The organism is Enterobacter genomosp. O (assembly GCF_001022965.1).
Lineage (GTDB): Bacteria > Pseudomonadota > Gammaproteobacteria > Enterobacterales > Enterobacteriaceae > Enterobacter > Enterobacter cloacae_L.
On the sequence record NZ_LECZ01000026.1, the window covers coordinates 113,141 to 226,367 of the forward strand.

Consider the following 113,227-nt stretch of genomic DNA (forward strand, 5'->3'; position numbering starts at 1 on the left):
CCCAGCGAAACGCGCTTATTGATGACGCCATCCACATGCTTAAACTTGAGGAAACCGGCAGATAACGAGTAGATATAGATCCTCGCGTCAGGCTGTATTTCTTTTATGCGCAGGATGTCTTCATTTGGCGTAATCACAAAACTTCCGGTATTCAGCGGATCGTAAATCACGATATCCCACTTCCGTTCGCTGAGAAGAAAGTCTTCAATATTGCTAAACCCATGGAAAATAACATCCCGATGCTCGTCAGGTTCGCGGTTACCAAGATATTGCAGGCCAATCATTGTGAACTCGCAACTATCAACAACGGCCACATATATTTTTTCTTTCATGGTCATTCTCCTTTAGCTAAGCACCAGATCCCTGTAAGCAAAACGGTCATTCGAATGGAGTGGTCACCCATTAATTGGTGGTGGGATGATACGTAAAAGGTATGCCAGAGGAACATATCGAGTAAAGAGGATGTTTTTTATTAGAAGGAAATAAAATTCAAAAAATATTTTAATGTCAGAACTAATGTCTTTAATCTTCTTATAATATTGCAAACAGATTTTTATGCTAAAAAATAACGAAAGTTAAGATTTGGTCTGGTTCAGAATGGCTGTGCAGGCTGGTTTTTGCGTGGGTTATGCCTCTTTTGGTCCCGGAAACCCTTAACTCTGCCTGGTGCTTTACCCCACTGCGGATTTTTATCGGCCCAGGCGTTAAAATCCTGGCGGGAATTAGTTGTGAGCGTGGTTTTATTAAACTACTATCTCTCTCCTTTATTCGCGTTAACAATGAAATAATATGATTTATTCTGAATTAACCGTCAGGGTTATTGTGTTTTATCGGGTCAATATTCTGCAGGAGATGATAAGCGATGCGCTGCGGAAATTACTGCCTGAATATTCCCTGCGCATATCGATAGTTGAATCAACAGAGCAGCTCTTTGATGCGATTATCGATCGCCAGGTCGATATGGTGATAACTGAGTTCAGCTATCTGTTTAATCATAACGCCTGGGGAGTGCAAACCAGTAACAGGCTTAATATGTTGTGTCATACGCATAACGTAAAGCGCGTGCTTTTTGTTCCGGAATTACAGTACGGATTATTAAAAAAAGTGCTGGAGATGAAGTACGAGCTGACGCTTTCTCTGCAGGACGAGCCCGGGGAGCTGAAAACGGAATTACGGGCGCTGCTGACGGCAGAGGACGTTAAGCCGCGGATCTCATCTTTTCTGAAGGGGATGATGCGCGCCGGCGCGCGTTCGCGCTCGGTGCTTTCCGCCCGGGAATGGGAGGTTCTTCATCTTATTGTGGAAGGTTACACGGTGACGGAAATTGCCCACCTGCGAAGCCGCTCTGCCAGCACCATCGCCACCCAAAAGCACAATGCGATGAAGAAACTTAACCTCGCCAACCACAGTGAACTGATCAGGTATCTGCAGATGGCGGGGAAAATCGGGAATTAAGCGATGATGTCCCGGACTGCGTATTACGGGTAGATAATATTCAGCGTGGCCGAGGTATTCAGCTTGCCCTGGGTGACCTTCCCCGGCGCCCAGACATAATACGACGCCGCCATCGGCAGGGTGAAGGTCTTGTTCAGTGCCCCTCCTGCCGCCACGCTAAACAGCAGCGTGGCGTTTCCGCGGCTGGTGGTGGAGGTTGAGAAAACAACCGGCAGCTGCGGGTTGTTCCGCTGAATCAGCCGCAGGCCAACGCCCTGCGCGGCGCTGCTGCTGGTATCGACCAGCACCGAACTGTCGGTGGAGAGCAGCTGATTGCTGGAGAGGAACATCTCGATGGCCCGGTCAGAACTGCCGTTCGCGCTCAGGTTCTGGCAGCTCATGTTAAGCGTGAAGGGGGTCAACCCTGGCTGAGAAGAGGCGCTAAGCTGGGGAATGCCGAGCGTAGGCAGAGTCACCGTCAGCCCCGCGTTGTCAAACGAGCAGGTCGTCAGCTTCGGCGCATATTTGATGGTCATCGGCTGACCAAACATGTCGCGGTTATCGTATGGCCACTTAAAGCCGTTAAACAGCCACTGCACAATTTTCACCAGCTGGTTTATCGGCCAGGTAATGATCTCCCACAGCGACATGCCGCTCATATCGCTGACGAACAGCACGTCGCTCATGGTCGCCGTGTCGCCCGTAAGCGTGGTGCCGCTCTGGTTTACCAGCGTAAAGCGCACGGTGAAAGGGGTATTCAGCTCAGAAGCCGTATGGTTACCGCTGGCGGCCAGCGTCTTGTTGGGATGCGTGCTGGTGATCTCCGCCCGCACCATATATTTATTGTTGCTGAAGCCCAGAATGGTGGCGTAGTTACTGTCGGTCGAGAGGATCGGCGTGTAGGAAAACTCGCTGTTGCCGGTTGAGCAGTTGAACGATCCGCTGTACTGGGTGGTGAAACTTCCGGTCCATGTTGGCGTGGCCGGCGTGAGCTTATCCGACAGGTCGACGCTGATTGGCGGGCCATAGGAAATGCTGCCCCCGGAGCAGGTGGCATAGCTTGCCCCGCTGACGCAGGCGAGAAACAGAAAGGTCAGTAACCGTATCATGTTGATGTTCCGTTAGTTATGGCAAACAGAAGGGGGGCTTTCCAGCCCCCACGCCGGTGCGGCGATATTGCAGTTTCCGCCACGCAGGTGGACGTTAAGCGCGCGTGGCGGCTCTTCCGCGCGGATGTAGAGCACGCTGGCCTGGCCGACATATCCCACCGACTCGCCGCGCTCGTTCAGCACTTCGGTACCAAACGGCAGCGGTGCCCCGTCTGGACGGGTGGCGCGAAGCATCCAGGACTGGCGCTGGTCGGTATCGAAGCGGATGTAGTTCACCGCGCCATCGTACGGGGCGACGTTAGCGATGTTGCCGCGCACTTCTGCCCCACGACTGTTTGCCGTTTCGGACAGGGTAATGGCGTTTTTACGGTACGGCGTGGCGTAAGGGACCAGCGCCACGCCGTCACGGTTAGTCACGATACTTTCATCCCCGTTGACCATCAGTCCTTCCGCCTTAGGGGCATCGACAATCGTCATGGTGGTGCCGGTTTCGTTCGAGGCAAGCAGATGCCACGGCACGGCAACCAGGCTGCCGCGCCCGTTCAGCCCGGTCTGGCGGTAGTCGGAGGATTCGCTGTATGAACCCCCCAGCGTGGCGAAGTTCGAACGGTATGCGGTATTCATGCTGGCCGTGTTGTTCCCGCCCCGGGCATTGCTGCCGGAGAGCGTATAGCTCAGGCGGTTTGACTCCAGCGCGTTGCCGCTCATGCTGATATTGCTCTGCTCATAATGCGAGTCGCTGGCCGTCAGGCTGGAGGTGATCCACGCGTTGTTATCAAACGCTGAGAACGGCAGGCTGAGGGAGAGGTAAAAACGCGTCTCCTCTTCACGCTCGCTGTTACGCACCCGGCTGGCGGAGACGGTATAGCTGGCCCGGCCGATGGCGTTGGAATAACCTGCCTGGTATTCGCGCGAGGTTTGCGTGGCGTTCCAGTAGTCGCGCTGCGTGCCGGAGATAAACACCGTGCCCCAGTTATTGAGCAGACGCTGGTTCAGGTTAAGGGTGAAGGTATTTTTAGGCTGCGCGGCGCGCAGGGCATCCCAGGTGCTCATCGTCATCTCCGGGGCGACCCCGAAGCGATCCTTATAGTCGTCATACTGCGCTTTCAGGCGCTGATACCCTTCACGGGAGTAGAGCGCGTCGCTAAAGCTGTAATAGCCTTTTGTGGAATAGCGGTAGGCGGCCAGCGTGAAGTTGGTGGCCGTCGTATCGATAAACTTACTGTACGACACGCGAAAGCTTTGGCCGCTGTCGGTTCTGTCCTGCAGCGTCGTCTTTGCATGGGTGACGTCCACGGAGACCGCGCCGAACGGCAAATTCCAGCCGGTGCCGATAAGCCCGGCCTGATAATTGTCGCTCACGATCGTACCGGTATACCCGGTTATCAGGTTATTAAAGCCATAGCGCAGCGTCGCCTGCAGGAAGGCCGGTTCCGCCTCGACGGTGTTCTGATGCACTTTACCCGCGATCATGCTGTACTCGCTCACGCCCTCTTTGAGCATGCCGGGCACGGCAGAGAAGGGCACCGTGAAGGATTGCTGTGAACCGTCGGCTTCGCGCACGACCACCAGCAGGTCGCCGGCCGACCCGGTCGGCTGAATGCTGTCGAGGGTAAACTGGCCCGGCGGAACGTTTTCCTGATAGATGACGTTGCCGTTCTGGATCACTTTTACCAGGGCGTTGGTGCGCGCCACCCCGTGCACCACCGGCGAAAAGCCTTGCTGCGAGTTGGGACGCATTTTGATATCTGACGCCAGCGAGACGCCGCGCACGCGCAGGGAATCAAACAGATCGCCCGGGATATAAAAGTCACCCAGCGTCAGGTTAGATTTCAGCGCCGCCAGCGGGCGGCGCAGGTAGCGGGTGTTGTTCTGCCAGCTGCTGTCGCCGCTTGCGGATTTGCGCCAGGTGCTGCTGTCGCGAAACTGCCAGCCCAGCAGGTTGGCGCCGGAATCCAGCCCGGCGTAAAAATCGTCATTGGTCTCTTTCGCTGAGCCTTTCGTCCGCGTGTTGTACCAGGTGGTGTTCCAGGAGAGCATGAGCGCCGGGATCCCTTCATCCCAGAACTGAGGGGCAACGTAGCCCTCTTCCGTGTGCAGCACGGCCGCCTGCGGCACGGTGAGCGCCAGGCTTAGGGTGCCGGTATCCGTTTTCACCTCGCCACCCTGAACGAGATCGTGCAGTTGCACTTGTCCCTGAGCAATGGCGGGCGCCGGAATCGCTTTGGTGTTGATCCCCAGCATCAGGGCATCTTTCCACGCAAGGCGAACGTCATCACGCTGTTCGCCATAGGTCACCGTGTAGCGTCCCTTCCAGTCCCCGTTGACGTAAATATCCATCTCCTGCGGGCCGGCAGGCATGGCGTTGTTTTCGTAAAAACGTGACAGATCGGACTCGCCGGATGCGCCAGCAAGCAGGGAGGTATCAAACGATACCGCACCCGATTTATGCGAAAGCAGAAGCGAGCAGACAGCCAGCATGCAGAGCCTGTTTTGTTTCAATTTCATGGCGAGTCTTTCCGGTCACTGGCTGATAAGCGTGCGGGTTTTGTAAGCACCCAAATCGTCCACATACATCAGCTGGTAGGTTTGGCCGCGCGTCACCGCGTTTTTGGTCGCCACGGTGAGCTGACCAAATGGCGATACCATCGGTGATTCCTGCAATAATTTGGTTTTACCCTGAGAAATATTGGCAACGGTAATATGGAAAGGGCTCTCATTTACGATGCGGAACTGTTTGCCGCTGGCAATTAGCGTCAGTTTTCCCGTCGCGTCGTCCAGCGTGCCGGTTAACGCGGCCGGGCGGTAAAACATTTTGATGCGAGATTTAATCGCCAACTGAACGGTATTCTGGTTTTGCACATTTTCCGGCTTCGGTGGAATATCGAGCACGTTCAGGAAAAAGACCGACTCGCGATCGGCAGGCAAATTGGCAGGCAGCTTTTTAATGCGCAGTTGCTGACCATTATGTTCGTTGACCTTCACCACCGGCGGGGATAAAAGAAAAGGTACTTTTGCCGTTTCCGGCGTCGAATTAATATCGCCGTCGTCGATCCATGATTGCACCAGAGCAGGGGCATCTCCCGTGTTGATTAACTGAACAATAACCTCTTTGTTATTCTCAGGATAAAGAACACGCGTGCCATTAATAACAATATTGGCCCATGAGTAGCCCGTGCCGAGCAGCAGGAATGCCAGCAAAATAACCTTACGCATAATGGTAACCTTAAAAACAGGCTCCGCAGAAACGAAGCCTGATTAACTGAAATTACAGGTAGGAAATGGTGTACGTCACGTTAGAGCTCAATGCACCGACCGTTGCGGCAGCGGCATTGGTTTTATAGTAATAAACGTCCAGCGTCAGCGTTTCAGAATCAGGCGCCGCTGCAGTACCCATAATGCTGGTGGTGTAAGCCTGATTAAGCGTAACTGGCGTTGATGTACCTGGCTCCACTAATGCGAAACCTACGTTACGCGCCACGCTTGCATCATTTTCATTGACGCTGTTATTCAGCAGGTATTTACCGTCGGTAGAAATATTATCGGCGCTGGAGAAGTACACTTTCAGCGGCGTGCCGGTCGTGCCCGCTGCTGGCGTACAGCCCGAGAAGGTTAACGCAATGGATTTTTTATTCTTCGTAATCAGGCCGACCGTGGTCCCGGCATCCTTAACCGAAATTGGGGAGAGGGCGACGGTCATATCCGCGCTTTTACCGCCATTAATCGTACAGGTGGTATCGGTAATGGCACCGGTGAAGTTAATTACGCCACCTGCTGAGTTATCAGCGGCAATCGCCTGAGTAGAAGCAATGGCTGCGCCAAGAACAGATACGGTCATGATCGTTTTGAACATGATAAACTCCATAATATTTTGTTTTATATAAAAAAGAATGTTTCCCGGCTGCGCAACACACTGATATCGGCTAACCCGCATAGCGACCTGAGTACGAGCCTTGACGATATTATGTTGCATCAAAAAGATACATAACAAAACATTATTCCAATGATGTTGGTATTATAAGATTATAATCTTGTTATAATGTTTTTTTTAAGATCATAACCTAAACACCTTCATTCGGAGTTCCTGATTAATGAATTAATAATTGTTAATTTATGAAGTTTTCTATGCCGCTTGCTCAAATAATATTTGATGACTTGACCACACTTTCATTAGACCTATTATTGCGGGACAAATACGGTCGTTTATAACAGTGGTGTAATAATCATATGAAGTATCTTATTGATCTCGCAATGCTTTATGAAGTGGACTCCGGCGTCATCATGATTAATGGAGAAGAGGAATCTTCGATTAAGTTATCCAACCAGGCGGCACGGTTGTTATATGAACTTATCATTAATAATGGCAAAACCCTCGACAGGGACGACCTGATTAAGAAAGTATGGGAAGACCGCGGCTTTTCCGGCTCCTCGGTCAGCCTTAATGTCGCCATAAGTGAAATCAGGAAAGCCTTTCGCAGTTTAGGGCGCGATCCTCTGCTGATTAAAACAATTCGTGGTAAAGGGTTTAGCCTGGCCGCACATATAGAACATCACACGGTAAGGCCACCCGTTTCTGCTCCGGAGAAAATCGTGGCGGAGGCGCCCGACGTGGTGACTCAACAGCGAGACCCGCCTGCGCGCCTGCGTCGTCGGGACAGCGGCTTTACCACGCTGTGCGTGATGGCGCTGGTCGTTATTACCGGCATTGCTGCGCTTTTTTTCTATCAAAACATGCGCGTGGTCGAGCGCCCGAAAGAGTCAGATATTCATCTGCTGGGCAAAATCGATCGCTGTACGGTTTATCTTATCGATAAGAACATGTATCAGCCGCAACAGGCTTACTTTAGCCGGGCCAAAGAGACCATTACCCGTCAACAAATAGACTGCGAACATCAGGACGCTGACGCGTATTACTCAAAATTTAAAAAGTCACAGCTGGAAAATGATTTCCTGGCTGTCTGTTATCTGCAGGACAGCGGTGATGGCTATAAAAATTGCACCTCTTACAGAAGCCTGACAGGGAGTTAAGATCATGTCGAAGAGATACCTGAGCGTATTATTGGGCGTAGTGCTGCTGCTTTCTGTTATCGCCATTGTCCTGTTTTACCCTGAAAAAAACCAGGAGGAGGGATTTGGCTGCCAGTCAGATACGATTTCCAGGAAAACCTATTCGTCGGGAGAGTCAATGGGCCTGTCGTTAACGACGCTGTTTCTGTTTAATAGCAGCGATAGTATCACGGTGATCCATAAAGGCGTATTTATCCGCGGAGACAAGCGCTATTTGATTGATCGTAACTATGTGCTGAATGTTGAGAAAGTTGCTGGCAGTGATATTTACTATATTAAAGGAAAAAAACTGCACAAATCTGAAGATGATGCTGCACCGGAAGGAATTGTCAATGAGCTGCTGTTGGACAATATAGACTTCTTTTATGTTACCCAGGTTAAGAGTCGTACCTGGCTAATTAAAGGGCTGGTATTACCTATAATGATGTGCATGGCCGTGCCGACATCCTGATATTACGGCAAAGTAATAAGAATAGATGTTTGTCTATTAATCAAAAAGTCTCAAGTTTATTCATTATGTAACAACAAGATGCAAGTGCATTCTGTTTTTTTTCATCCTTTCCCGTGGGCAGGATGAAATTTTCTGTATTGCCTCGTTATTTTTGGGGTGACTATACTCCGCCTCGAAAAAGGGGCTCCCCTTTTTTAAACATCTGGATTCTTTTTTGAAGGACTAAATAAATGAACAAACTGAACGCTATCGTTCTGGGCTCACTGCTGTCTCTTTCTGCCCTGAGCGCTGTTAATGCAGCGGAAACTACCGCTTCTGCAACCTGGCAGGCTTCTGCAACGAAAGACAGCGATTCCGATCTGGTTGTCACGCCGACGCGTGCCCTTAACTTCGTTTATAGCGCAAGCACGAAAGCCTTTAACACCGACACCGGTCTGTTTGATGTGGCTATTCGCGGTGACCACTCTTCAGCTACCAGCTTCAAACTGGAAGCGATTGTTGACGACTCTGACAACACCCTGTTCAGCGTTGGCGGCGAATCAACCAAGCTGAAAGTGGGCGCGCGCTTTGGCGGGAACGATCTGGGCTCAATCGGTGGCACAGTGGGTACGAAATCAACGGCATGGACGACCCTGGTTGACTCATCAAACAACACCGGCGTCTCTACTGGCCTGTGGAACCTGACCACCAGCGCAGGTGCTGCAGCGAATACCGAAGTGACCGGCCAGGACAAATTTGTGTTCTACGTCGATTCTGCACAGGACAGCACCGGTGCGGCGAAAGAGTTCAAAGACCTGACCAACAGCCTGTGGGAAGGTACTGTGTCCGTTGCGTTCCGCGCAACCTGGGGCTAAGAGCTGACAGTTACAGGGGCGTAAGCCCCTGTTTAGGGAAATATCATGTTTAGCCTCAAACCCATCTTCTTCTTTTTACTCTTTATCTCTTCCTCCGCGCTGGCAATTAATGTGGGCAAAGTCACCACCATTATTCCTGCCGATGCCGACTCCACCGCCAAGGAATTAAAAAACGAAGCGGACAGCGTGCGCATTATTTCCATCAGCGCCCAGCGTATCAGCAGCCCGATGGATGAAGGCATTGTCATTAACCCGGAGAAAATCGACGAACTGCTGCTGACGCCCACGCGCATGGTCATGCCCGCCGGCACCAGCAATATCGTCAAATTTTACTACCACGGCAAGGCCGATGACCGGGAGCGCTACTACCGCGTGACCTTCATTGATGAAGGGGTCAGCGAAGATCTTGATAACGGCTCGCAAAAGAATGGCAAAGGGATGACCCGCGCCGTGGTGAGCACCATTCTGGTGGTACAGCCCCGGAAGAAGAACGTTGATTACGTCTACGTGGCCGGAAAGATTACCAATAAAGGCAATACCGCGTTTCGCGTGAATGCGAGCGGGACATGCCTGAAACCTAACCCGGAATCACCGACCACGCCGTGCGTTAAAAACTTTTACCTGATGCCGGGTACCTCACGCGCGATCGACGATATCAACGTTACGGACAGCCATTTTCATCTCGGAATTTGGGACCTGAAACAGTTCATTCCTGTTAAGTAAGGATGCATGGTGAAAAATAAATTAGTGTTGCCGGTGATGATGGCGTGCACATCCGGCCTCCTGCCCGCGTATGCGCATGCTGCCTCCAGCTCCGTGGTTATCGCTAATTACCGTTTTCCCGACTCGCTCTATGCCCTGCTGGAGCAGGGGGTCAAAATCCCCGTTTATTTGGTCAATACCCGCCCGAATGCCGCGCAAAAGGTGAGCGGCGCGCGTGACGTGAGCGAATATGTCCGTATTGGCGACGTGACGATTTACGCGAAAGACCGGCAGCTTGGGCTGCGCGACGTGCAGGTCCAGGAGTCTGATAACGGTATTCGTCTATCGAAAGAGATGCGGACGTTGCTGCAAAGCATCAGCGGCAAACAGTTTGACGAGCAAATGCGTATTCCGGTGAGCGCCGGGTCGGCGTTTGAGCTGGACCAGAAAAAGATGCGTCTGCTGCTCAACCTCTCCCAGCGCGATTACGGGGTCAACATTCGTCCCCGTGAAGTGGATATCGATGCCCCTGAATCAGACGATCTGAGCGGCACGCTCTCCTATAACCTTGGCGCGTATCATACCGAAAGCGGCTACGGCGATAGCTGGTCGTCCGGGTATCTCAACGCCAAAAGCTGGATCTCGATGGGGGTCGATCACCTGCTGGTCGATGGCTCTGGCTACGTTAACGAAAGCAGCAGCGACACCCAGATGAACGCGGTGATGTGGGAACGTGACTATCAGGGCATGCGCTACGCCGCCGGGATGCTGAACGGCTGGGCGATGCAGTCGCTGGCCAGCGTCAGCGGTATTTCCGGTGGCGAAGTGTACGGTGTATCGGTGGGCAACCAGGCTAACTCGCGCAAGCGGGACAATACCCTCTCCCTGACGCCGGTGGTGGTCTATTTCCCGACGGCCGGGGAAGCCCGTATTCGCCGCGACGGCCAGCTTATTGGCATTCAGCGCTTTGACGTGGGTAACCACGAAATCGACACCAGCGCGCTGCCCTACGGTATCTACAGCGTAGAAGTGGAAGTGGTTAGCGGCAGCCGCACCGTGTCGCGCAGCATGTACACGGTGAACAAACCTTTCAGCAATAACGTGTCGGAGTCGCTGCGCTGGCAGACGTGGGGCGGTATTTATAGCCGCGACAAATCCGTCGTCAACTACAAGAAGTATGCCAAACGGAAAAACGAGCAGGACAACAGCTACTACTACGATTACGACACTAAGCACAAAGACACCATGTCGCTGGTCGGCACCTCCTTCAGCAAGCGCAGCGGGATGGTCGACTGGAACGCGTCCGGATACATGATGCGCGAGCACGTGGTCAGCGAACTGTGGGCCTCCCTGAACCTGACCGGATATTTCTCGGTGAACACCCAGACGATGGCCGCCTCGGACGGCACGTACCGCGCCAACTACGGGGCAAACGTCAGCCTGCCGTGGAATATCGGTTCGGTCTGGTACTCCCACGAGCAGCTCTCCAGCGGCAAGTTCCTTGATATCTATGAAAACAAAGGCAACACGTGGGGCGCATCGTTCAGCCTGCCGTCGTTTGGCCTGCCTTCCGCCGGGAACCTGAGCCTGATGCGGCAGGAAGACGACGTATACCGCTATAAACGCTATCAAATTGACTACTCCCAGGGGCTGTACGCCGGTCGTTACGGCACGGCGCGCCTGCGGGTGGGCATGTCGCGCAATAAGTACGAAGGGTACTACGAAGAGAAAGACCGCTATGTGATGCTCGATTTTGCCATCCCGCTGGGTAACACCGTCTCCGTGGGCGTGTCGCATAACCGCGATACCGGCACGGCGCTCAACGTCAGCGCCAGCCGCCAGTTCGAAGGGGATTACCTGAAGTCGGTCACCGCCAACGTTTCAAGAGCCTTCAGCAGCAACCAGGATCGCACGGTGAGCGGCGGCGGCAGCGTGAGCTTCGACACGCCGTGGAACAGCAACATCCTCAGCGTGCAGAGCGGCACCAGCAAAGGCTGGAACTCCACGCTAACCAGCGACGGCAGCGTCGGCTGGTCAAAAGAGGCGATTGCGGCGGGTAAAGGGACCGACAGCGCAGGGGTGATTGTCAGCACCGGACTGAAGTCCGACGAGTCGCTCACGCTGAAGCTGAACGGCCGCACGGAGCGCATCAAGGGCGATAAAACCTGGCTGTCGTTGCCGGCCTATCAGGCCTATGACCTGGAGGTGATGAACAGCGAAACCGGCACCGAAAGCTATGACATCGGCGCGAATGCCCGTCGGCATATCACGGTCTACCCGGGTAACACGGTGGTGATGAAGCCGCAGGTGAAAAAAATCGTCACCCTGTTTGGTCGCCTTGTCGATGCCAGCGGCAACCCGGTGAGCGCCACGCAAATCAAAAACCACGTCGGGCTGACCCGCACGGAAAACGACGGTCGCTTCGTGATTGACGTGGACAAGAATAATCCGGTGCTCAGCATTGCCACGCCGGACGACAGCGTCTGCGAAGTGCGTCTGGATATCGAGTCCAACCGCGGCGCGCTGTGGCTTGGGGACATCTCCTGCGATAAGGGCGATTTCGTCTGGCAGGAAGCAAAAGGAACGCGGGAACGTGAAGATGAAAAAGATATTCGCTCTTAATCTGCTGCTGATAAGCGCGGCTGCGCAGGCGCAGCAGATGCCCTATTTTGCGATCAACAACCCGGACAACAACGGGACGGGAAACACGGCGGCGCTGTTTAGCCTGAACAGCACCTCAACCGCGTTTTTACACGGATCGCGCGAGTGGCCGACCCTGAGCGCCAAAACCAACAACGGGATTGCCAGCTACATTCCGGACAACAGCTTTAACGGCCCTGCGGGCAGCGCGCTGACCATTAACTTCAGCGTCACCGGCTCCAGCGCCTCGCCGTTCTTTAAGGGCACCGCGTGCTCTTCAAGCTGCGGCACCACGGGCTATACCGCGGCGACAAGCTATACCGACACCGCTATGGTGGTGAAACCGCCGATCGTCGAACCCGGCACCTCCTATGGCCGCTGGGTGCTGGGGGATCCGTTCTTTAACTATCTGCTCAATGCGGCTCCCGGCAACGAGGTGACGATTACCTCCACGCCGCAGATCACCTCTATCAATAAGGTGACTACCACCAACACGCTGCACAAGGTGGGGACGTTGACCATGACCAACTCGCGGGCGCTGGATCTGGGGATAGACCCGATCAGCGGCGAGGTCACGATTGTGGATGGTTCGACCGGGGCGACCTGCACCAAATACACCCGCAATACGGTGTCGGGCGTGCTCTGTTCGCTGCTGGAATATACCTTCGTCGGCGAAGATATCACCGGCTATAACCCGGGCCTGGCGCTGACGTCATCCCGCGTTAACGGCGTGCTGCAGTCGCACATGAGCGGCGGAACGGGTCTGGCGGCGGAAATCACCTTCGACGAGAGCAACTGGTACAGCATCTCCGGCGGTATTTTGAGTGATACCCGCGTGCTGGCGAATACCTTCCTCGCCGCGCCGCAAAAAAACGGCGGTAAGGCCAACCTTAAAATCTTTTTACCGAAGGCGCTGATTTTGAGCGTGGCGCAGGCGGGGGATGGCAGCAACATTGGCAATATCGTCAGCCTGTGCCTGACGCCGGGCAACAGTTCGCTGGCGGCGGATTTCTGCTTCCAGCCGGGCGGGGGGCTGGTCATTAACCCTATCCAGCCAGGACTGGCGATTGTGCCGGATAGCCCGGACTATACCCTCGACCCTAACGGCCTTGGCGGCTCCGGAAAAGGGACAATTGGCGAGGCGCCGATTGAGATCCCCTACACCATTACCTACAGCGGCGCGCAGAAAGACGCGGCGATTGCGGTAACGGTGAAGGTCACCGGGCCGACGCAGAGCCTGAACGGCGTGGACTACTGCGCCTTTAGCGGCAACGGCTTCACCGTGCCGATCCCCGGCAACGTGCTGGTGGGCAAAAGCCAAACGCTGAAGGCGCATAACTGCAAGGGAGAAGCGCTTTCCATTCCCGCGCCCGCCACCCATGCGGAAGAGTGGGACAAAATAAGCTCCGGCGTGACGGACATGTGGCTGTGGAAAACGCCGCTGGTGCTGCAGTTTGTGATGAATAACCCGGTATCGAAAACGACCTATGACGGTAATAACTGGTTTGGCGAAGTGACGGCCCAGGGTCGAATTGATGTCAGCGCTTCCTGGAATTAAACGATGATGACTGGAAAATTCCTGGCTATTTTCGCAATAAATTGCTTCATTTCCGCAAGCGCAAATGCTTTAATTATTGAAAGTCTAAATATTGATTTTCTACCCGAAAAAGAAGTTGTTTTTCAGCCAATAAAAAACGATACCAGCGTTCGACAGAATTATACTGTTTCGCTTATTCAGGTCGATGTTCCTAAAGAGCACGGGAAAGAGACTGAAATAAAAGACGGCGAGGTGATGTTCTCACCTAAACAGTTAACGCTGGAGAGCGGCGAGCAGGCCGGTTTTAAGTTTTATTACACCGGCCCGCACGACAGCAAAGAGCGCTATTATCGCGTTAAATTCACAGAGACGCCGCTCCAGGCGCGGGTTGTGATGAGCAAAGGCCAACGCATCCAGTCGGATGTGGTGGTTTCGCTTGAGGCTATTTTAATTGTCCGCCCATGGACAAGACATTTTGATTATGCGTTTAGCAACGGGGTGGTGAGTAATACCGGTAATACCTGGTTTAAATATGTCTCTTCACAGGGATGTAGCTCACAATATAACGATTCAAAATATCTTCCGCCGGGTCAACGGCTGGAAATAGATAATTACGCGCAGCCAGCAAGGCGGATGATTATTTATGGAAATAAAATCATTCCGCTTTCGAGCTGCCCGTAACAACCGCTTTCCTTCATAAAAGGAAATTAACCTTTGGCGCAAGCTGAAGATTTACAACTACAGGAGAATAAAATGAAAGCGATTTCATTCGTAGAAGCGAAAGACATTATCGGTGGTGCATTAAACCCGTTTGCTGGCCTCGTTAAGGGCGCACAGCTGGGTTACGACACCGGTGCAAGCATCATGGGCATGGTAGGTGGTGTGGTTGGCGGAATTCTGGGGGGCGCGATGGGCTTCCTGGGTGCGCTGGTTGGCAGCTACAACTAATTCAGATTAACAGGAAGACAATCATGCAAGTTATCGATTTCAAAAAAGCACAGGCCATCATCGGTGGTTGGGATCCGTTTGCTGCTGCCATTCAGGGTGCGAGCGCGGGCTATAACGCGGGCAGCCAGATGTTAGGCGCGCTGGGCGGCACCATCGGCGGCGTGTTTGGCCTGGTGGGCGGCTTCATCGGCGGCTTCTTCAGCGCATAAGTTCTTGACCTATGCACCTATGGCCCGCATTGCCGGGCCATTTTTTTATTTCAGCCACGGATAATTATGTTTTCGCTTTTTCAGTATAAAAAAAAGGGTAAGACACCCGTTATTCGCCAGCATGAATTTACCGAATGTGGGCTGGCCTGCCTGGCGATGGTGCTGGGGCACTATGAACACCATGTCTCCGTCAGCCAGCTGCGCAGGGAGCTTTCGGTCTCTGCCGACGCGGGAACCTCGATGGCGGAATTAATGACCCTCGCCAGCGATAAAAATATGACGGGCCGGGTGCTAAAGGGCGAAATCACTGAAATTGAAAGTGCCGAACTGCCGCTCATCGCCTTCTGGCGCGGCAATCACTTCGTGGTTATCGTGAAGGTCGACGGCCGCAGCGTGACGGTCCACGACCCGGCCAGCGGCGTGCGTCGCTACAGCCTCAAGGAGGCGCAAAAACTCTTTTCCGGCTACGTGCTGGAACTCAAGCCAACGCCGCGCTTCGACAAAAAATCGCCTGACGATACGCTCACGCTGGGCCGGCTGGCCAATAAATCCCCAAGCCTGTTCCAGCGGCAGGTGCTGCTGTTTGTACTCTCGATTTTTACCCTCATCACCATGCTGGCCAGCCCCACCTACGTGCAGCTGATCATGGACGAGGCCATCTCGCGAAACGACAACGATCTGGTGATTTTACTCACCGCGATTTTCGCCATCGTCTTTATTTTTGAAGTCATTGGTAAGTTCCTCAAGCAGATACTTGAGATCCTGATGCGCAACATTGCCTATGACGACCTCAGCCAGTCGGTACGCCGCTATATGCTGCGCACCCAGACCGGCTGGTTCCGCAGCCGCCCGCCGGGCATCGTGCTGGCGATAGAAAAATCACTCCACGCCTGCGCGGAGTTCATCAGCAACGGCTATGTGCAGATCCTCTTTTCCAGCCTGATCGCTTTCACCAGCCTGCTGTTTATGCTGCTGTATAACGTGAAAATCGCCGTGCTGACGATGCTGCTGATGGGGGTGTTTTTCCTGATCCGCTTTTCGCTGATTGGCCCTTACCAGCGCGCGGTGGATGACTCCATCGAGCGCACCGCGAAGTATGAATCGCTGCTGGTGGAGACGCAGAAGGGGATCATCACCCTGAAGGCCAACAACATGGAGCAGGCCCGGGACGCGGTGATGGACAAATCCCAGCGCGAACACATTGCCGGGCTGATGCGCAAAGAGCGCCTGCTGGCCCGCTTTGACGTCGCCTCACTGCTGGTGATCAACGCCGAGCAGCTGCTGGTGGTCTGCTTCGGCGCGTGGCTTATTCTGGAAGGGCAGATGAGCATCGGGATGCTCTACGCCTACATAAGCTACAAACGCTATTTTTCCGATGCGATGGTGCAGGTGGCGCAAAAGCTGCTGGATAAAAATGCGCTGAAAGGGCCGCTGGATCGCGTTGGCGACCTGCTGTTTGCCCCCTCCGAAGCCAGCCAGTTCGGCCGGAAGATTGTGACCTCACCCGTCAGTCTGGAATTTGAGGATGTCTCTTTTGCCTATCCGGGACGCGAGGCGACGCTTCAGCACATCAACATGACGCTGAAGCAGGGAGAAGAGGCGGTGATTGTCGGCCAGAGCGGTTCCGGGAAAACCACGCTGCTGCGCCTGATCTCCGGGATGTTGCTCTCCACCTCGGGCAGCTTGCGGATCAATGCGATCCCCATTACCGAGTGCGATCTCTCCTCGCTGCGCCAGCATATTCGTATCGTGCACGCGGACGATATTCTCTTTACCGGCTCAATCCTGGATAACCTCTCCTGTTTTGATAGCGCTCCGGACAAAGAGCGGGTGATTGCCGCCTGCCGTCTGGCGGAGATCGACCACGTTGTGGCGCGTCTGCCGCACGGCTATGAAACGGAGCTGCTGCCGGGGAACACCTTTTTCTCCGCCGGTGAGATGCAGCGTCTGGTACTGGCGCGCGCCCTGTACAGCCAGCCGAAGCTGCTGCTGTGCGATGAAGTCACGGCAAACCTCGATAAAACCACCGCGCAGAAGGTGCTGGCGAACCTGCGTGGTCTGGGAATTGGCCTGGTGTTTGTCACCCACTCGCCGGAGGTGGTCGGCTGCCACGGACGGCTCTACACCATGGAAAACGGCACGCTGCGGGAGAGTGAGCAATGATGTTTCTCCCCCGTCTCTACGCCCGACTTTGCGCCCGGCAGGCCGGACGCACCCTGCTGGCAGGCCGGATAACGCAAAACTACAGCCAGTTTATGCGCTGCCCGGAGGCCGACGTCCCGGCCGATTTTCTGCGGCAGAACGCCCGTGAGATGAGCGGCTTTAACTTCGTGGAGCAGATCTTCCCGCCCGCGCTGTGGCGGCGCAACGTGCGCTTCGATCTCCATGCCCGCGTGGCGGAATTCACCCGCGAGCAGGATTTCTATTCCCGGCCTCGCACCCTGCTGCTGGGCATGCGCTGGGCCGGGTTTGGCCTGATCGCGGATGCGCTGCTCGCCACCGCGCCAGAAGACGTGCGCTTTCAGTTTGTCACCCGCCAGCCTGCGCTGCACAAGCTGATGGCCGCTCACGAAGGGCGGCGTGCAGGGGGATTTTTCGCGCCGCATCGGCTGGTGACCGTGCTGCTGATGGATGAACGCCTCCCGGATGCGCCGCTGTTCATGACCCAGGCGGGCGACCAGAAGGCGTGGTTAACGGATGTCTCGACGCGTTTTTTAACGCGCTACGGATACGCGGTTCGCACGCTGGTGCCCACCTGTTCGCTGCACGCGGCGGAGTTTGGGTTAGAGAGCCAGACGTATGCGCCAGCGGACTACCGCCAGGCCGCCACCGCCACGCTGAATGCGCTGCGTAAAACCCCCACGCTCTGGAGTGCATGGGACGATCTTTCAGTGATTTATCATGGATGACATGTCGTGAAATTAAAAAACCGAAACCGACAACGTCGGGCGCTAATCCCGCACCATTTTTCAAAGAGCTACGAGATCAACGCCCCGCGCCTGAAAGGCGTGCTGACGCTGTTTATCTCCTTTTTCCTCTGCCTGCTGGTCTTTTCCATCGTCTTTAATTTTTCGGAGACCACGCTGGCGCGCGGCGTGCTGATCCCGGCCCAGGGCGATGTGGAAGTCCGCGCCAGAGAGTCCGGCACCATCGTTGACTTCGCGGTGCGTCCGGGCCAGTACGTGAAAGAGAATGACCCGCTTTTTACCGTTTCGCAGGACTACGGCGGCAAGCAAGGGTCGGTGGTACAGTTCGACCGCCAGCAGATGGAGGCGGAGAAAAAGCGTAGCGAGCAGCGCATTCAGGCCATTGATGATTCTATTGCGTCCTACCGCAAAAACCTGGCGCAGCAGCTGGATCTTACCGACCGACAGATAGCGGTTTCCCGCGATAAGGTGAAAAAGCTGCGCGCGCTGCTTAAAAACAACACCGACACGTACGAGGCGTGGAAATCGGTATCGGGCAAAGGCTATGTCTCAAAGGTGGATCTCGATAAAAGCCACAACGACGTGCTTAACGCCCAGCTTAATCTGACCCTGGAGGAGAGCACCATCCTTGACCTCGAGGCGCGCAAAACCAGCCTCACCGACAGCACCCAGTCGCAAATCGACTCCCTGAGCGAGGAGCAGCTGTACGTGAAGAACCGGATCAGTGAAATTGACCGTAACCTCTCCAGCCGGGGCAGCTCAACCATGGCGATGCTGGCTCCTGCCGACGGCTACGTGGTGGCGATCAACTTTCCGCCGGGCCGGGCCATTACGCAAAACAGCGAAGTGGTGGTGGTGATCCGTAAAAATACCGCCGCCTCGATGGAGGGGTATCTCTATGTGCCCGCCACGGGCGTGGGCCGGGTGGCAAAAGGGGATAAGGTGAAGCTGCGCTTTGACTCCTGGCCGGTGGATAAATATGGCTCGGTAGAAGCAACCCTGTCTGATTTCTATGAGGTGAACATCGATGCCCATTCGGCGCTCATCCCGCTGCAGGAGGGGCAGAACTACTACCTTGCTAAAGTGCGGGTGCCTTCCTGGTTTACCGACCCGGACAAGAAAAAGCGTCTGCTGATGGGTGGGATGACGGTTAACGCCGATATCGTTATCGATCGTAAGCCGCTCATCAACCTGCTTATCGCGCCGCTGGAGCGGGTGCGCAAGCGGTTTATCGATTGACCCGATTTCATCGGTTATTGCCCTTTCACCCACATTGCTAAGCGGGGCAGCGGGCTATCCTCCTTATCACACCAACCGGAGGATAGCCCATGAACATCACCCATATTCGCAACGCCACCCAGCTGATTACCTACGCCGGCAAACGTCTTTTAATCGACCCGATGCTCGCCCCGAAGGGCGCTTATCCGGGCTTTCCCGGTACGGCGCATGCTGAGCTTCGCAACCCGTTGGTCGAGCTTCCCGTTGACGTCAACTTGCTGCTGGACGCCGACGCGGCGATCGTCACCCATACCCATGACGATCATTGGGATCGCGCAGCAGCAGAACTGATCGCCAAAGACAAGCCGATCTATGTGCAAAACGACCGTGACGCCGCGCTGCTGCGCAGCCAGGGGTTTAGCAACCTGACAGTCATGACCGACGCGACCACCTTCGGCGACATTCAGATTGTGAAAACCCACGGTGGCCAGCACGGCACCAACCGCGCTTACGCCGTACCGGAGCTGGCGGAGCGGCTGGGCGAGGCCTGCGGCGTGGTGCTGCGCCATCCTGCTGAGAAGACGCTCTATCTGGCAGGGGATACCGTCTGGCGCGAAGAGGTGGCAGCGGATCTGCAAAAGCATCAGCCGGATGTGGTGGTACTTAACGCCGGCTATGCCCACGTCATTGGTTTTGGGCCAATCATTATGGGTCAGGAAGACGTGCTCAACGTCCATTTCCTGCTGCCGCAGGCTAAAATCGTGGCGAGCCATATGGAGGCCATCAACCACTGCCTGTTGACCCGCAGCGCGCTGCGTGAGTACGTTGAAGCCAACCAGGTGAGTGACGCGGTGAGCATTCCCCAGGACGGGGAAACCGTTATATTCTGAGTGCGTTAAAGGGAAGGGAGGGGGCAGATGTCGCTAATCAACGTCGCAATTGTCGCGGTGGACGGATTCAGCCCGTTTCACTACTCCGTTCCCTGCATTCTGTTTGGCGATTCGGTTTCCGGCGAAAGGCGTTTTAACGTCACGATCTGCGCCGAAACGCCCGGTTTCCTCACGTCAAAAGACGGATTTGCCCTCAACGCTACAGAGGGCTACTCCGCCATTGGGCAGGCCGATATTGTCGTCGTTCCCTACTGGCAGCACGTCCTTGAACGCCCGCCTCAGACGCTGCTCGACAGCCTGGTACGGGCAAGAGATAACGGCGCGGAAATCGTCGGGCTGTGTCTCGGGTCGTTTGTGCTGGCCTATGCGGGGGTCCTCGACGGCAAGCGTGCGGCCACCCACTGGGAGTTCGAACGCCAGTTTCAGTCGCTCTTCCCGAACGTCAGGCTAGATATCAATGCCCTCTACGTGGATGACGGCAATATCATCACTTCCGCAGGCACTGCCGCCGCGCTGGACTGCTGCTTGTATATCATTCGCCAGCGTTTTGGCAGCGTGGTCGCTAACCAGATTGCCCGCCGGATGATTGTTCCGCCCCACCGCGAAGGCGGGCAGGCGCAATTTATCGCCCAACCGGTGCCGAAAGATACTCGTGACGGGCGGATTAACTGCCTGATCGACTATCTTCAGCAGCACATCACCGAACCGCATAGCCTGGACTCGCTGGCGGAGGTGGTCTCAATGAGCCGCCGCACGCTGACCCGTCACTTTGTTAAAGCCACGGGGATGAGCGTCGTCGACTGGCTTACCGCCGAACGCCTGCGGCGCAGCCAGATCTTGCTTGAAGCCGGAAATATGCCCGTTGAAAGCGTGGCCGAGCTGGTGGGGTTTAATTCCGCTGTCACCTGGCGACAGCAGTTTAAGGCGCGTTTTGGGGTCAGCCCGGCGGAGTGGCGAAAGACGTTCCGTTTGCAGAACTAGCGTGAAAGTTCTGTAATAACGACAGGTTAAGAAATGTGAGCATTCATGAACCTACAGAAGCTAGTGGTTACAGTCCTTCACCAGTTTGCCGCATTCATACAGAGGAAAAATAATGATTACTACAAGGGTAAAATTATTCTTGTTACTGGCCACTGTTTGGATAGCAGGAATATTTGCCACGCTTTTATTTGGACGTTTGTTGATTGCCCTGGTCAGCTTCTTTTTCATCGGACAATTTGATTTTCCAGTCAGCGATCTTGTTGAAGCTACTACCCTTGCCATGAGTGGTGTGATCCTAATTGGAGGAATACAGTGCATTATGGCGAAGGAAAAGAACCGATCCGAAGACCCACCCCGGTAAGTTGTGTATGAAGAGATTGAGCTACCCCAGCCTCTCCACCCTCGTCTCCCCCTCCACCATCGACAGCTGATACAGCGAAAACGATCGCTGTTTCTCAATCAGCGTCGCCAGCTCCGGCGAGTGGCTGGTGAGCCAGATCTGCGAGTAGCGGCTGGCCTCGGCGATTAAGCTCGCAAGGGCGGGCAGCATCTGCGGGTGCAGGCTGTTTTCCGGTTCGTTCAATGCGATAAACGCCGGTGGGCGCGGGCTTAACAGTGCCACCGCCAGGCACAGGAAGCGGAGCGTGCCGTCAGAGAACTCCGCCGGTTCAAGCGGCCTGCTCAGCCCTTCGCGCTGCATCATCATCCGGAAGCGCCCGCCGGTGTTGTCGCTGTAGAACACGCAGCCGGGGAACGCCTGGTCGAGAATGCGCATCAGCAGCAGTTCGTCGCCAATCTCGACGATGGTCTGGAACGCCGCCGCCAGGTTGGCGCCGTCGCTGGCCAGCACCGGGGAGCGGAAGCCGACCTGCGGGGCGCGCATTGCCGAGCCGGATGAGACGGAAAACTCATGATAAAAGCGCCAGTTCCGCAGGGACTCGCGCATTTGCGACACTTCCGGGTAAAGGTGCGGCTCGCCGAGCTGGCCGAACACCGATTCGTTTTCGTAAAGCGTACCGCTGTGGGTCACTTTCTCGTGGTGCACGTTATTCAGAAACACCGCCTGATTCCTGCGCTTCATCAGCTGGGACGACGGGCGTCTGTGCTGGCCGCTCAGCCAGATGGACTCTTCTTTGATCACCGGGTCGAGCTGGAACTGCGAAGGGTAAGGCAGCTTCTCGACAAACCCTACCTGCAGCTCGTATTCGTAGGTCTCTGTTTCAACCGCCAGGTTCATCCGTCGCAGCTGGTCGCTGCGGGTCTTGCCTGCCCAGAACACCTTCAGAATACCGCCCTCGTTTGCCAGCGCCTGGGAAAACTGCCCCTGGGCGGCGCTGTGCATCAGGTGTATCGCCTTGTAGATATTGGATTTTCCGGTGCCGTTCGGCCCGAAGACGATGTTGAGCTGCTCCAGCTCCAGCGACATATCGCGGATGGAGCGGTAGTTTTGGATGTGCAGGGTGTTGATCACAGGCAGGCCCCTTTTTGCAGAATGAGCCTGTATATAATCACAGGCTTTTGGATGAAATGCAAAAAAGAGACGACAGTGAGGATGTCGTCTAAACGGGGTACTGCTTTGGGCCTCTACGGGTCAATGGGGCCTTCGCATTTTTGTGATCATTTGACTGCCAGACGCAGACCCAAATCATCAGGATAGGGATCAAAGTAGTTTTGCGTCATCAGATACCGGTCGGGGTGTTCGGCCAGGTAGTGCTTCAGCAGCGTGATCGGAGCGAGGATAGGCAGATGTCCGTTGCGATAGTGCAGGATCACGTCGCGCAGCTCGCCGCGCTGGCGGGTGTTCAGCTGGTTACGGAAATAGCCCTGAATATGCATCAGCACGTTGGTGTGATTCTTCCGCGAGGCGGGTTTTTTCAGGATGGTCATCAGCTTTTCCCGGTACGCCACGAAGAAGGCGTCCAGGTCTTCCCACTCGTGCAGCGAGGCGACGAACGGGCCGATTTCACGGTAACCCGCCTGATGGTGCGCCAGCAGCTGAAGCTTGTAGCGGCTGTGGAAGTCCAGCAGCGCGCGGCGCGTCAGGCCATTTTTACGCAGTATGTTCAGCTCGTGCAGCGCAAAAACGCGCTCGACGAAGTTTTCCCGCAGCACCGGGTCGTGCAGGCGTCCATCCTCCTCCACGGGCAGCCACGGCCAGGTTTCAAGGAGGGCAGCGGTGAACAGCCCGACCCCCTCCTTGCGGCCCCGGTTGCCGTTTTCATCATACAGCCGCACGCGTTCCATGCCGCAGCTTGGAGATTTCGCGCAGACGATAAAGCCGGAGAGATCGCCGATTTTCGGCAAAAAGTCTGCCGTAAAGTCCGCCATTTTCTGCGTAACATCTTCATGAGGCGCATGGCTGAAGCGCATCTGCGTTTCACCGTCCGTCGTTACGATCAGTCGCAGCGCCGGGCGGGGCGTCGGCAGGCCAATGGCCATTTCCGGGCAGACGGGGCGGAAATTCACCCACTGGGCCAGCTCATCCATGACGAAGCCCATACGCTTGTGTCCGCCGTCAAAGCGTACGGCGGAACCGGTCAAACATCCGCTAATACCGAGCACAGGTTTCGTTGTCATGGTGTGGTCCTCCCGTTCATATATTTAAAACTTACACAACATGACTAATTTGTCCAAGTATTAGCGGAACTATTTTTTATATTCCTTTAAAATCAACAGGTCTTAACTGCCCTTGTAGGTCGAGTAACCGTACTGGCTCAGCAGAAGCGGGATGTGCAACTTCTCGTTGGTGCGGGTCACGGTAAACAGCACCGGGACTTCCGGGAAGAAGGAGTCCAGCTTTTTGCCGTGGAAGTAATCTGCGGTTTTGAAGGTCACTTTATAAACGCCGGGCTGCATGTCCTGGTCCTGCGGATAAAGCGATTTGATGCGTCCGTCATGGTCGGTTTTACCGCTGGCAAGCTGGGTCCATTTATCCTGCTCCTGCTTTTCCAGGATAACAGTTACGTCCGACGGCGGCATACCGGTTTGCTGGTCGAGAACGTGTACGCTCAGCGTGCCAGCCGGGGCGGCGCTGAAGGCGACAGGGGTAAAAGCCATCGCGGCCAGGATCAGCAGAGGGGTGGTTTTTTTCATGATGTTTTCCTGTGGAGTGAGTGGTCACAGGAAAACGTTAGCATTCGCAGCGCGGGAAAATATTCAACTTTTCGTGACAATTCCCACAGGAGAAAATCGTCAGAGGATAATCACCTCAAGGGAAACCTGCTGCTGCCACTGCGCCACCTGCTTTTTCCGCGCCGCGGTGAGCTTGCCGCTGGTGACCAGAAGCCATTTGCGCTCCGGGAAAATTTCCGGTGCCAGCGCGTCAGGGGGCGTGGGCAGAATGTCGATCCGGTGGCCCTGTCCGGTGCGCGTTAAGGCTTCGAGCCAGATCTCGCACGGGTCGTTCAGGTGCCAGCCGCTGAGCAGAATATTATCGCCCGGCGCTTTTTTATCGCCTTCGAGGCAGAACGAGACGTAGGCGATGATGATGCCGTCGAGAATTGCGCGCAGGGTCATGGCGGCGGCGACGTTAGCCGAAACCTGGCTGCGCAGCGGGCGGAGCACGTTCGCGACCAGTTCCGGCCTCGGGTATTCGCGTCCGGCGTCGTAAATCATCTGGCGCAGGGACTCGACTTTGCCGTCCTGCAGGCGCTGCAGCATGTTCTGTTGCAGGGTTTGCCAGTTGTTGGTCCGGCCCGGCGTCGGGCGTTCCAGCAGCGGTTTGACCTGGCCGATCGGGACGCCTTTTTTAACCCAGTCGAGGATTTTTAGCGCCTGCTGGACGTCTTCATCGCTGTACTGGCGGTGGCCGCCTTCCGTGCGCTGTGGCTTGAGTAAACCGTAGCGACGCTGCCACGCCCGTAGGGTGGTGGCGGTGATGCCGCTGAGTCTGGCGAATTCGCCGATGGAGTAAGCCATGTCCGTGTCCAGAGTGGAGGAATACTCTCAATATACTACGAATTTTCCCGAACGGGATGAAGCGCCGAAACGGTGCACTACACTTAACATCCAACCGTGCAAATGAAAGGAATTCTCATGAAGCTATGGCCTGTTGTGACCGGTGTTGCCATTGCCCTGACGCTGGTCGCCTGTAAATCCCCTACGCCGCCGAAAGGCGTGCAGCCGATTTCCGGTTTTGATGCCAGCCGCTATCTCGGCAAATGGTACGAGGTCGCCCGCCTGGAAAACCGCTTTGAACGCGGTCTGGAGCAGGTGACTGCCACCTACGGCAAGCGCAGCGACGGCGGCATTAGCGTGCTTAACCGGGGTTACGACCCGGTGAAGAACAAGTGGAATGAGAGCGAAGGCAAAGCGTATTTTACCGGTGAACCGACCACGGCCGCGCTGAAGGTATCGTTCTTCGGCCCGTTCTACGGCGGCTATAACGTGATCAAGCTCGACGATAAGTACCAGTACGCGCTGGTGAGCGGCCCGAACCGCGATTACCTGTGGATCCTGTCGCGCACGCCAACCCTTCCTGAGGCGGTGAAGCAGGATTACCTGAACACCGCGCGCAGTCTGGGCTTCCGGGTTGACCAGCTGGTGTGGGTGAAGCACTAGCCCCTACTGGTAGGAAAACGTAATGCTTGCCAGGGCGTTCGCCGAGCCGGGGACCAGCTCGCCGGTGCGGATGTACTGCGCCTGGAACGGCAGCGACAGGGTTTGCGCCGCGGTGGTGCTCTGGATAAAGAACTGGTTCGTCGTGTTCGCCGCCGAGCTGTCTGGCCCCATCATCAGCGGGCCGGTGCCGTTGTAGAAAAACTGCACCCCCACGCCGGACGCCGTGGAGTCGCCGGTCAGCGTCACCACCGACGAGGTATTCGACGGCGTGGTCTGATCGGTCATCACCGCGTTAACCGCCACGTTGGCGTCGCAGATCAGGCTGACGTTAAACGACCCGGAAGGTGACGTGCTGCCCACGGTGGTCAAGGTGCGGATATCAATCGTGCCCAGATCAACATTCGCGCTTTTGGTGCCCACCGTACAGCCGCTCGCCGTGACGGTGATGGTGGTAGGGTTAATAATAACCTTTGCCGTTTTGACCTCGTTGTTATACGCGGTCAGAACCGCGGCGTTGATGGTCGGGATCTGATAAACCCCTGATTTCAGCGCCGTGCCGGTCTTAATAAAAGTCACCTTGGCGGACCAGCCTAAATCGGTGGCATAGCCATTGGTACCGTCCGCCGGGTAGCTTTGCGTGATACCGCTCTGCAGCGGAATCCAGGCGGAGCCGTTAAAATCCTTCAGCCCGATGATATACCCCACCCCCGGCACGCCGGTTTCGAAAATGGTGTAGTTCACCCCGTCGACGGTGACCGTCATGCCGCTTGAAATTGCGCTGCTGCTCGGCTCCAGCGTGCCTTTGGAGCAGGTAAACACCCAGCCGCACCAGAATACCTGCTGCACGCTGGCGGTTGCGCTCCAGGTCGAACCGATGATGTTGCCCGGCACTACCGAATCCGCTGGCCCGCTGTAGGTCATCGGCTGGGGGGAGAGGGTAATATCCGATTTCCACTCCATCGCCTGTACGCTGGCACAGAGGAGTAATCCGGTGATTAAAAAAGCTAAACGCATCATTGATACTCCGTGGTCCAGGTGGCGAAAGCAGAGACATCTCCGGGATTGACGGGCGCGCCCGTGGCGGCCAGTCGGGCATAGAAGGTTACCTCTACGCTGTCATCGCCCGGCGTGCCCCAGGCGGGGGTTTGCGTGTTCAGTGGAATCAGCGCGCTTTCTTTGTCGAGGATCTGCACCGCCACGCCGGTTGCGCCGCCGTCGGCAATTTTTACCAGCTGCGGGTCGTCATCGTCCGGCGTACCGCTGAAGCGGATTTTTACCCCGGCAAAGGTCGGCCCGCAGGCTTCAAGCCTGATCGTGAAGGGCGTTTTGATGTTGCTTACCGCCCCTGCGCGGGGGAACTGTTTGATCCCAATGGTCCCCAGCGGTACTTCCTGCTCTTTAGAACCCGCGGCGACCACGCAGGTATTGCCGATCAAATTGCCGGTGACGGAAACCAGCACGTCATAGCCGCGAACGGGGAGAGTAAAAAACAGCAGCAGGACGATGCTGGTCATCCGGAGCGTTACTGACATACCACCTCCTGTGAATAAAGGCCGGTGCGGGCATTATAATTTTGCTTATTTAACGCATAGTTAATGGTGCAGCGCTGGTCGCTGCTGCGGCCCCACACCGCGCTCAACGCACCCTTAACGGGAAGGCCGGACAGATACAGGCTGCCGCCGTCGCCAACGATGCCGCTGCTTTTGTCATCACTGAGTGAGACCAGCGTGCCGAAGGGGAGCACGTCGTTGCCGCGACGAACGCTAAACATCGCTTTTGCCCCCTGGCGCGTGACGAGGGTGGCGCGGACCAGGGCACCGTCGGTGGGCGTTTTGTTGACGATGGCGTTTTCCAGCTCTACGTCGTTACCTGCCGTGGTGACGTCCAGCGCGACCTGATTGACGCGATACGGCGTGGCGTACGGGATCACCGCATAGCCACGGCTGTCGGTTTTGATGCCCTTGTGATTAAGCACGGAAACGTTGCTGGCCCCGGGGGCTTTAACCAGAATATTGGTATTGCCGAGCGGCTGGCTTAGCGTCAGGCCATCTTCATGCAGCACCGCGCCGCCGCTCATCCCGTAGCTGAGGTTTTGGGAATCGCGGGTGTAGCTGTAGCCGAGGTTATAGTCCCCGCGCGCGCCTTCGTACTGCAGGGCGACATCACCGCCGTACTGTTGCTGCCTGCTGTAGCGCTGGTTAACGCTATAAAACAGGTTCTCCTGGCCCGGCAGATAACCGCTCACGCCGGTGCTGGCGGTGGTGCCGGTTGAATCCGCATGGGTGGTCGTAAAGCGGGCGCGCGTGGCGAGCTGCGGGTTGCCAAACGGCACCGACAGGGAGAGCGCCAGAAGGTTCTCTTTCTTGTTGTCATACAGGCTGGCGCTGCGCTGAACGCTGACGCCAAGCGACACGTTACGAAACGTGGCGTTCCACGCGAACTGCAGGCTTTGCGTGGTATTTGACGTGTTCCAGTAGGTTTGCTGATCCCACGACAGCGACAGCGAGCCGTATTCCCCCATTGGCTGCGACAGCAGCAGCTGGTTTTTGGCTTTACGCGACATCCGCAGGTTATATACCGTGTCGTAGTGGGTGGTGACGGTGCCATCGTCTTCCACGATCTGCTTTGGCCTCCCGCCCGCCATCCCTTTGTACGTGGTATCGCTGAGGGTATAAAACCCCTCAGTGGAGTAGCGCAGCGAGAAGAAGTTTATCCGCGTGCCGGTGTCGTTCAGCAGCTTGCTGTAGCGCAGGCGCACGGAATCGCCGGTGTAGTGCCGATCGTCCGCCAGCTGGCTTCGGGCGTGGGTCAGGTCAATGGAGTAGGCACCAAAGTGGCCGAGGTTTTGCCCAACCCCGAAAGCCAGACCGTTATAGCGATCGGCAAACTGCGCCCCGCCGTAAAACGTCAGGCCGTAGCGCCAGCCGTAGAACAGCTCGCCCTGCGCGAAAGAGGGCGACGCCTGATCGCCCATCGGGCGGTAGGTCCCGGCACCGAAGGCATATTTCACCTGTCCGTTACGCACCAGGTTCGGCACGCTGGCAAAGGGAATCGTGTATTGCGTCTGGCTGCCGTCGTTCTCCTGAATGGTGACCGCGAGATCGCCACCTGACGACGTCGGGTAGAGATCTTTCAGCACAAACGCCCCCGGCGGAACGGAGGTTTGATAGATGATGTTGCCGTTCTGGCGAACCGTCACGGTGGCGTTGCTGCGCGCGATGCCGCGGACTTCCGGCGCGTAGCCGCTCAGGCTGGCAGGCAGCATGTTGTCATCGGTTTTCAGGGCAACACCGCGCAGGCCCACGGAGTCGAAGACCTGTGACGAGGTATAGGTTTCACCGGCATATGCCTGGGCATTCAGGCCGGGGATATCCCTCTGCAGCCAGGTTTGCACGTGGGTAAGCTCGTTGCTCTCTTTGGTCCACGTGGTGAAATCACGCAGCCGCCACGCGCCGAGGTTGATGGCGCTGTTCAGGCTTGCAAACAGCTGCCGATCGCGCGTGCGCGTCTCGCCCTGATATTCGTTGTTCGAACCGTTCACCACATAATTCAGCCACGCGGCAGGGATCCCTGCCTCCCAGCTTTCCGGGCTGACGTACCCGCGCGGTAAATTGCGCATCGCACTTTGCGGTACGGTGAAGTTCAGGGTGAGTGTCTGCTGGTCAAAATCAAACCGGCTATCGGCAAATGCCTGTGTCAGGAAGATGCAGCGCTGCGCCAGCGGCAGCGCGCCGCCTTTTGCCTGCTGGCTGTCGATGCCCAGCGCGGCGATTTGTTCAGGCGTAAGGCACGGCAGGGCTTCTCCCGCCGTATTTTCAGCAATGCGGAACGTGACGTTGCCTGTGAACGCGTAATTGTTATTGATATACACGTTGAGGTTGTAGTCTCCAGGCGGCAGCGCGCTCCCGGCGTTAACCCAGGCGAGATCGGCGCTGTTTGCGCTCTCGCCGTTGAGGAACGCGGGGTTAAATTGCAGTTCGCTTTCGGCAGCCACGGCTTGCCGAACTACCAGGGAGATCACCGTGGCGCACAGGATTTTTCTTTTCACGTGGTCACGCCTTACTGTTTTTATTATTGGGATAACGACGCGCGCGTGGCGGGGGTCCATGCCCCGTAATCGTTAATGGTCTGATAGCTCATGCTGCTTGCATGGCTAAAGGCTTCGGCCAGCGTCACGCTGGATTTCGGCGGTAACATCACCGGCTGCACCGGCATACCATCAATCTTCACGTTGATAGTGGTGAGGTAGTACGGCGTTGGGTTCGTGAGCGTCACTTTCCCGGCGCGATACGCGCCCGAAAGGCTTTTCCATGCCTCGCCAGCGCCTTGTCCGAGGCTCTCCGGGCGATAAAAGACCTTGATGCGGTTTGCTGACGCAAACTGCAGCGAATTGCCGGAACCGCTTTTGGTCTGCTGCGGAATGGCTTTGACCGTCATCCAGTAGAGCGTTTCGCGATCTTCTGGCAGGGCTTTGCCGTTAAACATGATTTTTACCGCGCTTTCGCTGGCGGGCTTCATGACGTACAGCGGTGGCGTGATAACGAAATCGTTGGTTTTTTGCCCTTTCTCGTTTTCCATCCATGACTGGATCAGGAACGTGGCGTCGGGATGCGTGTTCCTGACCTGCAGCATGGACTGGTTGGCGGCGCTGGAGTAGACCATTCGCGTTGCGCCCAACCCCACGCCGCCGGCGTACGCGGCGGTTGAACAAACTGTGGCAGCCAGGCAAATCCATGTGTTTACGCGCATAGGGATGCTCCTCAAAGCTGAGTCAGGCCCGGCCAGCAGACCGGGCCTGAAAATTACGAATAGGTAACGGTGTAGGTCGCGACAGCGCTGGCATCACCCGCGGTGGCACCGCCCTGCGGCGAGTAATATTTCGCGCTGAAGTTCAGGGTGTTGGCACCCTTACGCAGCGGGATGGCCGCTGCGGGTTCGTTCAGATTCACCACGTTGCCCTGTTCGTCATAAAGACGAATCGCCACATGCTGCGCGGAGGTGGTGCTGCCGTTTGCTCCGGCGGCCAGGCTATTGGCATCGGTGGAGTCCGGCGTACCGGTGAAGGTGACGGATACGGTTGTTGCGGCAATCGGATTCGCCTCCGTTGACGCTGAGGTATCGGCGATTTCGCAATCTTCCAGGGTGATGGCAAACGCTTTTGCGGTGCTCGCTTCGCTGCCTGCGGCCGCCAGCGTGGCGGTACGCACTTCGCCCAGATCGACGTCAATGTTGGCGCTGCCTGCGCTGATGGCGCAGGCGGAGGTCACGACTTTGCCGCTGAAGTTCACCGTGCCGCCGCTCGCGGTTGCCGCCATGGCGGAACCGGCAGGCAGCAGAGCGGCAATGCTTAATGCCAGAAATGTGCTGTGTTTTACGCGTGCTTTCATTTTCTTAATTCCTTTGTTTTTATTGATGAGATTTGCTCTGAAAGCGGCAGGTCTAACTGGTTAAAAAGACCAGCAAATCTGTCTTATTCCTGAGCCCGAGTTTTCGTATCGCGGAGTTTTTTAAAGCGCTTACCCGGCGATATGAAAGCTTCTCTGTTTCTGCGATGTAACTCATATCCAGTCCGTTCCTGAGTTCCTTTAAGACCCTCCACTCTCCTGGCGTCAGCGATAACGCCGTTGGTTTCTTTTGTGGGCGATAGCGGCTATCGACCATTTTTAATAATTTCGTCCGCCAGCAATAAACCGACTCATGCAGTGAGATATAGGCATCGATATCGCCTCTAATCCATTGCGATGAATGCGCAGGGGCGGAATACATACAAACAATCACGCCGGGATATTTTGCTTTGATTCTTTTCAGCCCATTAAGATAATCATATCCGGTGTGATACTTGTCAGAACCTGATAACAGGAGAATATCAATTGGCGTAGTCGATAATACGTTATCAAGCTGCTGAAAATTCCCGGCTGTCATTTCAATCTGAGATTCTGGCGTAATGCTCCTTAATAATGTGATGATGCCCTTTCGTGCATAATGGTCGCCACCCATTAATGCGATACGTAAATGTTGTTGTGTTTCGTTCTTATTCGCCATGTTAGTCCCTCGATTTATAATAGTAATAAGACAAACCGATGCGGTTAAGGTTGGCCTGTATTCTCGAAGTCATCACGCTATGCATGGAGTAGGCCTACTATACGCCGGCCATAAAAGAGGTAATCTGAATTAATCTTAATTTGTATTAATTAACGATTTTGATACCGCGGTCGATCGGCCCTTCTGTTGATGTTTCTCCTCTTTATTGCCTGTAAATAAGCATAACCGCTTTTTTTTATTAATCTTTGTCTTTGTTAAATGTTGTGTAAGGGAAGTGTCTGCTAGCGTCAGCGCGGGGCTGAAGTGCTGACGGAGGATAACAATTTCCGAGTGTTATCATCGATTTATACTGATGATACCGCAGGGTGAATATCGGCAAAAATAGCGTTATTTATTGATATTAAAGGAAGTTAAGAAAACTTAAGCGTTAACCGCTCTGTATATTTCAGACGTCCATGTCCACGCTGTTCAATTATGGTTTTTGTAGGGTTTTGTCAATGTCAAGCGTGGCGCATTACGCCTTCAGTGCTGCCGTGTTCATTCATTACTTCAGAAAAGTTAAGAGAGAGGATGCCGGGCTCTGCCAGAGCGCGCCGGAGCGGTGTTAAACACGTCTCACGCTTCAGTGAAGCGACAGAGAGAAGAGAGGAAAATAAGATTTTTCGCCAATTGCTGATATATACAGCATAAATTTTATCAGCCACATTAATCCTTATGTTACGTAGCGAACGTCGTCAACATTCGCCGATGCACTGATATGCCGTCGTGAAAAGCGGCGCAATTGAACGGAGAACGCTCACCAACGCTATGCATAAGCATTACATCATCAATAATATGGTTGAGTTTCATCCCGCGACCAGCACGCTGAGGGATATCGCCAGCCCCGATCGGGTTGTCGTTTTAAATTCTCCGGCAGGCCGATGCCTGTTGTTATTAATAGAAAGAGCCGGGGCCATTGTCACGCAACAGGAATTTCTTGATATTGTCTGGCAGCGCCGCGGGATGCTGGTCTCGCCCAATACTTTTTATCAAAACATCTCTATTCTGCGAAAAGGGCTGAAAAAGATTGGTTTTGAGGTCGACCCCATCGTCACTATTCCGCGCATCGGGTTAACGCTGGCGAGCGATACGCAAATCGTGGTTAAAGACCCCCATCCTCGTCCCGCGGAACTACCCGAGAAAGATGCGCCTGAGCTATGCGACACGATCTCGCCTGCGGTGCTGCCACCGCTGTCGGCGGAGCCGGTAGCCGTCGTAACCGGCGCGTCCGGGCATCGCTTCCGGTGGCTTCCTGGCATGCTGATCGCGCTGCTGGTGCTGGTTGGGGCAGGCATCGTGACTCACAGCAGCGCGCGTGAAAAACGCTTTATCGACGATTATCGCTTTACTGCTTTGGTCGGGGCGTGTCACGTCTACCTGGCTCAGGATATTCAGACCCAGGACGAGCGGTCGAAAGCCCTGGCGTATTTGACGCCGTTTAAGGACGCCTGCGCCAGCTATCCGTGGGTGTATATCAGCTGGTACCCCCTGCTGCCGCGCGCGTCCGTGATTCGGTGCGACAGATCGATGAAGGAGCCGAATCGCTGCATCTCTGACTATTTTATTGAGGAGCGCTAGCATGACCCGTTTTCGTCAGCTGCTGTATCTGTTCACCGCATGTCTGCTGGTGGGGGTAATGCTGTCGGGTTATTACCTGTGGCACCGGTATTACGTGCAGCCTTTTTCGTGTCAGGCGAACCTGGTACAGCATCATCCCGAAGAGAAACTCTCCCTGTGGCTGAATTACATCTTTGACGGCAACAGCGGGACGCTCAGTATGAATGGCAGCGTTGATAGCGATCCGACAAAAATTATTGACCGGAAAATATTTTTTCAGGTTGAGCGCAAGGATAATGTCTTTTTATTGACTTCCGAGCGGCATATGAAATTCCCGGACGATAATGTTACCGATAATTGGCTCGAAAAATATGAGCCGCAGTTCTTCGTATACTCCGGAAAAAGTATTTATATTCGGATCAATGAACAACAAAATGATAACTATATTTTCACGTTAGGAACATTACCGACATATGTATGTCGAAGTTCAAGAAATGGATAAGCGTATTAAGTAAAAAGTTATCAAAGCCGCCGTTTTCATTTATGCTTGATTTAGAGCCTAAGGATTATCTTAGGTATATAAATAGCAGCCACGCGTTGCAATAATGTTGTTCTTACATTTGGCAAGAAAATGAAAACTCTCTTTGACTCTTCCGGTGGAGGTATATCTGCGTCGGAAACGCAGCTGCATATTGGGTTACTGCTGTGGCCCCGGTATTCACTGTTAGCCTTGTCCGGCCTGCTGGAAGCGTTGCGATACGCAACCAAAGCCCAGAAGAAAAAAGCATTCAAAATCAGTTTACTCAGTGAACAGCCTGATACCCCTGTTACCAGCAGCTCCGGGGTGAGCATCAGGCCCGATGCCCCGCACGCGCCGCCGGAGACGTTTAACTATATTGCGATCATCGGCGGCGAGCTGGAGTACCTGTCGCAGGGTTATCCGGGGGACAGAGACTACCTCACCCATGCCCACCATATGAATGTCCCGCTGATTGGGATTGGCACCGGCAGCTTTGTGCTGGCGCAGGAGGGGGTGTTGAACGAGCGACGCGCATCGATTCACCCTTTCCACCTTGAGCGATTCCGCAAAGCCTTCCCGCAGGTATACGCCGAACAAGGCTATGATTTTATTGACGAGGGGGATGTCCTGACCTGCCCCGGCGGGATCTCAACCATCACCCTGGCGACAGAGCTTATTCGCGCCCACGCCGGCAGTGAGATCGCCCATAGCGCCTGCCAGCGCCTGTCCCTGACGCCGCACGAGACGGCCACGCCCCGGCCTGCCAACATCGCCCTGATTCCTGACTCGCGCCTGCGCCGTGCGGTCATGATGATTGAGCAGTATCTGACGCGCCCGCTCAGCACCGCCGGGCTGGCCAGCGAAGTGGCGCTCAGCGAACGTCAGCTCAACCGCCTGTTTCACGCCGAGTTTGGCAAAACGGCGCGGGAATTTATCCGCAGCGCCAGGCTGCGCTACGCCTGCTGGCTGCTGAAGAACTCGCAGCAAAGCGTCACGGACATTGCGCGGCGGATGGGCTTTAGCGACTGCGCGCACTTTATCCGCCACTTCCAGACCGAGTACGGCTGCACGCCCGGGGTATGGCGCACGTCGCAGAGCTAATGCCCCGATTTCGTGCTTTCTTCGTAGGGTATTACTGGCCCGCCTGGATAGACTTCCGTTAAAAGCCCAACGGAGGGAAGACGACATGAACTGGCAGCCTTTTCGCGGCGATGCACCGGCAAATATGACGATTTTCAGTGCGTCATTTCCCGACGTCAGCGACCAGTGGCCGATGAAAGACGATGCTGCCCGTGAGATCGCCGCCCTCGACCGGGCGCTGAAAGCCGAGCCTGCGCTCCGGCCTCCGCGCGTTGAATACGACGAAGGGGGGCAGGCCGTGCTTGTCCCGCAGAACCGCTATTCCGAGCAGGCCTTTCGCAACCGTCCGGCGCTTACCGCGTGGCGAACCCGGCTGGTGCCCTCCGCGCTGGCGCTGTTTGTGGTGCAAAACCCGCTGGAAGACCGCCTGCCCGACGGCACCAAAATGGACAGCGACAGCCGTCAGTGGTTTATCCACGCTAACGATGCGGTAGGCGTGCGCTCCCGCGCCCGGGTGCTGGCCGCGCTGGTGGATAAGTACATTCATAATGAGAGCGAGAACAACTGGGTTAGCCTGGCGAGCGGTGCCGCCATCCCGGTGCTGGAGGCGCTGCGCGAGGCAAAGCTCGACGGCCAGCAGGTGTATCTCACGCTGGTGGACAAAGACCCCGTGGCGCTCAGCTGGGCCGAAACCATGGCGGCGCAGGAGGGCATTGTGGTGGGCGAACAGCTGACCCTACTCCGGCGCAACCTGTTTCATACTCTGGTGCGTAACGAGGACTTACTGCTGGAGCTGGGCGAGCATCAGGCCGAACTGGTCGACGCGCTCGGGATTTTCGAATACTTCAACGACACCGATGCGGTGATTTTCCTCCAGCGCGCGCTGCGGCTGGTAAAGCCCGGCGGGGCGGTGATTGTGTCGAACATGCTGACCAGCAGCCCGCAGATTGATTTTGTGCTGCGCGGTATCGGCTGGGAGGATATTCACCCGCGGTCGTTACAGCAGCTGCAGGATATCCACATCGCGGCGGGCGTGCCGGTGGAAAACGTCACCGTGGTGGTGCCGAAGGATGGGGTGTATGCGGTGATGGAGGTGAGGGTTTAGCGCTATAGATCCCCTCTCCCTTGAGGGAGAGGGTTAGGGTGAGGGGGAACAGCACGCACAGAGTGACTTGCATTAGTTGGGTTTTCCAAACATGATCCCCCCATGAAAATAGAAACCGCATACCCCTCACACTTCGAACGCCTGGTTACCATCTGGGAATCCTCCGTTCGCGCCACCCATCACTTTCTACAGGAAAGCGATATCGCGGCGCTGCGTCCGCTATTGCTCAACGCGTATCTGCCAAACCTCACCGTCGTGATGGCCCGTGATGATGCAGGCGTTATTCACGGCTTTTTAGGCGTGGATGAAAACCGTATTGAAATGCTGTTTGTTGATGATGCAAGCCGCGGGAAGGGCGTTGGGAAATTGCTGCTGCAACACGCCATCGCAGAGTTTGGCGTAAACGAAGTGGATGTGAATGAGCAGAACCCGCAGGGCGTCGCGTTTTATCGCCATATGGGGTTTGAGCAGGTCGGCCGCTCGGAAGTGGACGGGCAGGGGAATCCGTTTCCGCTGTTGCATATGCGGTTGGCTGAATAGCCTTGACTCCCTCTTCCTGCGAAGAGGGAGCCTGCAAATTAGTTACTGGTAATTTGTCCGATGATTACGCCACGCACTTTTTCGCCATCGAAGTAATAAGAGACGGTATTACTCTGGGTGAATCCATTCTGTACTGGCGTCTCCTGATAAAAGAGCAACTCGTTGTTTTTGGGGATCTCTTTCTTGTCGAACAATTCGACTAAGTTCCCATACGTCGCATTTAACAATGGAAGATGAGCGACTGAGACTTTGATATGCTCCGTTGTTTTCGCACACTCGCTATGGATGCCATCCTGGGCTATAGCTAGCGCAGTTAGCAATCCTGCACCCATTTCGTTATCAGAAATGAACCAGTAATTCGTTCCATCGTCGTCATGAAGGCAGACCCAGCGTGCGGAACTGCCTTTCTGAACTGCTGTGCTGGATATATCTGCCAGAGGAGTAACCTCCATCTGAACGGTTTTCTTTCCGATTACGATGGTGGGGGAGAGGGGCATTGTTGTTGAAATTTCTGCCAGCGTTCCGCCTTCGTCGTAGTACTGGGTAGCAAAGCCGGTCATTTCAGTTGCTAAAACATGCGTACTGACTGCAACGAGTAATGGCAATAAACAAAATAGACGCTTCATTTGACAATCAGTACCGTATCGTTGCTTTTCCAGATACTCCTCCTGGCACTTAGAGGAGCAATGATGCAGCCTTCTGAAGAATCATCAGGGTGCAAACTGCTTTTACCATGAATTTTAAATGCATCCCTATCGCACATATCATTTGTCGAGTAAGGCGTAAGGCTGAGAGTATATTTTCCAGTATGCGCTGAATTATGGGGTGAACCGATTGTGTAGGTTCCTCTGGGAAGAGGTCCGCTGTTTTTTACACATTCTTGCGTAGGATCGTTTTTGTAACCACTTGCTCCTGCATAATCCGCATCAAACTGATATACACCATCCAGGTAAAATTTGTGCTCTTTTACATCATATTCCCAGGACATACTTTCTCCTTAAGCGCGTTCATTCCATGTGTCAGTATGAATGATGTTTCCATCAATATAGTGCCATGTTATTTTTTCGTATGTCAGATCAACATATTCATGGTGTGTATAGCGTTCATTTTGTGGGTGTTTAATATCAAACATGATAGGTTCAATTTGAACTACTCTTACATTTTCTAAAATAGTCTTAAAGTAAGCCTCCTCTAGCCCGTTATAGTTGATTCTGTAAAATATAAACTCTGCCTTTTTTAGCGTTTGTCCAGTGCTCAAGGCTTTGTATAGATAAGAGGATGATGAATCAATCTCTTTCATGAATGCATAGGTACTACAAATGCGTTTTGCTGTTATTTTCCCGGAAAACTTATCGATAGGTTGTTCAACAGAGTGCATAAATTCAATCACTTCTATTGAACCTTCGCGCTCTTTTACGTCGACAGATCCTTCAATTCTCCGACCTGAATCATCCTCAAGCCATAAGTAAACAGGTATTGCCATCTCAATCTCCTTTTATAGACTGAGGGAAACTACTCTTCATTATGGATTCAAATTGTGACTTTCATTTCAAAATAGAAAAGCAAATAAAATATTGTAGTCGGACTTAAAATTGCTCTTTGCGATGTATTAGCTACTCGGATAGACTTTTAAAAATTATAACGCCGAATTATGATTACGTTACCATCCTAAGATAAATGCTAAGTTAAAATAGCATCAGGTATTGTAATGATGAATGTCATCAAATGTTGAACTTGTAAGTAAGCATTACATGTTGGGTTCGATTGCTTTTTGGATGTTATGGAAGAAATCTGGCATTCCATAATGTGTTTTATGTTGGCTGCATGCTCAGCCGCCAATTTAATAACAGCTGAAATTGCAGGCTCGCCAGCGTGCTCTCTATCTGGCATAACTTTGCTTTAGTACGTTTGTAATCGTCCAGAACCCTTTGTTCCTGCTTGTTATACGCCACCAAAACGATGCCTCCCTTCATCACCTTTACCGTGACCTGCTGTCCGGTATCAAACCCCACAGCGCGCAGCCATTTGCCGGAAAGGATTATTTTTCTGCGTGGATTTGTCGAAAAATTTGGGCGGTGTCCCATAATTAACAAATGATCGGTTCCGGATTCATCGGTATCTGGAGTAGAATGCGAATTAGCCATAATCAACTCCTTGATAGTTGGTGAGGTTAATTCTTGACGTTTTGCACCCCTATTACTAGGGTGTTTCGAATTCAGTGGTCAGAACGATAATATCGGGATATACAAATAATAACATTCGATGCTAGTAAATCGAAAAATTGAGTCATAAAATAATGTTTTTATAAAGATGCAGTATCAAAAGGATGAAAGCGTATCTTTAGGCAACATACATGAGGTTTGGGGATGAGACTTAAGAGTAAATAAATACATTTGACAGCAATTTAATAAATTTCAGGATGGAAGAAACAATATGATTGTAGGGCTTTTTTTAAGAAATTTCAAAATTTATAAAAATATGAATTTTATTCCATTTGTCACATCTGAAAAAGATAGGATGTCTATTTTTGCTGGTGATAATGGAGCTGGTAAATCAACTATCCTAGAAAGTATTCATTGTTTGATGAATAACGTAGATAGTAAAGAGTGGGCTTATACAGTCGGCCAAAAGAAAGATAGCGCACATATATTCCCTTTGTTTTTAATAAAAAAGTCAAATTGGGATGATGATGATCCTCAAATGGCAAGGATTTCACACTATTTTTGGGAGCATCATTTTAATGAGATGCCAGCCAATGAAGTTACAAAAAATTTTATAAAATATAGAAACAAGCTCAAAGAATGGTATCGTCCAAACGATTATTATCTTATAGCGATAGGTAAAGATTATGAAGGGAATATATTACTTACTACAACCTTTCATAATAAAATTAGTAATGCAACAAAAAAAGATGGTGTTTCTAAAGATAAAATAATAAGTATTTTTAAGAGGATTTTAGAAAGATATCGATATATTTATCTTCCTGTTGAAAATAAGATAAGTGATGTACTCTCTTTGCAGGCTCAAGAGATGCAAGGAATGATGGATAAAACCGTGTCAGATGAGATTAGGCAGTTGCTTTCATCCAAAGATCATTCATTGCCTTCAAAAGAAAACACAGTTCTTAAGCCCGGTCGGCCCCGCAAAAAACCATTAAAATATAGCGTTATAGACTTAATTAATCAGAAATTAGAGTCCTACATTGAAAGTTTAAACAAAAAGATTCCTGAAGGTTATAAATTTGAGTATAAAGGAGCAATTAAAAGGCCTATAAAACCTACAGATATACTTGATTCGATTTTTGTTAAATATTTCTCACTTAGGCCTTTATCAAAGAATTCTAAAAGTATCAATAATTTAAGCTCCGGTGAGCAACGCTTGGCTTTAATTGATATCGCAACAACTCTTTTATCGACCAAGGAAGAAAAAGAAAAAGAAGTAATATTGGCAATTGATGAACCTGAGGTTTCTCTAGAATCTGCTCATCGTTTTGAGCAGTTTTGTAGTTTGATTGAATTATCTGAAAAATATGGTCGACAAATTTTTGTTACAACACATTGGTATGGTTTAGTTTTGAGACCTATTGAGGGTTCATTACATTTTGTTTGTAAGAGCGAAAACTTGAAAATAGAAAGTTTTCCATTAAATAATCTTCAAGAAAGTAGACGCGCTTTCCCAAATTCTATAGAAATTAGGAGTTACTTTGATTTGATGGCATCTATGCTGACTCTTCTTAAAAAGAAAAGTTATAACTGGATATTTTGTGAAGGAACAGAAGATTATTTATATCTCAAGCGCTATTTAGAAAATAGAGTTGATAATTTATATATATTGCCATTTAATGGGTGTGGGAATATTAAAAAAATATTTGATTTTCTTCAGGTTCCATTTTCTGATACACAAGAGAATAAAGAAATCAAAGGCAAGGTTATGTGTCTCATAGATACGGATGATAAAAATGTCATTCGTATCGATGGTTATAAAAAAAGTAATTACAAAAATAAACTTGGATTTTTTAGGCTAAGTTTAAATAATGACGAAAGTGGTTTAATTTCAATCGCATCTACTATGGGTATTAATACTGAAATTGAAGATTTGCTTGATCCTAAAATTGTTTGGGATGTACTCCATAAAATTAAAGAACAGGATCAAACTCTACGTGACCTTTTGGTTTTTTACAAATTAAATGAAGAGGTTGATTTTGTTAATCTGAGCGGTGGTATTGCTTTTTTAAAACCAACGTCAATCGAAGGGTATGAAAAGAAAGAAGAATTTTATCAATATTTAACTTCTCAAAGAATGAAATCATTAATATCGAGCATGTATGTTAAAGATCTAAATAATTTAAGGGTAAGAAAATGCGATAAATGGCTTACTGATATTATTGATTTCTTCGAGAATGGAGATGAACAAAACATAATGGAATAAATAGAAATTTTGGCGGAAGATCACAGGAGTCGAACCTGCCCGGGAACGCTGGCGTCCCCAACTGGATTTGAAGTCCAGCCACCTCACCGGAGATGACGATCTTCCGCGCCTGCATTGCTACATGGAGGCGGGGCGCATTATAGCTACTTTCAGGCATTTACCACATACCCCGACACACTTTTTTCACCTCTCTTTTGACCTGAATGGCCTCCTTTCAGTTAATTCTTAATAAAATCCTCATGTTAGCCCCTCGTGCTCCCCAACATTTACCGCGATCACAAAAAACAAGAAACGTAATCTGCTAACCAGAAAACGCAATACCCGTTCCTGAAACAACGGGTTAAAACTCTGTAACCGGTCTCAGCGCCCCTTACAGCGTGAAGGATAGAAAAGATGAGCGAAGTATTGTCAGTAAAAGAGAAGATTGGCTACGGCATGGGAGACGCCGCCAGCCACATCATTTTCGATAACGTCATGCTTTATATGATGTTTTTTTACACCGATATTTTCGGCATTCCCGCCGGGTTTGTCGGCACCATGTTCCTGCTGGCACGCGCGCTGGATGCGATCTCCGACCCGTGCATGGGGCTGATTGCCGACCGCACCCGCAGCCGCTGGGGCAAGTTCCGTCCGTGGATTTTGTTCGGCGCGATCCCCTTCGGCATCGTCTGCGTACTGGCCTATACCACGCCGGACCTCAGCCTCAACGGCAAAATGGTTTACGCCGCCATTACCTACACCCTGCTGACCCTGCTCTATACCGTGGTCAATATCCCCTACTGCGCGCTCGGCGGTGTGATCACCAACGACCCGACGCAGCGTATCTCCCTTCAGTCCTGGCGCTTTGTGCTGGCGACGGCGGGCGGCATGCTCTCCACGGTGCTGATGATGCCGCTCGTTAAGCTGATTGGCGGCGACGATAAGGCGTTCGGCTTCCAGGGTGGGATCGCCGTGCTGTCGGTAGTCGCGTTCCTGATGCTGGCGTTCTGCTTCTTCACCACCAAAGAGCGCATCCAGGTGCCGCCGAGCACCACCTCCATGCGGGAAGACCTGCGCGACATCTGGCACAACGACCAGTGGCGCATCGTTGGCGTGCTCACCATCCTGAACATCCTCGCCGTCTGCGTGCGCGGCGGCGCGATGATGTATTACTGCACCTGGATCATGGGTTCGCCGGAGGTGTTCGTCGCGTTCCTCACCACCTACTGCGTCGGCAACCTGATTGGCTCCGCGCTGGCGAAACCGCTCACCGACTGGAAGTGCAAGGTCAGCATCTTCTGGTGGACCAACGCCGCGCTGGCGGTGGTCAGCGTGGCGATGTTCTTCGTGCCGATGCACGCCACCGTGCTGATGTTCGCCTTTATCTTCGTCATCGGCGTGCTGCACCAGCTGGTGACGCCGATCCAGTGGGTGATGATGTCCGATACCGTCGACTACGGCGAATGGACCAACGGCAAGCGCCTGACCGGCATCAGCTTTGCGGGGACGCTGTTCGTGCTGAAGCTCGGCCTGGCGCTGGGCGGAGCGATGATCGGCTGGATGCTGGCAGGCGGCGGCTACGACGCGGCAGCCAAAACCCAGAACAGCGCGACCATCAGCATCATTATCGGCCTGTTTACCCTGGCCCCGGCGGTCTGCTACGTGCTGAGCGCCATTATCGCCAAACGCTACTACACCCTGAAAACTCCCTTCCTGACCAAAATCCTGGGCGAGCTGGCGCAGGGCGCACGCCGCAACCAGCAGGAATTTGAAAACCTGCCGGTCAGCAAAGAATTACAGAACTAAGAGGACGAAAGTATGAAAATCAGTGATGGAAACTGGCTTATTCAACCGGGTCTGAACGTGACGTATCCGGTACAGGTGTTCGACGTGGAGCAGCAGGGCAATGACCTGGTGGTCTACGTGGCGCCGCGCGACGTGCGGGAACGCGCCTGGCAGCTCGATACGTTGATGTTCACCGTCCGGCTTTTCGCACCGCAGGAAGGGATTGTCGGGGTGCGCATCGAGCACTTCCAGGGCGCGCAGGATAAAGGCCCGCACTACCCGCTCAACGTGCTGAAAGAAGCGAATGTTGAGATTGAAAACAACGCGGAGTTTGCCGAGCTGAAAAGCGGCAACGTCAGCGTGCGCGTCACCAAAGGCGAGTTCTGGGCGCTGGATTTCCTGCGCGACGGGCAGCGCATCACCGGCAGCCAGCTGAAAAACAACGGCTACGTGCAGGACGCCACTACCGACCGCAATTACGTGTTTGAACGCCTGGATCTGGGCGTGGGGGAGACGGTCTACGGTCTGGGCGAGCGCTTTACCGCCCTGGTACGCAACGGCCAGCGGGTCGACACCTGGAACTGCGACGGCGGCACCAGCACCGAACAGTCCTACAAAAATATCCCGTTTTACCTGACCAACCGCGGCTACGGCGTGCTGGTCAATCATCCGGAAAACGTCTCCTTCGAAATTGGCTCGGAGAAAGTCTCAAAAGTGCAGTTCAGCGTCGAAGGGGAATACCTGGAGTACTTCGTGATCGACGGCCCGACGCCGAAAGAGGTGCTGAACCGCTATACCCGCTTCACCGGGCGTCCGGCGCTGCCGCCGGCGTGGTCGTTCGGCCTGTGGCTGACTACCTCGTTCACCACCAACTACGACGAAGCGACGGTAAACAGCTTTATCGACGGCATGGCCGAGCGCGACCTGCCGCTGCACGTCTTCCACTTCGACTGCTTCTGGATGAAGGCCTTCCAGTGGTGTGATTTTGAGTGGGACCCGGTGACCTTCCCGGACCCGGAAGGGATGATCCGCCGCCTGAAGGAGAAAGGGCTGAAGGTCTGCGTGTGGATCAACCCGTACATCGGCCAGAAGTCACCGGTATTCCAGGAGCTGAAAGAGAAGGGCTACCTGCTCAAGCGCCCGGACGGCAGCGTGTGGCAGTGGGACAAATGGCAGCCGGGGCTGGCAATATATGACTTCACTAACCCAGATGCGTGCCGGTGGTATGCCGACAAGCTGAAAGGCCTGGTGGACATCGGCGTCGACTGCTTCAAGACCGACTTCGGCGAGCGTATCCCGACGGACGTGCAGTGGTTTGACGGGGCCGATCCGCAGAAGATGCACAACCACTACGCCTTCATCTATAACGAGCTGGTGTGGAACGTACTGAAAGAGACGGTGGGCGAGGAAGAGGCGGTGCTGTTTGCCCGCTCCGCGTCCGTCGGGGCGCAACAGTTCCCGGTTCACTGGGGCGGCGACTGCTATGCCAACTATGAATCGATGGCCGAAAGCCTGCGCGGGGGGCTGTCGATTGGCCTGTCCGGCTTCGGGTTCTGGAGCCACGATATTGGCGGGTTTGAAAATACCGCTCCGGCGCACGTTTACAAGCGCTGGTGCGCGTTTGGTCTCTTCTCCAGCCACAGCCGCCTGCACGGCAGCAAATCCTACCGGGTGCCGTGGGCGTACGATGACGAGTCCTGCGACGTGGTGCGCCACTTCACTCAGCTGAAATGCCAGCTGATGCCGTATCTGTATCGTCAGGCGGCGCTGGCCCGCGAGTTTGGCACGCCGATGCTGCGGGCGATGATGCTGGAGTTCCCGGACGATCCGGCGTGCGATTACCTCGACCGCCAGTACATGCTGGGGGATTCGGTGATGGTCGCGCCGGTGTTCTCCGAGGCGGGCGACGTGCAGTTCTACCTGCCGGAAGGACGCTGGACGCACCTGTGGCACAACGATGAAATCCAGGGCAGCCGCTGGCATAAGCAGCAGCATGATTTCATGAGCCTGCCGGTTTACGTGCGCGACAACACGCTGCTGGCGCTGGGCAACAATAACCAGAAGCCGGACTACGCGTGGAACGAGGGGACGGCTTTCCAGCTGTTTAACCTGAGTGATGGCGCAACGGCGATGAGTGAAGTGCCTGTGGCGGACGGTTCTGTGGTATTTACGCTGAAGGCATCTCGTCAGGGCGACACCGTGACCTTTACCGGCGCGGGCGACGCGCGGAACTGGTCGGTCTGCTTGCGCAACGTGCAGAAGGTGAGCGGCGTGAAAGGCGGTTCACACGCGGGAAGCGAGTGGGGCGTGGTGGTGAAAGCGGAGGGGGATGAGGTGGTGGTTCACCTTTAATTCCCCTCACCCTAACCCTCTCCCCAAAGGGGCGAGGGAATGGTTTGCTCCCTCTCCCTTTCAGGGAGAGGGCTGGGGTGAGGGTGGTGTTGAAACCACACCACCCGTCATCGTCTGCTGCACCTGCTGTTTGTCCATATTCACCGCGTTCAGCTTGCCGTTCACCGTTGGCTTCAGCGGGGCATTCGCCTGCACGCTGCCGCTGGCGGTGAGCTGGATATTGCCATCGCCCGCAATCGGCAGCGCAGGCCAGCCCCACTGCTGCAGCACGTTGAGCGGTACGCCGCGTCCGTTCAGGCTTACGGTCGCCTGACGCTGCGGAAGCTGTGAAACCGTCGCCGTTGCTTCAAGTATTCCTTTCTCGGTAAACGCGCTCAGGTCGGTAATGTTCACCGTGGCGGCGTTGGCGTTCAGCGCGAGCGACGGACGGCGCACGTCCACGCGGTTAAAGGTTGCCGCCGCGCCGTTCAGGGTTGCGCTGCCGCCCCACACGCCCCACTGGCGATCTTTCACCAGCTGTAAATTTGCGCCATAGCCGTCCAGGGACGTGATCTGCCACGGGAAGGCAGGATCGATGTCGATCACCAGGTTGCGGCTCAGGCCGAATTTTTGCAGCGTGACGCTGTTCAGCCATTCCGGCAGAGGCTCCATCCACAGCGTTTTCCAGTTTTCGGGCAGGGTGTACTCCAGCCCGGCGATGGCGACATCGTCCAGCACCAGCGCTTTGCCGTCGCGCAGCCAGTTACCGGAGGTACGCACCATGCCGCCTTCCCAGCGGGAGGTGAACTGGCGCAGCGCCATGCCCTGCGGAGAGAATTCCGCGTTCAGGATCGGGTCGAAGAGATGCAGTGAGCCGTAGATGAACTCGCTGGCGTTCATGGACAGGCGACCTTCCTGGCTCTGCCAGTCGCCTTTGCTTAGCGTCAGGTTGCGCAGGCTCAAATCCAGGTCGGTTACCGCCCAGTCCGGGCCCTGTAGCCGGGCATCGGTCACGTCCAGACGACCAATCTGCAGAGAAGGGATCGTCGTCAGCGGCGCGAAGAACGCCATCAGCGTTTTATCGCTCTGCAGGCGGATCTCGTTCAGACGCAGGGTATCGATAATCCAGCTCCCGTCGGCGTTGCGCAGGGCGGAGCCGGTGAGCGAGCCGCGGGCCATATCGGCACCAATGGTGTTCAGCACCACTTCCTTACCGTTAAGCTGGCCCTCGATCAGCACGTTGGTGGCCGGAACGCCGTTCAGGGTCAGCGAGCCGGCGCTCATCTGGATCTGCGCGTTTTTACCCAGCACGTTGCCCGCTTCTGGCTGCCACGGGCTTACGCCGCCCGTCACCTTTTGCGCGCTCAGCTCCCACTCGGTATTGGGGCTGTTGAACGCCATATTGTTCAGCTGCAGGCGATCCGCCTGTAGGGGCAGCGGCGCGGTTTGCGGGGAGAGATTCAGCGTGCCGTCGAACAGCGTAATGGTGTCCATATGCAACGGTTCGGTGAGCTGGCGGCTGCTCAGGCCAATATCAACGTTTTTGGCAACCAGCGTGGCGGGTTTACCGTCCCGACCGAAGGTGACGTTTTCCAGAATGATGTGGGAAGGCGACGAAAAGCGGTGGTTCATTTTGTCGAAACTGAGCTCGTAGTCGGTATTCACCGTCACCCAGCTGCTGACCTGAGCCGCACCCCAGCGGGTCTGGAGCAGAATATAGAGCGCCAGCACCACAATGAGCAGGGCGACAAGAAGGTAAACGAGTAGCTTTCCAATAAATTTCATGGTCTTCCATCCCGCAAAACGCACATAGAGGAGTTATGCACGATTTATGCGCAATCCTCAAGGCGGGAATGGTGTAATTAGATGTCACGGCAGGCATTGACTGCCTGCCGTGAGAGAAATCAGTTTTTCTCAGGCGGGAAAACGAGGTTCAGAACGATAGCGGTGATACCGCCCGCGGCAATGCCGGAAGAGAGCAGGTTTTTCACCCAGTCCGGGGCAAACTGCAGGATCAGCGGCTGCTGGGAAACCCCCAGACCGACGGCCAGCGACAGCGCGATAATCATGATTGCGCGGCGGTTCAGCGGCTCGCGGGAGACGATACGCACGCCGGAGGCCGCGATAGTCCCGAACATGACCAGCGTTGCGCCGCCCAGCACCGGCTCAGGAATGTGCTGCACAAAGCCGCTCACCGCCGGGAACAGGCCGAGAACGATCAGCATCAGCGCCACCACGAAACCCACGTAGCGGCTGGCCACGCCGGTCAGCTGGATCACGCCGTTGTTCTGGCCGAAGCAGGAGTTCGGGAAGGTATTGAATACCGCAGAGACAAACGAGTTCAGCCCGTTCGCCAGCACGCCGCCTTTCAGACGCTTCATATACAGCGGGCCGGACACCGGCTGCTCGGAGACGTCCGAGGTAGCGGTGATATCGCCGATGGTCTCCAGAGAGGTGATCATAAAGACCAGCATCAGCGGTAGGAGCAGGCCCCAGTCAATGCCCAGGCCGTAGTAGAGCGGCGTTGGGACGGTGATCAGCGCGCTGTTGGTCGGCGCGGTGTTCTCCGGCAGCATGCCCAGCGCCCACGCCAGCAGATAACCTGCCGCCATAGCAATCACCAGCGAGGCGACGCGCAGGTAGGGGTTACGCTGACGGTTAAGCAGAATAATGATGGCCAGCACGACGCCCGCCAGCAGCAGATTTTTCGGTGCGCCAAAGGTGTGGTCGCTCATCGCGGCATAGCCGCCGCCGATGGAGGTAAGGCCCACCTGAATCAGAGACAGGCCGATAATCATCACGACCACACCGGAAACCAGCGGAGTGATGACGCGACGCGCCAGATGCAGAACGCGGGAAATCACCATCTCCGTGCAGCTTGCCAGCATCAGGGTGCCAAACAGCGCCGCCATCATGGTCGGGACATCCGCACCGCCGGTTTTCAGGGCCGTACCGCCCATGATCAGCGGCGCCACGAAGTTAAAGCTGGTGCCCTGAATCGACAGTAATCCCGATCCCACCGGACCCCACGCTTTAATTTGAATAATCGAGGCCACGCCAGAGGCGAAAAGAGACATGCTGATGATGTGCTGCGTGTCCTGTGCCGGTAAGCCTAGCGCCTGACAGATCAGCAGTGCCGGGGTGATCACCGCAACAAACATCGCCAGAAGATGCTGGCAGGCGGCGAAAAGCGTCTGCGGCAGCGGCGGGCGGTCTTCAAGGCGGTAAATTAGTTCGCTGTTTTGCTTCTGCGCAACCGGTTGCGCATCGGGCGACTCTATGGTGTTAACGGACATCGGCGGCAATCCCACGGTGGAAAAGCGGGCATTTTATCTGACCACCTGGTAAAAGCAAACGATTGCCAGCAAAAAAAGACAAGAAAATCTGCCGCTGTGAGCAGGTTTTCTACAACCCATGGGGAAATAAAATTACACTTTTTGCGCCGGGAGCTCATGAAGAGCGCAAACCGGCCCAGGATAACGCCGCGTGTGTATGGAACACACGCAAAACAGGAGCCTTCTATGATTCATCTCGATACGTTGTCGACCCTTGTTGCCGCAACGCTGGTCTTACTGCTTGGCCGTAAGCTGGTACATAGCGTTTCCGTTCTGAAGAAATATACGATTCCCGAACCCGTCGCCGGTGGCCTGCTGGTGGCGCTGGCCCTGCTGGTGCTGAAAAAAAGCATGGGCTGGGAAATCGATTTTGATATGTCTCTGAAAGACCCGCTGATGCTGGCCTTCTTTGCCACCATCGGCCTGAATGCCAATCTGGCGAGCCTGCGGGCGGGCGGCAAAGTGCTCGGCGTATTTTTGATTGTGGTGGTTGGGCTGCTGCTGATGCAAAACGCCATCGGTATCGGGATGGCGACGCTGCTGGGGCTGGATCCGCTGATGGGGCTGCTGGCAGGGTCGATTACGCTGTCAGGCGGTCACGGTACCGGGGCGGCGTGGAGTAAATTGTTCGTCGAGCGCTACGGTTTTGAAAACGCGACGGAAGTGGCGATGGCCTGTGCCACCTTTGGCCTGGTGCTGGGTGGCTTGATTGGCGGCCCGGTGGCGCGTTATCTGGTGAAGCACTCCACCACGCCGGACGGCAGACCGGACGATGAGCTGGTCCCGACCGCCTTTGAAAAGCCGGACGTCGGGCGCAGTATTACCTCGCTGGTGCTGATTGAAACCATCGCGATGATTGCCATCTGCCTGACCGTGGGCAAACTGGTTGCGCAATGGCTGGCGGGCTCAGCGTTTGAACTGCCGACGTTTGTCTGCGTGCTGTTTATCGGGGTGATCCTGAGCAACGGTCTGGCGCTGATGGGCTTCTACCGCGTGTTTGAACGGGCGGTATCGGTGCTCGGCAACGTCTGCCTGTCGCTTTTCCTGGCGATGGCGCTGATGAGCCTCAAGCTGTGGGAGCTGGCCTCGCTGGCGCTGCCGATGGTCGCAATTCTGGCGGTGCAGGCCCTGTTTATGGCGCTCTATGCCATGTTCGTCACCTGGCGCATGATGGGTAAAAACTACGATGCGGCGGTGCTGGCGGCGGGTCACTGCGGGTTTGGTCTGGGGGCAACCCCAACGGCTATCGCCAACATGCAGGCGATCACCGAACGATTCGGGCCATCGCACATGGCGTTTCTGGTGGTCCCGATGGTCGGGGCGTTCTTTATTGATATCGTTAACGCGCTGGTGATCAAACTGTATCTGATGCTGCCGATGTTCGCCTGAAATCAGGCGTTGGAGTAGCGTTCGGTTTCCGGCATCCAGCGTTCAATTAACGCTGCCGCCTGTTCGGGGTAGCGTTCGTGAATATGGCGGGCGAGGCGCTGAACCTCGGGGATCATGGCCTGATCGCGCAATAGGTCCGCGACTTTGAATTCCGCGTTCCCCGTCTGACGCGTGCCCAGCAGTTCGCCCGGGCCGCGGATCTCCAGGTCTTTTTGCGCAATGACAAAACCGTCGTTGCTGTCGCGCAGCACCTGCAACCGCATCTGGGCGGTTTTTGAAAGTGGGGCTTTATAGAGCAGTACGCAGTGGGATGCCACCGCGCCGCGGCCAACGCGTCCGCGCAGCTGGTGGAGCTGGGCAAGGCCGAGACGTTCCGGGTTTTCGATGATCATCAGGCTGGAGTTTGGCACGTCCACGCCGACCTCAATCACCGTGGTGGCGATCAGCAGATGTAAATTACCCTGTTTAAACGACTGCATTACCGCCTGTTTTTCGGCAGGTTTCATGCGTCCGTGAACCAGACCCACGTTCAGCTCCGGCAGCGCCAGCTTGAGCTCTTCCCACGTGGCTTCTGCAGCCTGCGCTTCCAGCAGCTCAGACTCTTCAATCAGCGTACATACCCAGTAGGCCTGACGCCCTTCATGCGTACAGGCGTTGCGCACGCGGTCGATGATATCGCTGCGGCGCGTGTCCGGAATGGCGACCGTCGTGACCGGCGTTCGACCCGGCGGCAGTTCGTCGATGGTGGAGGTGTCCAGATCGGCATAGGCCGTCATCGCCAGGGTGCGCGGAATGGGCGTGGCGGTCATGATCAGCTGATGCGGGTGGAAACCCTGCTGCAATCCCTTTTCCCACAGAGCCAGACGCTGGTGCACGCCAAAGCGGTGCTGTTCATCGATAATCACCAGCGCGAGGCCGTTAAACTGAACCTGTTCCTGGAATATAGCGTGGGTACCGACAATCATCTGCACCTGTCCGCTGGCAATGGCGTCCTGCTGCGCCAGGCGCGCTTTGCCTTTTTGCTTCCCGGCCAGCCAGCCCACTTCAATGCCGAGCGGTGCGAACCAGGCGCGGAAGTTGTTGGCGTGCTGTTCGGCCAGCAGTTCGGTCGGCGCCATCAGCGCCACCTGTTTGCCGTGGGCAATCGCGCGCAGGGCGGCCAGGGCGGCCACCAGCGTTTTACCGGATCCCACATCGCCCTGCACCAGGCGCATCATCGGCACGTCGAGCGCCATATCGCGTTCAATCTCGGCGGTGACGCGCGCCTGTGCGCCGGTGGGTTTAAACGGCAGGGAGGCCAGCAGCTTATCTTTGAGCTCATCGCGCGGGCTTAAGGGCTGGGCATGGAAACGCTGCGCGCCCGCGCGAAGCGCCAGCATACTCAGGTTATGTGCTAGCAATTCCTCAAGGATAAGACGCTGTTGGGCGGGGTGTTTGCCGCTTTCTAAATCGCTGAGCTGCAGGGTTGGCGGCGGGCGGTGCAGGGTACGCAGCGCCTCGGGCAGGCTCATCATCCCCTGCGCCAGCTCTGGCGGCAGCAGCTCGGTAATCGCGCAGGTATCCAGCAGCTCCAGCGCCTGATCGGTGAGCTTACGCAGCGTCGCCTGCTTGATGCCTTCGGTCGTCGGGTAGACCGGGGTGAGCGTCTCCTGCATCTCCGGCGTGCTGAGATCGCCCTGAACGCGGTACTCCGGGTGGATCATCTCTGCGCCGTACTTCCCGCGTTTGGCCTCGCCATAAGCCAGCACCCTGCGGCCCGTCGCCAGGCTGTTTTTCATCGCCGCGCTGAAGTTGAAAAAACGCATGGTGAGAATGCCGGTGCCGTCACTGATCTGACAGGTCATCATCCGGCGTCCGCCAAACGTGATGTTGCAGTTCAGGACTTCGCCTTCAACGGTGGCATAAATGGCGGGCAGCAGATCGCCAATTTTGTAGAGCTGAGTGCGGTCTTCATAGCGCAGAGGGAGGTGGAGCAGGAGATCCTGCACCGTGTGCAGGCCGATTTTAGCCAGCTTACCGCTTTGCGCCGCGCCCACGCCTGTCAGGCTATTGAGCGGGATGGCATCCAGCAGGCGGCCTTTCATCGGTTACCCAGCGTACTGCATGGTGGCCCACCACTCGGCATCGGCTTCGATCTCGCCCTGCGCGTTGACGTGGGGGTAAGGCAATTTTTTCTGCTTCGCAACGCGAGCCAGCACCGGATAACCACCTTCAAACAGCAGGCGCTGCTGTTCATCTTCCGGCAGCATGCTGTTGCTGCGCTCGTACATCCCGGCGTTCTGACGCTGGCGCTGCGCTTCATACAGAATGAGCGCGGAGGCCACGGAGACGTTGAGGGACTGGACCATGCCGGTCATCGGAATGATGATGTCCCGATCCGCCAGATCCAGTGCTTCCTCGGTGATCCCGGTTTTCTCCTGGCCCATCAGAATACAGGTCGGGCGGGTGTAGTCGATCTCGCGGAAATCTACGGCTTTAGCGGACAGGTTAGTCGCAAGGATCTGCATCCCGCGCCCTTTCAGGTGCGAGACGGCTTCACCGATAGTGTGATGATTTTTGACAGACACCCAGCTGTTGCTGCCTGCCGCCGCCGAGACCGTATTTCGCATACGGCCGTCCGGCCAGACGGCGTGCACTTCATGCACGCCGACGGCATCTGCGGTACGGACGATAGCAGAGACGTTATGAGGTTTATGGACCTGCTCCATGCAGACCGTCAGGTCAGGCTGACGCCTGGCGAGCATGTCGCATATACGCGCGTAACGTTGTGAATTCATGCCACTAGTTTCGGTTACGGGTGACTTTAATCACGTCCGGCATGACGCGGATCTTGCGCATAATATTCGCCAGATGCACGCGGTCGCGGGCGGTCAGACGAATAAAGGCACTATACACGCGGCCATCTTTTTCTTCCGTGTTCAGGCTTTGAATATTGGAAGACGCCGTGTTGATTGCTGCCGTCAGGTTCGCCAGGGCACCCTGGTGGTTGAACATATCCACCTTAATTTCGGTGATAAATTCCTGCGCGGTCTCTTTATCCCACTCGACCGCCATAAACTTCTCGGCTTCTTTCTGATAGCCGCGGATGTTACGACAGGATTCATGGTGGATAACCAGCCCTTTGCCCGGGCTGACGTGCGCAATAATCGGGTCGCCAGGGATGGGGCGGCAACATTTTGCGAAGGTGATCAGCACGCCGTCCGCGCCTTTAATCGGCAGGTGTCCGTGGCTTTGTGTAGTGGCAGGCACGGCTGTCGTGTCGCCCTGCTGCAAGTTCTTCGCCACCACCACGCTCATGGCGTTGCCGAGGCCAATCTCTGCCAGCAGATCGTCAAGCGAGGCGAGCTTCATGCGCTCCAGCTCACGCTGGACGTTCTCCTGCGGGATTTCGGCCAGCTTGCGGCTGCCGCCCAACGCGTGGTTGAGAAGACGACGCCCGAGGCTGACGGAATCATCACGCTTGAGGTTTTTCAACAGCTGGCGAATTTTGGCGCGCGCTTTAGAACTGACGACAAAGTTCAGCCAGGCCGCGTTCGGACGTGCGCCCGGCGCGGTAATGATTTCCACCGTCTGGCCGCTGGAGAGCGGTTGAGACAGCGGATAAGGCTGTCTGTCGACGCGAGCGCCCACGCAGGCATGCCCGATATCGGTATGCACGGCATAAGCGAAGTCGACCGGCGTCGCGCCCGCAGGCAGTTCGACAATGCGACCTTCTGGGGTGAAAACGTAAATCTCATCCGGGAAGAGATCGGATTTCACGCTCTCGATAAATTCAAACGAGCTGCCCGCACTCTGCTGAAGCTCCAGCAGGCTCTGCATCCAGCGCTGGGCGCGGATTTGTGCGGTCGTGCTGCTTTCGCCACCGTGCTCTTTATAGGCCCAGTGCGCGGCAACACCCATCTCCGCCATCTGGTCCATGTCTTCGGTGCGAATTTGCACTTCAACCGGCACGCCGTGTGGCCCGATCATCGAGGTGTGCAAAGATTGATAGCCGTTCGCTTTTGGAATGGCGATGTAATCTTTCATGCGACCCGGACGCGGTTTATACAGGCTGTGCATCTGCCCCAGCACGCGATAGCACGTGTCGGAGTCGTGGACGATCACGCGGAACGCGTAGATATCCATGATCGAGTGAAAACGCTGCTCTTTGAGCACCATTTTGCAGTAGATGGAGTACAAATGTTTCTCGCGGCCGCTGACGCGGCACGGAATTCCCGCTTCCTGTAACCGCCCTTCAATCTCAGAGAGGATCTTCTGAATCATCTCTTTACGGTTACCGCGTGCGGCTTTCACCACCTCTTTAATCACGCGATAGCGGTTCGGGTACAGCGCTTCAAAACCCAGCTCTTCCAGCTCGGTTTTAATGTGATGAATACCTAAACGGTGCGCCAGCGGACTGTAGATTTCGAGGGTTTCACGGGCAATGCGGCGACGTTTATCCGGGCGAAGTGAGCCCAGCGTGCGCATGTTGTGGGTACGGTCAGCGAGTTTGATGAGAATGACGCGGATATCCTGCACCATCGCCATAATCATCTTGCGGAAGTTTTCGGCTTGCGCCTCTTTCTTGTCGCGGAAATTCAGTTTATCAAGCTTAGAGACCCCTTCCACCAGTTCGGCAACGCTTTTGCCAAACAGCTGTTCCATGTCCTGGTAAGTGGCTGGGGTATCTTCAATCACGTCGTGCAGCAGAGCGGCCATCAGCGTTTCGTGGTCGAGTTTCATCTCGGCCAGAATACAGGCCACCGCTACCGGGTGCGTGATATAGGGTTCACCGCTTGAACGTGTCTGGCCCTCGTGAGCGTCACGTGCAACGAGATACGCCTGCTGAAGACGCTTAATCTGGTCTTCAGGCAGGTAGGTTTGAATCAGTTGATTCAGGCTTTCAAACAGATACAAGGGCGACCCGCAGGTTTAATTAACGACGACCTTCAGCAATAGCGGTTACGGCCTGCAGTTCTGCGGCTTCCTGCTCTTGCTGCTCCTGGCGCTCACGCACGTCGAGGATCTGGTTGTTAATCAGACCTTCTTCGATTTCGCGAAGTGCAATAACGGTGGTTTTATCGTTTTCTTCCGGTACCAGCGGATCTTTACCGCCTACCTGCATCTGACGAGCGCGACGCGCGGCGACCAGCACCAGGTCAAAACGGTTACCAATTTTCTCTACAGCGTCCTGAACAGTTACGCGTGCCATACTTAAAATGCTCCACAGGTGAAGAAATGACTGGGCATGATACTGAAAGTGGGTTCAGTCTGCCAACAGTTTGGTGATTAATGCGTCATGTCGCTGCTTCTGGCGGCTCATACGCAGACGTTCTGCGCGAAGAATGGTTTTGAGATCGCTCAGCGCGGCATCAAAATCATCATTCACAATAAGGTAATCATATTCCGCGTAATGGCTCATTTCTGCAACAGCCTGTTCCATACGCTTTGCGATCACTTCTTCGCTGTCCTGACCGCGGCCACGCAGGCGGCGATCCAGCTCATCTTTCGATGGCGGTAAAATAAAGATACTGCGCGAGTCAGGCATTTTCTTGCGAATTTGCTGTGCGCCCTGCCAGTCGATATCCAGGAACACATTCACGCCCGTGGCCAGAACCTGCTCAATGGTTTCACGCGAGGTGCCGTAGTAATTACCGAAAACTTCAGCGTGTTCAAGGAACGCGTCTCTGCCGATCATCGCTCTGAACTCGTCGTGATCTACAAAGAAATAGTGTTCACCGTGCACTTCACCCGGACGCGGCGCTCGCGTGGTGTGAGAAACAGAAACCTGTGTGTCGTACAATGGTTGGGTTTTTAACAGTGCCTGAATAAGGCTGGATTTACCCGCGCCACTAGGGGCAGAAACAATATAAAGCGTGCCTTGAGCCATGAGAGTCTTTTGTATGTGTTAGCGAAGAAGTCCTACATACGGGCTTATTATACACGTCACCGCCGTGTGACGTAGCCTTTGTCACACTTTTTCCCCTGGATTATTGAATTTTGCGTACCGTTTTCAGGTTTTATCTGTGGTTTACAGCAACAAAAAGAAATACCGGATAGCACCTCGCACGGTGAAACGTTGTCGTTAGCGTTGTTTTAGACATCGCGGTATATCTCCTGCAACACAAAGGAGGGGTAGCGATGTGGCGATGGATTAGCGGGTTAATGCTGTTGTGGTGTGGCTATGGCGCGGCGGTGTGTCCGGTGTGGTCGCAGGCCAAAGCAGAGAAAGAAATCGCGTCGTTAAGCGCGCAAATCAAACGCTGGGATGAGGCTTACTGGAAGCAGGGCGTGAGCGAGGTCAATGACGAGGTTTATGACCAGCTTAACGGGCGGCTAACGCAGTGGCAGCGCTGCTTTGGTACCGATCTTCCTGAGAACCGCCTTCCTGCGCTGGCGGGAAGCGTAAAACATCCTGTCGCCCATACGGGAGTTCATAAAGCCGCCAGCAAAGACGCACTTAATCAGTGGATGCACGGCCGGAGCAATCTCTGGATGCAGCCTAAAGTCGACGGCGTAGCGGTAACTCTGGTGTATCGCGATGGAAAGCTAACTCAGGCCATTAGCCGTGGAAATGGGCTTAAAGGCGAGGACTGGACGGCGCAAGCGCGCTTAATTCCGTCGGTACCTCATGAGGTGTCCGGCGAGCTGGCAAACAGCGTCCTGCAGGGGGAGCTTTTTTGGTTGCGTGACAACCACATTCAACAGCAGATGGGTGGCATGAATGCGCGCGCAAAAGTGGCGGGAGCGATGATGCGACAAAAGGACAACACGCTTCTGAACCAGACAGGGATATTTATCTGGGCCTGGCCGGACGGGCCGAAAGGCATGCAGAACCGGTTGTCTGAGCTTTCCAGGGCAGGATTTTCTCTGACGGCACGCTATACCCTGCCGGTTGAGACCGTTGATGCCGTCGAAAAACAGCGTTCGGCATGGCAAAACACCGCATTACCCTTTGCCACGGATGGCATTGTGGTCCGGTCAGCAGATGTTCCCGCAGGTGAAAATTGGCTGCCCGGAGAAGGCAACTGGGTCGTCGCGTGGAAATATCCTCCTGCAGCACGGGTCGCTGAGGTCAGCGATATTCATTTTACCGTGGGGCGAACGGGCAAAATTTCCGTTGTTGCGGCGCTGGAGCCTGTACAACTGGATGATAAACAGGTGCAGCGGGTGAGTCTGGGCTCGGTGGGGCGCTGGCAGAGGCTGGATATTGCCCCGGGCGATCAGATACAGGTCAGCCTGGCCGGGCAGGGTATTCCCCGGTTTGATAGGGTGGTCTGGCGGGGGATGGACAGGCAAAAACCCGAGCCTCCGGCCTCGCGTTATCATGCTCTTAGCTGTTTTTATGCTTCGCCGGAGTGCATGGAGCAGTTCTTTGCCAGGCTGACGTGGCTCAGCTCAAAGCAGGTATTCAATATTGAAGGATTAGGCGAGTCAGGATGGCGAACCCTCTGGCAGGCGCATCGTTTTGAACATCTCTTCTCATGGCTGTTATTAACCCAGTCTCAGCTGCAGGCTACACCAGGGTTTTCTTCAGCGCGCGGGCTGGCGCTCTGGCATCGATTTAATCTGGTGCGTGAGCAGCCATTTATCCGCTGGCTCATGGCACTCGGCGTTCCGCTGACGCAGGCTTCGCTGAAGGCGATGGGTGACATATCGTGGCAGGAGATGAGCGGGCGTAACGCAAAGGACTGGCAGACCTTGCCGGGAACGGGAGAAGAGAAGGCCAGGCAAATTGTTAACTGGATACACGCGCCAGAAATTGATGTGCTGGTCAGGTGGCTTGCTCAGCAGCACATCAACGGGTTCTGAAATCAGTGTGCGCTGTGTTTGTAATGAAAAACGGGAAGCCCGAGCTTCAGACGCAGCGCAAGCATGCGGGCAGTAAAGCCAAACAGCAGCGTGGAGATGACAACCACATCCTGGTTAGAAACGTAATGCTGCAGGGCAATATAGAGCACCGCTGCAGCAAAAGAGATACCCGCATACAGCTCTTTCTGGAAAACCAGGGGAATACGTTTGCAGAACATATCACGCAGCACACCACCGAACACCCCCGTGACCACGGCAGCAATGGTGGCGATGACCGGCCCTTCCCCCATATCGAGCGCGATTTGCGCGCCGATTATCGAAAAGACGATCAGCCCCAGCGCATCAAGCACCAGGAACAGGCGGCGCAGGTGGGGCATAACGGGTGCCACTATGGTGGTTAATACGGCAGCAGTGGCCACGATAATCACATACTCAGGGTGTTTAACCCAGCCGAGCGGGTAATGGCCCAGCAGGATATCGCGCACGGAACCGCCGCCCAGCGCGGTTGCTGTGGCAATAATGATCACGCCGAAGGTGTCCATCCGGCGACGTCCGGCGGCCAGTGCGCCGGTCATGGCTTCTGCGGTAATACCAATGAGATAAAGAATGTGAAGCAGCATATACCCTCCGGTGTGAACGCGAGGAGGTTAGCGATTTGTGCGCACGATCACGATTGAAATTTTCTAAGGCGAGCCATTTTGAATAAATTTAACTAATGAATGAATTTGGCAACTGTGTGCGCTAATGCCTTGTTTGCTAATGTAGATTGCCTTTCTTTTAAGGTGCGGTCACGACGTCTTTGGCGCGACTCTGGCTTATAAAAAGTAATCTTTAACGCGCAAAAGAATTCTTCTAACAATATACTCGATAATAAATTTATTAAATAAACAATTAATAAGAGTTGGCTACAATAAAAACGATTCTTTAATAATTTATCTGGTGAATTATTTATAACCTTTTATTGCAATGAAAATATCTTTTAGACAAAATATGCGCCCTTTTTGATTAAAAAACATCCTACATGATTAAGTGTCTGATTAAGTTATTTATTATTACAGCGGCATTAACCAGCACCAGCGTTTTTGCCGTCAATTGCCAGCGCGCCGCAACGCCGCTGCAGAATACAATTTGTAATAATGCCAATCTGCACTGGCTGGATGACACCATGACGAGCGTCTACCGGGCGATGCTGGTTTATCGTGATGCCGGGCAGGTGCATCAGGAGTTTGAGGCATGGGAGAAGTCGCTCGGTGAGTGTGCCTCGGACGACTGTATTGAGCGCGCTTACTACACCGGGATCAGCAGGATTGCTGACGTGCCGTCTGACTTCTCCTGGGAGGGGCGCTGGTGGAATACCAGTGCCGCCAACGTCAGCGGCGGAGTGATCCAGTTCAGCCATAGTGCGGACTGGTCAATTGTTGCTGATATTCGTATCTGGGCGGGATTGAATAAAGATGAATTCACCGCAGAAGCCCGAAAATTAAACGGTATGGTGCTGATCGATAATATGGTCGACAGCAAGCATTGTAAGGTGCTGTTTATTCCGCGGTTAAGCGGCGCCATTCAGGCATACAGCAATGCGGACTGGGGTTGCCGTCTGTTAATGCCCAGCGGCGCGTTTATTGATGGCCGCTATGTGAAGTCAGACCTGGATCCGCGGCCGAAAGCGACCCTGCAGTCGCTGGAGATCTTCCGGGATGCGAAGGTAGACGAACGCTTCCGTGCGCTGGTGGGTGACGAATACCAAAAGTTTGTGGATACCGCCAATATTTATATCTATCAGGACGATATTGATAATATCGGCGCAACGGTCGTTTCTATGTGGGTCCGTGGTGCCGCCAATACGCGTACGGCGATTATTATGTACACCGCGAACGACATCTGGGCAGCGCGGATTGAGCCTGACGATAAAGGCAAACTGGCATTTTCCTACTTCAGTACCCAGGGTAACGATACGGCTAAAATGCCGCGTACCCTGGCGGAATGGAAATTGCGCTACCTGTCTCAGTAAATCAGGCGAGCGTGCCCACCACGTTAAGATCGGCATCATCCGGCACTTCATTGTAGGAAAGCACGTGTAGCCCGCTGGCAAACAGTCTTCCGTAGCGCGAGATGACCGGCCGCAGCTGTGGCGTAACCAGCAGCAGCGGCGGCAAGCCTTTCGCTTTCATCTGCTCATAAATCATCGGCATCGTATTTTGCAGCTGGGTCAGGATATTCGGGTCAACCGGGAAGCTGTCCAGCGCCACTTTTCCTGCCTGCTGCGCCTGGTTGAGCGCGTTCAGCAGCATGTTTTCCAGCTGGCTATCGATGGTGTAGGCCGCCAACTGCGGACGATCGCCGTTGATGCTGTGGACGATAGCGCGACGCAGCGCGTAGCGCACATCTGAGGTGAGCAGTATCGGATCTTTTGTCACCGCCGAACTTTCAAGCAGCGTTGACGCGATGGTGACGATATCCTTGAGCGACACCTGCTCCAGCAGCAGCTGACGGTAAACCCGCAGCAGCTGGCTATAGTTGAGCGCGGCGCTTAAATCTTCTGCCAGCTTCGGTGCCTGCTGTGCCAGGCGGGCATGCAGATGGGTAATGTCGTCGTAGTTAAACAGCTCCGGCAGATGTTCGCGGGCGACTTTATTAATATGGGTCGCCACCACGCTGGCGCAATCCACCACCTGATAGCCAAGGTTCAGCGCCTTCGCTTTCTGCTCCGGGTCAATCCACACGATCGCCATCCCGTAGGCGGGGTCGGTATCCAGCACCCCGTCGATTTCACCGTACAGCTCGGTGCCGGGGATCGCCATCAGCTTGTCGGCGTTAACGTCCCCTATCGCCGTGCGGATGCCGTTGATATGAATCGCGTACTGCGCGGGCTTGAGGCGGAAGTTTTCGCGGATGCGAATTTCAGGCAATAGCACGCCGCATAGCTCAGAGATCACCTGGCGCACCCAGCGCACGCGCAGCGACAGCGGGCTGCCTCGTGATTCATCAACCATGGAGACCAGCTTATAGCCCAGGTTCAGGCCTATCGGCTCTACCAGCGGAATGCTGTCCCAGGTAATCGGCGGGTTGGCATCAGGTGCCAGCGCGTCGCTGATGGCCTCCATGTCCGTCTCTTGCGGTGCAGGCTGCACCGCCTTGCTTTGTCGCCAGGCGGCAAACAGCAGCAGAGCGGTAAAGCTCAGGAAGGCAATGTGCGGCATACCCGGCACGACCGCGAGGATAAACATCACGAATGCGGCGGTGTACAGCACCCTCGGTTTGGACAGCAGCTGGCTTTTAATTTCGTCGCTGATGTCGTTACCTTCACTGACGCGGGTAACGATGATGGCGGCGGCGGTGGCCAGCAGCAGCGATGGAATCTGGGCGACCAGGCCGTCACCAATCGTCAGCAATACGTACTGGCGAAACGCATGGCTGGCATCCAGATCGTATTTAAAGATACCGATACAGATACCGCCGATCACGTTGATGATCAGCACCATGATGCCGGCGATGGCGTCGCCGCGCACAAACTTCGATGCACCGTCCATCGCGCCGTAGAAGTCCGCTTCCTTCGCTACTTCCTGACGACGCGCTCGCGCCTGTTGCTGATTGATGAGCCCCGCATTCATATCGGCGTCGATCGCCATCTGTTTGCCCGGCAGCGCGTCCAGCGTAAAGCGCGCGGAGACTTCTGAAATACGTTCCGCCCCTTTGGTGACCACCACAAAGTTAATGATCATCAGGATGATAAACACCACGAAGCCGACGACGAAGTCGCCGCCGATAACCACCTGGCCGAAGGCTTCAATGACCTTACCGGCCGCCCCTTCACCCAGATGACCGTTCAGCAACACGACGCGCGTCGAGGCCACGTTTAGCGTCAGGCGCATCAGCGTGGTGATCAGCAGCAGGGTCGGGAAAACGGCAAAATCCAGCGGACGCTGCATGTTTACCGCCACCAGCAGCACGATGACCGCCAGCACGATATTGAATGTAAACAGGATGTCCAGCATCAGCGGCGACAGCGGTAGGATAACCATCGCCAGCACGCAGAGAAGCAGGACAGGTACCGCAACTTGCCCCTTGCGGAGCACGCCCAGCACGTTGTGCAACTTACTGTTCGCCATTGGCTTTTAATACCTCTTGAGGAATATCAATGTGCCTGTTCAGGCGGGGTTTTTGCTCAACGCGACCCTCGCGCCAGGATTTGAGCTGCATGACGTAGGTCAGCACGTGAGCGATGGCGCGAAACAGCTGCGCCGGAATTTGTTGATTAACGCGGGTGGTGTAGTACACCGCCCGCGCCAGCGGCGGGAATTCCACTACTTCGATGCTGTGGCTGGCACCCACTTCGCGGATCCACAGCGCCACGTCGTCTATGCCTTTCGCGACGATATACGGCGCTTCCGCCTTCTGCGGGTCGTATTTAAGCGCCACCGCGTAGTGGGTTGGGTTAGTGATGATGACGTCGGCGGTGGGCACGGTCCGCGAGATCTGCCCCATCGCCATCTGGCGCTGTAGCTGGCGAATACGCCCTTTAATCTGCGGATTACCGTCGTTGTTCTTGTACTCTTCTTTCACTTCCTGCTTGGTCATGCGCATCTTTTTTGTGAACATAAACTTGCTCAGCGGCACGTCAAGCAGGGCGAAAATGACGATAACGGCGACGAAATAGCTAACAACGTGATGGAAAATAGAGAAACCGTGCGTAATCGCCTGGTTCAGGTAGAGCCGCTGCAGGTGCAGAAGATCGCCCATCTGGCTATGTACCATTGTGTAAAGCACGGCGAGGATGGTCGCGCATTTGAGCAGCATTTTGCCGACTTCCGTGTAATGGCTGGCGGAAAACATGCGCTTGATGCCGCTTATCGGGCTGAGCTTTTTAAAGTCCGGCTTGAGCTTCGTCGGGGTAAATATCCAGCCGCCCGGCACCAGGCTGGCCACGATGCAGGCCAGGGGAATCGGGATTAACGTAGCGATAAAGCGCAGCAGTACGCTCAGGTTGAGCATCAGGAACTGGTTCAGAATGGTCGGGTTATCGAGGTCCTGCGCCATCGTGCCGGCGGCGGCGAACGACTCGGCGATCAGCTGCCGGTAGTAGGGCAAAAACGCCGCCAGAGTGAAAAAGGACGCCACCAGCCCGACGGCCATGGTCAGATCTTTTGAACGGGGAATATCCCCCTTTTCCCGCGCTTTGCGCAGCTTCCCGGGGGTGGGTTTTTCGCTTTTATCGCCGCTGGAGGCCATCACTGCACCCTTATGGCGTCAAGTTTCGCCAGAATTTCATTGGTCAGATTGAGATAGTGATCCGGAATATTGGTCACCAGCATTGAAATACACAGCAGCCCAAACAGCATGCTGATAGGGAACCCGAGCGAGAACAGGTTTAGCGTCGGAGATACCCGGTTAAGCAGGCCGAAGCCGCCCTGAACGATCAGCATCACGAAGGTGGTCGGCAGCGCAATCAGCGTTGCGGAGGCCATAATCCAGCCCAGACCCTGAACGACCAGCATGAGCGACGGCTGGTTAATGGCCTGCCCGATGGGCCAGTAGCTGAAACCCTTGAACAGAATGGTCACCAGCAGTAAATGCCCGTCCATAATGAAAAACAGCAGGCCGCAGAAGATATAGATAATCTGTGCGATAACCGTGGTGGAGCTGCCGTTGACCGGGTCGTTCATCATCGCCATCCCGAGCCCCATGTTCATCGACAGAATATGCCCGGCCGTTTGCAGCGCGACGAACACCAGCTGCAGCGCCGTGGCGAAGATAAACCCCCACAGCAGCTGTTCACCAATCAGCAAAATACTGCGCAGGGAAATCAGTTCGTTAAGCACCACGTTGTGCGGCAGCATCGGCGTAATGATGATAGCCAGTGCCAGCGCGGTGCCGATTTTGATGCGCCTTGAAAAGACGCGGTTATCGAGCACCGGGGCAAACTGTAGAAAGGCGAGGATGCGGAAGAAGGGCAGCACCAGCGCCATGACCGGCGTCCACAGCGCCTGAATATCGATTCCCATGACGCCTTAGCCCACCAGTGCCGCCGCCTGATGAAAAATCTGGACGGTGAAATCCACCAGCTGCGTCAGCATCCATTTTCCGGCGAATATCAGTACGCCCAGCGTCACGACCAGGCGCGGCAGGAAGCTCAGCGTCTGTTCGTTAATCTGCGTGGTGGCCTGGAAAATACTGACGCACAGGCCGACGATAAGGCTGGGGATAATCGCCACGGCGGAGATCACCAGCACCAGATGAATACCGGAGGCCATGATGTCGCCCGCCGTGTCCATGTTCATCATCGCTACAATCCCTGCACGCTGGAGGTGAGCGTACCGACGATCAGCGTCCAGCCGTCGCACAGCACGAACAGCATCAGCTTAAACGGCAGCGAGACGATGAGTGGCGACAGCATCATCATCCCCATTGCCATCAGAATACTGGCGACAATCAGGTCGATAACCAGGAAGGGGATGTAGATCATAAAGCCAATCTGGAAGGCCGTTTTTAGCTCGCTCAGCAGATAGGCCGGGGTGACGATGGTCAGATCCTGCTCGCGGGCATCGCCTTCCACCCCGGCGATGGTCATGACCTGCGCCATCGCTTTATTGTTGGTTTGCGCCAGCATGTACTTCTTCAGCGGCGCTTCGGCGTTGACCAGCGCCTGTTTCAGGGTGATCTGGTCATTCTGGAACGGCTCGACGGCATCGGCATAAATCGTTGTCCATACCGGACGCATCACCAGCAGCGTCAGAGCCAGCGCAATGCCGGTAAGAATTTTGTTAGGTGGACTCTGTTGCAGACCCAGCGCCTGGCGCAGGATCGCCAGCACGATGATAAAGCGGGTGAAACAGGTCATCATCAGCACCATGATCGGCAGCAGGCCGAGCAGGGTCATCAGGATCAGGATTTCAATTTTGACGTTGTAATCCTGCCCGGCGCCGTTCGCCGTGGTGCTGAACAGCGTGATATCACCGTTCGCCGCCAGTACCGACGGGGCAAACAGCAGGCTGGCCAGAAGCAGCAGCGAGCAGCCGCTGCGGTAAAACGTGCGGTTCATCGGGTGAGCTCGCCCAGTTCTTTTGCATTGAACTCGATAATGCGCAGGCCGTATTTGTCGTTCAGGACAACCACTTCCGCTTTGCCGAAGGGAATGCCGTTCACTTTGATATCCAGCGGCTCGCCGGCCATTTTATCCAGCTCGATCACGGAATCGCTGTTGACCGACATCAGTTCGGCCAGCGAGATATCCACGGAGGAGACTTCCAGGGTCAGCGTTACCGGAATACGGCTGAACAGCGCCATGCGGCGTTCGTCGGTTTGCGGCGCATGACGAATTTCAGGCTGCATATCGAGGCGGATATTGCCTTCAACGGTCTCTTCCTGCGGCATATCGCTCAGGTTCAGGTCGTCCAGATCCAGAGACTGGCTCAGCTCATGTTGCAAATCACTCATATTACTTCTCGGTTGTCTTGTCGTGGATATCGCATAAAAAAAGCTTGCTGCGATCTTCGGCGATTGCGGCTTCAAAAATCTGTTCTTTACCGATAAACACCGGTACCGGTTCATTTATCGCGATGGGGATGATGTCCCCGGGTTTGATGTCGGCAATCTGGGCAACGGTCAGGTTAAGGCTGGCGAGGCGGCCGGTCAGCTTCAGCGGCAGGCTGTCGAACAGGCGTTCAATCTGTGCCGGGCTTAAGCTCATGCTCTGCTCAACGGCCCGAGCGCTGCCGTCCGGCGCGCGCAGCGTCGCCAGCATCTGGTCGACATGATGATTGTCGAGCAGCACGGTGAAACTGCCGTGGCTATACCCGGCCAGGGTAAAGGTAATGCCCCAGACCCACTGATTAATGACCGAGGAATAATCAACCCTGATATCCAGCTCTTCGCCAAACGTTTCTTTGCATATAATCAGCGACGTGAGTTCTTGCCCCAGTTTGCTTTTAAGGCGCTCTTCCGTTTTGGTTACCGGTAAAGATTCATCGGGCGCTATATGGTTGGTGTCTTTACTCAACCCATAATAATCATGAAGGACGTTGAGTAATAAAATACGGTCAATAACAAAGCCAATATTCCCGTAAGGCGTAGAGAATATTTGCGCATTCTTATAATGCTTATCAATGACAAACGTCATGGATTCTAACGCGGCGTTGACCCGTAATTTTTTCAGAAAGTAAATGCTCAGGCGTGCATCCAGGATATCAAAGCTATCATTCATTAATTTAGGTAGCTTATGCCATGGGCGGCCGAGTTTACTGACATCAAGTTTTACCAGTTCAGGAAGGTTATTCTGCTGGTGGATTCTGATTCGCTCTGAAGCAGGGTACATGATTATTCCGCTTTAATAACAATTCCTGATGTGACAATAACGCGAGGATGACGACCGTTGCGACTCATCACGAAAATTTTTCTGCACGCATTTGAGTTTTGAAAACGTTGTGACGCTTATCACTGGCATCGAAGGATCGTTGCCTGTCGAAAGCCAAATGCCTTTTTATTCAGGCTGAGGATTAGACCTTTCTCTTCTTTTTAATGCAAGACGCTGACGGTTATTAATCAATTATTTTTCCGGCAAAAGTCTGATTAATAACTACGGCAACTAATTGAATTTAAAGGATTGATGTTTTAATATGCATTAAAGATAAGACAATTCTTAGACGATACGTATACTAGGCAACATATTTTCCAGGAAGATTCCTTTCCTCGTGAAAATAAATTAGGTTTTAATCTTTATTAACATTATTTAAACGTTTTCCATTATCCAACAGACAATGGATAAACGGTCGTGGGGGTTAATAAAGATGTAGCGAATTCTTCTTTTTTTAGTTCTTTTAATGGTACTCCAGAATGAGCATTATCATTGAACGTGAAGACCGTAATGGAGAGGGCTTTATTGCCGCCTCCCCTGCCAGCGTGGGTGTGATGTCATTAGCCCGCCGCGTTGCTAAATATAATGTGTCAGTATTGGTCACCGGCGAGACGGGAACAGGAAAAGAGTGTATTGCTAAATATATTCATGAACATGCCTGCACGCGCGGTGCGCCGTATGTTGGCGTTAATTGCGCGGCGATCCCGGAAAGCATGCTGGAAGCCATTTTATTTGGCTACGAAAAAGGGGCATTTACCGGTGCGGTCGCCAGCGTGGCCGGAAAATTTGAGCAGGCCAACGGCGGAACGTTACTTCTGGATGAAATTGGCGATATGCCGCTGTCTCTGCAGGCAAAATTATTACGCGTATTGCAGGAGCAGGAAGTCGAACGACTGGGAAGCCACAAGCGTATTCCACTCGATATTCGTCTGATTGCCTCAACCAATAAAGATCTGCAGCAGGAAATTGCGGAAGGGCGTTTTCGCCAGGATCTGTTTTACCGTATTTCCGTGGTGCCTATTCATATCACGCCGCTGCGCGAGCGCAAGCAGGATATTTTGCCGCTGGTTCAGCAATTTATTGCGAAATACCGCGCCTTTCACAAAGGCGACGTGCGTCTGAGCGACGACGCTCGTAACGCGCTGCTGAGCTATGACTGGCCGGGCAACGTGCGTGAGCTGGAGAACGTGATTCAGCGGGGCATGATCCTCGGCAACGGTGACGAAATCAAAGCCGCCGATCTTGGCCTGGTGGCGCGCGTACCGCTGCCGGAAAACCCGGCAGTAGGCATGATGCCCGCCTACCGGGAGCAGGACAGCAGTTCTGCCATTCACGACGTCAAGCTGCATGGCCGCATGGCGGAGTACCAGTACATCATCGACCTGTTAAAACGCCATAAAGGCAACAAATCGAAAACGGCGGCGTTCCTGGGCATTACCCCTCGCGCGCTGCGCTATCGCCTTGCGTCGATGCGCGACGAAGGCATTGATATTGAATGTTATTCCTGAGGCAAGAAGGAACGAATCATGGACAAAATAGCTGCCGCAGGTATTAACACCGCGCAACAGGCGCTGCTGGAACGTATGCAGCGCACGGCCTCGCTGGCGTCTGCCGGTGCGGTAAACCTCTCCCCGACGATAGCGCCAGCGAATGACGCGTTTACCCGTACGGACCCGGTCTCTTTCTCGCGCGTACTGAACAACGCCATCGACAACGTCGATGCGTTGCAGCACAGCGCCAGCGCAAAGCAAACCGCGATCGATATGGGACAAAGCGACGATTTAGCCGGTGCCATGATTGAGAGCCAGAAAGCCAGCGTGGCCTTTTCGGCCATGATGCAGGTGCGCAATAAGCTCAACAGCGCGCTGGACGACGTGATGAATATTCCGCTGTAAGGTTTGTACCGTGTTAAACAAAATCAAAGCTCGTCTCCCCGCGCTCTCTCTGCCCTCTGGCGTCAACAACCGCAAACTGCTGGCGATTGCCGGCGGCGCGGTGCTGGCGCTCGGGATCGTCGCCTCGCTGTGGAACCACAATCAGGGTTATGTCGCCCTTTACGGCACCCAGGAACAGATCCCGGTTTCACAGGTGGTGGAGGTACTGGGCGCGGAAAATATTGCCTACCGCGTTAACCCCGATAACGGCCAGATTCTGGTCAGCGAAAGCAAACTTCCGCAGGCGCGCATGGCGCTGGCGGCAAAAGGCATCAGCGCCGCGACGCCGGACGGCTACGAGCTGATGGATAAAGAAGAGATGCTCGGCAGCAGTCAGTTCATCCAGAACGTGCGCTACAAGCGCAGCCTGGAAGGCGAGCTGGCGAAAAGCATTATGGCGCTCGATCCCGTGGAACACGCCCGCGTGCATCTTGGCCTGAGCGAGTCCAGCTCGTTTGTTCTGACCAACAAACCGAGCAGCAGCGCGTCGGTGATCGTGCAGCTGCGCTACGGCAAACGGCTGGATGACCAGCAGGTGGCCTCTATCGTGCAGCTGGTTTCCGGTTCCGTGCCGGGCATGGCTCCGGGCAGCGTTCGCGTGGTCGATCAGGCGGGCAACCTGCTTTCAGACGGGATTGAAGGCCCGGATGGAAAACTCACGGGGTCGCGCGCCGGCAACGACGTCGTGCAGCGCATCCGCGACGATACCCGCAAGAACATCACCACGCTGCTGACCTCCCTGGTGGGCGAGGGGAACTTCCGCATCAGCGTTGCGCCGACCGTGGACTTAAGCCGCGTGGAGGAGACGCAGGAGCGGCTGGGCAAAGAGCCGCGCGTGAGCGACGAGCAGATAAGCCAGGAAAACAGCACCAACGAAATGGCGTTTGGTATTCCCGGCTCGTTAAGTAACCGCCCTGTGAATCAGAACCCGCAGGCGGCCGCAGCTCAGGCCACCGGCCAGGCAGCGCCTGCCGCCGCGGCTAACACCAACACGACCACCAGCGATCCTCGCTCCCTGAGCAACCGCAGCCAGGAGCAGCGCAAGTATGCGTTCGACCGCGATATCCGTCATATCCGCTATCCCGGCTATAAGCTGGAGAAGCTGAGCGTGGCCGTGGCGCTTAATCAGACCGCTCCCGCGCTGGCAAAAATCACCCCCGAACAGTTGACCTCCATTACCCGCCTGGTGGAAAGCGCCGCCGGGATCGATAAACAGCGCGGCGATGCCTTAACGCTGGACGTGCTGGCCTTTAGCGCGCCTCAGAGCGACGGCCCGCTGACCGAAAAATGGTGGAAGGATCCGGATATGCAGTACTGGGGGCAGAACGGCGGTATTGGCCTGCTGCTTCTGCTGACGCTGTTCTTCGGCGTTCGTCCGCTGGCCCAGCGTATGGGGCGCCGCGAGCGCGTCGTGAAAGACGTCGCACAGGACGACGCGGCGCTGCTGACGGACGAGGCGTATGTGGCTGAAAACGGGCTTTCCACGCTGTCGAAAGCGGGTTTCAACAATAATGACGATTTGCTGCCGCCGCAAAGCTCCGGCCTGGAAACCAAAGTCGAGTATCTCCAGGTTCTGGCCCAGAGCGAAACAGAGCGGGTAGCAGAAGTTCTGAAACAATGGATTAACAGCAATGACCGAAGCAATAGCAAACCGGACCAGTAACGCCAAAGGGCGTAGTCGCCTGGAGCAGGCGGCGATCTTGCTGATGAGCGTGGGCGAAGAAGCCGCCGCGCAGGTGATGCAGAAACTCACCCGCGAAGAGGTGGTGCTGCTTAGCGAAACCATGGCGCGCCTGCACGACGTGAAGGTCAGCCACGCGCGCCAGGCGATGAACAACTTCTTTTCAGACTACAGCGAGCAGAGCGGCATCAACGGCGCGTCGCGCTCCTACCTGCGCAGCATTCTGGAAAAAGCGCTGGGCGGTGAAATTGCCCGCAGCGTGATAAACGGTATTTACGGCGACGAGATCCGCTACCGGATGGCGCGCCTGCAGTGGGTCGATATTCCCCAGCTGGCCGCGCTGATTGAGCAAGAGCATCTGCAGCTGCAGGCGGTTTTCCTCGCCTTCCTGCCGCCGGACATTGCCGCCAGCGTGCTGAGCGTGCTGCCGCGCGAGCGTCAGGATGAAATTATCTACCGCGTCGCCCGCCTGGACGACGTGAACCGCGATGTGATCGACGAGCTGGATCGCCTGATCGACCGCGGCATCGCGGTGCTCTCTGAGCATGGCTCAAAGGTGGCGGGCATCAAGCACGCGGCCAATATCGTCAACCGTATCCCCTCCAATCAGCAGCAGCTGCTGGAGCAGCTGCGCGAGCGCGATGAAAGCGTTGTCGACGATCTGCAGGACGAAATGTACGAATTCTTTATTCTCAGCCGCCAGACGCCAGCCACGCTGCAGCGCCTGATGGACGAAGTGCCGATCGAAGAGTGGGCCGTGGCGCTGAAGGGGACCGAGCCGGTGCTGCGTCAGGCCATTTTCAACGTGATGCCGAAGCGCCAGGTGACCTTGCTGCAAAGCACCACCAGCCGCATGGGGCCCGTGCCGGTCAGCCGTATTGAGCAGGTGCGAAAAGAGATTATGCAGACCCTGCGCCAGCTGGTGGAAGAGGGTGAGATCCAGGTGCAGCTCTTCGCAGAACAGACGGTGGAATAACCATGTTCAAGAAAAGGAGCCCCGCGCTGGAGGCGCTGACCTCCCGACGCCAGGCGGTGGTTAAGCCGCGGCTGCATAAATTCCCGCCGTTACGCAAACGCTGGGCGGCATCGCAGGCCTCGGCCGAGGGCGAGGCCGCGGTTATGCAGGACCCGGGTGAGCATCAGCGGCAGATGGAAGAAGGCTTCCGCGACGGTATGAACCGCGGCTTTGCGCAGGGAATGGAAGAGGGCAAGCAGGAAGGCTACCAGGAAGGGGCGCGACTCGGCTTTGACGAGGGGATGCGCAAAGGGCTGGCGGAAGGCAAACAGCAGGCTCGCCAGCAGTTTCTCGAGGCCGCCGCGCCGTTTGAACGGATGACCGCCGACGTTCAGCGTTTCCTCGAGAGCTATGAACAGCGTCGTCGTGAAGAGTTAATGCAGCTGGTGGAGAAAGTGACCCGCCAGGTGATCCGCTGCGAGCTGGCGCTGCAACCGACCCAGCTGCTCGCGCTGGTGGACGAGGCGCTGACCAGCCTGCCGCAGCCGCCGGAGCAGATCCGCGTGGTGCTGAACAGCGAAGAGTTCCGCCGCATCAGCGAAGCGGAGCCGGAAAAAGCCCGGGAGTGGGGGCTGAGCGCCGATCCAGCGCTGGAGCCGGGGGAATGCCGCGTGATCACCGATACCACCGAAATCGATGTGGGCTGCCAGCACCGGCTCGACCAGTGCGTGGCGGTGCTGAAGGACAACCTGCTGCCGGACGCGACCCATGAGCAGCCATGATTTCGAACAGGCGTTACGCTCCATCGAAGAGATTGACCTGGCGCGCGTCGCCGGGCGTCTGGTGCGGGTGAACGGCATTCTGCTGGAGTGCGTGGGCTGTCGGCTGGCGATCGGCCAGTTGTGCCACGTTGAAAGCATCGATCAAGAGATGATGGACGCGCAGGTGGTGGGGTTTGACCGTGAGGTCACCTACCTGATGCCGTTTAAACAGCCGTCCGGGCTGATTGCCGGGGCGCGCGTTTTTCCTGCCGGTAAAAGCGAGGGCGTGATGATTGGCGACCAGTGGCTTGGGCGCGTCGTTAATGGCCTTGGTGAACCGCTGGACGATAAGGGCAAACTGACCGGCGACACGCTGCTGCCGCAGCAGCTGCCGCAGATCCACCCGCTGCGTAGACAGCCGGTGGAGACGCCGCTGGACGTGGGCGTGCGGGCGATTAACGGCCTGCTGACCGTCGGTAAAGGCCAGCGCGTGGGGCTGATGGCGGGCAGCGGCGTGGGTAAAAGCGTGCTGCTGGGGATGATTACCCGCTACACCCAGGCCGAGGTGGTGGTCGTGGGGCTGATTGGCGAGCGCGGGCGCGAAGTTAAAGAGTTTATTGAGAATTCGCTGCAGTCCGAGGGCCTGGCGAAATCGGTGATTGTCGCCGCACCGGCGGATGAATCCCCCCTGATGCGCATCAAGGCCACCGAGCTGTGCCACACCATCGCCAGCTATTACCGCGACAAGGGCAAAGACGTTCTGCTGCTGGTGGACTCCCTGACCCGCTACGCCATGGCCCAGCGCGAGATTGCCCTTTCGCTGGGGGAACCGCCCGCGACCAAAGGCTATCCGCCATCCGCGTTCAGCATGATCCCCCGCCTGGTGGAGAGTGCCGGTAACAGCGGAAGTAAAGGTTCGATGACGGCGATTTATACCGTGCTGGCAGAGGGTGACGATCAGCAGGATCCCATCGTCGACTGCGCGCGTGCGGTGCTCGACGGCCACATCGTGCTGTCGCGCCACCTGGCGGAAGCCGGGCACTATCCGGCCATCGACATCGGCCAGTCTATCAGCCGCTGCATGAGCCAGGTGACGACGCGCGAGCATCAGCTTGCCGCGCGCACCCTGAAACAGCTGTACGCCGAATACCAGAATATTAAGCCACTGATACCGCTGGGTGGCTACGTGGCCGGCGCCGATCCGCTGGCGGATAAAGCCGTACGTCTTTCGCCGGCCATCATGCACTTCTTACAGCAGGAAGTGCACGACGCGGCGCTGATTGAGGCCACCGTGACTGACTTACGCGCGCTGGCGCAGGCAGGATAACGACCATGAGCAAACTCATTTCTACCCTGGAACAGCTGCAGCAAATGCGCACCCGCGCCGTGGACGATCTTACGCTGAAGCTGGCCTCGCAAAAGCAGCTCTGTCAGCGCTTTGAGAAGAACATTGATGCGCTGACCACGCTGGCATCGGACACGATGATGCAGAGCGCGAACAGCGCCGCGATGATGATCAACCAGTCAAAATATAAGCAAAATATTCAGCGCGTTATCGACTGGCAGAAGCAAGAGCAGGCGCTGGCCTCACTCGAAGCGGAAAAGATCCAGGGTAACCTGCTGGCCGAAGCAAAGCGGGAAAAAAGCCTGGCGATCGTGCTGGATGCCAAACGCAGCGACCGACGGATGGAGATAGCCCGTCGCGAACAAAAAATGACCGATTCTGTTTCTGTTCAGTGCTGGCTTCGCCAACGGCAGGCCGCCGCTCGCCAACGATAAACGCTATGACGACCACACATAAAAACACTACATCCTCCCTGATGTCCGCCCTGCTGGTGCGCCAGAAACGCGCGCAGCCGCTGCCGACGCCGTTTGTCAGCGTCATCTGCCCGACCTACAACCGCCGGGAGTTTTTGCCCTATCTGCTCTATATCTGGCAGTACCAGGACTACCCGGCGGACAGGCGCGAGCTGATTATTCTCGACGACTCGCCCACCAGCAATGCCGATCTCATTGAGATGATGAGCGACCCGTCGCAGCCGAACGTGCGGTATATCCACAGCCCGGAGCGGCTGACGCTGGGCAATAAGCGTAACCGGCTCAACGCGCTGGCGACGGGGGAGTACATTATCTGCTTCGATGACGATGACTATTACGCGCCGGATAAGATTTCGCATCAGGTGGCGCAGATGCAGACCCACCGCGCGCTGTTTTCCGGCAGCGACCAGATTTATATCTGGTACAGCCATCTGGATAAAATCTATCTGACCCACCCTTTCGGGGCCCGTCACGCGCTCAACGGCACCTTTGGCTATCACCGTAACCTGCTGAAAAACCATCGCTATGACGATGAGGCGATGAAGGCGGAGGAGGTGGGCTTCCTGAATAACTTTACTACGCCGGTGCAGCAGATTGACCCGAAGCGAACCATCCTCTGCATCTCGCACAGCAGCAATACCTACGATAAAGACTTCATTCTGGACAGCTCAACGCCGGTCGATCTGACGCTGGAAGATTTTGTCAGCGACCCCAACCTGCTGGCCCATTACCGTCGCCTGAGCACCGCGCCGCTCGCGACCCGGGTCAACTGGTCGGCGTTTGAGAAAATCGCCGTTCTGTATGACCCGCAGCAGGAAGACCCGCTTCCGGCGTGCCGTGAAGCCCTGCTGGCGCTGGGCGCAGAGGCGGGACAGCTCTGGCCGGTGGCAAAAGCCCAGGCAGAAACGGCAGAGGCCGCCGAGCGGGCAACCCATACCCAGGTGATTTCCCATGCAAAGCAGCAGGGCTGGAAAAACGTCGTGCTGCTGGACGCGGAGCTGCGCTTTGTCAGAAAAGAGAACGCGATCCACAACGTCAACAAACTGCTCAACGGACTCGACCAGGTGGACTGGCAGATGCTGCTGCTGGGAGGCCGTTACGAAAACTTCACGCCAACCCAGTCATTGCCGGGAGTGGCACGAATCTTTAATGCGGGCTGCGCGTGCGCCTATGCGGTAAATGCCAGCTACTACGATGCGCTGCTGGATGCCTATCGCCAGGCGACGGAACAGCAGGTCAGCCTCGACCGCTGCTGGGCTGCGCTAATGAGCAGAAACGCGCTGTGGCTGGGCTTCAGCCCGAGCTTTGCCTTTCTGCAGCATTACCCCGATCCCAAAAGCGGCGAGCCTGTCGACTGCACGCACTGGTTCTTCCGTAAACACCGTTAACCCGCGACTGCCAAAAGAGAACGAACATGGAACTGATTGAACACTACTTACCTGAATTTGTGTCGCGTTTTGACGCGCGGGAAGCCGCATGCGAATGTCCGGCCTGCCAGCGCGGCGGCGAGGGCTGGCCGCATATCAGCGTGAAGCTGAAAAACCAGCAGCGAGAGAGTCTGGATATCGGCTGTGCAACGGCGGCCAGCGAGATGCTGTTCAGTCCGGACGCGTTTGTTTTGCATACCGCTCAGCGGGAATCGCAGAGTGAAGAGATGCTCTCTCCCTGGAGCGCGGCGCTCAATCAGCAGTGCGTTAACCTCGCCATACACCCGGCGCTGACGCTGGAAGCGAGCCTGTACGGCATTGGCGTGCTGCTCAGTAAAGCCCAGCAGTATCTGGATAACGGCGACAGCGACCCGGCGCAGCTGGTGAGCATGGGAGAGCAGCTGGCTACGCTTGCGGAACAGGGCGTATTAACGCAGCAGTTCGCGATGCTGCCGCCGATTGCCGTGAACCGCACGGCTGCGCTGAACGCGATGGGCACGATGCGCCTCAACCTGAACCTGCCAATGGTGGAGAAGATGGGGATGGCGCTCAAGCTGAGCGAGCTGTCGATCATGCAGCCTGCGCGCCTCGCGGAGCGTCTGCAGACGCTGGAAGCCGAGTGGGCGAGTATCGCGCTGCTGCATGAGCATCCCTATATCCTGCGCAATATGTTGATTTATACGTTGTATAACGATGTTTTCCCTGGCGTGAACTGTACCAACTGTGGCGAAGCGCTGCTGGGGCTGGCGCGGCAGTTCTTCCACATCAAAATGCTGTGCGCCATGCGCAGCGAGCAGGGCGCGTTAACCCAGGACGACGTGGCGCTGCTGATTAGCGCGCTGCGCGGCTGGCAGCAGGAGAATCCTTTTGTCGCCGACGAAGGCAATACGGCGGATTACAGCCTGCTGTGCGGGCTGTCGCTGTTGTAGGCGGTATTTTTCACTCTCTATCCGATCACGAAAACAAAACGTTAAAAAGATGACAAGAGTTAACTGGGACATTATTGATAAAGTTATTTTTATCAACCTTGCTAAACGTAAGGATCGACGGGTACGCATTTTAAGGCATCTTAAAAAACTGGGCTTCGAGAAAGATAAGATCATACGCCTGGAGGCAGTTGAACATAATCCAGGGTTCATTGGTTGTTCGCTTTCGCATATTGCCGCCTTAGAAATGGCGCAGCAAAATGAGTGGAAGAGAGTACTTATTCTGGAAGATGATTTTTCATTCAATGAAACGGAAGATAACTATAAAAATTTAAACCGTTATTTTGACACTTTACGACAAACCAGATGGGATGTGGCTTTGCTTGCGGCTAATTACCAGCAGGTCACGACCCTTAAAAGCGTTGATTACATTATCAAAGTCGACAAGGCCTGGTGTGCATGTGCCTATATGGTTGACGGTTCTTATTATAATAAGTTGATTCATAATTACCGTGCCGGGGTTCTGTCTCTTTTACAGGGCGGAAGTCAACAACAATACGCCCTGGATGTTAACTGGCATCTCTGCATGGCAGAGGATGTATGGCTGGGCATTTTCCCTAATAGTGGTTATCAACTTCCTGACAGAAGCGATATCGAGGGCAAGGACGTTGATTATCGACATCTGTTTAATAAAAGTTTACAGCAGATCACTCTCCCTGAGAGATTTATTCCATCGACCACGGGTAAAATAAAAGTTGATTTTTATTTCCAATGGCCACCAGGCTGGACTAATTTTGAGTCTGTAATCCATGCCATGCTTAATAATCCGGCGTTTGACTGTCAGGTTGTTGTTGTACCCTATTTGAACTGGCAGGCTACAGATATCAACGGTGATATACAGAGGGCGATTCTAAAAGACAAAGGAATAGAATATATCGGATTTGAGGATTATTCTCTGGAAATACGCAGGCCAGATGTCGTCTTTTTGCAAAATCCCTATGACGATGCAAGGCCAGACGTTTTTCGAAGCGATTATTTGTTCCAGCGTGGTGTTAAAATCGCTTACATTCCCTATGCTCTGGATACAGGCATAGGTGAAGAAAGTATGATCTACCAGTATAATTTATTATGTCAGAATATAGCTACCTGGATATTCGCCCGATCGCAGCGGCATAAAGATGAGTTTGCAATCCAGTGTCAGGCTGGTAATGATCATGTATATGTTACTGGTCATCCTAAGTTTGATTATTATGAAGAAAGGTATAATAAAAAGCTGGAAAAAGAGAAAGGTGTCACAACGTTACTCTGGACAACACATTTTGTGTTGCCCGGTGAGGTTAAAATGTACACCACCTTTAACCACTATTGTGATGCCTTTATTAAACTAATGATGCGCGATGATATCTATTTAATTATCAGACCACACCCTTTGTTCAGGCAATGGATCAACAGTGCAAGCCAGGTAGCACAGGATAATTATGAGCGTTTAGTCTCTGCTTCAGCGTTGCGTAATAATGTTGAGTGGGATTTCGATGCAAATTATCAGAATTCATTCTCAAGATCGGATGCGCTTATCGCTGATGCAGGTTCTTTTTTACTGGAATATCTTCCGTCTAAAAAACCGATACTTTATCTTACACATGAAACGTGTCATGGATTAAACAGGACGGCAGATTTTATCTATTCCTCTTATGACGTCGCGTGGCAAGAAGAAGATATTCATAAATTCGTGAATAATGTCGTCAACAATATAGATGAGCGTAAGCCTTTGCGCGAAAAAGTATTGCAGGAAGAACTTTTTATTGATGATAAAACCACCGCAGGCGATAAGATTGCCAATATCATTTATGACGCATTACGTGGCCATACAAATGCATAAGTATCTACGCAATGATGTAAATAGAGCAGAAAAGATAGGTTGTATTAGATGAAAAATATTGCCGTTATTCTCTCCGGAGGGGTGGGTATGCGCTTTGGTCTGCCTCAGCCGAAGCAGTTTGCTAAGCTGGCTGGTAGAGCGATTATAGAATATACCATTGATGTCTTTGAGAAATCTTCAGGAGTTGATGAAGTGATTGTTGTTTCTCAGGGAGATTACTGCAATGTCATCTGGGATTTAGTAAAAAAGAATGGTTGGCAGAAAATCAGTAAAGTTGTACATGGCGGAGATGAGCGTTTTTATTCTTCGTACTCAGCACTACAGGCGCTTACAGGCTACAGTGGCGAATGTAAAATTTTATTCCATGATGCAGTAAGGCCTCTTGTTGATGAAAGTATTATTGAAAAATGTCTGGAAGCGTTAAACAGTTTTGATGCGGTTGATGTGGTCATTCCATCAGCTGATACTTTAGTAGAAATACAGGATAATGGCTGTATTGAAAATATCCCTAACCGGTCGATGATGCGGCGTGGTCAGACACCGCAGGCATTCAAACTGGCAACAATACGACAGGCGTACGATAAAGCCTTAACGCTGGGTAGGGTCGCGTTTACCTGTGATTGCAGTGTGCTACGTAGTATGTTACCCGAGATCCGTGTTATTACGGTTGATGGCCATGAGCATAATATCAAAATTACACATCCCATAGATCTATTCCTGGCAGAGAAGCTGCTACAGGAAAGAAGCCATCCGTCGGTGAAAAATCCCGCTGAGCTTCGTTTTTTACGTAACAAAAACATAGTCATTTTTGGTGGATCAAGCGGTATTGGTCGGGAGATGGCAAGCTTAGCGACCTTATGCGGTGCTCATGTTTATGTTGCCAGTCGTTCCTGCAATGATATCGATGTCACTGATTTCAATTGTGTTCAGAATTACTTGAATAATATTATCACGCAGCATGGTGATATAGATTATGTCATTAATACGACGGGGATGTTGATTAAAAAGCCGCTTGATTGTTTGACGTCATCGGAAGTTTCAGCGCTCATAAATATTAATTATCTTGGTGTTATTAATGTAGCGCGGGCCGCTAAACCGACTCTGGCACGTCAACATGGCATGTTATTAAACTTCTCATCTAGCTCCTATACTCGTGGTCGCGCCTACTATTCCCTGTATTCCTCTTCAAAAGCCGCAGTGGTTAACTTAACACAAGCCCTGTCAGAAGAGTGGTCTCAGGACAACATCCGGGTCAATTGCATCAACCCAGAGCGAACCGCGACGCCAATGCGCGTCACTAATTTTGGTGCTGAACCGCCAGAAACGTTGCTGACGCCGGGGGAGGTTGCTCTCAAAAGTTTAGCGGCGCTTGGAATGCACAGCACAGGAATCGTTATCGATATCAGGAAAGAGAATTTTAAGGGCTTCGGATTGCAATGATTGAGGAACGTGTCTTTAAATCTGAAAGTAAATATCCGATACATTATCGTTTCAAGACAGCCAGCCGGGATTGTAACCATCTGCTGATTGTGATGTCTGGCTTCAATTTACCCGATCCGACAGCCTATGATTTTAGTCAGGTTTTACTCTATTGTGATTCCCATATCCTGTGGATTAAAGACGATTTTGATGGCCTTCCGGCGTATTACTTATGCAATAAAATGTCATTCGAAATTGAAGAAAATGTTAGTCAACTGATTACCGGAGTTATTGCATTTCTTAAGACAGCCAAAACATCTATCCTTGGTGCTTCTAAAGGCGGCAGTATGGCATTGTATTATGGTATCAAACATAATCTGGATCATGTTATTTCTGTCGTTCCACAGTTTTATATCGGAAGCTATGTTGCTCAGGATACGCCGTGGGAGCATGTGGGAAAAATGATGATGGGTGAAATAAATGAGGCTAAAATAAAATTACTTAACAGAAAAATGGCTGAGACGATTGGGAGTGTAAATAAAACAAACCAGCATATATATTTGTTTACTTCTCCAGCCGATTATCAATACACACAAGAAATATTGCCAAATCTGGATCTTTTTTCCAGGTTTAAGCACTTTAATTTAATTGTCAGTAAATCCAGGTTCATTGCTGAACATAATCAGGTAGCTAACTATAATATAAAAGTTATATTGTCGCTTATCTATCAATTTGAGCATGGAATAACTCCCCATTGGGGAATGATTCATAATGGTGGTGATTGGGCGGCGTAGCGTGAAGGATTTACTGAGCCACTCGCATTTGCTCGCCAGTAAGCTCAGATAGCGACCAGTCTTACCCCTCCTGATACAACCAATTCTCCGGCGCGCTGCTGTTCAGCAAATTGCCCATGATCTCCTGCTGCATACTCATCAGCGCACCGTTGTAGTCGTTGGCGCGCTGGCAGGCGGTGGCCTGCTGCTGGAGTCCATACCAGAGGGCCGACACGGTTGACCGGTGGGCGGCGGGCAGACGGGCGATCAGCAGCTTCATGCCTTCGGCATTCGGACTGATACCCAGTTCGTTCAGCAGCATGTGGCGCTGCTGGCTATTTTTTGAGAGCTGCTGGTACAGCGCCATAAGCTCTGCGTTGAGCGTGTCCAGCGCCGCAGCATCGTGGGCGACAATATGGCGGCGCTGTGTTTCAAGCAGGGCGGTCAGGGCATGGTAGTGCTTACGGTCTTCAGCCATATCCTGAATCAGGGTTTTAACGCGCTGGGCGGCGTTAGTCATAATTACCTCTGGAAATACTTCTGCATTGCATCGGCCAGCGAATCAATATTGATGCTGATTTTGCCGCTGCTGATGGCGTCTTTCATTTCGGCGACACGCGCCATGTCCACGTCAGGCAGCGCGTTTAGCTGTTTTTGTGCGTCACCCAGTACCGGATCGATGGCGGCGCTGCGCGTCACGCGGGACCCTTCCTGCGCCACGGTGCGCGTCTGTTCTGCACTGCTGGCGTTATTGATCGCGGTGGCCAGGTTGTACTGTGTTGCTGCTACTTTCATCGCTTCGCCCTCATGCTCATAGTGTGGGCCAGGTTGTGTATGAACCTTACCCTGCGGAAGTCCTGCTTCCTGTGCCGTTGTCTGTAAAGAGCGGCCAGGCAGACGGGGAACTTAAACGTGGCGGCAAGATTTTTACCTGCCGCTGGCATACACCATCGTCACCACGCCACTGTCCGACACAATGGCGCTTACCACGCGTCCGCTGGCCTCATTTTTTACCTTAATGATTTCGCCTTTGCGCCCCTTCTTCATGGCCTCGCCCATCGTCCGGGCCTCCACGCCGTTTTGCGCGGCGATCATCAGCACGCGCTGGCCGCGCTCAACCAGCAGCGGTGATTCCAGCTGCGAAAGCGTAATCGGCTGTCGGTCACGGATGCGGCGTTTGGCGGTCATGCCGATGACGTCGTTCGGCTCGGTCACATACTCCCCGCGAAGGCTGCTGATGTTGAGCTTTTTGATCGTGATGCTGTCGGCGTTGACCACCTGGCCGCGTTCGAGCGGGCTTTTAGCCACGAGCACCGGCAGATAAATATCCGGCTTCACGGTAACGGGAATATCCCAGCCGCCGGCCCCCTCACAGCGTACGTCAAAGCGCAGGCGGTTGATGTCAAGGCGGTCGCCGGCAGGCAGAGAGACGGCCAGTTTTGCCGGGCATGCGGCGTACTGCGTGGCTTCTGAAGGGATAAACAGATTCATCTTCGCCTGGTAGTCAGGCCACCGACGGCGTTTGGCTTCCTGGCGAATGATGTCCGTCGCGTGCTGCTGGACGGTGGCAAAAATCTGCTTGCGTGCGCTGACGGGTTGAACGCCCTCGGCTGCGGCAAGGCCAGAAAACGACAGCAGGGAAAGCGCCACGAGGAAGCGGAAATACCGTTTCACCCTGAGGCTAAAAAAAAGACGAAAAGCATTATAAATCATGTAATTAAAACCTTGGCATGGAAATTGCTATTAAATCGCAGAGCATGCAGGTTTTAGCATCACGAGGGTGTGAATTGTGAGTATTACTTTTGACAAAGCATTGGGCGTTCATCCACAGGCTGTAGCACTTCGACTTTCCCGAGCAGAGTTGCTTTCAGCCAATCTGGCGAACGTTGATACCCCCAACTTCCAGGCTAAAGATATTGATTTTGCCTCCGAGATGCAACGCTCACGGTCGAGTTTTTCCTTTCAGTCGACCCCGCAGGAGATGTATCGGGTGCCTTATCAACCGGCGTCGGACGGCAATACCGTTTCGCTGAACGTCGAGCAGGCCGAGTTTGCGAAGAACACTCAGGACTATCAGATGAGCCTGGCATTTTTAAACATGAAGTTCACTGGCCTCAAGAAGGCCATTGACGGGAAGTAATCCAACGCAGGTAACCACGAAATATGGCTTTTTCGGATATTTATCGCGTATCGGGATCGGCGATGACGGCGCAAACCGTTCGTCTTAACACCATCGCCAGTAATCTCGCCAACGCAGAAACCGCTTCTGCTACCGAAGACGGCACCTATAAGGCGCGTCGCCCGGTGTTTGCGGCGGTTTATAAGAATGACGAGTTAATGAATCACCAGGCGTTAACCGGTGCCCGCGTGCAGGTGATGGATGTCGTGGAAACCGGTAATGCGGTGCAGCGTTACGAACCGCACAACCCGATGGCCAACACCGACGGCTACGTCTACTACCCGGACGTCAACGTGGTGGAAGAGATGGCGGACATGATGTCGGCATCGCGCGGTTTTGAAACCAACGTCGATGTCCTTAACAGTGTGAAAAGCATGCAGCAAAGCCTGCTGCGACTTGGAGAAGCATAAGCATGGATATGAACGTAGACAACGCGTCCGCTAAAAGCCGTTCCGGCAGCACGACGGACGGCATTGCCAGCAACAGCAGCGCCTCCGGCATGAACACCATGTTTATGCAGCTGCTGGTCGCGCAGATCCAGAACCAGGACCCGCTCAACCCCACCGACGGCACCGAGTACGTCAGCCAGCTGGCGCAGCTGACCCAGGTACAGTCAATGGAGACGATGTCGCAGCTGATGGCGAATAACTCCGTGCTGATGGACAACCTGCAAACGCTCACCACCGGCAATCTGGTTGGACAGCACGTCATGGTGCAGACCGACTCGGTGAACAGCGATGGCGAAAGCACGCTGGACGGGCGCCTTACGCTGGAACATGCCGCTGGCGTGGTCACCGTGGTCGTGAAAGATGCCGCTGGCGTTGAACATAAAATCGAGCTGGGCAAGCAGGAAGCGGGTCAGGTGGACTTCACCTTCAATCCAAAAGAGCTGGGGCTGAGCGAAGGTAAATACACCCTGAGCGTGGTGACCGACACCGGTGAAGAGAAGGTGCCGCTCGAAATGGGTGGGGTAGTCAACAACGTGCGTATCCCGCTCGATGGCAGCCCGACCGTGCTGAATATCGACGGTCTTGGCGAGGTCGCCTACAACAACATTAGCCAGTTTGGCACTGCCTCTAAGAACAAAGCCTGAAGTGAATCAGGGAATCAATTAAACAGGAACGATTATGAGCTTTAGTATTGCAACTACCGGCCTGAATGCCATTACCGAGCAGCTGAATGCCATCTCTAACAACATAGCGAACTCCGGTACCGTGGGGTTTAAATCGGGTCGTGCGGAATTTTCCGCGCTGTACGCCGAAAGCCAGCCGTTGGGGGTGGGCGTCGCTGCCGTGACCCAGAGCATAACCAAAGGGGGAAGTATTACTTCCACCGGCAACGCGCTGGATCTGGCGATCAACGGCAATGGCTTCTTTATGGTTCGCGACAGCGCGGGCACGACAGCTTATACCCGCGCGGGCTACTTCGGGACCGACAGCAGTGGCCACCTGGTGAACAACAAAGGGATGTATCTTCAGGGCTATCCCGTTGATGCCAGCGGTACGCTCCAGGTCGGTACCATCGGTAACCTGACTATCAGCAGCGGCTCTATTCCGGCGAAAGCGACAGAGAGCATCAGTTTCGCGGCCAACATGGATGCGCGTGCAGAAGTGCCGGCAACTACACCGTTTGATCCGAAGGACAACACCACCTACAACAACTCCTACACTACGCAGGTTTATGACTCGCTGGGCCGCGAACATACCCTGAATCAGTACTTCGTCAAAACGGGCGAGAATGCCTGGGAAGTCCACTACTACATGGACGACGCGCCGGTGACCAGCGGCGGCGCAGAGCAGGTACAGAAGCTGACCTTCAATAGCCAGGGCGTGCTGACTGACCCAAGCGGGGCGGTGGGGCTGACGGCAGACATTGCGGGCGCGGATCCTATCACCATCGACATGACCTACAGCGGCACCAGCCAGTACGGTTCCGACTTCTCCGTCAGCAAAAACAAAGGCGACGGCTATGCCTCCGGTGAGCGCACCGGCCAGGCTATCGATCAGGACGGCTGCGTGTATGCCACCTTCTCCAACGGCGAACGCCTGCTGCAGGGACAGCTGGTGCTGGCGAACTTCGCCAACCCGAACGGCCTGGCCGCGCAGGACGGCACCACCTGGGCACAAACCGCCAGCTCCGGCGCGCCGCTGACCGGTACACCGGGCGCAGGCCTGCTGGGAGCGGTCGTTTCCGGGGCGGTGGAATCGTCAAACGTGGATCTGACCTCCGAACTGGTCGGGCTGATGACCATGCAGCGTAACTACCAGGCGAATACCAAGGTGATCAGCACCAACGACAACATGATGAATTCGCTCTTCCAGGCGGTGTAATCGATGGATCGTCTACTTTTCACCGCCGTCAGCGGCGCGTCGCGCAGCCTGACCCAGCAGGAAATCCACGCGAATAACCTGGCGAACGTGAACACCCAGGGGTTTCGCAGCGATCTCGACAACGCGCTCACGCAGCAGATTAACGGCGAGGGATATGCCTCGCGTTATCTGGTGCAGCCCACGCAGGGCGGCGTCGATATGACGCCGGGGGCGATGCGTGAAACCGGACGCGATCTGGATATTGCCGTGAAGGGTGACGGCCTCATCGCGCTGCGCAGCGGCACCCGCGAGGTCTATACCCGCAACGGGCAAATTGACATCAACGCCGACGGCGAGCTGTCGGTGAACGGCCTGCCGCTGGAAGGCGATAACGGGCCGATCGTGCTGCCACCTTACTCCTCCGTTTCTATCGGTGAGGACGGGGTGATCACCATCATGCCGGAGGATGGGGATATCGCCGCGCCGATGGATATTGACCGCGTGAAGCTGGTGAATATTCCGGCCAGCGAGCTGAGCAAAAACGAGGCCGGTTTTCTGGTCACCAACGCGGCGTTTAACCCGCGCGATGAAGAGGTGACGGTGGCCGCCGGGCATCTTGAATCCGCTAACGTGTCGGCCATCAGCGAGATGGTCTCCAGCATCGCGCTCAACCGCCAGTTTGAAGCGCAGATCAAGATGATGAAAGCGGCAGAAGATCTCGCGAACGCCGGTAACCGCCTGATTCGCGGCACCTGACAACACTTTGAGGAATACAGATGAATCCCGCTTTATGGATCAGTAAAACTGGGCTAGCGGCGCAGGACGCCAAAATGACCGCCATCTCCAACAACCTGGCGAACGTCAATACCACCGGTTTTAAACGCGATCGCGCCATGTTCGCCGATCTGTTTTACCAGAATCAGCGCACGCCGGGCGGCCAGCTTGACCAGGAAAATACCTCTCCGACCGGCATTCAGTTCGGGACCGGCGTCAAGATCGTGGGAACCCAGAAAGAGTTCACCGTTGGCAACATCCAGAACACCGGGCAGACGCTGGATGTGGCGATTACCGGGCAGGGCTTTTTCCAGGTGGAGACGGCCAATGGCGATATCGCCTATACCCGCGCCGGTAACCTGCAAAAATCGCCTGACGGCGTACTGACCAACGCGCAGGGCCTGCCGCTGGTTCCGCAAATCGAATTGCCGGATAACGTGAAGGATCTCCAGATAGGCAAAGACGGCACCATCACCGCCACGGTGGCGGGGGAAACCGATCCGGTTGAGCTGGGCCAGCTGACGCTGGTGAATTTTGTGAATCCGGCCGGTCTCGAAGCTATCGGCGGCAACCTCTACCGTGAAACGGCCGCCAGCGGGCAGGCGGTGGAAGGCGTACCCGGTGAAGAGGCCTTTGGTCAGCTGGAGCAGGGATCGCTGGAAGGCTCTAACGTACAGGTCGTTGAGGAGATGGTCGACATGATCACCGTGCAGCGCGCCTATGAAATGAACGCCAAGATGGTTTCTGCCGCAGACGACATGCTGAAGTTTGTTACGCAGTCGATGTAACGGCAGAGCCGTAAAGTGAAAGAGATGAAAAAGCAGGTAGCGATCGGTTTACTGGCGCTGGTGCTGTCGGGCTGCGAAAGCCCGGCACTGCTGGTGCACAAAGACGATGCGGCGTACGCGCCGCCGGAAGATTTCGCCATGCCGGAGACGCACGTCCGCGGCGGTGGCGTCTATAACAGCGGCTATAACTGGTCGCTTATTCAGGATCGCCGCGCCTATCGCGTTGGCGACATCCTGACCGTTAAGCTGGACGAATCCACCCAGGCGAGCAAGCAGGCGCGCACCAACTTCGGCAAGAAGAACGACGTGTCTCTCGGCATCCCGGAGGCCTTTGGCCACTCGGTCGATAAGCTGTCAGGGTCGGTTGACGGCAGCCGCAACTTCAACGGCAACGCCACGTCGCAGCAGCAAAACAGCCTGCGCGGGGCGATCACGGTGGCGGTGTACAAAGTGCTGCCTAACGGCGTGCTGGCCATTCGCGGTGAAAAATGGCTCACCCTCAACCAGGGCGACGAGTACATGCGGGTGACCGGGCTGGTGCGGGCCGACGATATTGAACGCGATAACTCCGTCTCATCACAGCGTATCGCCAACGCGCGTATCTCCTACGCCGGACGCGGCGCGCTCAGCGATGCGAATGCGGCCGGCTGGCTGGTGCGCTTCTTTAACCATCCCCTGTTCCCTATCTGACGGAGTTGCGCGTGTTTAAACGAATTTTATTGCTCCTGAGCCTGTACAGCATTGGGGCCGCCGCGCAGCCGCTGCGCGATTTGGTGGATATTCAGGGCGTGCGTGGTAACCAGCTGATCGGCTACAGCCTGGTGGTGGGGCTGGACGGTACCGGGGACAAAAACCAGGTGAAGTTCACCAGCCAGTCGGTCACCAATATGCTGCGCCAGTTTGGGGTCCAGCTGCCGACCAAAATCGATCCGAAGGTGAAGAACGTGGCGGCCGTTGCCATTAGCGCGACGCTGCCGCCGGGCTACTCGCTCGGGCAAAGTATTGACGTTACCGTCTCGTCCATTGGCGATGCCAAAAGCCTGCGCGGCGGGACGTTGCTGATGACCCAGCTGCGGGGTGCCGACGGCGAAGTTTACGCCCTGGCGCAGGGTAACGTGGTGGTGGGCGGCGTGAAGGCGCAGGGCAATAGCGGCTCCAGCGTCACCATCAACACGCCGACGGTGGGTCTCGTGCCGAACGGTGGCTCGGTGGAACGTGAAATTCCGAGCGATTTTCAGCAGGAGCCGATGGTGATGCTGAACCTCAAGCGGCCGAGCTTTAAAACCGCCAACGCCGTGGCGGTGGCGCTGAACAACGCGTTTGGCGCGGGAACCGCAACCGCCCAGAGCGCCACCAACGTTTCCGTGCGCGCGCCGATGGGCGCAGGCGAGCGGGTGGCGTTTATGTCATCGCTGGAAGATGTGCAGATTAACGCCGGGAAACAGCCGCCGCGGGTGGTGTTTAACGCCCGTACCGGTACGGTGGTGATCGGCGATGGCGTGATCGTCCGCGCGGCGGCGGTATCACACGGCAACCTGACGGTGACTATTCGTGAATCCGCTAACGTCAGCCAGCCAAACGCGTTGGGCCGGGGGCAGACGGTGGTCACGCCGCAGAGCGACGTTAGCGTCAATCGCGGTCGTGGACAGATGGTGACGATCTCCGCCGGCACCAGCCTGCGCAGCATCGTGAATACCCTTAACAGCCTGGGCGCCGCCCCAGATGACACGATGGCGATTCTGCAGGCGCTGCACGAGGCGGGCGCCCTGGATGCTGAGCTGGTGGTGATGTAATGCTGAATGCGATCAACCGACAAACCGCCATTCTGCCGGGTGATATCACCGGCCAGGCGAAGCCGCAAAATCTTGAGCAGGCCGCGGAGCAGTTCGAGGCGCTGATGCTGCGCGCCATGCTGTCGCAGATGCGTAAAGCCTCCGACGTGCTGGGGGAAGATAACCCGTTCAACAGCAAGCAGCAGCACATGATGCGCGATTTCTATGATGACAAAATGGCCTCGGAGCTGGCGTCCCAGCGCAGTACCGGCATTGCGCAGATGATCGTTAACCAGCTTTCCCCGCAGGTGACGACGCCGCTTAAGAACGAGGCGCAAGCGGCCGCTTTACATGGACAACCGCAGGAACGCCACAAGCCGTCGTTCCACAGAACCGAAGGACAGGAGTAAGCCATGAGTATGTTTGATATCGCCTATAGCGGACTGCAGGCGGCCAACATGGGGATGCTCGTCACGTCGATGAACGCGACCAATGTTAATACGTCGGGCTATTCCCGTCAGGGAATTGTTCAGAGCGCCATCGGCCCGATGGGCGAAGCCGGGCTGACGCCGGGTAACGGCGTACAGGTTAACAGTATCCGCCGCATTGCCAGCCAGTACCTGGTCAACCAGGTATGGCAAACCAACACCAAAGCCAGCTACTTCAGCATGGGCAATGAGTACATCAGCTCCCTGGAGAAGGTGATCGGCACCGACTCCACGAGCCTCGGAACGGGTCTGGATGATTTTGTCAGCGCCCTGAGCGCCCTGACGCAGGAGCCGGAATCTCCGGCGCTGCGCCAGCAGCTGTTGAACCAGGCGAAGACGCTGTCGACCCGCTTCAACAGCATGAATAATTTTATCTCCAGCCAGAAAGAGTCCATCAACACGCAGCGTGGGGCAATGGTCGATCAGATCAACACCCTGAGCAGCGGCATTGCTGACTACAACAAGAAGATTGTTGAGATGGATTCCACCGGCGGTAACAGCAGCGTGTTGCGCGATCAGCGCGACGAGCTGGTGAAGGCGCTGAGCACGATGGCCGACGTCAAAGTCACCGACGACAGCAGCGGCTATACCGTCTCGTTAAGTAACGGCCAGCCGCTGGTGAGCGGCAAGACGGCGGGTACGCTGAGCACCGGCAAGGACAGCAGCGGCAATACCACGCTGACGCTGAAATTTTCGACCAGCGAGTTTTCACTGGACCCGTCTGCCGGCGGCCAGCTGGGGGCGCTCTACGACTATGAAACCGGCACGTTGAAGCAGATGAGCGATTCCGTGCAGGGCATGGCGCAGGCGATGGCGGACATGTTCAATACGCAGCTGACGAAGGGCTACGATCTGAACGGCAATCAGGGGAAACCGCTGTTTACGTTCGACGCGTCGAACCCGGCTGGCATCCTGCAGGTGAACGACCTGTCACCCGACGAGCTGGCGCTGTCCGGCGATCCGAAAGAGCCAGGTAATGGCGATAACCTTAACGCCCTGCTTGAGCTGAAAAACCAGAAAACCGATATCCCGGGGATGGGCAACATGAGCCTGAGCGAAGGGGCGGCGGCCATCATTTCGACCATCGGTATTGCCAGCAAGCAGAGCAAAACGGAAATGGAAGCGGCCGTCGCGGTAAGAGACGATGCGCAAACGCAGCGCGATAGCCTGAGTGGCGTGAATCAGGATCAGGAGGCGATGAATCTGCAAACGTACGTGCAGGCATATCAGGCCAGCATGAAGGTGATCTCCACCGGCAACCAGGTGTTTAGCGATCTGCTAAGTATGTTTTAAGCGCAACCACAGGATCTACTATGCGAGTAAGCAGTCTTTATCTCTATAACACCATGATGTCGCAGATGAGCATCAATAGCGACCAGATGAGCAAGCTGCATGAACAGCTGGCGACGCAAAAGCGCGTTAACGTACCGTCGGACGACCCGGTGACCGCCAGCCGTCTGGTACAGCTCAGCCGCGAGCAGTCGGCGATTAAGCAGTATCAAAGCAATATCACCCGCCTGAGCGGTGCGCTGTCCGTGCAGGAATCCCATATTACCGCTCTCAGCAACCAGGTACTGTCCGTCAGCGACAAGCTTAAGCTGGCGAATAACAGTTCCCTGAGTCAGAAAGATCTGGCGGGCTACGGCGCGGAGCTGGGCTCCATGCTGGACTCGCTGGTGGCGACGATGAACAGTAAAAATGAGAACGGCAGCTACCTGTTCTCCGGCACCATGACCGACAGCAAAACCGTGACCCTGGACAGCAACGGCCAGTACGTGTTTGGCGGCAATGAAAAGACCCGTGAAACCACGGTAGCCAATGGCGTGAGTATTACCGAAAACACGAATGTCTCACAGGCGTTTTCCAGCTCGGGCAACGATCTGGATATGCTGAACAAGCTCAAAGCGTTGAGCGAGAAGATGCAGGATCCGAACGCCAGTCTGTCGGATTACCAGGATGACCTGACGGCGATGATCGACATGACCCAGACGACCAGCGATAACCTGGGTGCAGCGCTTACCGATCTCGGTGGGCGTCAGAACCGCCTGACGCTGATTAATGATGCGCATAGCGACGTCAGCCTGTCGAACGATCAGTTAGTGTCCGACCTTAATGAGGTTCCTGCGGCATTGTCCGCGACAAAACTGGATATGTTTAAAACGTCGGTTCAGATCTCCTATAAGGCCTACAGTATGGTCAGCAACCTTAATCTTTTCAGTATGTTGTAAGTTGATATGCAAGTCGGTTTAAAAACATCCACCTCGATCGCGACCGCCACGGCCACCACCGGGCGCGGGAGTATTGATGCTCCGCAGACCGTCGGGCGGGTCACTGCGCCCGACGCCGGGTTTACCCGTCATTCGTTCCCGGAGTCCGCGCTGCTGTCGCGCCGTCCGATGCGCTATAACGTACAGCTTAACCAGCAGCTTACCGCGGTACAGCAGGCCGACAGCTATCTGGCAAAAACCGAGACGCAGCTGCTGCAGTTGCGCCACGTGTCCGGACGCAGCGGTGACGCCAGCGCGCAGGCAGCGGCGCTGCAAAAACACCTTTCGCGCCGCGCGCAGCTGTCTGGCGGTACGGTGGATCGCCACCTTAACGTGTCGCTGGAGCAGAAAAACACGGTGAATTTCACCCTGCCGGGCAGCGAAAAACTGCTGCACGCCCCTGACGGGGAAACGCTGCTCTTCTCTCTGGGGGGAGCCCGGCGGGAGATGGCGGCCGTTGCGCTGCCGGAAGAGGCGACGCCACGGCAGACGTTAACAAAGCTGAACGTCGGGCTGGGGCGCTTGGGGATCCATGCCCGACAGACGGGCAGCGGACAGCTGCTTTTCAGCGTTGATGAAAGCCAGTGGGAGCGGGTGAAACAGCACTTTACGGTGCGCGGAGAAGGCCGACATTACCCGGCGGATGCCTTTACCCTGCTGGCGCCTCAGGCGGAAAACGCCAGCGGCGACGAGGTGATGGCGCTGTCCACGCGCCGGGAGCGTGAGGGGCAAATGAAGCTGCAGGAGACCCTCAACCACATCACCGGCCAGCGCGGAAAATTGCGCCAGCAGCAGGATCGCGTCAGCGCCCGCATCAACGATATGGCGACGGTATTCAGTGCGCAGCAGGCGCTGGAAACGTCGCGTAATCTGGGAGAGGGGCTGGCACGCAGCACAAACAGTTTTAGCCAGATGTCTCAGGCGCTGGGTGCCCAGGCCAACGTCCGTCTGGCGACAGTGAAAAACCTGCTGGGTTAGTGGGTTTATCGGGATACCGGATAGAGGAAGATCGCGCCGTTTTGCCCGACAACCAGCGACTGGTGATTAAAAGAGATGGGCTCCATCCAGTAGTTGGAGTACATCAGCTGGTCCACAAGGCCGTCTATCATCAGCCCTTTCTTCTCGGTACTGTAATAAATGGGTGTGAGGGTAAAGTAGATCCGGCCGTTTTTTTTCTGCGTTGGCGTAAACTTCCCTTTGAGCACAAAGCGATTATCATCCGGGCTGGTGATGTTGGTCATCAGCACGCCGCGCGTAGTTTTCAGGCTCACGTCGTAGATCTCTTTTTGCTGCGACATCAGATCGTAGAACCCCATCTGGAAGTCGTCCTTCACGTTGCCGTACTGCAGCGTTGAGGTGGTGGTGAAATAGTTAAACGCCAAAGCGACGAGTGCCGCCAGAACGGCGATGACGATCGCCAGTTTACGGCGTTTTGCATGTAGCCAGTTCATGAAGCTTCCTTCGGGTTTCTCGCAGGATTAGGTTATTCAGCTGGACCGTATCGGTACGCCAGTGATAAATGGCCATCGCCAGCTGCTTGCTGTCGCATTTATTGGCCAGCGTGAAGCTGTAGTTCAGCGTCGCATTGGTGCTATGAAAGAAGATCTGCATCGTGGCGGACTGCATCTGGATCTGCTGGTTGATGGCATACAGCGAGTCTTTCAACTTGCCGTACAGGTTCACGGAAATATAGGGCGGATCGCCTGCCGTTTCGACGGCGTAAATATGAATGTTGCTGTAAACGCCAGCCTGGATCTCCCGGGAAACCAGATGCTCGCTGTATCCGCCAAGCAGATGCCAGCAGGCACTTGCCGTGACGATGGCGGTGACGATCATGACCAGCAGAAAGCTGAAAATGCTGTGACGGCGCTTTTCTGGTTCCGCCACCGGCGCGGCGATAACCGCAGGTGCGAGGTCATCGCCTGCGTCAGGCTGCTCCGGTTCAATCAGAGGAGCGGCATTGAGCGGCGCATCGGCAGGCGCTGTTTCAGCCTCCGTCTCGTCTTCCTTAACGGTGTCATCGTCTTTTTCGACAAAGCAGCAATACTCGGCTTCGATCAGATAGCCCTTGCGCGGGATCGTTTTGATGATGCGCTGGTTTTTGCCATCATCTTCTAATGCGGTGCGCAATGCGTGAATGGCATTTGGCAAACTATTATTGCCGATGACCCGGCGTTCCCAGACCAGAGTAGTTAACTCTTCGCGGGTAAATATTTTACCGGCATCCTGAACCAAAATATCCAGCAGCTTGAGCTGATATTCTCCCAGGCGTTTACGTTCCCCGGTGGTTAAATGGAGAATCGATCCTGAGGTGACGTCAACCAGCCAGTTGTTTACGGAGCAATAACGTTTATTCATTTATATAGTATGGATTCTTCCACCTCAGCAGTATGGCGATAATCTGTTGGGCACCTGAAGGTATCAGAGATTATCCGATTGAGTTGTTAACTCCATTTAGAATTCTTAATGAATGCCGCCTGCCTGCGGGAGAGTATACGTGGGCGCTGAGGTTTTCCGTTGTCGTTCAATTTTATGCGGCACCGGAAAGGGTTTCACCTGCTTTACGCCCCTAAGGGAAGGAATAATCTTTTCCTGCCCTCTTTTTACGCGATAAAAATGTGATGCGCAACACCATTTTTAACAATATGAGAGGGAGTAAATGAACGCTATTGCCTGAACGTTAATAATAATAATTAAATAAAACTTATGTTATTTCGATGATCATAAAGTGAATATGTTGTGTTGATGGCGTGATCTGTTTGATAACGATCATGGTTTCAGTAAGGCGCTTAAAAAAATAATAAACCGCGTTTAATTTATTTGTTTTTTGGTCGCTCTGTTAATGGTTTTATATTTTATCGTCTCGCATAAGGTAAATGAGAACGGTACTTTTTATATTAAGTATTATTAATAAAATATGGAATGACCTCTGTCGGCTGTTAAAACACGGCATAAGAATTTTAAACGCTTTTAAATCAAACTGATAATTCACTTTCTGTTCAAATAATGAACATTTGGATATTTTCGATTTAATCTTCGGGAGTGCCGTGTCGTCTTTACTCAGTACAACATCTGAATTACCAGGACGAAAAAAGGAATCATTATGTCATTCTCTATCTTTACCAGCGCTTCCTCCATGTCATCCATTAATGCGATGAACAAATCCAACAACATGCTGTCCACCGCGATGGAACGTCTGGGTACCGGCAAACGCATTAACTCCGCTGCCGACGATGCGGCAGGTCTGCAGATCGCAACCCGCCTGCAGGGCCAGAGCAACGGTATGAACGTCGCAAAACGTAACATCGCTGATGCGACCGCGCTGCTGCAAACCTCTGAAGGCGCGTTCGATGAAGTGAGCAACATCATGTACCGCATGAAAGACCTTGCTACGCAGGCAGCGAACGACACCAACACCCAGAAAGACCGTGATGCTATCAACTCTGAGCTGAATGACCTGAACTCCGAGCTGGGCAACATCATGAACAACACCTCTTATGCGGGTGACAAACTGTTCGGCGCGTCAGGCAAATTCGGCAAAGAGCTGAACTTCCAGATCGGTTCTTCTACTGATGAAACCATGAAGGTTAACCTGTCTGCAGAACTCGGTGCTAGCGGTGCAAACGCGCTGACTAACGCCAGCGGCCAGTTCAGCAAAATTCAGGCGCTGGCTACCGGTAGCGGCGGCAAGCTGAACCTGACTTCCGCCAGCGATGCAAAAGCATTGATGACCGCGCTGGAAGGTTCTCTGGATGACGTGGGTTCTGTACGTTCCAAAATGGGTGCGAGCATTAACCGCCTGAGCCACACCGCGGCGAACCTGGCAAACATGAAAGACAACACCGATCTGGCGCTGAGCAACATCCAGGATGCGGACTACGCGACCGAAGCGTCAAGCATGACCCGTAACCAGATGCTGGCACAAACCGGTATGTCCATGCTGAAGCAGTCCAACAGCATGTCCGGCATGGTTATGTCTCTGCTGGGCTAATCTGATCCGGAACAACATCAAAAAATAACACCGCTGTAAGGCGGTGTTTTTGTATCCGCTCCGCTTTTTCCGCCACGCGGAAAAAGCGGAAGTGCGCATTCCTTCTCATATATAACTCTTTGAAAATAAACTACAAAATAATTGGCACGATGATTGCTAGGTATGAAGCATACCGATCATAACGTGCGTGACAGGAGAACCGACTATGTCTGATATCGAACCCTCACAGATGGCGTCAACGCTAGCAGGCTACGACATCCTTGCCATGCAAAACGCAATAACAACACAGAAAAGTACCTATGACGCCCAGTCGAAAGCGCTCGCGTCGCTGCGTACTGCACTAACAACCTTCCGCAGTTCAATCACCGCGCTGAACTCCAGCAGCGCCAGCGTGTTGAAAAACATCGCCACCATGAACCAGGAAGGCATTGCGACGATCAACGCCAGCGCCAGCGCGCGTAAAGGGACTTACAGCCTGAACGTCACTCAGCTCGCGACCGCCCAGCAGAAAAGTTTCTCAGGGCTGGATGATGACGCCATCAAAAACGCGAGCGGTACGCTGAAGATCAACCTCAATGGCGAAAGCATTGAGATTGAGATGGACGGGCTGAACAGCCTCTCTGATTTTGCTGATGCCATTAATAAAACCGACTTCCCGAGCGCGGCGGATAATTCTTCCACCACGGCGACCACCGCGCAGAACGGCGTGACCGCATCGCTGATGCGCATTGATGGCAACGTTTCGCTGATGCTGAGCAGCGACCAGAGCGGCGAGAAGTACGATATCCAGCTGGACACCAGCGGGATGACGGCCGGGCAGAACATTTTCGATAACCCCGAGACGATCACCAACGGGAAAGATGCGAAATTCACGCTTGGTGACTCGGCGAAAGAGTATTCCAGCAGTTCCAACACCCTGGACGATCTGGTTGACGGCGTCTCCATTAAGCTGACCAGCACCACGGAGGCGAACAAGCCGCTGGTTATCTCTATCGATACCGATACCACCGAAACAAAGAACCAGATCCAGGCGTTCCTTGATGCCTACAACACCCTGCGCGATACCCTCACGGACATGACGAAAAGCGGCACCAGCGCGGATACGCGCGGCGCTTTCGCGGGCGATGCCAGCATGTCCTCGCTCAGCAGCAGCCTTGGCAATCTCCTGCGCGGGACCTTTGGCGACCAGAACATGAGTAAGTTCGGCATTGCCGCGGATAAGGACGGCAAGCTCACCCTCGATTCAGACGTGCTGGAAAAGCAGCTCAAAAATGACCCGCAGACGGTCGCGCAGTTCTTCAACGGCAACGACGGCCTGATTAAGGCGATGGACAAGTCGCTGGATAAATACCTCAGCACCAGCAGCGGCCTGCTGAAAACTCGTCAGGACTCACTGGATCGTCAGAAGACGGAAATCGACACCAAAACCGAAAAAATGAACACGCGTTGGCAATCGTCCTACGACCGCTACCTCAAGCAGTTTACGCAGCTGCAGAAAATCATGACGCAGATGAACAACACCATGAGCATGTTTGTTTAACTCTAAGGGAACCGACTTTCAATGTACGGAAATGATCAGGAAGGCTACGGCCTGTATCAACAATCCGATCTGGCTATTCAGGCCTCGGCAGCGAACCCGCACCAGCTGGTGCTGATGCTGTTCAACGGGCTGATGGATGAGCTCGTCCGCGCCAAAAGCCATATTGTTGCTCGTCGCTACGAGCGCAAGGCGCAGAGCATCAATAAGTGCATCGACATTCTCAATGCGCTGACCAGCTCGCTGGATTTCGAAAAGGGCGGCGAGCTGGCGCTGAGCCTGGCGAACCTGTACGACTACTGTGTTTATCGTCTGTATGACGCCAGCCATAAGCTCTCGGTCGAAATTATTGATGAGGTGGAAGTGATCCTCGGCAATATCCAGGATGGCTGGCAGCGCATGGGCCAGACGGCATGAGCATGCTACGCGTCATTCAGGTCTTAACGCGGGGATTACGCCAGGCGACGGAAGATCACAACTGGTCCGCCGTGATGAACGTGGATACCAAAATCGCCGAGCTGCTGACCGCCATCAAGGGGAAAACGCTGGCGGCGGACGAGCGGCAGGCGCTGGACGAGCTGCAAAAGGTTCACCGGCAGGCGCGCGAGTATTGCCAGGGCGAGAGCGATAAGGTTGAGGCCAAACTTAACCTCGCGATGCGCAATCGCGAAGGGGCGGCGGCCTACGCTCTGTTTGCTGACGATGGAGGCGTGCGCTGATGGATATCCTCAACCTGGCACAGGGGATGCTCAACGGCTCCGGCCTGCCCATGCAGGCCGAACCGATTGCTGGCCCGAAAGCGGTGGAAACTGCCGTGCAGACGCCGGCGGCGTTTAACGACGCGCTGCTGAACGTGATTAATTCTCTCATGATCGGGCAGACCAAAACGACGCGCGACAGCACCGTGAGTGCGGTGCCGCTTCCACAAAGCCGCGACGATGATGACGATGAGACCGTCGACGCGCCGACGCCGGGCGATTCCCTGCTGAAAGCCGATGCACCGCAGCAGCTGCTGGAGGCGCTGCTGATGACCAGCCAGATGCCGGTGCAGCCGCCTTCCGGCTACCTTGCGAAGGCGCAGCCCGCCGTTGACACCGTGATGCCAAACCTGCAGCCGCAGCTGGCGGTGCAGGCACTGCCGATGGGCATTTCTCCTTCGCTTTCTCATCCACAACAGGCGACACCGGTGAGCCCTGTCGACCCCGCGGCGAGCCCGCTGCCTGCCGTGCAGTCCATCGCCCCGACGCTGATGGCGGCTATGGCACCGGTGGCCCAGACGACCCTCATTACCCCGCAGCCGGGAAGCGACATTGCCGCCGCTCCGACATCCTCACCGTCGCCGGTACCGACCACAACATTGAAAATGGATCCCGAGCCCGGGCGCTGGGGGGAACAGCTGCAGCGCGCGCTGGGCGAGCGTTTGCAGGTGCAGGTGAAGCAGCAAATTCAGCATGCCACTATCCGCCTGGACCCGCCGGATATGGGGAAAATCGATATTTCTATGCAGGTCGATAACGGGCGCGTGCAGGTGCAGATCAACGCCAGCCACGCCGAGGTGTATCGCGCTCTGCAGCAGACGAGCAACGACCTTCGTCAGAGCCTGACGGAGCAGCATTTTGTCCAGGTTAACGTGCAGGTGTCATCCCAGTCCGGGGGGCAACAGCAGGGCCGAGGACAATCATTCACCGGGGAGCACAACGCCATCCTGGCGGGAGCGGAAATCGCGGCCAATACAGCGGATTCGCCGGACCTCCGACGCGATGACTCGGTACTACTTACGGTTTAAACAAAGACGATATGAACGTAAAAACACTCTCTTTCGGCCTCGTTATCGCCCTCTTCACCGCCATGCTGGCGGCGGGGATGACGGTAGTGGGTACGCATTTGCTACGTATGGATGAAGCGACAGGCAGCAGTTTCTTATCCGGGATATTCAGCAGCTCTGACAAGGGAGTCGTGGAGTTTGTAGAGATTAAAAACGTCGTGATAACCCTGAAGGGGAACGGGGAGACGGAACGCTACCTGCTGCTGGAGCTGAACCTGGCGACCAGTGGCCCGGAAGAGGCAACGAAAGCGAAGGATATGATCCCGGCGGTGCGTGGCGCAACGGTTAGCCTGCTCTCCGATCTCGACTACGACGAAGTGCGCGCCATGAGCGTTAACCAGCTGCACGATAAGCTGCAGGCCGCCTACCGCGAGCGGTTCAAGAGCCTGAAGATGGACGTCCCTTTTAACGACGTCATCATCAGCAAAATGGTCTTCCAGTGACGGTTAAGCCGTAATGGACATGATGGATTTTATTGCGAGCGACACCCTGACGGCCGCAGACGAAGCGCGCTACGTCAGCGCCTATTTGCCGCTGGTGAACAAGGTGGTTAAGCAGCTCGCCTATCAGACCAGCAGCGTGATCGATCGCGAAGATATGGAGCAGATCGCCCTGATGGGGTTACTGACCTCTTTGCGCCGCTATGGGCACCCGGACGCGCAGTTTGCCGCCTACGCCGTGCAGCGTATCCGCGGGGCGGTGCTGGATGAACTGCGTCTGCTGGACTGGCGCCCTCGCCGCTTGCGGCAAAAGACCCACAAGCTGAACGACAGTATCCGCGAGATGGCGCGCCAGCTCGGGCGGACACCCACGTTTGAGGATCTTAACCGCCATCTGTCCATCTCGGCGGAGGAGTATCAGGAATATTTATTGCTGGACTGCGCCAAAACGATAGAGAGCCTGGATGAACTACTGGGCAATGACGCCCACACCGGGGCGCTGAATAGCCGACAGCTGGAAGACGAAGTCGTCACCAGCCGGACGCTGCGCAGCGCGCTGGCCTCGCTGGACGAGCGTGAACAACTGATCGTGACGCTCTATTACCAGCATGAGATGAGCCTGAAAGAGATCGCTCTGGTGCTTGATTTAACGGAAGCCAGGGTGTGTCAGCTCAATAAAAAAATCGCCCAAAAAATTCAGTCTTTTTTCCAGAAGTGAAAGGTTTATGCAGAAATTCTTCGGTATCGTAATCATCATGGGCTGCGTGGTTGGCGGCTTTCTCATGTCAGGCGGCCATCTCGCCTCATTCTGGCAGCCCGGTGAAATTATCATCATCCTTGGCGCGGGTTTAGGCGCCATGGTGCTGGCTAACCCTCGCGCCGTACTGGCGGAAATGTACCGCCAGTTTCGCGGCATCATGCGCAAAAACGAATACACCAGTGAGTACCAGCGCCAGCTTCTGATGCTGTTATATGAACTGCTGGAGCTGGTGCAGGACGGCGGCCTGAAGGTGCTGGACGAGCACATCGAAGCGCCGGAAAACAGCCCGCTGTTCCAGCGGTATCCACTGATGCTGCACGATAAGGCGCTGGTAACCTTTATCTCCGATAACTTCCGCCTGATGGCAATGGGCAAGATTAACGAGCACGAGCTGGAGGGGATCCTCGAGCAGGAGCTGGTGGCGATGGAGGAAAACCTGCTGCAACCGTCCCGCTCCCTGCAGCGTACGGCGGAGGCGATGCCGGGCTTCGGGATCTGTGCCGCGGTGCTTGGGATCATCATCACCATGCAGTCCATCGACGGTTCCATTGCGGTGATTGGAGTGAAAGTGGCCGCCGCGCTGGTGGGAACCTTCCTCGGGGTCTTCTTCTGCTACTGCTTAATGGATCCGGTGGCGAACGCCATGGAGCAACGCACCAAAAAACAGCTGGCCGTGCTGGAGTGTGTGCGCACGGTGCTGGTTAACCACGTAGCCGGTAAGCCGACGCTGCTGGCGGTGGATGCGGGTCGCAAAATGCTGCCGATGGATTCCAAACCGACCTTCGCGACGCTGGACGGCTGGGTGGAACAGATGACGGGTGAAGCCTGATGCGCAGCCGCAACAAAGAACATACCACCATCATCAAACGCTCCTCGCGCAAAAGCCATGACACCTTTCATGGCGGCGCGTGGAAAGTCGCCTTCGCCGATTTTACGCTGGCGATGATGGCGCTGTTTATGGTGCTGTGGATTATGGGCGCGGTAACGGAAGAGGAACGTAAAGAGATTGTCTCGCTGCTGAACGGCGAGTCTATTTTTGAAGGCAATTCGATGACGCCTGTTACCCACAAAGAGGGGAACGGCGGCAAGATCGCGCTGCTTGATACGCGTCACGCCAGGAAAAAAGACCCCCTTAAAGAGCAGGCGAAGAAAGATGCCGCGCTTGCCGGCCAGAATAAAAAGACGGAGAGCCTGGAAGAGGTCAGCGCGCGTTCTCAAAACGAGATTGAGGACCTGGCGCGCATCATCATGAAAATCACGTCAGCCTACGACGCGCAGGCCAACCTGAAGATGGAAATCGTGCCGCAGGGGCTGCGCATTCTGATCACCGACGATCGGAAACGGGAGATGTTCCAGCGCAGCAGCGCGATCCTGACGCCGTTCTTCAAGCGCTTGCTCACCGAGTTTGCCCCCGAGCTGAACAAAATCAATAACAAAATCATCATTACGGGCCATACCGATGCCACCCGCTTTCGCGATCAGGAGCTTTACAACAACTGGAACCTCTCCGGCGAGCGCGCAATGCAGGCGCGTTCGGTGCTGACCCGCAGCGGCCTGGATCCCAACAAAGTGCTGCAGGTTAGCGGTATGGCCGATCAGATGCTGCTTGACCCGGATCACCCGCTCAGTTCGGCTAACCGCCGGATTGAAATCATGGTGCTGACGCATTCAGCCAGCGATTCGCTGTATCAGTTTTTTGGCCAGCACGGTGAGAAGGTGATAAAGCCGCTGACCGAAAAACTCGCTCAAAACCCTTAATTCGACCGTCGCGCTGTGAACCTGTTCCTCATCATCACCTTTGTACCTGTCCGGACTGTCACCCGGCAGGTACGCTTTTTTTTCTTCTTCCTGATGCTGATGGTAACGACAGGCTACGCCAGCGCAGCGCCAGTACCGGTAAAAACACCGGAGGCTAAAACCGTCAGCGATGCGAAAAAGCGCGAACAGAACCGCCAGCGTCTGCTGGCGAAGGCAAAAAAGCGGGTTGCCGCGGCGCCACCAGCGCCGGAGCAGAAGCGCCAGGTAATGGCGCAGCAGCTGGCCGAACGCGCCAGAAACCGGGAAAGGCTGGCGATGCATTCCCGCTGGTCACCCGGTAGCCTGGGCCGCTCTGAAGCATTGTGGCGCGACGTGCAGGATGACGCCGCTATCGCGACGCGCCGTACACAAAAGTCCGTCAGCAAGCTCCGAACCGTGATCCATCGCCTGGAGAGCCAGCTCGGCAAGCCCTATCTGTGGGGAGGAAACAGCCCCAGCGACGGTTTCGACTGTAGCGGGCTGGTGTTCTACGCCTTTAATGATGTGCTGGACCGCAAGCTGCCGCGCACGGCCAACGGAATGTTTCAGGACAACGCCCTGAAGCCCGTTCACCAGGAAAAACTGCGGCGGGGCGATCTGGTCTTTTTCAATATCAACCAGCGCCCTGGGGCGGACCACGTGGGTGTTTATCTCGGCGATGGACGCTTTATTGAAGCACCGCGTACCGGACTGACGATCCGTATCAGCCAACTTTCTGACAATTTCTGGCAATCACATTATCTGGGTGCCCGGCGCGTGCTTTAGGCCCGCGTAACGCCCGTTAACCCCCTTTTGGACTGAAAAAATCATGACCGCAACCCGAATGAAATTCGCCATTGATGATGGCTCAACTAACGTAAAAATTAGCTGGATTGAGAACGGCACGTTGAAGACGGTGGTATCGCCGAACTCCTTCCGCAAAGACTGGAAAAGCGCGGCGCTGCTGCGCGGGCAGTCGGTGTACAACTACACCATCGGCACGACCAAATATACCTATGATGCGACGTCCGATAAGGCGCTATCCACGACCCACATTGACTATCAGTATGACGATCTCAACCTGCTGGCTGTTCACCACGCCCTGCTGCTCACCGGCATCGCGCCGTGCGACGTAGAGGTGATTGTCACGCTGCCGATCACCCAGTTCTACAACCCGGACGACTGTCAGCGCAACGAGAGCCGCATTGAGGCCAAGCGTCGTAACCTGATGCGCGACATCACCCTGAATAAGGGCGAGCTGTTCCGCATTGTGGATGTGCAGGTTATGCCGGAAAGCCTGCCTGCCGCGCTTTCCCATCTGCTGAACTCCAGCGTCACCGAATTCACCCGATCGTTGGTCATCGACTGCGGCGGGACCACGCTCGATATGGGAGTGATTGTCGGCGAATTTGACGATGTCTCCGCGATTTACGGTAACAACGAAATCGGCGTCGCAATGGTCACGGATGCAACCCGCAAGCTGCTGGCTGCCGCTGACAGCGACTCCAGCTATCTGGTGGCGAACGAGCTGATTAAACGCCGCCACGACAGGGATTTTGTCAGAAGCGTCATTAACGATGAATCGCGTATCGAAGAGATCCTCGAGCGGGTGGAGATTAAGATTCAGGAGCTGGGCGACCAGGTGGCTTACGAAGCGAAGAAGTTCGCCAAGAACCCTAACCGCGTCTATCTGGTAGGCGGCGGCGCGCACCTGGTTGAATCCGCCGTCCGCGAGGCCTACGCCACGCTTGGCGACCGGGTGATTGCGATTGATAACCCGCAGAGCGCGCTGTCCCGCGAAATTTGCCTCTATCATGCCGACGCCGGGGTGGAGACGATAGCCGCGCCGCGCATGGCCGAGGTGGGTGACGATGAGTAACAGGCGCATTCGCCGCGTTGATCTATCGCTGCATTTGTCGCCGGAGCAAACGCGCGCGGATCTGCGCGCGATGCTGGAGCTTAAAAAGTGGCATCAGGCGCTGAGCCAGGCGGGCAGCAATCCGGGTGATGTCAGCATGGAAATGCGTCGCTTCCATCGCAACGTTTACCTTGCCGGATTACAGCTCCAGCTGATGAGCCCGCCGCTGTGCAGCCATATTGCCGAGTCGCTGGGGCGTGACGCATTAACCCTTGATGAGCTGTGCGGCGAGCTGGCGAGCGCCGGGCTCCTGCCGGTAGCCACGACCCCGTCAACGCCGCCTGTGCCTGAACAGTCCGCGACGGGCGGGGATTTTAGCAAGCAGCAGTTAAGGCAGATGCGCGCGCTGATGTCGGACGCGCTACAGCGACAGGCCACGCCGGATGATGCCTCCCGCCAGGCGCTGAATGAGCTGCAAAGCGAGGTAGCGCAGCTTAAGGTCCTGCTTGATCGGCAAAACCTGCTGCTGCAGCAGCTGCGCACGTCTGGCCGCGCCGTCGAGCCCGAAAGTACCAAAAAAGGGCAGGCGGAAGCGCTGGACGTGAGCGCGCTTAATGCGCCAACGGAGAAAATGAAGGAAATTCGCAAGAAGGGGATTTTTTAGAACGGGGCGTGGCTGACGAAGCGCAAAAAAAAGACCATCATTTCAATGGTCTTTTATTCTGATAAGTCACGCGTGAAACGTTACTCGATATTCTGGATCTGCTCGCGCATCTGCTCAATCAGCACTTTCAGCTCAATCGCTGAGTTGGTGACTTCTGCGTTGATCGACTTAGACGCCAGAGTGTTCGACTCGCGGTTGAACTCCTGCATCATAAAGTCGAGGCGGCGGCCCACGGCTTCTTTCTTCTTCAGAATGTTGTAGGTCTCTTTAACGTGCGCTTCCAGACGATCCAGCTCTTCAGCGACGTCAACGCGCTGCGCCATCAGCACCAGCTCTTGTTCCAGACGGGTGTTTTCCAGCTGAACTTCCGCTTCTTCCAGTTTGGCGACCAGGCGCTCGCGCTGCCACTGCAGCACTTCTGGCATATGGGTGCGTACTTTAGCGACTTCGGCGCTTACGCCTTCAAGACGCTGCTCAATCATCCCTTTCAGTGCCTGGCCTTCGGTTTCGCGGGCAACGATAAAGTCGTCCAGGGTACCGTCGAGAGCTGCAAGGATTTCGGCGGCAATGGCATCCAGATCTTGCTCACCGGCGGCCATGACGCCAGGCCAGCGCAGAATATCAACCGGGTTGATTTCGCCTTCATCGCTCTGCATTTTGACCCAGTTCGCCGCATTGACGAGCTGTTTCGCCAGCTTTTCGTTGAGGATCAGTTCGCCCTGCGCGCTGGCATCTGGCTCGAAACGCAGGTTACATTCCACTTTACCGCGCGTCAGACGCGTACGGATACGCTCGCGTACAACAGGCTCAAGGCTGCGGAACTGCTCCGGCATACGGAAATACGTTTCCAGGTAACGCTGGTTTACCGAGCGCATTTCCCATGTGGCGCTACCCCAGCTACCCTTGATTTCACGCCGGGCGTAGGCGGTCATACTGCGGATCATAGACATTCCCGTTTTTAAAGGAGAGATGGGGGGATTATAGCTTTCGAGGGCTTCTCAGGATAGGAATAAGCGTCCTTTATCCGTATAATGCGCAGCCACATTCGTTTCAAGCCGGAGAATCCATCATGCGTCCATCAGGCCGTAGCGCCAATCAGGTGCGTCCCGTCACCCTGACCCGTAACTATACAAAACACGCTGAAGGCTCCGTGCTGGTTGAGTTTGGTGACACGAAGGTTCTGTGCACCGCGTCCATCGAAGAAGGCGTTCCGCGCTTCCTGAAAGGTCAGGGCCAGGGCTGGATCACCGCAGAGTACGGCATGCTGCCGCGTGCGACCCATACCCGTAATGCCCGCGAAGCGGCAAAAGGCAAGCAGGGCGGCCGTACCATGGAAATTCAGCGTCTGATCGCGCGTGCGCTGCGCGCCGCCGTTGACCTGAAAATCCTCGGCGAATTTACCATCACGCTGGATTGCGACGTGATTCAGGCAGACGGCGGCACGCGTACCGCCTCCATTACCGGCGCATGCGTGGCGCTGGCGGATGCCCTGAATAAACTGGTTGCGGCCGGTAAGTTGAAAACCAACCCAATGAAGGGCATGGTTGCGGCGGTCTCTGTGGGCATCGTTAACGGCGAAGCGCTTTGCGATCTGGAATATATTGAAGATTCCGCTGCCGAGACGGACATGAACGTGGTGATGACCGAAGATGGTCGCATCATTGAAGTGCAGGGTACGGCGGAAGGCGAGCCGTTCACCCATGAAGAACTTCTTGCCCTGCTGGCTCTGGCCCGAGGGGGAATCGAATCTATCGTAACGACGCAGAAAGCGGCGTTAGAAAATTGATTTTAAAGGCGACCAATGAGTCGCCTTTTTTTTGCCTGTAAGACAGAAAAACCAAAGGAGCAAATCCATGAAATCGTATCAGCGCCAGTTTATTGAGTTTGCGCTTAACAAGCAGGTACTTAAGTTTGGCGAGTTTACGCTGAAATCCGGGCGTAAGAGTCCCTATTTCTTCAACGCCGGGCTGTTTAATACCGGGCGCGATCTGGCACTGTTAGGCCGTTTCTATGCCGAAGCGCTGGTGGATTCCGGGATTGATTTTGACCTGCTGTTTGGCCCGGCCTACAAAGGCATTCCGATTGCGACCACCACCGCGGTTGCGCTGGCGGAACACCATGACCGCGACGTGCCGTACTGCTTTAACCGCAAAGAGGCCAAAACCCACGGTGAAGGCGGGAACCTGGTCGGCAGCGCGCTGCAGGGCCGCGTCATGCTGGTCGACGATGTGATCACCGCGGGCACGGCGATCCGTGAATCAATGGAGATTATCCAGGCCAACGGCGCGACGCTGGCTGGCGTGCTGATTTCTCTGGATCGTCAGGAACGCGGTCGCGGTGAGATTTCCGCCATTCAGGAAGTGGAGCGCGATTACAGCTGCAAAGTGACGTCGATTATCACCCTGAAAGACCTGATTGCGTATCTGGAAGAGAAGCCGGAGATGGCGGACCATCTGGCCGCGGTGCGGGCATACCGGGAAGAGTTCGGGGTTTAATTGCATTGCCCGGTGGCGTCAGGTTTACCGGGCAATACAATCCGTAGGCCGGATAAGGCGAAGCCGCCATCCGGCAACGCTGTTACTGCAACTGCGCAGCCACTAACGGCCAGCGGGCGTCAAAATCGTCCGTTGGACGGTATTTGAATTCGCTGCGCACAAAACGTGAGAGCATGCCTTCGCAAAACGCCAGTATCTGGCTCGCCAGCAGCGTTTCATCAATGCTGTAACCTTCGCCTTCACGCATTTTCTTCTCGCGCAGTACCTGACGCAGCTGGGCTTCAATACGTTCGAAAAGCTGGTTAATGCGGCCCTGCAGTCTGTCCTGCTCGAACATCAGCGCGTGACCGGTCAGGATACGGGTTAAACCCGGATTGCGTTCACCAAAGCCCAGGATTAACAGCACAATCAGACGCAGACGCGCGGTCGTGTCTTTTTCGTCTTTCAAAATCAGGTTGATGCGCGTGATCAGGCTATCTTCAATAAATTCGATCAGGCTGTCGAACATCCGGGTCTTGCTCGGAAAATGACGGTACAGCGCCGCCTCAGACACGCCAACAGAGGCGGCCAGTTTAGCGGTGGTGATGCGTTGACTGCCATCGCTGGATTCAAGCATCAGAGCCAGAGATTGAAGTATTTCTTCGCGACGATTCCTTTTCGCGGTTTGTTTTTCTGCCATGTTACAAAATACCCCTGAAAATAAGCACTTGCCAGGCTGGCATCCACACAGCGACCGCAAACTGACGTTTGCGGTTTGTTATTGCATTATGGCGCTGTGGGATACGTCTCTGTCGGGCGGTTATTTGCGCCCGGAATGGCCGAAGCCGCCTTCGCCACGGTCGGTGGCGTCAAAGTCTGCCACCAGGTTAAATTCTGCCTGTACCACCGGTACAAAGACCATTTGCGCGATACGTTCGCCGGGCTCAATGGTGAAGCTGTCCTGACCGCGGTTCCAGACGGAGACCATCAGCTGACCCTGGTAGTCAGAGTCAATCAGGCCAACCAGGTTACCCAGCACAACGCCATGCTTATGGCCCAGGCCAGAACGCGGCAGGATCACCGCCGCCAGAGACGGGTCAGCAATGTGAATGGCCAGGCCAGTCGGCACCAGGGTAGTGACACCCGGCGCCAGTTCTACGGCGTCATCGAGACAGGCGCGCAGGTCAAGTCCGGCGGAGCCGGAGGTGGCATAGGTTGGCAGCGGGAATTGCTCGCCAACACGCGGGTCCAGAATCTTAACGTCGATTTTTTTCATCATAACGGGTAACGATCTCGTCGAGTAATTGTTGGCCCAGGAGTTCCTTGCGCTCAAGCGGTAAGACTTTATCTCCATCCTGCCAGAAAAGGTGCAGTGCGTTGCTGTCGCTGTTAAATCCTTGTGTGGCCAGCGATACGTCGTTCGCGCAAATCAAATCGAGGTTTTTGCGGGTACGTTTTTGCCGGGCATATTCTTCCACATTATTTGTTTCTGCGGCAAACCCAACAACGTAAGGACGATGGCTTTTTAGTGCGGCGACACCGGCGACAATGTCCGGGTTTTTCACCATTTTTAGTGTTAATTCATCGCCTTGCTTTTTAATTTTAGCTTCGGCGATGGTCTCGGCGCGATAGTCCGCGACGGCCGCACAGCCGATAAATATTTGCTGGTTTTGCGCGTGTGCCTGCACGGCGGCTTCCATCTCCAGCGCGGTGGTGACGTCAATTCGCGTTACACGCGCGGGCGTAGGCAGCGATACCGGGCCGCTCACCAGCGTGACGTTTGCGCCGCGCTTTGCCGCTGCGGCGGCAATGGCAAAGCCCATCTTGCCGGAGCTGTGGTTAGTGATATAGCGCACCGGATCCAGCGGCTCGCGCGTGGGGCCCGCGGTAATCATGATGTTGAGATGTTGCAGATCGTTGACAGGCGAAAAATGGGCGGCGGCCAGCTCGACGATAGTCAGCGGATCAAGCATACGCCCTGGGCCAACGTCACCGCAGGCCTGGCTGCCGCTATCCGGTCCCCAGAGAAGCAGGCCGCGTGAGGCCAGCGTCTCCAGATTGTGCTGGGTGGCCGCGTTGCGGTACATCTGCTGGTTCATGGCAGGCACGACGGCAACAGGCGCAGGCGTGGCCAGACAAATGGTGGAGACCAGGTCGTTTGCCATACCGGCTGCCACCCGGGCGATTAAATCCGCTGTGGCGGGAGCAAGGATGACCAGGTCTGCCCATTTCCCAAGCTCAATATGGCCCATCGCGGCTTCGGCGGCCGGATCGAGCAGGCTGTCAGATACCGGATACCCTGAAACCGCCTGCAGGCTCAGAGGCGTGATAAAGGCTTTACCGCCTTCGGTGATCGCGACCCGCACATCTGCCCCGCGCTCGCGCAGACGACGCACCAGCTCCGGCGCTTTATAGGCAGCAATACCGCCGCTCACGCCAAGAACGATTTTTTTACCGGCCAGGCTCATCATGATTCTTTCCTGTTGGGTTTCACCAGAGAGCGGGCATTTTATCACAATCCCTAAAACGAGGTGATTTTGTCCTTCGGTCGCTTTGCGAGGCGCTACGCAAGAACGCAACGTGGTCGTCGAGCCGCTGCCTGGCCTGTGGCAGCATGCGGTAAAAAAGGAGAAAGAGCATGGACGAAGAGGATGAGCAGCTGCTGCCGCGCGAAAAACTGCTGCGCTATGGCGTCACCCTGTTAAAAGACGATGAGCTGCTGGCGCTTTTTTTACGTACCGGAACGTCCGGGAAGACGGTGTTTACGCTGGCAAAAGAGCTGATAGCGCATTTCGGCTCACTGCATGGGTTGCTGACTGCAGAACTGGCGCAGTTTAAGCACGTCGAGGGCATCGGCGTGGCAAAATATGCCCAGTTGAGAGGCATTGCTGAACTGGCCCGCCGTTTTTACAAGGTCCGCATGGAGGAGGAAGATCCAATCCTGACGCCCGCGATGACGCGCGAATTTCTGCAAAGTCAGTTAACCGATGCCGAGCGTGAGATCTTCATGGTGATCTTTCTCGACAACAGAAACCGGGTGCTGAAACACAGCTGCCTCTTTGCCGGCACGTTAAGCCACGTTGAGGTGCATCCGCGTGAAATTGTGCGGGAAGCGATAAAAGTGAATGCAGCGGGCGTGATCCTCGCGCATAATCACCCCTCTGGCTGTGCAGAACCGAGCAGAGCTGACAAAGAAATCACCGAACGCATTATCAAATGCTGTCAATTCATGGACATTCGTGTGCTGGACCATCTGATAATTGGCCGCGGAGAGTACATTTCTTTTGCAGAACATGGCTGGATTTAGGCTATTTCTCGCGATCCATCGGGATCTTTGTCTGTTCGGGACTTGAGCACACCGCCGAGTCAGCGTATACTACGCCACCTTTGAGAATCTCGGGTTTGGCATTTGGGCCTGGCAATCGAGAGTTCACTTAGAACTATGCGATGACCGGGCTGTAAAGCCTGACGAGGCGCCGATACCCCATACGAAGCTCGAGCTAATTTGATTTTTGGAGAATAGACATGTCCCGAGTCTGCCAAGTTACTGGCAAGCGTCCGGTGACCGGTAACAACCGTTCCCACGCACTGAACGCGACTAAACGCCGTTTCCTGCCGAACCTGCACTCTCACCGTTTCTGGGTTGAGAGCGAGAAGCGTTTTGTCACCCTGCGCGTATCTGCTAAAGGTATGCGTGTAATCGATAAGAAAGGCATCGATACAGTTCTGTCTGAACTGCGTGCCCGTGGCGAAAAGTACTAAGTACTTAAAGAGGAAATAAATCATGGCTAAAGGTATTCGCGAGAAAATCAAGCTGGTTTCTTCTGCTGGTACAGGTCACTTCTACACCACCACGAAGAACAAACGTACTAAGCCGGAAAAACTGGAACTGAAAAAATTCGATCCAGTTGTACGCCAGCACGTACTGTACAAAGAAGCTAAAATCAAATAATTTTAGTCTCCTTGTATTGAAAAACCCCGCAACTGCGGGGTTTTTTGCATTCTGCATCTCAACGGAGGAACCATGCCTGAATTACCTGAGGTAGAGACCAGCCGCCGCGGCATTGAGCCCCATCTGGTCGGTGCGACTATTCTTCACGCGGTTGTCCGTAATGGGCGTTTGCGCTGGCCGGTGTCCGATGAGATCCATGCCCTGAGCGATAAACCCGTCCTTAGCGTGCAGCGTCGCGCTAAATACCTGCTGCTGGAACTGCCCGACGGCTGGATTATTATCCATCTGGGGATGTCCGGGAGCCTGCGCATTCTGACCGAAGAACTGCCTGCGGAAAAGCACGACCACGTCGATCTGGTGATGAGCAACGGCAAAGTGCTCCGCTACACCGACCCACGGCGTTTTGGCGCGTGGCTGTGGACGAAGGAGCTGGAAGGGCATAACGTGCTGGCGCATCTGGGCCCGGAGCCGCTCTCAGACGCGTTTAACGCGGAATACCTGCAAGCGAAGTGTGCGAAGAAGAAAAGCCCAATAAAGCCCTGGCTGATGGATAACAAGCTGGTGGTTGGCGTGGGGAATATCTATGCCAGCGAGTCGCTTTTTGCGGCCGGGATCCATCCCGATCGGCTGGCCTCTTCGCTGTCGGCGCAGGAGTGTGAACTGCTGGTCAGAGTCATTAAAGCGGTACTGCTGCGCTCGATTGAGCAGGGCGGGACAACGCTGAAGGACTTCCTGCAAAGTGACGGCAAGCCGGGCTATTTTGCCCAGGAGCTGCAGGTGTATGGCCGCAAAGGCGAACCGTGCAGAGTCTGCGGCACGCCAGTTATTGCCACGAAGCACGCCCAGCGTGCCACGTTCTACTGCCGGCAGTGCCAGAAATAGCGCTACTTTAGCTTTTCCATCAACGCCTGGTGGACGTTAGCTGGCAGGAAATGGGTAACATCCCCGTGATGGCGCGCCACCTCTTTTACCAGCGTGGAAGAGATAAACGACCACTCTTTGGAGGGCATCAGGAAGACGCTCTCCAGCTCCGGCATCAGGTGGCGGTTCATGTGCGCCAGCTGCATCTCATATTCGAAGTCTGCCACCGCGCGTAAGCCGCGAATAAGGATGTTTGCCTGCTGAGCGCGGGCGAAGTTAGCCATCAGATCGCTAAAACCGACAACCTCAACGTTCGGCAGGTGCGAAATGGCATCGGTGGCGAGCTGCACGCGCTCGTGCAAATCGAACATCGGTTTTTTGCTGGGGCTGGCGGCAATCGCCAGGATCACCTTGTCGAACATGCATGCCGCACGGGTGATGATATCAAGATGACCGTTTGTGATCGGATCGAAGGTACCCGGATAAATCGCTTTTGTGCTCATGGCTCACGTTTTCTCTGAGTAGCCGCGGCAGAGCGCCCACAGCTCGGTGTATTTGTTGAAAGTATACTGGGCATTCACCACCGCCAGTAACCACCCCTGTTTACCGTCCAGCACGCCACCGCGCAGCAGGAGCGTTTTCAGAAACGCGCCCAGCGTATGGGTGAAGATACCGCTCAGCGTGGCCTTCTTGCCGCGCTGGTGGCGCTCCTGCGCCCATGCGGTGGCATAGTTAAGCTGTTTACGCTGGAAGCTGGCGAAATCCCGACAGGTCAGGTGCAGCAGGTCGCCCGCCAGGGGAATCACCTGGGCGCTATCGCAGGCCAGGGATTCATGGACCAGGCTGTCGTTGTACTGATACCGCTCGCGCTCGTAGAGGCGCATCACGCGGTCTGGATACCAGCCGCTGTGGCGCATAAAACGGCCGAGGAAGTAGTTGCGGCGCGCAATGCTGTATACCGCGCCAGGCTGGGGCGAGGAAAGCACTGCCTGAATGGCCTGCTGAAGTTCTGGCGTGATGCGTTCGTCGGTATCGAGCATCAGGACATAATCGCCAGTGGCGTATCCCTGCGCGCGCTGGCGCTGGATGCCATAGCCTTGCCAGTCGGTGTTAATAAAGACCTTTGCGCCCGCTGCGCGGGCAACGTCCACCGTAGTGTCCGTGCTGCCGGAATCGAGCACGACGATTTCGTCGGCCCAGGCGACGGAGGCCAGGCAGTCCGGAAGCAGGTCGGCGGCGTTTTTGGCGATCATCACGACCGACAGACGCGTTGACATTAGTGGCTCCGCTGAGGCAGATAAGGTTGCAGAAGTTGCAGCAGACGGGTCAGTGCGCCCTGGTTCTGATGCAGCACTTCGACGGCATGACGCCCGTACCACAGGCGATAATCTTCGTCAGTCAGAAGGGTCGAGACCTCTTTGACCACCGAATCCGCATCGGTCACGGTAATTAAGCCATCGGCCTGCTGCAATTTAGCGCAGATATCTTTGAAGTTAAACGTGTGTGGCCCCATCAGCACCGGAATGGCGTGGGCTGCCGGCTCCAGCGGGTTATGACCGCCGCGTTCGACCAGGCTGCCACCGACAAACGCGAGGTCAGCAATGCCGTACAGCAGCATCAGTTCGCCCATCGTATCGCCAATCACCACCTGGGTGCTGCCGGAAGGAATTTCACCGCTGCTGCGCAGGGTGTAGCTGAAACCGCCTTTTTGCACCATGTCGCGGGCATCTTTAAAACGCTCCGGATGGCGAGGCACGAGGATCAGCAGTAAATCAGGGAATTTTTCCAGCAGCTGACGGTGAGCCTGCAGGATAATCGCTTCTTCGCCATCGTGGGTACTGGTCGCAATCCAGACCTGACGACGCGGAGCCCACTGGCGACGCAGCGTGATCGCGCGGGCGGCAAGTTCAGGGGTAACCGAAATATCAAATTTCAGGCTGCCCGTTACCGCAAGCTGGTTGCGTTTGAGGCCGAGAGAGACAAAGCGCGCTGCGTCTTCTTCGTTTTGCGCGGCAATCAGCGTGATTTTGCTGAGCAGGCGGCGCATAAATTTACCCAGCTTGCCGTAACCTTTCGCCGAGCGCTCTGACAGGCGCGCGTTGGCAATTACCAGCGGAATTTTACGGGCATGCAGGGCGGAAATCATGTTCGGCCACAGTTCGGTTTCCATCACGATCACCAGTTTCGGGCGAACGGTATTCAGGAAACGATTCATGGCGCAGGGCAGATCGTAAGGGAGATAGACGTGTTGCACGTCTTTGCCAAAAGCGGATAACGCGCGTTCCGAGCCGGTCGGCGTCATCGTCGTGACGGTGATCGGCAGCGACGGGTAGCGGTGACGCAGGGCGCGAACCAGCGGGATCGCCGCCAGCGTTTCACCAACAGAAACGGAATGCAGCAAAATACCGTCCGGTACGACTTTATTGCGGCAGAAGCCATAGCGCTCGGCCCAGCGTTTACGATACGCAGGCGCTTTACGGCTACGAAGCAACAGTCTCAGCCACACCAGTGGCTGAATGATGTAGAGCAGAGCGGTATACAACAATTCCAAGCGATTATCCGTTTTTTTAGTTTCGGCGGGCAAATTCTAAGCATTTAAGCCAGGTAAAGCTATCTCTTATGCCAGATACCGTTTCAAACGGAAATAACGGCGGCCAAGTCGCCAGTGCTGGCGCAGGCCACGGGCATTTTTCCATATGAGTGCCCAGATACCGCGGTCGAACAGTTCGCGAATGATTTCACGTTTTTTGCTGAGATCGCCGATGTTGTTAATGGCATGGAGAATGCCCAACCCCTCTTTTGCAATCTGCCACCGGCAGGCCGGCACCCGGCGTACGGCTTCAGGGTAACGCTGGTTGATAACATCCAGCATTTCCAGGATTTTCATGTAGTGACGCGCGTTACGCATGCGTGTGTCATCCGTTCCTGGCGTGTGCGATACGGAGGCGGAATGAATAAGGTAGTCATAGAAGGTTTCGTCAGTGTACTGCACGCGTTTGGCCGTCAGCAGCACTTCGGTAGTCCACGGGATATCCTGGTGGCGCAGGCCATGTTCAAAGGTGAAACCCTGCTCTTTAATGAACGCGTGGCGATAAATATTCAGCCAGGTCACGTGCAGGAATTTACGCGACGCCAGCGCGC

Annotated in this window: 118 protein-coding genes and 1 tRNA gene (2 of these 119 cut by a window edge); 70 read left to right on the forward strand and 49 right to left on the reverse strand. The window is 55.2% G+C overall.

Annotated elements, in window-relative coordinates:
* A protein-coding gene (locus ABR39_RS14330; protein ID WP_082132650.1) for a helix-turn-helix transcriptional regulator crosses the window boundary here: on the reverse strand, positions 1–332 show its 5' portion. It extends 280 nt beyond the left edge of the window; 332 of the gene's 612 nt are visible here — the first part of the coding sequence; its start codon is at positions 330–332; its stop codon lies beyond the left edge, outside the window.
* 457 nt (positions 333–789) lie between these two features.
* Here ABR39_RS14330 and ABR39_RS14335 point away from each other — a divergent pair, with 457 nt between their 5' ends.
* On the forward strand, positions 790–1,455 hold the full coding sequence (locus ABR39_RS14335; protein WP_082132651.1) for a LuxR C-terminal-related transcriptional regulator: 666 nt from the start codon (positions 790–792) through the stop codon (positions 1,453–1,455).
* 23 nt (positions 1,456–1,478) lie between these two features.
* Here ABR39_RS14335 and ABR39_RS14340 read toward each other — a convergent pair whose 3' ends face one another.
* From ABR39_RS14340 to ABR39_RS14355, 4 genes are read right to left on the reverse strand one after another with little or no spacing between them, the layout of a single operon-like run.
* Positions 1,479–2,543, reverse strand: coding sequence for a fimbrial protein (locus ABR39_RS14340; RefSeq protein ID WP_047347476.1), 1,065 nt, complete (start codon positions 2,541–2,543; stop codon positions 1,479–1,481).
* Between the two features lie 12 nt (positions 2,544–2,555).
* Entirely contained in the window at positions 2,556–5,051 is a 2,496-nt protein-coding gene (locus ABR39_RS14345) for a fimbria/pilus outer membrane usher protein (RefSeq protein WP_047347477.1), read from the reverse strand.
* Positions 5,052–5,066: 15 nt separating this feature from the next.
* Complete coding sequence (locus ABR39_RS14350) at positions 5,067–5,759, reverse strand: fimbrial biogenesis chaperone (protein WP_047347478.1); 693 nt, start codon at positions 5,757–5,759, stop codon at positions 5,067–5,069.
* A 52-nt stretch (positions 5,760–5,811) separates the two neighbouring features.
* Complete coding sequence (locus ABR39_RS14355) at positions 5,812–6,396, reverse strand: fimbrial protein (protein WP_047347479.1); 585 nt, start codon at positions 6,394–6,396, stop codon at positions 5,812–5,814.
* A 374-nt stretch (positions 6,397–6,770) separates the two neighbouring features.
* Between ABR39_RS14355 and ABR39_RS14360 the strand changes: the two genes are divergently transcribed.
* The 15 genes from ABR39_RS14360 (at position 6,771) to ABR39_RS14430 (ending at position 21,328) form a co-directional block, all read left to right on the forward strand.
* On the forward strand, positions 6,771–7,571 hold the full coding sequence (locus ABR39_RS14360) for a transcriptional regulator (RefSeq protein ID WP_047347480.1): 801 nt from the start codon (positions 6,771–6,773) through the stop codon (positions 7,569–7,571).
* Positions 7,572–7,575: 4 nt separating this feature from the next.
* Positions 7,576–8,061 carry a hypothetical protein gene (locus tag ABR39_RS14365; protein WP_047347481.1) on the forward strand — a complete coding sequence of 162 codons (486 nt, stop codon included), beginning with the start codon at positions 7,576–7,578 and terminating at the stop codon, positions 8,059–8,061.
* A 230-nt stretch (positions 8,062–8,291) separates the two neighbouring features.
* A complete protein-coding gene (locus tag ABR39_RS14370; RefSeq protein WP_047347482.1) occupies positions 8,292–8,915 on the forward strand; it encodes a common pilus major fimbrillin subunit EcpA in 624 nt (207 codons plus the stop codon).
* Between the two features lie 45 nt (positions 8,916–8,960).
* The gene (locus tag ABR39_RS14375) at positions 8,961–9,638 is read left to right on the forward strand and encodes a fimbria/pilus periplasmic chaperone (RefSeq protein ID WP_047347483.1); all 678 of its coding nucleotides are present in this window, start codon (positions 8,961–8,963) and stop codon (positions 9,636–9,638) included.
* A gap of 6 nt (positions 9,639–9,644) precedes the next feature.
* A complete protein-coding gene (locus tag ABR39_RS14380; protein ID WP_047347484.1) occupies positions 9,645–12,239 on the forward strand; it encodes a CS1-pili formation C-terminal domain-containing protein in 2,595 nt (864 codons plus the stop codon).
* Entirely contained in the window at positions 12,217–13,815 is a 1,599-nt protein-coding gene (locus tag ABR39_RS14385) for a hypothetical protein (RefSeq protein ID WP_047347485.1), read from the forward strand. The genes ABR39_RS14380 and ABR39_RS14385 overlap by 23 nt, the downstream gene beginning before the upstream one ends.
* Positions 13,816–13,818: 3 nt before the next feature.
* Positions 13,819–14,475 (forward strand): hypothetical protein, encoded by a 657-nt coding sequence (locus ABR39_RS14390; RefSeq protein WP_240477070.1) that lies wholly within the window; start codon positions 13,819–13,821, stop codon positions 14,473–14,475.
* A 72-nt stretch (positions 14,476–14,547) separates the two neighbouring features.
* Complete coding sequence (locus tag ABR39_RS14395; RefSeq protein WP_013094846.1) at positions 14,548–14,742, forward strand: hypothetical protein; 195 nt, start codon at positions 14,548–14,550, stop codon at positions 14,740–14,742.
* A 23-nt stretch (positions 14,743–14,765) separates the two neighbouring features.
* The gene (locus ABR39_RS14400; protein WP_001196016.1) at positions 14,766–14,951 is read left to right on the forward strand and encodes a hypothetical protein; all 186 of its coding nucleotides are present in this window, start codon (positions 14,766–14,768) and stop codon (positions 14,949–14,951) included.
* A 66-nt stretch (positions 14,952–15,017) separates the two neighbouring features.
* Positions 15,018–17,114, forward strand: a complete 2,097-nt coding sequence (locus ABR39_RS14405; protein WP_047347486.1) for a peptidase domain-containing ABC transporter — start codon at positions 15,018–15,020, stop codon at positions 17,112–17,114.
* Positions 17,111–17,860 (forward strand): hypothetical protein, encoded by a 750-nt coding sequence (locus ABR39_RS14410; protein WP_047347487.1) that lies wholly within the window; start codon positions 17,111–17,113, stop codon positions 17,858–17,860. The genes ABR39_RS14405 and ABR39_RS14410 overlap by 4 nt, the downstream gene beginning before the upstream one ends.
* A 6-nt stretch (positions 17,861–17,866) precedes the next feature.
* Positions 17,867–19,117, forward strand: coding sequence for an HlyD family secretion protein (locus tag ABR39_RS14415; RefSeq protein WP_047347488.1), 1,251 nt, complete (start codon positions 17,867–17,869; stop codon positions 19,115–19,117).
* An 89-nt stretch (positions 19,118–19,206) separates the two neighbouring features.
* Positions 19,207–19,986, forward strand: coding sequence for an MBL fold metallo-hydrolase (locus tag ABR39_RS14420; protein ID WP_047347489.1), 780 nt, complete (start codon positions 19,207–19,209; stop codon positions 19,984–19,986).
* A 27-nt stretch (positions 19,987–20,013) separates the two neighbouring features.
* On the forward strand, positions 20,014–20,967 hold the full coding sequence (locus ABR39_RS14425) for a GlxA family transcriptional regulator (RefSeq protein WP_047347490.1): 954 nt from the start codon (positions 20,014–20,016) through the stop codon (positions 20,965–20,967).
* A 112-nt stretch (positions 20,968–21,079) separates the two neighbouring features.
* Complete coding sequence (locus ABR39_RS14430) at positions 21,080–21,328, forward strand: hypothetical protein (RefSeq protein WP_047347491.1); 249 nt, start codon at positions 21,080–21,082, stop codon at positions 21,326–21,328.
* Between the two features lie 21 nt (positions 21,329–21,349).
* Here ABR39_RS14430 and ABR39_RS14435 read toward each other — a convergent pair whose 3' ends face one another.
* The 4 genes from ABR39_RS14435 to ABR39_RS14450 form a co-directional block, all read right to left on the reverse strand.
* Positions 21,350–22,438: an AAA family ATPase gene (locus ABR39_RS14435; RefSeq protein WP_047347492.1), complete on the reverse strand. Its 1,089-nt coding sequence runs from the start codon at positions 22,436–22,438 to the stop codon at positions 21,350–21,352.
* A gap of 146 nt (positions 22,439–22,584) precedes the next feature.
* Entirely contained in the window at positions 22,585–23,544 is a 960-nt protein-coding gene (locus ABR39_RS14440; RefSeq protein ID WP_047347493.1) for a YbgA family protein, read from the reverse strand.
* Between the two features lie 102 nt (positions 23,545–23,646).
* Positions 23,647–24,060 carry a hydroxyisourate hydrolase gene (uraH, locus tag ABR39_RS14445; protein ID WP_047347494.1) on the reverse strand — a complete coding sequence of 138 codons (414 nt, stop codon included), beginning with the start codon at positions 24,058–24,060 and terminating at the stop codon, positions 23,647–23,649.
* Positions 24,061–24,159: 99 nt separating this feature from the next.
* Entirely contained in the window at positions 24,160–24,885 is a 726-nt protein-coding gene (locus tag ABR39_RS14450) for a MerR family transcriptional regulator (protein ID WP_047347495.1), read from the reverse strand.
* A gap of 117 nt (positions 24,886–25,002) precedes the next feature.
* Between ABR39_RS14450 and ABR39_RS14455 the strand changes: the two genes are divergently transcribed.
* On the forward strand, positions 25,003–25,527 hold the full coding sequence (locus tag ABR39_RS14455; RefSeq protein ID WP_047347496.1) for a lipocalin family protein: 525 nt from the start codon (positions 25,003–25,005) through the stop codon (positions 25,525–25,527).
* A gap of 3 nt (positions 25,528–25,530) precedes the next feature.
* On the opposite strand, the gene ABR39_RS14460 is transcribed toward ABR39_RS14455, so the two are convergent.
* The 7 genes from ABR39_RS14460 to ABR39_RS25885 all read right to left on the reverse strand — a co-directional run bounded on the left by ABR39_RS14460 (position 25,531) and on the right by ABR39_RS25885 (position 32,273).
* On the reverse strand, positions 25,531–26,541 hold the full coding sequence (locus ABR39_RS14460) for a fimbrial protein (RefSeq protein WP_047348158.1): 1,011 nt from the start codon (positions 26,539–26,541) through the stop codon (positions 25,531–25,533).
* Positions 26,541–27,059 carry a fimbrial protein gene (locus tag ABR39_RS14465; RefSeq protein WP_047347497.1) on the reverse strand — a complete coding sequence of 173 codons (519 nt, stop codon included), beginning with the start codon at positions 27,057–27,059 and terminating at the stop codon, positions 26,541–26,543. Before ABR39_RS14465 ends, ABR39_RS14460 begins: the two co-directional genes overlap by 1 nt.
* Positions 27,050–29,575, reverse strand: coding sequence for a fimbria/pilus outer membrane usher protein (locus ABR39_RS14470; RefSeq protein WP_047347498.1), 2,526 nt, complete (start codon positions 29,573–29,575; stop codon positions 27,050–27,052). Before ABR39_RS14470 ends, ABR39_RS14465 begins: the two co-directional genes overlap by 10 nt.
* Before the next feature lie 23 nt (positions 29,576–29,598).
* The gene (locus ABR39_RS14475; protein ID WP_047347499.1) at positions 29,599–30,276 is read right to left on the reverse strand and encodes a fimbria/pilus periplasmic chaperone; all 678 of its coding nucleotides are present in this window, start codon (positions 30,274–30,276) and stop codon (positions 29,599–29,601) included.
* 53 nt (positions 30,277–30,329) lie between these two features.
* Positions 30,330–30,914 (reverse strand): fimbrial protein, encoded by a 585-nt coding sequence (locus ABR39_RS14480; protein WP_047347500.1) that lies wholly within the window; start codon positions 30,912–30,914, stop codon positions 30,330–30,332.
* A 52-nt stretch (positions 30,915–30,966) separates the two neighbouring features.
* Positions 30,967–31,569, reverse strand: coding sequence for a DNA-binding response regulator (locus ABR39_RS14485; RefSeq protein WP_047347501.1), 603 nt, complete (start codon positions 31,567–31,569; stop codon positions 30,967–30,969).
* Positions 31,570–32,069: 500 nt separating this feature from the next.
* Positions 32,070–32,273, reverse strand: a complete 204-nt coding sequence (locus ABR39_RS25885; RefSeq protein ID WP_131701708.1) for a hypothetical protein — start codon at positions 32,271–32,273, stop codon at positions 32,070–32,072.
* Positions 32,274–32,334: 61 nt separating this feature from the next.
* On the opposite strand from ABR39_RS25885, the gene ABR39_RS14490 reads away from it, so the two are divergent.
* The 5 genes from ABR39_RS14490 to ABR39_RS14510 all read left to right on the forward strand — a co-directional run bounded on the left by ABR39_RS14490 (position 32,335) and on the right by ABR39_RS14510 (position 36,410).
* A complete protein-coding gene (locus ABR39_RS14490; RefSeq protein ID WP_240477071.1) occupies positions 32,335–33,186 on the forward strand; it encodes a winged helix-turn-helix domain-containing protein in 852 nt (283 codons plus the stop codon).
* A 1-nt stretch (position 33,187) separates the two neighbouring features.
* Positions 33,188–33,667 carry a hypothetical protein gene (locus ABR39_RS14495; protein WP_047347503.1) on the forward strand — a complete coding sequence of 160 codons (480 nt, stop codon included), beginning with the start codon at positions 33,188–33,190 and terminating at the stop codon, positions 33,665–33,667.
* A 237-nt stretch (positions 33,668–33,904) separates the two neighbouring features.
* Positions 33,905–34,786 (forward strand): GlxA family transcriptional regulator, encoded by an 882-nt coding sequence (locus ABR39_RS14500; RefSeq protein ID WP_047348159.1) that lies wholly within the window; start codon positions 33,905–33,907, stop codon positions 34,784–34,786.
* An 85-nt stretch (positions 34,787–34,871) separates the two neighbouring features.
* Positions 34,872–35,870 (forward strand): class I SAM-dependent methyltransferase, encoded by a 999-nt coding sequence (locus ABR39_RS14505; RefSeq protein ID WP_047347504.1) that lies wholly within the window; start codon positions 34,872–34,874, stop codon positions 35,868–35,870.
* A gap of 102 nt (positions 35,871–35,972) precedes the next feature.
* Complete coding sequence (locus tag ABR39_RS14510) at positions 35,973–36,410, forward strand: acetyltransferase (protein WP_047347505.1); 438 nt, start codon at positions 35,973–35,975, stop codon at positions 36,408–36,410.
* 38 nt (positions 36,411–36,448) lie between these two features.
* Here ABR39_RS14510 and ABR39_RS14515 read toward each other — a convergent pair whose 3' ends face one another.
* The 4 genes from ABR39_RS14515 to ABR39_RS14525 form a co-directional block, all read right to left on the reverse strand.
* Complete coding sequence (locus ABR39_RS14515; RefSeq protein WP_240477073.1) at positions 36,449–37,036, reverse strand: hypothetical protein; 588 nt, start codon at positions 37,034–37,036, stop codon at positions 36,449–36,451.
* Positions 37,033–37,398 (reverse strand): tlde1 domain-containing protein, encoded by a 366-nt coding sequence (locus ABR39_RS24900; RefSeq protein WP_072059245.1) that lies wholly within the window; start codon positions 37,396–37,398, stop codon positions 37,033–37,035. Before ABR39_RS24900 ends, ABR39_RS14515 begins: the two co-directional genes overlap by 4 nt.
* Before the next feature lie 9 nt (positions 37,399–37,407).
* Positions 37,408–37,893, reverse strand: a complete 486-nt coding sequence (locus ABR39_RS14520; protein ID WP_047347506.1) for an Hcp family type VI secretion system effector — start codon at positions 37,891–37,893, stop codon at positions 37,408–37,410.
* Between the two features lie 328 nt (positions 37,894–38,221).
* Positions 38,222–38,554 carry a SymE family type I addiction module toxin gene (locus tag ABR39_RS14525; RefSeq protein ID WP_047347507.1) on the reverse strand — a complete coding sequence of 111 codons (333 nt, stop codon included), beginning with the start codon at positions 38,552–38,554 and terminating at the stop codon, positions 38,222–38,224.
* A 289-nt stretch (positions 38,555–38,843) separates the two neighbouring features.
* Between ABR39_RS14525 and ABR39_RS14530 the strand changes: the two genes are divergently transcribed.
* Positions 38,844–40,838: an AAA family ATPase gene (locus tag ABR39_RS14530; protein ID WP_072059246.1), complete on the forward strand. Its 1,995-nt coding sequence runs from the start codon at positions 38,844–38,846 to the stop codon at positions 40,836–40,838.
* Between the two features lie 10 nt (positions 40,839–40,848).
* On the opposite strand, the gene ABR39_RS14535 is transcribed toward ABR39_RS14530, so the two are convergent.
* Positions 40,849–40,943 (reverse strand) — tRNA-Sec (locus ABR39_RS14535).
* Between the two features lie 288 nt (positions 40,944–41,231).
* Here ABR39_RS14535 and ABR39_RS14540 point away from each other — a divergent pair.
* Positions 41,232–42,623 carry a glycoside-pentoside-hexuronide family transporter gene (locus tag ABR39_RS14540; protein WP_023334006.1) on the forward strand — a complete coding sequence of 464 codons (1,392 nt, stop codon included), beginning with the start codon at positions 41,232–41,234 and terminating at the stop codon, positions 42,621–42,623.
* 12 nt (positions 42,624–42,635) lie between these two features.
* Positions 42,636–44,954: an alpha-xylosidase gene (yicI, locus tag ABR39_RS14545; RefSeq protein WP_047347508.1), complete on the forward strand. Its 2,319-nt coding sequence runs from the start codon at positions 42,636–42,638 to the stop codon at positions 44,952–44,954.
* Positions 44,955–45,014: 60 nt separating this feature from the next.
* On the opposite strand, the gene ABR39_RS14550 is transcribed toward yicI, so the two are convergent.
* Together ABR39_RS14550 and xanP are read right to left on the reverse strand one after the other, a co-directional pair.
* Positions 45,015–46,718 carry an AsmA family protein gene (locus tag ABR39_RS14550; RefSeq protein ID WP_047347509.1) on the reverse strand — a complete coding sequence of 568 codons (1,704 nt, stop codon included), beginning with the start codon at positions 46,716–46,718 and terminating at the stop codon, positions 45,015–45,017.
* 119 nt (positions 46,719–46,837) lie between these two features.
* Positions 46,838–48,229, reverse strand: a complete 1,392-nt coding sequence (gene xanP, locus ABR39_RS14555; protein ID WP_047347510.1) for a xanthine/proton symporter XanP — start codon at positions 48,227–48,229, stop codon at positions 46,838–46,840.
* A gap of 225 nt (positions 48,230–48,454) precedes the next feature.
* On the opposite strand from xanP, the gene gltS reads away from it, so the two are divergent.
* Positions 48,455–49,657 carry a sodium/glutamate symporter gene (gltS, locus tag ABR39_RS14560; protein WP_047347511.1) on the forward strand — a complete coding sequence of 401 codons (1,203 nt, stop codon included), beginning with the start codon at positions 48,455–48,457 and terminating at the stop codon, positions 49,655–49,657.
* Between the two features lie 2 nt (positions 49,658–49,659).
* On the opposite strand, the gene recG is transcribed toward gltS, so the two are convergent.
* Genes recG through gmk form a run of 5 tightly spaced genes read right to left on the reverse strand, consistent with a single transcriptional unit; the run spans position 49,660 to position 55,526 of the window.
* Complete coding sequence (recG, locus tag ABR39_RS14565; RefSeq protein ID WP_047347512.1) at positions 49,660–51,741, reverse strand: ATP-dependent DNA helicase RecG; 2,082 nt, start codon at positions 51,739–51,741, stop codon at positions 49,660–49,662.
* 3 nt (positions 51,742–51,744) lie between these two features.
* Positions 51,745–52,434 carry a tRNA (guanosine(18)-2'-O)-methyltransferase TrmH gene (gene trmH, locus ABR39_RS25685; protein WP_047347513.1) on the reverse strand — a complete coding sequence of 230 codons (690 nt, stop codon included), beginning with the start codon at positions 52,432–52,434 and terminating at the stop codon, positions 51,745–51,747.
* A gap of 4 nt (positions 52,435–52,438) precedes the next feature.
* Entirely contained in the window at positions 52,439–54,553 is a 2,115-nt protein-coding gene (gene spoT, locus ABR39_RS14575) for a bifunctional GTP diphosphokinase/guanosine-3',5'-bis pyrophosphate 3'-pyrophosphohydrolase (protein ID WP_047347514.1), read from the reverse strand.
* A 19-nt stretch (positions 54,554–54,572) separates the two neighbouring features.
* A complete protein-coding gene (rpoZ, locus tag ABR39_RS14580; RefSeq protein WP_000135058.1) occupies positions 54,573–54,848 on the reverse strand; it encodes a DNA-directed RNA polymerase subunit omega in 276 nt (91 codons plus the stop codon).
* Positions 54,849–54,902: 54 nt separating this feature from the next.
* Positions 54,903–55,526, reverse strand: coding sequence for a guanylate kinase (gene gmk, locus ABR39_RS14585; RefSeq protein ID WP_010426438.1), 624 nt, complete (start codon positions 55,524–55,526; stop codon positions 54,903–54,905).
* A 251-nt stretch (positions 55,527–55,777) separates the two neighbouring features.
* On the opposite strand from gmk, the gene ligB reads away from it, so the two are divergent.
* Positions 55,778–57,448, forward strand: a complete 1,671-nt coding sequence (gene ligB, locus ABR39_RS14590; protein ID WP_047347515.1) for an NAD-dependent DNA ligase LigB — start codon at positions 55,778–55,780, stop codon at positions 57,446–57,448.
* Positions 57,449–57,450: 2 nt separating this feature from the next.
* On the opposite strand, the gene ABR39_RS14595 is transcribed toward ligB, so the two are convergent.
* On the reverse strand, positions 57,451–58,068 hold the full coding sequence (locus ABR39_RS14595; protein ID WP_047347516.1) for a trimeric intracellular cation channel family protein: 618 nt from the start codon (positions 58,066–58,068) through the stop codon (positions 57,451–57,453).
* Positions 58,069–58,613: 545 nt separating this feature from the next.
* On the opposite strand from ABR39_RS14595, the gene ABR39_RS14600 reads away from it, so the two are divergent.
* Positions 58,614–59,459, forward strand: coding sequence for a hypothetical protein (locus ABR39_RS14600; protein ID WP_240477074.1), 846 nt, complete (start codon positions 58,614–58,616; stop codon positions 59,457–59,459).
* A gap of 1 nt (position 59,460) precedes the next feature.
* Here ABR39_RS14600 and ABR39_RS14605 read toward each other — a convergent pair whose 3' ends face one another.
* Genes ABR39_RS14605 through ABR39_RS14635 form a run of 7 tightly spaced genes read right to left on the reverse strand, consistent with a single transcriptional unit; the run spans position 59,461 to position 65,759 of the window.
* Positions 59,461–61,557 carry a flagellar biosynthesis protein FlhA gene (locus ABR39_RS14605; protein WP_047347518.1) on the reverse strand — a complete coding sequence of 699 codons (2,097 nt, stop codon included), beginning with the start codon at positions 61,555–61,557 and terminating at the stop codon, positions 59,461–59,463.
* Entirely contained in the window at positions 61,544–62,680 is a 1,137-nt protein-coding gene (gene flhB / locus ABR39_RS14610; RefSeq protein ID WP_165587284.1) for a flagellar biosynthesis protein FlhB, read from the reverse strand. Before flhB ends, ABR39_RS14605 begins: the two co-directional genes overlap by 14 nt.
* On the reverse strand, positions 62,677–63,450 hold the full coding sequence (gene fliR / locus ABR39_RS14615) for a flagellar biosynthetic protein FliR (protein ID WP_047347520.1): 774 nt from the start codon (positions 63,448–63,450) through the stop codon (positions 62,677–62,679). The genes flhB and fliR overlap by 4 nt, the downstream gene beginning before the upstream one ends.
* A gap of 6 nt (positions 63,451–63,456) precedes the next feature.
* The gene (gene fliQ, locus ABR39_RS14620; protein WP_047347521.1) at positions 63,457–63,729 is read right to left on the reverse strand and encodes a flagellar biosynthesis protein FliQ; all 273 of its coding nucleotides are present in this window, start codon (positions 63,727–63,729) and stop codon (positions 63,457–63,459) included.
* A gap of 2 nt (positions 63,730–63,731) precedes the next feature.
* Entirely contained in the window at positions 63,732–64,487 is a 756-nt protein-coding gene (fliP, locus tag ABR39_RS14625; RefSeq protein ID WP_047347522.1) for a flagellar type III secretion system pore protein FliP, read from the reverse strand.
* Positions 64,484–64,882 carry a flagellar motor switch protein FliN gene (gene fliN, locus ABR39_RS14630; RefSeq protein ID WP_047347523.1) on the reverse strand — a complete coding sequence of 133 codons (399 nt, stop codon included), beginning with the start codon at positions 64,880–64,882 and terminating at the stop codon, positions 64,484–64,486. Before fliN ends, fliP begins: the two co-directional genes overlap by 4 nt.
* 1 nt (position 64,883) lies before the next feature.
* Positions 64,884–65,759, reverse strand: a complete 876-nt coding sequence (locus ABR39_RS14635) for a FliM/FliN family flagellar motor switch protein (protein ID WP_047347524.1) — start codon at positions 65,757–65,759, stop codon at positions 64,884–64,886.
* A 518-nt stretch (positions 65,760–66,277) separates the two neighbouring features.
* On the opposite strand from ABR39_RS14635, the gene ABR39_RS14640 reads away from it, so the two are divergent.
* The 12 genes from ABR39_RS14640 to ABR39_RS14695 are packed head-to-tail and all read left to right on the forward strand — an operon-like array spanning position 66,278 to position 79,392.
* Complete coding sequence (locus ABR39_RS14640; RefSeq protein WP_047347525.1) at positions 66,278–67,306, forward strand: sigma-54 interaction domain-containing protein; 1,029 nt, start codon at positions 66,278–66,280, stop codon at positions 67,304–67,306.
* Between the two features lie 18 nt (positions 67,307–67,324).
* Positions 67,325–67,693, forward strand: a complete 369-nt coding sequence (gene fliE / locus ABR39_RS14645; RefSeq protein ID WP_047347526.1) for a flagellar hook-basal body complex protein FliE — start codon at positions 67,325–67,327, stop codon at positions 67,691–67,693.
* Between the two features lie 10 nt (positions 67,694–67,703).
* Complete coding sequence (gene fliF / locus ABR39_RS14650) at positions 67,704–69,395, forward strand: flagellar basal-body MS-ring/collar protein FliF (protein ID WP_047347527.1); 1,692 nt, start codon at positions 67,704–67,706, stop codon at positions 69,393–69,395.
* A complete protein-coding gene (locus tag ABR39_RS14655) occupies positions 69,364–70,389 on the forward strand; it encodes a flagellar motor switch protein FliG (RefSeq protein ID WP_047347528.1) in 1,026 nt (341 codons plus the stop codon). The genes fliF and ABR39_RS14655 overlap by 32 nt, the downstream gene beginning before the upstream one ends.
* 2 nt (positions 70,390–70,391) lie before the next feature.
* Positions 70,392–71,150, forward strand: a complete 759-nt coding sequence (gene fliH, locus ABR39_RS14660; protein WP_047347529.1) for a flagellar assembly protein FliH — start codon at positions 70,392–70,394, stop codon at positions 71,148–71,150.
* Positions 71,137–72,456, forward strand: a complete 1,320-nt coding sequence (gene fliI / locus ABR39_RS14665) for a flagellar protein export ATPase FliI (protein ID WP_047347530.1) — start codon at positions 71,137–71,139, stop codon at positions 72,454–72,456. The genes fliH and fliI overlap by 14 nt, the downstream gene beginning before the upstream one ends.
* 5 nt (positions 72,457–72,461) lie before the next feature.
* Complete coding sequence (fliJ, locus tag ABR39_RS14670) at positions 72,462–72,908, forward strand: flagellar export protein FliJ (RefSeq protein ID WP_047347531.1); 447 nt, start codon at positions 72,462–72,464, stop codon at positions 72,906–72,908.
* 5 nt (positions 72,909–72,913) lie between these two features.
* The gene (locus ABR39_RS14675) at positions 72,914–74,335 is read left to right on the forward strand and encodes a glycosyltransferase family 2 protein (protein WP_240477075.1); all 1,422 of its coding nucleotides are present in this window, start codon (positions 72,914–72,916) and stop codon (positions 74,333–74,335) included.
* 26 nt (positions 74,336–74,361) lie between these two features.
* Positions 74,362–75,303 (forward strand): hypothetical protein, encoded by a 942-nt coding sequence (locus ABR39_RS14680; RefSeq protein ID WP_047347532.1) that lies wholly within the window; start codon positions 74,362–74,364, stop codon positions 75,301–75,303.
* Between the two features lie 49 nt (positions 75,304–75,352).
* Complete coding sequence (locus tag ABR39_RS14685) at positions 75,353–77,179, forward strand: glycosyltransferase family 25 protein (protein WP_047347533.1); 1,827 nt, start codon at positions 75,353–75,355, stop codon at positions 77,177–77,179.
* A 48-nt stretch (positions 77,180–77,227) separates the two neighbouring features.
* Positions 77,228–78,619 carry a bifunctional cytidylyltransferase/SDR family oxidoreductase gene (locus tag ABR39_RS14690; RefSeq protein ID WP_047347534.1) on the forward strand — a complete coding sequence of 464 codons (1,392 nt, stop codon included), beginning with the start codon at positions 77,228–77,230 and terminating at the stop codon, positions 78,617–78,619.
* Entirely contained in the window at positions 78,616–79,392 is a 777-nt protein-coding gene (locus ABR39_RS14695; RefSeq protein WP_047347535.1) for a hypothetical protein, read from the forward strand. Before ABR39_RS14690 ends, ABR39_RS14695 begins: the two co-directional genes overlap by 4 nt.
* A 61-nt stretch (positions 79,393–79,453) precedes the next feature.
* Here the strand turns inward: ABR39_RS14695 and flgN are convergent, their stop codons facing one another.
* From flgN to flgA, 3 genes are all read right to left on the reverse strand, one after another.
* Entirely contained in the window at positions 79,454–79,891 is a 438-nt protein-coding gene (flgN, locus tag ABR39_RS14700) for a flagellar protein FlgN (RefSeq protein WP_047347536.1), read from the reverse strand.
* 2 nt (positions 79,892–79,893) lie between these two features.
* Positions 79,894–80,166, reverse strand: a complete 273-nt coding sequence (flgM, locus tag ABR39_RS14705; protein WP_047347537.1) for a flagellar biosynthesis anti-sigma factor FlgM — start codon at positions 80,164–80,166, stop codon at positions 79,894–79,896.
* 132 nt (positions 80,167–80,298) lie between these two features.
* Entirely contained in the window at positions 80,299–81,084 is a 786-nt protein-coding gene (gene flgA / locus ABR39_RS14710) for a flagellar basal body P-ring formation chaperone FlgA (protein ID WP_047347538.1), read from the reverse strand.
* 76 nt (positions 81,085–81,160) lie between these two features.
* On the opposite strand from flgA, the gene flgB reads away from it, so the two are divergent.
* The 12 genes from flgB to ABR39_RS14770 are packed head-to-tail and all read left to right on the forward strand — an operon-like array spanning position 81,161 to position 90,926.
* On the forward strand, positions 81,161–81,511 hold the full coding sequence (gene flgB / locus ABR39_RS14715; protein WP_047347539.1) for a flagellar basal body rod protein FlgB: 351 nt from the start codon (positions 81,161–81,163) through the stop codon (positions 81,509–81,511).
* A gap of 23 nt (positions 81,512–81,534) precedes the next feature.
* Positions 81,535–81,960, forward strand: a complete 426-nt coding sequence (gene flgC, locus ABR39_RS14720) for a flagellar basal body rod protein FlgC (RefSeq protein WP_047347540.1) — start codon at positions 81,535–81,537, stop codon at positions 81,958–81,960.
* A gap of 2 nt (positions 81,961–81,962) precedes the next feature.
* Entirely contained in the window at positions 81,963–82,643 is a 681-nt protein-coding gene (flgD, locus tag ABR39_RS14725) for a flagellar hook assembly protein FlgD (RefSeq protein WP_346417695.1), read from the forward strand.
* 34 nt (positions 82,644–82,677) lie between these two features.
* Positions 82,678–83,880 (forward strand): flagellar hook protein FlgE, encoded by a 1,203-nt coding sequence (flgE, locus tag ABR39_RS14730; RefSeq protein ID WP_047347541.1) that lies wholly within the window; start codon positions 82,678–82,680, stop codon positions 83,878–83,880.
* 3 nt (positions 83,881–83,883) lie between these two features.
* Entirely contained in the window at positions 83,884–84,615 is a 732-nt protein-coding gene (locus tag ABR39_RS14735; protein ID WP_047347542.1) for a flagellar basal body rod protein FlgF, read from the forward strand.
* A 20-nt stretch (positions 84,616–84,635) separates the two neighbouring features.
* On the forward strand, positions 84,636–85,421 hold the full coding sequence (gene flgG, locus ABR39_RS14740) for a flagellar basal-body rod protein FlgG (protein ID WP_047347543.1): 786 nt from the start codon (positions 84,636–84,638) through the stop codon (positions 85,419–85,421).
* A 24-nt stretch (positions 85,422–85,445) separates the two neighbouring features.
* Positions 85,446–86,111, forward strand: a complete 666-nt coding sequence (gene flgH, locus ABR39_RS14745) for a flagellar basal body L-ring protein FlgH (RefSeq protein WP_047348164.1) — start codon at positions 85,446–85,448, stop codon at positions 86,109–86,111.
* Positions 86,112–86,122: 11 nt separating this feature from the next.
* Positions 86,123–87,214, forward strand: coding sequence for a flagellar basal body P-ring protein FlgI (locus tag ABR39_RS14750; protein ID WP_047347544.1), 1,092 nt, complete (start codon positions 86,123–86,125; stop codon positions 87,212–87,214).
* The gene (locus ABR39_RS14755) at positions 87,214–87,603 is read left to right on the forward strand and encodes a rod-binding protein (protein WP_047347545.1); all 390 of its coding nucleotides are present in this window, start codon (positions 87,214–87,216) and stop codon (positions 87,601–87,603) included. Before ABR39_RS14750 ends, ABR39_RS14755 begins: the two co-directional genes overlap by 1 nt.
* A gap of 3 nt (positions 87,604–87,606) precedes the next feature.
* The gene (gene flgK / locus ABR39_RS14760) at positions 87,607–88,974 is read left to right on the forward strand and encodes a flagellar hook-associated protein FlgK (RefSeq protein WP_047347546.1); all 1,368 of its coding nucleotides are present in this window, start codon (positions 87,607–87,609) and stop codon (positions 88,972–88,974) included.
* A gap of 20 nt (positions 88,975–88,994) precedes the next feature.
* The gene (gene flgL / locus ABR39_RS14765) at positions 88,995–89,909 is read left to right on the forward strand and encodes a flagellar hook-associated protein FlgL (protein WP_072059247.1); all 915 of its coding nucleotides are present in this window, start codon (positions 88,995–88,997) and stop codon (positions 89,907–89,909) included.
* 6 nt (positions 89,910–89,915) lie between these two features.
* The gene (locus ABR39_RS14770) at positions 89,916–90,926 is read left to right on the forward strand and encodes a hypothetical protein (RefSeq protein WP_052952195.1); all 1,011 of its coding nucleotides are present in this window, start codon (positions 89,916–89,918) and stop codon (positions 90,924–90,926) included.
* A 5-nt stretch (positions 90,927–90,931) separates the two neighbouring features.
* Here ABR39_RS14770 and ABR39_RS14775 read toward each other — a convergent pair whose 3' ends face one another.
* Positions 90,932–91,399 (reverse strand): hypothetical protein, encoded by a 468-nt coding sequence (locus ABR39_RS14775; RefSeq protein WP_047347547.1) that lies wholly within the window; start codon positions 91,397–91,399, stop codon positions 90,932–90,934.
* The gene (locus tag ABR39_RS14780) at positions 91,371–92,306 is read right to left on the reverse strand and encodes a winged helix-turn-helix domain-containing protein (RefSeq protein WP_047347548.1); all 936 of its coding nucleotides are present in this window, start codon (positions 92,304–92,306) and stop codon (positions 91,371–91,373) included. The genes ABR39_RS14775 and ABR39_RS14780 overlap by 29 nt, the downstream gene beginning before the upstream one ends.
* Positions 92,307–93,051: 745 nt before the next feature.
* Here ABR39_RS14780 and ABR39_RS14785 point away from each other — a divergent pair.
* The 12 genes from ABR39_RS14785 (at position 93,052) to ABR39_RS14840 (ending at position 102,799) form a co-directional block, all read left to right on the forward strand.
* On the forward strand, positions 93,052–93,939 hold the full coding sequence (locus ABR39_RS14785) for a flagellin (RefSeq protein WP_047347549.1): 888 nt from the start codon (positions 93,052–93,054) through the stop codon (positions 93,937–93,939).
* Positions 93,940–94,144: 205 nt separating this feature from the next.
* On the forward strand, positions 94,145–95,479 hold the full coding sequence (gene fliD / locus ABR39_RS14790) for a flagellar filament capping protein FliD (RefSeq protein ID WP_047347550.1): 1,335 nt from the start codon (positions 94,145–94,147) through the stop codon (positions 95,477–95,479).
* A gap of 21 nt (positions 95,480–95,500) precedes the next feature.
* A complete protein-coding gene (gene fliS / locus ABR39_RS14795; RefSeq protein WP_047347551.1) occupies positions 95,501–95,893 on the forward strand; it encodes a flagellar export chaperone FliS in 393 nt (130 codons plus the stop codon).
* 2 nt (positions 95,894–95,895) lie between these two features.
* Positions 95,896–96,195, forward strand: a complete 300-nt coding sequence (locus ABR39_RS14800; protein ID WP_240477076.1) for a hypothetical protein — start codon at positions 95,896–95,898, stop codon at positions 96,193–96,195.
* The gene (locus tag ABR39_RS24340) at positions 96,195–97,262 is read left to right on the forward strand and encodes a flagellar hook-length control protein FliK (RefSeq protein WP_052952196.1); all 1,068 of its coding nucleotides are present in this window, start codon (positions 96,195–96,197) and stop codon (positions 97,260–97,262) included. Before ABR39_RS14800 ends, ABR39_RS24340 begins: the two co-directional genes overlap by 1 nt.
* A gap of 11 nt (positions 97,263–97,273) precedes the next feature.
* Positions 97,274–97,744 carry a flagellar basal body-associated FliL family protein gene (locus ABR39_RS14810; protein ID WP_052952197.1) on the forward strand — a complete coding sequence of 157 codons (471 nt, stop codon included), beginning with the start codon at positions 97,274–97,276 and terminating at the stop codon, positions 97,742–97,744.
* Between the two features lie 13 nt (positions 97,745–97,757).
* The gene (locus tag ABR39_RS14815; protein WP_047347553.1) at positions 97,758–98,459 is read left to right on the forward strand and encodes a FliA/WhiG family RNA polymerase sigma factor; all 702 of its coding nucleotides are present in this window, start codon (positions 97,758–97,760) and stop codon (positions 98,457–98,459) included.
* Between the two features lie 7 nt (positions 98,460–98,466).
* Positions 98,467–99,330, forward strand: a complete 864-nt coding sequence (gene motA / locus ABR39_RS14820; protein WP_047347554.1) for a flagellar motor stator protein MotA — start codon at positions 98,467–98,469, stop codon at positions 99,328–99,330.
* Entirely contained in the window at positions 99,330–100,259 is a 930-nt protein-coding gene (lafU, locus tag ABR39_RS14825; RefSeq protein WP_047347555.1) for a putative lateral flagellar export/assembly protein LafU, read from the forward strand. Before motA ends, lafU begins: the two co-directional genes overlap by 1 nt.
* A 15-nt stretch (positions 100,260–100,274) precedes the next feature.
* Positions 100,275–101,063, forward strand: coding sequence for a C40 family peptidase (locus ABR39_RS14830; protein ID WP_240477077.1), 789 nt, complete (start codon positions 100,275–100,277; stop codon positions 101,061–101,063).
* Positions 101,064–101,106: 43 nt separating this feature from the next.
* Complete coding sequence (gene parM / locus ABR39_RS14835; protein WP_047347557.1) at positions 101,107–102,156, forward strand: plasmid segregation protein ParM domain-containing protein; 1,050 nt, start codon at positions 101,107–101,109, stop codon at positions 102,154–102,156.
* Positions 102,149–102,799, forward strand: coding sequence for a hypothetical protein (locus tag ABR39_RS14840; RefSeq protein WP_047347558.1), 651 nt, complete (start codon positions 102,149–102,151; stop codon positions 102,797–102,799). Before parM ends, ABR39_RS14840 begins: the two co-directional genes overlap by 8 nt.
* A gap of 80 nt (positions 102,800–102,879) precedes the next feature.
* On the opposite strand, the gene ABR39_RS14845 is transcribed toward ABR39_RS14840, so the two are convergent.
* Positions 102,880–103,743, reverse strand: coding sequence for a YicC/YloC family endoribonuclease (locus ABR39_RS14845; RefSeq protein WP_047347559.1), 864 nt, complete (start codon positions 103,741–103,743; stop codon positions 102,880–102,882).
* Between the two features lie 125 nt (positions 103,744–103,868).
* Here ABR39_RS14845 and rph point away from each other — a divergent pair, with 125 nt between their 5' ends.
* Positions 103,869–104,585 carry a ribonuclease PH gene (gene rph / locus ABR39_RS14850; protein ID WP_047347560.1) on the forward strand — a complete coding sequence of 239 codons (717 nt, stop codon included), beginning with the start codon at positions 103,869–103,871 and terminating at the stop codon, positions 104,583–104,585.
* Positions 104,586–104,652: 67 nt separating this feature from the next.
* Positions 104,653–105,294, forward strand: a complete 642-nt coding sequence (gene pyrE / locus ABR39_RS14855; protein ID WP_010426430.1) for an orotate phosphoribosyltransferase — start codon at positions 104,653–104,655, stop codon at positions 105,292–105,294.
* 82 nt (positions 105,295–105,376) lie between these two features.
* Here the strand turns inward: pyrE and slmA are convergent, their stop codons facing one another.
* The 3 genes from slmA to coaBC all read right to left on the reverse strand — a co-directional run bounded on the left by slmA (position 105,377) and on the right by coaBC (position 107,741).
* Positions 105,377–105,973 (reverse strand): nucleoid occlusion factor SlmA, encoded by a 597-nt coding sequence (gene slmA / locus ABR39_RS14860; protein ID WP_008502690.1) that lies wholly within the window; start codon positions 105,971–105,973, stop codon positions 105,377–105,379.
* 120 nt (positions 105,974–106,093) lie between these two features.
* Positions 106,094–106,552 (reverse strand): dUTP diphosphatase, encoded by a 459-nt coding sequence (gene dut / locus ABR39_RS14865; protein WP_047347561.1) that lies wholly within the window; start codon positions 106,550–106,552, stop codon positions 106,094–106,096.
* Complete coding sequence (gene coaBC / locus ABR39_RS14870) at positions 106,530–107,741, reverse strand: bifunctional phosphopantothenoylcysteine decarboxylase/phosphopantothenate--cysteine ligase CoaBC (protein WP_123156793.1); 1,212 nt, start codon at positions 107,739–107,741, stop codon at positions 106,530–106,532. The genes dut and coaBC overlap by 23 nt, the downstream gene beginning before the upstream one ends.
* 170 nt (positions 107,742–107,911) lie before the next feature.
* Between coaBC and radC the strand changes: the two genes are divergently transcribed.
* The 4 genes from radC to mutM all read left to right on the forward strand — a co-directional run bounded on the left by radC (position 107,912) and on the right by mutM (position 110,107).
* Entirely contained in the window at positions 107,912–108,580 is a 669-nt protein-coding gene (gene radC, locus ABR39_RS14875) for a RadC family protein (RefSeq protein WP_047347563.1), read from the forward strand.
* 218 nt (positions 108,581–108,798) lie between these two features.
* Positions 108,799–109,035, forward strand: a complete 237-nt coding sequence (gene rpmB / locus ABR39_RS14880; protein ID WP_002436699.1) for a 50S ribosomal protein L28 — start codon at positions 108,799–108,801, stop codon at positions 109,033–109,035.
* A 22-nt stretch (positions 109,036–109,057) separates the two neighbouring features.
* Complete coding sequence (gene rpmG, locus ABR39_RS14885; protein ID WP_003024094.1) at positions 109,058–109,225, forward strand: 50S ribosomal protein L33; 168 nt, start codon at positions 109,058–109,060, stop codon at positions 109,223–109,225.
* Positions 109,226–109,297: 72 nt separating this feature from the next.
* Positions 109,298–110,107, forward strand: coding sequence for a bifunctional DNA-formamidopyrimidine glycosylase/DNA-(apurinic or apyrimidinic site) lyase (mutM, locus tag ABR39_RS14890; RefSeq protein ID WP_047347564.1), 810 nt, complete (start codon positions 109,298–109,300; stop codon positions 110,105–110,107).
* 2 nt (positions 110,108–110,109) lie between these two features.
* Here the strand turns inward: mutM and coaD are convergent, their stop codons facing one another.
* The 4 genes from coaD to ABR39_RS14910 all read right to left on the reverse strand — a co-directional run.
* Positions 110,110–110,589 (reverse strand): pantetheine-phosphate adenylyltransferase, encoded by a 480-nt coding sequence (gene coaD / locus ABR39_RS14895; RefSeq protein WP_047347565.1) that lies wholly within the window; start codon positions 110,587–110,589, stop codon positions 110,110–110,112.
* Positions 110,590–110,592: 3 nt separating this feature from the next.
* Complete coding sequence (locus tag ABR39_RS14900) at positions 110,593–111,363, reverse strand: glycosyltransferase family 2 protein (RefSeq protein ID WP_047347566.1); 771 nt, start codon at positions 111,361–111,363, stop codon at positions 110,593–110,595.
* The gene (gene waaA / locus ABR39_RS14905) at positions 111,363–112,637 is read right to left on the reverse strand and encodes a lipid IV(A) 3-deoxy-D-manno-octulosonic acid transferase (protein ID WP_047347567.1); all 1,275 of its coding nucleotides are present in this window, start codon (positions 112,635–112,637) and stop codon (positions 111,363–111,365) included. The genes ABR39_RS14900 and waaA overlap by 1 nt, the downstream gene beginning before the upstream one ends.
* Before the next feature lie 66 nt (positions 112,638–112,703).
* On the reverse strand, positions 112,704–113,227 hold the 3' portion of the coding sequence (locus ABR39_RS14910; RefSeq protein ID WP_047347568.1) for a glycosyltransferase. The gene runs 460 nt beyond the window's last position; only the last 524 of its 984 coding nucleotides appear in the window; its start codon lies off the right edge, out of view; the stop codon is at positions 112,704–112,706.

Bases quoted from the DNA above. Each gene is read 5' to 3' on its own strand.
- ABR39_RS24340 (WP_052952196.1), top strand. From the start codon at position 96,195: ATGGATATCCTCAACCTGGCACAGGGGATGCTCAACGGCTCCGGCCTG.
- parM (WP_047347557.1), top strand. From the start codon at position 101,107: ATGACCGCAACCCGAATGAAATTCGCCATTGATGATGGCTCAACTAAC.
- ABR39_RS14375 (WP_047347483.1), top strand. From the start codon at position 8,961: ATGTTTAGCCTCAAACCCATCTTCTTCTTTTTACTCTTTATCTCTTCC.
- ABR39_RS14430 (WP_047347491.1), top strand. From the start codon at position 21,080: ATGATTACTACAAGGGTAAAATTATTCTTGTTACTGGCCACTGTTTGG.
- flgC (WP_047347540.1), top strand. From the start codon at position 81,535: ATGGCTTTTTCGGATATTTATCGCGTATCGGGATCGGCGATGACGGCG.
- ABR39_RS14405 (WP_047347486.1), top strand. From the start codon at position 15,018: ATGTTTTCGCTTTTTCAGTATAAAAAAAAGGGTAAGACACCCGTTATT.
- ABR39_RS14410 (WP_047347487.1), top strand. From the start codon at position 17,111: ATGATGTTTCTCCCCCGTCTCTACGCCCGACTTTGCGCCCGGCAGGCC.
- ABR39_RS14520 (WP_047347506.1), bottom strand. From the start codon at position 37,893: ATGGCAATACCTGTTTACTTATGGCTTGAGGATGATTCAGGTCGGAGA.
- uraH (WP_047347494.1), bottom strand. From the start codon at position 24,060: ATGAAAAAAACCACCCCTCTGCTGATCCTGGCCGCGATGGCTTTTACC.
- ABR39_RS14505 (WP_047347504.1), top strand. From the start codon at position 34,872: ATGAACTGGCAGCCTTTTCGCGGCGATGCACCGGCAAATATGACGATT.
- ABR39_RS14350 (WP_047347478.1), bottom strand. From the start codon at position 5,759: ATGCGTAAGGTTATTTTGCTGGCATTCCTGCTGCTCGGCACGGGCTAC.
- ABR39_RS14465 (WP_047347497.1), bottom strand. From the start codon at position 27,059: ATGTCAGTAACGCTCCGGATGACCAGCATCGTCCTGCTGCTGTTTTTT.
- pyrE (WP_010426430.1), top strand. From the start codon at position 104,653: ATGAAATCGTATCAGCGCCAGTTTATTGAGTTTGCGCTTAACAAGCAG.
- ABR39_RS14635 (WP_047347524.1), bottom strand. From the start codon at position 65,759: ATGTACCCTGCTTCAGAGCGAATCAGAATCCACCAGCAGAATAACCTT.
- flgH (WP_047348164.1), top strand. From the start codon at position 85,446: ATGAAAAAGCAGGTAGCGATCGGTTTACTGGCGCTGGTGCTGTCGGGC.
- yicI (WP_047347508.1), top strand. From the start codon at position 42,636: ATGAAAATCAGTGATGGAAACTGGCTTATTCAACCGGGTCTGAACGTG.
- ABR39_RS14455 (WP_047347496.1), top strand. From the start codon at position 25,003: ATGAAGCTATGGCCTGTTGTGACCGGTGTTGCCATTGCCCTGACGCTG.
- ABR39_RS14845 (WP_047347559.1), bottom strand. From the start codon at position 103,743: ATGATCCGCAGTATGACCGCCTACGCCCGGCGTGAAATCAAGGGTAGC.
- ABR39_RS14355 (WP_047347479.1), bottom strand. From the start codon at position 6,396: ATGTTCAAAACGATCATGACCGTATCTGTTCTTGGCGCAGCCATTGCT.
- ABR39_RS14395 (WP_013094846.1), top strand. From the start codon at position 14,548: ATGAAAGCGATTTCATTCGTAGAAGCGAAAGACATTATCGGTGGTGCA.
- rpmG (WP_003024094.1), top strand. From the start codon at position 109,058: ATGGCTAAAGGTATTCGCGAGAAAATCAAGCTGGTTTCTTCTGCTGGT.
- coaBC (WP_123156793.1), bottom strand. From the start codon at position 107,741: ATGAGCCTGGCCGGTAAAAAAATCGTTCTTGGCGTGAGCGGCGGTATT.
- fliS (WP_047347551.1), top strand. From the start codon at position 95,501: ATGTACGGAAATGATCAGGAAGGCTACGGCCTGTATCAACAATCCGAT.
- fliQ (WP_047347521.1), bottom strand. From the start codon at position 63,729: ATGATGAACATGGACACGGCGGGCGACATCATGGCCTCCGGTATTCAT.
- ABR39_RS14475 (WP_047347499.1), bottom strand. From the start codon at position 30,276: ATGCGCGTAAACACATGGATTTGCCTGGCTGCCACAGTTTGTTCAACC.
- ABR39_RS14775 (WP_047347547.1), bottom strand. From the start codon at position 91,399: ATGAACTGGCTACATGCAAAACGCCGTAAACTGGCGATCGTCATCGCC.
- flgL (WP_072059247.1), top strand. From the start codon at position 88,995: ATGCGAGTAAGCAGTCTTTATCTCTATAACACCATGATGTCGCAGATG.
- slmA (WP_008502690.1), bottom strand. From the start codon at position 105,973: ATGGCAGAAAAACAAACCGCGAAAAGGAATCGTCGCGAAGAAATACTT.
- ABR39_RS14495 (WP_047347503.1), top strand. From the start codon at position 33,188: ATGACCCGTTTTCGTCAGCTGCTGTATCTGTTCACCGCATGTCTGCTG.
- rpoZ (WP_000135058.1), bottom strand. From the start codon at position 54,848: ATGGCACGCGTAACTGTTCAGGACGCTGTAGAGAAAATTGGTAACCGT.
- ABR39_RS14440 (WP_047347493.1), bottom strand. From the start codon at position 23,544: ATGACAACGAAACCTGTGCTCGGTATTAGCGGATGTTTGACCGGTTCC.
- ABR39_RS14510 (WP_047347505.1), top strand. From the start codon at position 35,973: ATGAAAATAGAAACCGCATACCCCTCACACTTCGAACGCCTGGTTACC.
- ABR39_RS14600 (WP_240477074.1), top strand. From the start codon at position 58,614: ATGACGAGCGTCTACCGGGCGATGCTGGTTTATCGTGATGCCGGGCAG.
- fliD (WP_047347550.1), top strand. From the start codon at position 94,145: ATGTCTGATATCGAACCCTCACAGATGGCGTCAACGCTAGCAGGCTAC.
- radC (WP_047347563.1), top strand. From the start codon at position 107,912: ATGGACGAAGAGGATGAGCAGCTGCTGCCGCGCGAAAAACTGCTGCGC.
- gmk (WP_010426438.1), bottom strand. From the start codon at position 55,526: ATGGCTCAAGGCACGCTTTATATTGTTTCTGCCCCTAGTGGCGCGGGT.
- ABR39_RS14815 (WP_047347553.1), top strand. From the start codon at position 97,758: ATGGACATGATGGATTTTATTGCGAGCGACACCCTGACGGCCGCAGAC.
- flgG (WP_047347543.1), top strand. From the start codon at position 84,636: ATGAATCCCGCTTTATGGATCAGTAAAACTGGGCTAGCGGCGCAGGAC.
- ABR39_RS14365 (WP_047347481.1), top strand. From the start codon at position 7,576: ATGTCGAAGAGATACCTGAGCGTATTATTGGGCGTAGTGCTGCTGCTT.
- lafU (WP_047347555.1), top strand. From the start codon at position 99,330: ATGCGCAGCCGCAACAAAGAACATACCACCATCATCAAACGCTCCTCG.
- rph (WP_047347560.1), top strand. From the start codon at position 103,869: ATGCGTCCATCAGGCCGTAGCGCCAATCAGGTGCGTCCCGTCACCCTG.
- flgD (WP_346417695.1), top strand. From the start codon at position 81,963: ATGGATATGAACGTAGACAACGCGTCCGCTAAAAGCCGTTCCGGCAGC.
- ABR39_RS14340 (WP_047347476.1), bottom strand. From the start codon at position 2,543: ATGATACGGTTACTGACCTTTCTGTTTCTCGCCTGCGTCAGCGGGGCA.
- ABR39_RS14840 (WP_047347558.1), top strand. From the start codon at position 102,149: ATGAGTAACAGGCGCATTCGCCGCGTTGATCTATCGCTGCATTTGTCG.
- flgK (WP_047347546.1), top strand. From the start codon at position 87,607: ATGAGTATGTTTGATATCGCCTATAGCGGACTGCAGGCGGCCAACATG.
- ABR39_RS14525 (WP_047347507.1), bottom strand. From the start codon at position 38,554: ATGGCTAATTCGCATTCTACTCCAGATACCGATGAATCCGGAACCGAT.
- ABR39_RS14685 (WP_047347533.1), top strand. From the start codon at position 75,353: ATGACAAGAGTTAACTGGGACATTATTGATAAAGTTATTTTTATCAAC.
- ligB (WP_047347515.1), top strand. From the start codon at position 55,778: ATGTGGCGATGGATTAGCGGGTTAATGCTGTTGTGGTGTGGCTATGGC.
- fliP (WP_047347522.1), bottom strand. From the start codon at position 64,487: ATGAACCGCACGTTTTACCGCAGCGGCTGCTCGCTGCTGCTTCTGGCC.
- ABR39_RS14550 (WP_047347509.1), bottom strand. From the start codon at position 46,718: ATGAAATTTATTGGAAAGCTACTCGTTTACCTTCTTGTCGCCCTGCTC.
- fliE (WP_047347526.1), top strand. From the start codon at position 67,325: ATGGACAAAATAGCTGCCGCAGGTATTAACACCGCGCAACAGGCGCTG.
- ABR39_RS14450 (WP_047347495.1), bottom strand. From the start codon at position 24,885: ATGGCTTACTCCATCGGCGAATTCGCCAGACTCAGCGGCATCACCGCC.
- ABR39_RS14900 (WP_047347566.1), bottom strand. From the start codon at position 111,363: ATGTCAACGCGTCTGTCGGTCGTGATGATCGCCAAAAACGCCGCCGAC.
- ABR39_RS14770 (WP_052952195.1), top strand. From the start codon at position 89,916: ATGCAAGTCGGTTTAAAAACATCCACCTCGATCGCGACCGCCACGGCC.
- ABR39_RS14605 (WP_047347518.1), bottom strand. From the start codon at position 61,557: ATGGCGAACAGTAAGTTGCACAACGTGCTGGGCGTGCTCCGCAAGGGG.
- ABR39_RS14595 (WP_047347516.1), bottom strand. From the start codon at position 58,068: ATGCTGCTTCACATTCTTTATCTCATTGGTATTACCGCAGAAGCCATG.
- ABR39_RS14370 (WP_047347482.1), top strand. From the start codon at position 8,292: ATGAACAAACTGAACGCTATCGTTCTGGGCTCACTGCTGTCTCTTTCT.
- ABR39_RS14480 (WP_047347500.1), bottom strand. From the start codon at position 30,914: ATGAAAGCACGCGTAAAACACAGCACATTTCTGGCATTAAGCATTGCC.
- ABR39_RS14680 (WP_047347532.1), top strand. From the start codon at position 74,362: ATGGAACTGATTGAACACTACTTACCTGAATTTGTGTCGCGTTTTGAC.
- recG (WP_047347512.1), bottom strand. From the start codon at position 51,741: ATGAAAGGCCGCCTGCTGGATGCCATCCCGCTCAATAGCCTGACAGGC.
- ABR39_RS14515 (WP_240477073.1), bottom strand. From the start codon at position 37,036: ATGAAGCGTCTATTTTGTTTATTGCCATTACTCGTTGCAGTCAGTACG.
- mutM (WP_047347564.1), top strand. From the start codon at position 109,298: ATGCCTGAATTACCTGAGGTAGAGACCAGCCGCCGCGGCATTGAGCCC.
- flgA (WP_047347538.1), bottom strand. From the start codon at position 81,084: ATGATTTATAATGCTTTTCGTCTTTTTTTTAGCCTCAGGGTGAAACGG.
- ABR39_RS14800 (WP_240477076.1), top strand. From the start codon at position 95,896: ATGCTACGCGTCATTCAGGTCTTAACGCGGGGATTACGCCAGGCGACG.
- ABR39_RS14755 (WP_047347545.1), top strand. From the start codon at position 87,214: ATGCTGAATGCGATCAACCGACAAACCGCCATTCTGCCGGGTGATATC.
- trmH (WP_047347513.1), bottom strand. From the start codon at position 52,434: ATGAATTCACAACGTTACGCGCGTATATGCGACATGCTCGCCAGGCGT.
- ABR39_RS14810 (WP_052952197.1), top strand. From the start codon at position 97,274: ATGAACGTAAAAACACTCTCTTTCGGCCTCGTTATCGCCCTCTTCACC.
- fliJ (WP_047347531.1), top strand. From the start codon at position 72,462: ATGAGCAAACTCATTTCTACCCTGGAACAGCTGCAGCAAATGCGCACC.
- ABR39_RS24900 (WP_072059245.1), bottom strand. From the start codon at position 37,398: ATGTCCTGGGAATATGATGTAAAAGAGCACAAATTTTACCTGGATGGT.
- ABR39_RS14690 (WP_047347534.1), top strand. From the start codon at position 77,228: ATGAAAAATATTGCCGTTATTCTCTCCGGAGGGGTGGGTATGCGCTTT.
- rpmB (WP_002436699.1), top strand. From the start codon at position 108,799: ATGTCCCGAGTCTGCCAAGTTACTGGCAAGCGTCCGGTGACCGGTAAC.
- ABR39_RS14460 (WP_047348158.1), bottom strand. From the start codon at position 26,541: ATGCGTTTAGCTTTTTTAATCACCGGATTACTCCTCTGTGCCAGCGTA.
- xanP (WP_047347510.1), bottom strand. From the start codon at position 48,229: ATGTCCGTTAACACCATAGAGTCGCCCGATGCGCAACCGGTTGCGCAG.
- fliH (WP_047347529.1), top strand. From the start codon at position 70,392: ATGTTCAAGAAAAGGAGCCCCGCGCTGGAGGCGCTGACCTCCCGACGC.
- flgN (WP_047347536.1), bottom strand. From the start codon at position 79,891: ATGACTAACGCCGCCCAGCGCGTTAAAACCCTGATTCAGGATATGGCT.
- gltS (WP_047347511.1), top strand. From the start codon at position 48,455: ATGATTCATCTCGATACGTTGTCGACCCTTGTTGCCGCAACGCTGGTC.
- ABR39_RS14385 (WP_047347485.1), top strand. From the start codon at position 12,217: ATGAAAAAGATATTCGCTCTTAATCTGCTGCTGATAAGCGCGGCTGCG.
- ABR39_RS14420 (WP_047347489.1), top strand. From the start codon at position 19,207: ATGAACATCACCCATATTCGCAACGCCACCCAGCTGATTACCTACGCC.
- ABR39_RS14540 (WP_023334006.1), top strand. From the start codon at position 41,232: ATGAGCGAAGTATTGTCAGTAAAAGAGAAGATTGGCTACGGCATGGGA.
- fliR (WP_047347520.1), bottom strand. From the start codon at position 63,450: ATGGGAATCGATATTCAGGCGCTGTGGACGCCGGTCATGGCGCTGGTG.
- ABR39_RS14530 (WP_072059246.1), top strand. From the start codon at position 38,844: ATGATTGTAGGGCTTTTTTTAAGAAATTTCAAAATTTATAAAAATATG.
- ABR39_RS14400 (WP_001196016.1), top strand. From the start codon at position 14,766: ATGCAAGTTATCGATTTCAAAAAAGCACAGGCCATCATCGGTGGTTGG.
- ABR39_RS14640 (WP_047347525.1), top strand. From the start codon at position 66,278: ATGAGCATTATCATTGAACGTGAAGACCGTAATGGAGAGGGCTTTATT.
- fliI (WP_047347530.1), top strand. From the start codon at position 71,137: ATGAGCAGCCATGATTTCGAACAGGCGTTACGCTCCATCGAAGAGATT.
- ABR39_RS14485 (WP_047347501.1), bottom strand. From the start codon at position 31,569: ATGGCGAATAAGAACGAAACACAACAACATTTACGTATCGCATTAATG.
- ABR39_RS14360 (WP_047347480.1), top strand. From the start codon at position 6,771: ATGAAGTATCTTATTGATCTCGCAATGCTTTATGAAGTGGACTCCGGC.
- motA (WP_047347554.1), top strand. From the start codon at position 98,467: ATGCAGAAATTCTTCGGTATCGTAATCATCATGGGCTGCGTGGTTGGC.
- ABR39_RS14380 (WP_047347484.1), top strand. From the start codon at position 9,645: ATGGTGAAAAATAAATTAGTGTTGCCGGTGATGATGGCGTGCACATCC.
- ABR39_RS14785 (WP_047347549.1), top strand. From the start codon at position 93,052: ATGTCATTCTCTATCTTTACCAGCGCTTCCTCCATGTCATCCATTAAT.
- ABR39_RS14345 (WP_047347477.1), bottom strand. From the start codon at position 5,051: ATGAAATTGAAACAAAACAGGCTCTGCATGCTGGCTGTCTGCTCGCTT.
- ABR39_RS14675 (WP_240477075.1), top strand. From the start codon at position 72,914: ATGACGACCACACATAAAAACACTACATCCTCCCTGATGTCCGCCCTG.
- flgM (WP_047347537.1), bottom strand. From the start codon at position 80,166: ATGAAAGTAGCAGCAACACAGTACAACCTGGCCACCGCGATCAATAAC.
- ABR39_RS14780 (WP_047347548.1), bottom strand. From the start codon at position 92,306: ATGAATAAACGTTATTGCTCCGTAAACAACTGGCTGGTTGACGTCACC.
- ABR39_RS14425 (WP_047347490.1), top strand. From the start codon at position 20,014: ATGTCGCTAATCAACGTCGCAATTGTCGCGGTGGACGGATTCAGCCCG.
- ABR39_RS14695 (WP_047347535.1), top strand. From the start codon at position 78,616: ATGATTGAGGAACGTGTCTTTAAATCTGAAAGTAAATATCCGATACAT.
- coaD (WP_047347565.1), bottom strand. From the start codon at position 110,589: ATGAGCACAAAAGCGATTTATCCGGGTACCTTCGATCCGATCACAAAC.
- flgE (WP_047347541.1), top strand. From the start codon at position 82,678: ATGAGCTTTAGTATTGCAACTACCGGCCTGAATGCCATTACCGAGCAG.
- ABR39_RS14335 (WP_082132651.1), top strand. From the start codon at position 790: ATGATTTATTCTGAATTAACCGTCAGGGTTATTGTGTTTTATCGGGTC.
- fliN (WP_047347523.1), bottom strand. From the start codon at position 64,882: ATGAGTGATTTGCAACATGAGCTGAGCCAGTCTCTGGATCTGGACGAC.
- ABR39_RS14390 (WP_240477070.1), top strand. From the start codon at position 13,819: ATGATGACTGGAAAATTCCTGGCTATTTTCGCAATAAATTGCTTCATT.
- dut (WP_047347561.1), bottom strand. From the start codon at position 106,552: ATGATGAAAAAAATCGACGTTAAGATTCTGGACCCGCGTGTTGGCGAG.
- ABR39_RS14655 (WP_047347528.1), top strand. From the start codon at position 69,364: ATGACCGAAGCAATAGCAAACCGGACCAGTAACGCCAAAGGGCGTAGT.
- ABR39_RS14735 (WP_047347542.1), top strand. From the start codon at position 83,884: ATGGATCGTCTACTTTTCACCGCCGTCAGCGGCGCGTCGCGCAGCCTG.